Origin of the sequence: Geobacillus sp. CX412 (genome assembly GCF_027942335.1) — a bacterium.
In the GTDB taxonomy this organism is placed as follows: domain Bacteria; phylum Bacillota; class Bacilli; order Bacillales; family Anoxybacillaceae; genus Parageobacillus_B; species Parageobacillus_B toebii.
This window is the reverse complement of record NZ_CP103461.1, coordinates 1,095,757-1,211,099: the sequence shown is the minus strand read 5'-3', so window position 1 is coordinate 1,211,099 and position 115,343 is coordinate 1,095,757. Positions and strand designations below refer to the sequence as shown.

Genomic DNA, 115,343 nt, shown 5'->3' with positions numbered 1-115,343 from the left:
TCCTCTACCAGCTGATTCAAAGATGCTGGATGCGTCGAGGCAACTCGGAGCGGATTCAATGATGCATCGCTCGTTGCTCTATCCAGCTGAGCTACTGGGACATAGTGTTATTATACTTATATTTTTAGCTGGCTGTCTCTTCCTCTACTAGCTAACTCAAGGAAGCGGGATGCGTCGAGACAACTCGCAGTGGATTCATAGATGTAATGCTCGTTGCTCTATCCGGCTGAGCTACTGGGACATGGTGTTATACACTCTTTAGCTTCGCTGCCTCTTCCTCTACGAGCTGGCTCAAGGGAAGCCAGATGCATCGAGGCAATGTTCTAACAGTTTTTAATGATATTGCGACAACTAGAAGTAAGAAAAAAAAGCGGGTGATGGGAATCGAACCCACGACGTCAGCTTGGGAAGCTGAAGTTTTACCACTAAACTACACCCGCACAATTGGAGGCGGCACCCGGATTCGAACCGGGGATGAAGGTTTTGCAGACCTCTGCCTTACCACTTGGCTATGCCGCCAAGAAAAGCGGAAGACGGGACTCGAACCCGCGACCCCCACCTTGGCAAGGTGGTGTTCTACCACTGAACTACTTCCGCAATTGGCTGGGCTAGCTGGATTCGAACCAGCGCATCACGGAGTCAAAGTCCGTTGCCTTACCACTTGGCTATAGCCCAATGTATCATCATTTCATCGCTTGCTAAACTTCATTTTAAGGTTTATACAGGGGCAGTAGGAATCGAACCCACACCGGAGGTTTTGGAGACCTCTGTTCTACCATTAAACTATGCCCCTATATCATATCATTCAAACCGCTAAATCCAAAGGGAGCGGATTTACACTCCTCCAAGTCTATCCACTTCCCTATCTATCCCAAATAAACTGAAATACTTAACTTGCCGTTCTAATGGAATTTAAAACTCTACATGACTAAAGCCAAGAGTTTTTGTATTTACTCTAATATACATTATGTATAAAAGTTATGTATATGTATGTAAACTCTTCTCATGGTCGGGAAGACAGGATTCGAACCTGCGACCCCATGGTCCCAAACCATGTGCTCTACCAAGCTGAGCTACTTCCCGAAATGGCGCGCTCGAGAGGACTCGAACCCCTAACCTTCTGATCCGTAGTCAGACGCTCTATCCAGTTGAGCTACGAGCGCACATTACTTTATGAAGCGAAAGACGAAACTTAAAATTCATGATTCCTATCTTGGCAAAACGGCGTTTTATCACTAAATTACTTCTATTTTATATATGTTCATTCCCTCAAAACTAGATAACCGTCTGTTTGGAAGAAGCCGTTTTGCGTAGGCGGCCTACGCTTTTCCGTTGTCTAGCTCCTAGCGTCCTCCACTTTTCGCTTTGTCCAGCTCCGGCTCACAGCGCCTTGCGGAAAATAACCTTCCTCCGTCGACATGCAAGCATGTCTCGTCGGAAGAACATTTTCCTTTTGGCGCTAAGCGCTCGCCTCCGCTTTTCCGCTTGGTTAAGTCCTCGATCGATTAGTATCCGTCAGCTCCACGTGTCGCCACGCTTCCACCTCGGACCTATCGACCTCGTCATCTTCGAGGGATCTTACTCGCTTGACGCGATGGGAAATCTCATCTTGAGGGGGGCTTCACGCTTAGATGCTTTCAGCGCTTATCCCTTCCGCACATAGCTACCCAGCGGTGCCCCTGGCGGGACAACTGGTACACCAGCGGTGCGTCCATCCCGGTCCTCTCGTACTAAGGACAGCTCCTCTCAAATTTCCTGCGCCCGCGACGGATAGGGACCGAACTGTCTCACGACGTTCTGAACCCAGCTCGCGTACCGCTTTAATGGGCGAACAGCCCAACCCTTGGGACCGACTACAGCCCCAGGATGCGATGAGCCGACATCGAGGTGCCAAACCTCCCCGTCGATGTGGACTCTTGGGGGAGATCAGCCTGTTATCCCCGGGGTAGCTTTTATCCGTTGAGCGATGGCCCTTCCATACGGAACCACCGGATCACTAAGCCCGACTTTCGTCCCTGCTCGACCTGTCCGTCTCGCAGTCAAGCTCCCTTGTGCCTTTGCACTCTACGAATGATTTCCAACCATTCTGAGGGAACCTTTGGGCGCCTCCGTTACCTTTTGGGAGGCGACCGCCCCAGTCAAACTGCCCACCTGACACTGTCTCCCACCCCGATAAGGGGTGCGGGTTAGAATTTCAATACCGCCAGGGTGGTATCCCACCGGCGCCTCCACCGAAGCTGGCGCTCCGGCTTCTCAGGCTCCCACCTATCCTGTACAAGCGATACCAAAATTCCATATCAGGCTGCAGTAAAGCTCCACGGGTCTTTCCGTCCTGTCGCGGGTAACCTGCATCTTCACAGGTAGTATGATTTCACCGGGTCTCTCGTTGAGACAGTGCCCAAGTCGTTACACCTTTCGTGCGGGTCGGAACTTACCCGACAAGGAATTTCGCTACCTTAGGACCGTTATAGTTACGGCCGCCGTTTACTGGGGCTTCGGTTCGCACCTTCAGCCTTGCGGCTTAAGCGCTCCCCTTAACCTTCCAGCACCGGGCAGGTGTCAGCCCCTATACTTCGCCCTTCGGCTTCGCAGAGACCTGTGTTTTTGGTAAACAGTCGCTTGGGCCTTTTCACTGCGGCTCTCTCGGGCTCATCACCCAAGAGAGCACCCCTTCTCCCGAAGTTACGGGGTCATTTTGCCGAGTTCCTTAACGAGAGTTCTCCCGCGCACCTTAGGATTCTCTCCTCGCCTACCTGTGTCGGTTTGCGGTACGGGCACCTCTCACCTCGCTAGAGGCTTTTCTTGGCAGTGTAGGATCGGGGACTTCGGGACCGATGGTCCCTTCGCCATCACGGCTCAGCCTTTACGCCAGACGGATTTGCCTATCTGGCAGCCTAACCGCTTGGACAGGCTATTCCAGCAGCCTGCTCGCCCTACCTTCCTGCGTCCCCCCATTGCTCAAACGGTGAGGAGGTGGTACAGGAATCTCAACCTGTTGCCCATCACCTACGCCTTTCGGCCTCGGCTTAGGTCCCGACTAACCCTGAGCGGACGAACCTTCCTCAGGAAACCTTAGGCTTTCGGTGCAGAGGATTCTCACCTCTGTTTTCGCTACTCACACCGGCATTCTCACTTCTAAGCGCTCCACGAGTCCTTCCGGTCCCGCTTCGGCGCGCTGCTCCCCTACCGATGACCAACGGTCATCCCACAGCTTCGGTGGCACGTTTAGCCCCGGTACATTTTCGGCGCAGAGTCACTCGACCAGTGAGCTATTACGCACTCTTTAAATGATGGCTGCTTCTAAGCCAACATCCTGGTTGTCTGGGCAACTCCACATCCTTTTCCACTTAACGTGCACTTTGGGACCTTAGCTGGTGGTCTGGGCTGTTTCCCTCTCGACCACGGATCTTATCACTCGTAGTCTGACTCCCAAGGATAAGTCGTTGGCATTCGGAGTTTGACTGAGTTCGGTAACCCGATGAGGGCCCCTAGCTCAATCAGTGCTCTACCTCCAAGACTCTTCCCTTGAGGCTAGCCCTAAAGCTATTTCGGGGAGAACCAGCTATCTCCAGGTTCGATTGGCATTTCACCCCTACCCACACCTCATCCCCGCACTTTTCAACGTACGTGGGTTCGGGCCTCCAGTAGGTGTTACCCTACCTTCACCCTGGACATGGGTAGATCACCTGGTTTCGGGTCGACGTACTAAACGCCCTATTCAGACTCGCTTTCGCTGCGGCTCCGTCTCTTCGACTTAACCTCGCACGTCATCGTAACTCGCCGGTTCATTCTACAAAAGGCACGCCATCACCCATAAACGGGCTCTGACTACTTGTAGGCACACGGTTTCAGGTTCTCTTTCACTCCCCTTCCGGGGTGCTTTTCACCTTTCCCTCACGGTACTGGTTCACTATCGGTCACTAGGGAGTATTTAGCCTTGGGAGATGGTCCTCCCTGCTTCCGACGGGATTCCCCGTGTCCCGCCGTACTCAGGATCCACTCGGGAGGGAACGAAGTTTCGACTACAGGGCTGTCACCTTCTCTGGCGGGCCTTTCCAGACCGCTTCGTCTACCCCGTTCCTTTGTAACTCCCATCATGAGTGGTCCTACAACCCCAAGAGGCAAGCCTCTTGGTTTGGGCTGTTCCCGTTTCGCTCGCCGCTACTCAGGGAATCGCGGTTGCTTTCTTCTCCTCCGGGTACTTAGATGTTTCAGTTCCCCGGGTGTGCCCTCCATACCCTATGGATTCAGGTATGGATACTGCCCCATTACGGACAGTGGGTTTCCCCATTCGGACATCTCCGGATCAACGCTTGCTTACAGCTCCCCGAAGCGTTTCGGCGTTTGCCCCGTCCTTCATCGGCTCCTAGTGCCAAGGCATCCACCGTGCGCCCTTTCTAACTTAACCATGCGAAAACAGCTTCATGCTTGCCGCCTTCGCTTCTCGGCTTCTTCCACTGTCTAGCTTCGGCGCCTAGCTCTCTTGTGCCAAATAACCTTCCCCCTCGAAGTGCAAGCACTTCTGCGGGTGAAGAACATTTGGCTTCGAGAGCTAACCGCGGCGCCTCCGCTTTTCCTTCCGGTTATCTAGTTTTCAAGGAACGAAGCTACTACTTTGAGTTCGCTTCTCTGCAGCTTTGTGCCGAGGAACCTAACTCCCTCGAACCTGCTTGTAGACGCAGGCACAAGACTGCTTCTGACACAAAGCCTCTGTTTTGAAAGAACATTAAACATGTTCCCTCAAAACTGAACAAGGCTACTGCCTTGAATCAACTTCTCTGCTACCTTGTGTCGAGGAATCCTGCTTCCTCGAATTCACTAGCAGACGCAGACACAAAACGTTTGAAGGAATGGGTAATGTTCCCTCAAAACTGAACAAACCCGAAGCGCCCACCTTATTTCACACACATACAGTCCTTAGAAAGGAGGTGATCCAGCCGCACCTTCCGGTACGGCTACCTTGTTACGACTTCACCCCAATCACTTGCCCCACCTTCGGCGGCTGGCTCCCTTACGGGTTACCTCACCGACTTCGGGTGTTGCAAGCTCTCGTGGTGTGACGGGCGGTGTGTACAAGGCCCGGGAACGTATTCACCGCGGCATGCTGATCCGCGATTACTAGCGATTCCGGCTTCATGCAGGCGAGTTGCAGCCTGCAATCCGAACTGAGAGCGGCTTTTTGGGATTCGCTCCCCCTCGCGGGTTCGCAGCCCTTTGTACCGCCCATTGTAGCACGTGTGTAGCCCAGGTCATAAGGGGCATGATGATTTGACGTCATCCCCACCTTCCTCCGGTTTGTCACCGGCAGTCCCCCTAGAGTGCCCAACTGAATGCTGGCAACTAGGGGCGAGGGTTGCGCTCGTTGCGGGACTTAACCCAACATCTCACGACACGAGCTGACGACAACCATGCACCACCTGTCACCCTGTCCCCCCGAAGGGGGAACGCCCTGTCTCCAGGGTTGTCAGGGGATGTCAAGACCTGGTAAGGTTCTTCGCGTTGCTTCGAATTAAACCACATGCTCCACCGCTTGTGCGGGCCCCCGTCAATTCCTTTGAGTTTCAGCCTTGCGGCCGTACTCCCCAGGCGGAGTGCTTAACGCGTTAGCTACAGCACTAAAGGGAAAACCCCTCTAACACTTAGCACTCATCGTTTACGGCGTGGACTACCAGGGTATCTAATCCTGTTTGCTCCCCACGCTTTCGCGCCTCAGCGTCAGTTACAGACCAGAGAGCCGCCTTCGCCACTGGTGTTCCTCCACATCTCTACGCATTTCACCGCTACACGTGGAATTCCGCTCTCCTCTTCTGCACTCAAGTCCCCCAGTTTCCAATGACCCTCCACGGTTGAGCCGTGGGCTTTCACATCAGACTTAAGGGACCGCCTGCGCGCGCTTTACGCCCAATAATTCCGGACAACGCTCGCCCCCTACGTATTACCGCGGCTGCTGGCACGTAGTTAGCCGGGGCTTTCTCGTTAGGTACCGTCACCGTACCGCCCTATTCGAACGGTACTTCTTCTTCCCTAACAACAGAGCTTTACGATCCGAAGACCTTCTTCGCTCACGCGGCGTCGCTCCGTCAGACTTTCGTCCATTGCGGAAGATTCCCTACTGCTGCCTCCCGTAGGAGTCTGGGCCGTGTCTCAGTCCCAGTGTGGCCGGTCACCCTCTCAGGCCGGCTACGCATCGTCGCCTTGGTGAGCCGTTACCTCACCAACTAGCTAATGCGCCGCGGGCCCATCCGTAAGTGGTAGCAAAAGCCACCTTTCAACCAAAGACCATGCGGTCTTCGGTGTTATCCGGTATTAGCCCCGGTTTCCCGGAGTTATCCCGGTCTTACGGGCAGGTTACCCACGTGTTACTCACCCGTCCGCCGCTAACCAAACAGAAGCAAGCTTCCGTTCGGTCCGCTCGACTTGCATGTATTAGGCACGCCGCCAGCGTTCGTCCTGAGCCAGGATCAAACTCTCCAAAAAGAAAGTTGATTGGCTTATTTAATTCGGCACTGACACCGAAGGTGTCAAGCCGCCTTCGCTTTTCGTATTGTCTAGCTTCAGTGCCTAGCTCTCTTGTGCCAAATAACCTTCCCCCTCGAAGTGCAAGCACTTCAGCGGGGTGAAGAACATTTGGCTCCGAGAGCTAATCGCGGCACTTCAGCTTTTCGTTGTGGACGCTTCGTTTTGTTCAGTTTTCAAAGAACATTACCTGTCAACATATTATAATTAAATATCCAAGATTGTCAATAAATATTTACTTTTCTAATTCATATTCATATTTTATAGTTTTGTTGTTTCGAGCAATTAATGATTATATTCACGCCATCATATGTTGTCAATATTTTTTGTTTATTTATTTGAACAATTAAAAGCATCGATTTAAACGACGGATTATATTATATAAATTTATTTATACTTTGTCAATATATTTTTTGGAAGAAAATTTCGTGTAATTTTTGACAACCGCTTTCAACATTAAATATAATAAATAATCATCGAAACATCTTTGCAAACAATGTGTATATACATTCATTTATTCGAAGGAAGGAGTAGTAATATATAATGGAACATTCATTTTCCGTATTGTTAGAAGCATATCAAAGCCTATGGAAAAATCGCTCCCTAACAACAGAAAAACTGAATGAACAAGAAAGCCAATCACTTCTTTATGAAACGATCGCAAAAGAAATACGTGATGAAATGTCTCATCCTCGTACACGTCAGTCTCCTGAAATAAAATTTTATTATGCAATCAAAAGGATTATAAACTCAAATCTATCTGAACAAGAAAAATTATCTTTAATTCATATTCATATAAATGTGATGGAACAATTGACCACCCCCCGTGCCTAAAGGCAGAGGATTCTTGGGTAATCCCTTCTACCGAAGAGAAATGGACCGAGCTCAATCCGCCGGTCCAGCAGTGATTAATCTCATACCTTCTTGTAAGATATTTCTTGCGGTGTTTACATCTCGGTCATGATGTGTTCTACAATTCGAACATGTCCACACCCGCAAGGTTAGGTTTTTGACTTCTTTGTTTTGATATCCACAATTAGTTAGAGCAAAGTTGTAAACAGGATTTTTTTGCTTTTGAAGCGTGGACGTTATTCTGTTTTTTGAAAATCGTCCAGATGTTTTAGCGCATTTTGAAGTGCGGTAGAATCGACCTCTTTTAACCATTCCAATTCCTTTTTCAATTGGTTTAACTGATTGCACAAATGTTATAGGTTAGACCTTTACCTGTTTGTTCATAGGCTTCATTCCACTTGGCTAAGAAGTAATTAAAAACGAAACGACTGCAGCCAATCGATTTGTTAATTGAGTAACACTTGTTCTTTCGTTGGATAGATCCGAAACTTAAATGCTTTGTGCATAAGATTCACGAGAACATCCGCCGGAAGCCCACTGCTTTAGCTGTGGAGGAAGGCGGGTTTATATTTTTAGTATATATTGAATTTTTCGTTCAATATAAGTACACTGGATTTAGAAAGGTAGGTGAATCAAGAATGCTCTGCACTCTCAAGATTAAATTAGTGCCAACTCTTGAACAGTTTCATGCGCTGCTGGAAACAATGAAACGGTTTAACCAAACATGCAATTATATTAGCGAGATTGCTTTTCGCTCCAGAACCTTTTCCAAAACGAAAATCCAGCGGCTTTGCTACTATGACGTCAGGGAAAAATTTGGCCTCTCTGCCCAAATGACCGTTCGTGCCATCGGCAAAGTGTCGGAAAGCTATCGTTTGGATAAAAAACCTTGCATAACTTTAAAGAAACCGGTGCCATCGTGTAGATGAAGAATCCTCCTTTAAGGGTAATAGCTCCACCCTACCTTGCAAGGAAATGGAAATCCCTATGTCATACGCCGTACCACAGTTGCTGTGCGGCAACCTTTTGGTCAAGCGATTTATCTTCAACGGTATTTTTTATTATGCTCGTGTTGGACGTTCCGAAGCACCAATTCCGAAACGATTATGGGTGTGGACCTTGGCATCATATTCGCCGCGAAGACCGGTGAGGTTTTTCGGCTCGGGTCAACGGTCGCGCGCTGGACTTCGGCAACTCCAAATAAGGCACAGTCAGCGAAACGCTGCTTAAAAAGCGTTCTATGAAGAAACTATTTGCGTGATCGTGAACTGATTGCAAGATTGTTGAAAAGGCAAAGGCACTCGATGCGCATTGCCTTGAAGTTAAGGGATCCGCCAACGCACCAGAACTTTAAAAACAACAGCGTCCAACACTCTCTTGTCATTTTTAACATTGGAAATGTTATTGAGTATAAAGCGGCGATCGCTGCGTGCCGGGGGTTTGGTTCATCAGAAATACTTCCGACCTTCCGTTGCGGACATTGCAAAGAAACGACTGTCAGGGATCGTTTTGTTGTCATTGGGTACCTCCTGCCCACGTGCTCGAACATCGCGGGTTTGTGTCAACAGCGACGCGGCAGCAATTAGCTAGTTGCAAGCCACGCTTTAGCTGTAGTTGACTTCCCGCTTCTTGTTTGTTGAGAACACAATATATTACCCGTATTTATAATAATGGATAATGAGAAAAAAGGAGGAGGTGAGAAAAATCGAAATTCAAAACCGCCCAGTATTGAAAATAGAAAAGACACCGTTAGAAATTGCTCTAAATATCATTTCATTACTACTTTTCATTGGAAGTGTTTTGTACTTATTAATGGAATGGCCTTCCTTGCCAAATCGAGTGCCAATGCATTATAACTTTTTCGGAGAAGTAGATAAATGGGGAAGCAAAGGAATAATTTTTTTACATCCGATTATGGGAGCTGTTTTATGGATTGGCCCTACTATTCTTGAAAAATTCCCTCACGCTTATAATTATATTGTCAGTTTAACAGAAGAAAACATAGAACGACAATACAAAAATGGACGTATCATGATTAACGTTGTAAAAAATGAAATACTAATTTATATATCTTACAGCATTTGGAAAGATATAAAAATAGCATATGGACACGATATAGCTTTCGGGACTTGGGATTTAGCTCTATTTCTTATAGTCCTTTTCGGTTCGATAGGCTTTTTCATAGTAAGGTCATTTCGTTTAAGATAAAACATTATTCGATTAGTCCTAATAAAACGAATGGGCGAGTCGGTTATATAAAAAGCGTAAAGGGGCTTCCGTATTTGGGAGTCCCATTCTTTATACAATAACCTTTCACAAAATCTTTGTATAAAACAGCGCTGCCTAAAACAAACTATTTGATGACAAATATATTAACGATCCAAAGGAGGGCGCTGTTTATGTCTTTAATCCCTTATGATCCATTTCGCCATTTAGAAACAATGCGCAAGGACCTTAGCCGATTTTTTTCAACCGATTTCCCTTCTCTTTTCACCCATATGGATGACCATATCGGGATGCCGCGCATGGATATGCATGAAACGGAAAACGAATATGTCGTATCGTGCGATCTCCCTGGTCTAGAGAAAAAAGAAGACGTGCACATCGACGTACACAACAATATTTTAACGATTAGCGGCACCATCCAGCGAGACCAAAACATTAAAGAAGAACAAATGCATCGCCGCGAACGCTTTTTCGGCCGTTTTCAACGTTCCATTACGCTGCCATCGGATGCAGCAACAGATAACATTAAAGCAACATATAAAAATGGTGTGCTCGATATCCATATTCCAAAAACAACATCTAGTCCGAAAAAGCGCGTTGATATCGAATTTCACTAATGCAGTAAAGGGAGCTGCTACATTGAACAGCTCCCTTTTGAACAAACTTGACTGCTTTCTCGAACAATGAGTTTTGTTGGTACAACCACTTTTTTGCAAATGGTTCGCTTCGTCGTTAGTCTCTCTACTAACAATTCTACCGCCGTCTCTCCCATAAACTCTGTATACACTTTTACCGTTGTTAATGGCGGGTGGATAAATTTGGCAGTCGGAATATCATTAAATCCGACGATAGATATATCATCAGGAACTGGAATTTGCGCTTCATGAAGCGCGCGCAGCGCCCCAATCGCCATCGAATCACTGGCGATAAAAAACGCGGTTGGAATGTCTTTTGCAGAGATTGCTTGTTTCATTAATCGATAGCCGTCTTCAGCGGTAAAACTTCCTGTCCATACATATCGCGAATCATATATTCCTTTCAAGTATAAATATTCGTAAAACGTCGCTTCGCGCTCATCATGAAGAAGCGTTTGTCCGTCTACATATTCACGTCCGCCAATATAGCCGATTTTTTTATGGCCGAGTCGAAGAAGATAGTCTAACACGGTAATCGTTGATTTCCTTAAATCAATGACAACGGAGTCAAATTTTTGCTCATCTGGCGAACAATCTACAAACACGATATGCTCAGTGCTTGCCGCAAACGCACTGACATCTTTTGGCCCAAACTTTCCAACCGCAATAATTCCGTCTAAATTTTCCATCCGCTCCTCTGGATAGGAACCGTTTTGTTTAAACAACTTTACCAGCTCGATTTGCCGTTCAAAACATTCTTTTTCTACCCCTAAGCGAATCGCCATGTAATACGGATCATCAAGTTCTTGCCGTTCCGAATACCAATGAACCAGCCCAAATCGAAATCGTTCTTTCGTTTGTTGGCTGCGTTCCCGCAATGTTTTATAATTCAATTGTTGAGCTACTTCGAAAATGCGTTTTCTCGTTTCATCCGATACCGATAAGGTTGTATCATAATTAAGAACGCGTGACACCGTCGCCACCGATACTCCCACTTTTTCCGCGATTTCTTTTAACGTCGCCATTGGTGAAATAGATCCCTTCCTTTTATATAATTGCTCTAATGTAAATTCTAATTTTCTCAATATCATAATAAATATCTTCATTTCCATGTCCTTGATGTTACACTGGGTATGAAAGTTCGCTTCATATCTAATTCTTCATGTATCAAGCATACCTTTAGATTTCTCGTCATGTCGGATAATAAGCCACGTCTAAGTACATCGTTATTTTTCCCCTATTTCTATTTGAAACCACCATGTAAATACACCTTTTGCTTCCACAAATGAAACTTTCCGAATGGCATAAGCGACAGACAAATTATCGTACACTCCGGTGCATGGTTCGAGCGCCAAATTATAGTCGCCGCGATAGCCACCTTGTGTTTTCCAAACTCCTAAATACGGAATTTTTTCCGCTGGATAGTGGTACATTAGTTTGCGTCCTGTATTTTCTTGAACGATTCCGCACATTCCTTTCGGGACGCGCTCGGTAAAATAAAATTTCTCACAGTTGTTCGCAGATGGCGGCTCCATTTTTGATAAATCCAACGGTTTCCCCGTTTTTCGCGAAATCGTAACGGGATACGGATGAATCGTTCCCCATTCGCCAAGATGTTCCGTCTGATGTTCGACGGTCATTACGCTGGTCAAACTGTCAGGAACGATGATTTTTGTATATTCGTCACATCGCAAAAGCGCATGAGGGGTCCAAATAAAGTAAAATCGTGTGTCGCCATCATTGGTGACCGAATCAAAACAGAGTCGATTCATTTCTAACCAAACTCGCTTTGTCATCGTATATGGGAAAACAGGACTTTTGACAGTAAAAACAACCGTCTCCCCTTCCAAACGATATTCCCGCGGAAGCGCCCATACTTCTCCGTGATCAGGAATCGGCTTTCCCGTTACAGGATCAAAACAAGCATCGATGCTTGGAAATACTTCATCGAATCCACTAGAATCATAGTCGCTAAAAACAGCGCCGTAACTCGGTATGGTGAGCGTATCGCTTTTTGCTTGAAACAACCATTCTTTATTCGTTTCTTTATCGATTAACGAAGCGAGTTTACTGCCGTACTCCGGCAAAAACACGGCTCTTATATAATTGTTTTCCAAAATGATGCTTTTTAGTCCTTTGAACGTTCCTTCCCGAATCATGACAACTTCTCCTGCACTTTCCGTAAAAAAGTACGAAATGCTTGTTTTCCTCTCTCGGTTCGTTTAAAAACACCAGCGTGTTCTAATACGGTAATAAATCGCTGCCCTACCTCATGCTGTAAAATATCCAACACGGTTTCTTTCGTAATGTCTGTATATTTGCTGCGAATTTCTTCATACCAGTCCCAATGTTTTAACAACGCTGGGTCCCAATCCTCTTTTTTCGTATGTTGAATAAGATATTGTGCTAATATGTCCAATTCTTTCGCAAGTCTTCCAGGTAAAACGGCAAGCCCCATCACTTCAATTAAACCGATATTCTCCTTTTTAATATGATGCAATTCTTCATGAGGATGAAAAATCCCGTATGGATGTTCACGTGATGTCCGATTATTGCGCAAAACGATATCCATTTCAAATAAACCGGCGCGCCGTCTGGCGATTGGCGTGACGGTGTTGTGCGAAGTAGTACCGCTTTTGGCATAAATATCGACACTTGGGTCACTATATGTCTGCCACGTCCGGTAAATGACATCAGCCGCTTCGAGCACTTCCTCTTTTTTGCCGCAAAGGCGAATGACTGACATCGGCCAGCGGACGATCCCTGCCGCGAGTGACGGAAAAGCAGAAAAAGAAACATATTCTTCGATTTCAGCTTTTTCCATCGCAAACGTGTAGTTTCCACCTTGAAAATGATCATGCGCTAAAATCGAGCCGCCGACAATCGGCAGATCAGCGTTCGAGCCGATGAAATAATGCGGAAATTTTTCGATGAAATCAAGTAAGCGCGCGAATGTTTTTCGTTCCATTTTCATCGGAACATGTTCAGCATGGAACACGATGCAATGTTCATTGTAATACACATATGGAGAATATTGGAAATACCACTTCTCGTCTAATAACGTAAGAGGAATGACGCGATGATTAGAGCGCGCCGGATGATGCCACGTTCCTTCGTATCCTTCATTTTCTTTGCATAGCACGCACTTTGGGTACGAAGATGCCGGCGCGTCTTTTAATTTGGCGATTTCTTTCGGGTCTTTCTCTGGTTTGGATAAATTGATCGTAATATCAATCTCTCCGTATTCTGTTTTCGTTTTCCATTGTTTATTTTTCGCAATCCGCGCTGTGTGAATGTAGTTGGAGGCTTTGCTAAGAGAATAAAACCAGTCTGTTGCTAGTTTCGGGTCTTTATTGTATTTGGCATAAAATTCACGGATCACTTCGGATGGACGCGGCATTAAACAGTTCATCAGCTTGGCGTCCCATATATCCCGCTCTGTCGTCGTATTCGTCTTGATGCGGCCATTTTCGTACGCCCAATCTAAAATGGCCTCTAATATCGGTGAAGGAGAGGAAAAGGACACATCCTTTACCTCCACTGGTTTCCACTCCTCTAACTGCAGCGCCGCGAGCAGGCGATTGCGCGTGTAAACGATATCTTCACGATGAATCAGTCCGTTTGCGATCCCGTATTGGATAAGCTGTTCTAACGCTTCAAAAATGTCTGCCACCGTCACACACCTCGATATCCGTTCGGTTTCGCTTGATGCCATTCCCATGCGGAAGCGACAATATCAATAATCGATGTATACTTCGGCTCCCAGCCGAGTTCACGTTTTGCTTTTTCCGAGGATGCGACAAGCTTCGCCGGGTCTCCCGGGCGCCGCGCCACGACGCGTGCCGGAATCGGATGGCCGGTTACTTTTCGGGCAGCTTCGATAACTTCTTTTACGGTAAATCCGCTGCCGTTTCCTAAGTTGTAAACGTTGCTTTCCGCACCGCTTCGCAATTTTTCAACAGCTAGAATATGGGCGTCGACTAAATCGAGAACATGAATATAATCGCGGATGCATGTACCGTCAGGCGTATCGTAATCATCTCCAAAAATATGAATCTCTTCCCGCTTCCCAAGCGGCACTTTTAAAATCAACGGGATTAAGTGCGTTTCCGGATTATGGTCTTCGCCGATGATCGTCCCGTATGCCCCCGCGACATTAAAATAACGAAGAGAGATGTAACGAATTCCGTAAGCACGATCGACCCATTTCATCATTTTTTCCATCGCCAATTTCGTTTCTCCATATGTGTTGGTTGGCAGCGTTGGATCCGTTTCCACAATTGGAATTTGTTTTGGTTCCCCATACACCGCCGCCGTTGAGGAAAAGACGATTTGTTTCACGCCGAACTCGTTCATTACTTCTAACAATACTTGCGTACCGTAAACGTTATTGTCGTAATATTTGAGCGGCTCTTGCATACTTTCGCCGACAAGGGAGTTGGCGGCGAAATGAATCACCGTATCGATCTCATGCTTACGAAATACATCGCGCAAAAACGCGCGGTCGCGAATATCGCCTTCGTAAAAGATCGCTTCCGGATGGACGGCCTCCCGATGCCCTGTTTGCAAATTATCAACAACAATGACCTTTTCTCCCTTTTCGATTAAGCGATATACCGCATGGCTGCCGATATAGCCTGCGCCGCCGCAGACAAGAATCATACGCTCATCTCCTTTTCTCCCGTTATTTCTTTCGCTCCATCACCAATTTTCACAACATAAAAACTAGCTTCATAGCCAATTTTTTTCATATATTCATTGCCTACTTGCTCAATAAAAGAAGGAATAAACTCATCTTTTACAATATTTACGGTACAGCCGCCAAAACCAGCTCCAGTCATACGGGCGCCGATCGTCCCTTCGTGGTTCCACGCCGCTTCAACAAGCGTATCAAGCTCTAATCCTGTCACTTCATAATCATCGCGCAACGAAATGTGGGATTGTTTCATTAACTCGCCAAAGCGCGCCAAATCTCCTTTTCCCAACGCAGTAGCCGCCTCTATCGTTCGTTCATTTTCCGTCACGGCATGGCGTGCTCGCTTTTGTTCGATTGGAGAAAGAAGGTGGTCATATTGTTCTAACTGCTTGCTTGTCAGCTCGCCAAGCGATTCGATATTTAGATGCTCCTTTAATTTCAAAAGCGCAGCTTCACACGTCGATCTTCGTTCGTTATACGCTGAATCGGCCAAACCACGCTTTTTATTCGTATTTGCGATGACAATCGAACAATGATTGAACGCCACAGGAATATAGCGGTATGCCAGCGTTTGGCAATTTAAGAGAATCGCATGATTTCGCTTTCCCATTCCGACGGCAAATTGATCCATAATGCCACAGTTGACGCCGACATATTCATTTTCTACTTTTTGGCTCATTTTCACAAGTTCGAGCATATCGATATGCTGCTCGAATAACTCATTCATCATCACCGCCGTAACTAATTCAATCGAAGCGGAAGACGATAACCCGGCACCGTTCGGGATCGTTCCATAATACAAAATATCAAGTCCCGTCTCGATCGGACAAAGCGATTGAAACGCGGCAATAACTCCCTTTGGATAATTTGCCCATCCGTGCTTGTCTTGGTAGGATAGGTCGTCATAAGATACGGTAATGATCCCTGTTTCCGGAAAGTTTTTTGAGTAAAAGCGGATAAACGGATGTGCCGTTTTTCGCACAAGCGCATACGTCCCCATTTCTAAAGCGCACGGCAGCACATGCCCGCCGTTATAGTCGGTATGCTCGCCAATTAAATTCACGCGGCCTGGCGCGAAGAAAATACGAATTTCTTCATTTCCGCCTCCAAATATTTCAGTAAACGTTTTTATTAAATTGGTGATCATGAATGATACCCCCTAAATATACCTTTAGTAAATATTTTAGTAAAATTTTTATTATGGATCAATAAAAAAGAAACATTTTCTTTTTGGAAAACGTATAAGAAGTAACTTATTCCATCATCTTATATATAAGGGGGGGCATCCAATGGAAACAAAACAATTATTACAACAAGAGCTGCAAACTATCACCCGCTGGGAACAAGAGCAAAAAGATGTATGGTTTTGGGAAAGACTTGGGCGCTTGCCGTTTAAAGTGCTTGATCAGCTGACACCGAGCATCGTACATAAAAAAGTTGGGCAGCTGCTTGATGAGCTTGGCAGCTATATCCAAAGCGGCGGGCAATATTTAGTGAAAGAAGAAAAAATATTGGAGAGGCTGGGCGTCCCATCGTTAGAACAAGTGGCGCAGTTGCCGCTTGCGACCATGGACCGCGCTTGTGATGAATTAATCGACGCGCGCGTGACGTTTGCTCAAATTCAAGGGGCAACGACAGGCGTCGGCGGTATATTGACACTTGCCATTGACATTCCGGCATTGCTCGGCCTTGCGTTAAAAACATTACAGGAAATTGCTATTATTTACGGTTATAATCCGAAAGAGAAAAAAGAACGTATTTTTATTGTGAAATGTTTGCAATTTGCTTCCGCTGATATTGTCGGCAAAAAAGCGATTCTGGACGAGCTTACGTCATTTTCCAACCAGCATCGGCAAGTTTTTTCCCAAATCCAAGGATGGCGCGAAGTGATGATGACATTCCGTGACCAATACGGCTGGAAAAAGCTGTTTCAATTTGTTCCAATTGTCGGCATTATTTTTGGTGCGGTGTTTAATAGAGCTTTTATTAAAGATATCGCTGAAACAGGGAAAATACTGTATCGGAAGCGGCGGATTTTAGAAAGACTCTCTCAACTAGAAACCGGTGTCTAGCCGCGTTCTAGACACCGGTTGTCAACTTATTAACGCGATTCTTTTAAATGCCAAATGACGCTGATGAAATCGCCGCGGCGCTCCGGAACATTCAGTCCCACATACATCAGTTCATCGCCGCCGTACACTTCTCCGCTTCCGGTGATTTCGTAATCTTTATTTGGATCCAGCCCTTTAAGCCGCAAAGACGACAGCGGTGCATTCGCTTCCGCCAGCACGCGAAAATAAGCGACAAACGCTTCTGATTTGTCTTCCGCTACAAACATCCATGCCGTTTCATTTCCTTCAAATGGGCTTAATATTCGGTAAAACGTTCCAAACTGCACAAGACGGCGAATGTCTTTATAAAATGCGACTTGCTGCTTGACAATGGCTTTTTCTTCTTCGCTTAACTTTGTCAAATCCAGTTCATAGCCAAAGTTTCCCGACATCGCCACATGCCCGCGCATTTCCAGCGAGGTGATGCGATGAACTTGATGATTCGGAACAGCTGACACATGAGCGCCCATAGCGCTAATCGGATAAACGAGACTTGTACCGTATTGGATTTTCAAACGCGAAACAGCGTCGGTATTATCACTCGTCCATGTTTGCGGCATGTAATATAGCATCCCCGGGTCAAACCGTCCTCCACCGCCGGAACAACTTTCAAATAAGATATGCGGAAAACGTGAAGTGATTTCCTCCATCACCCGATATAACCCTAACATGTAACGGTGCACCGTTTCGCGCTGCCGTTCTGTCGGCAGTGCGGCAGAACCGATTTCCGTCATATGGCGGTTCATATCCCACTTCACATACGAAATCGGCGCGCTCGCTAACACGTCGGAAATGGCTTGAATGATATAGTCGCACACTTCTTTGCGGGAATAGTCCAACACAAGCTGATTTCGTCCTTCCGATCGCGGACGATTCGGCACATGAAGGCACCAGTCTGGATGCTTCCGATACAGCTCGCTGTCCACTGAAACCATTTCCGGTTCTATCCATAGACCAAACTGCATGCCCATTTGGTTAATGTTTTTTGCCAGCCCTTCTAGTCCATTTGGCAGCTTCTGTTTATTGACGAACCAATCTCCTAACGAACTGCGGTCATTATCGCGTTTGCCAAACCAACCGTCATCTAACACAAATAGCTCAATTCCTAATTCTGCCGCTGTTTTCGCAAGGCGCAAAATTTTTTCTTCATTAAAATCCAAATACGTCGCTTCCCAGTTATTAATAAGAATTGGTCTCTCGCGATCCCGATATACTCCGCGCGCCAAGCGGGTGCGATATAGCTGATGGTATGTTTGCGACATCCCGTTTAACCCTCTATCTGAGTACACCATGACAACTTCAGGTGTTTGAAACGACTCGCCTGGTTCTAACAGCCAAGTAAAATCAATTGGATTATATGTAATCCCCATCTTTATCCCCCTCTTCATCAACTTAACAATAATTAGATGTAATCGCTTGCATTATTTTTATTTATTTTAAGTAAAAATTCAGTAAAAAACAATTGCATGCTATCTATAATACATAAAAAAATGGTGCTCAAGAAAATAGGATTGAGCACCATCCTTTAAAATAGTCTCAGTGAGACCTCGCCGCTTCCCGAAACGCTTTTACTTATCTTATTAATCATGTTCACTCGGAACAACCGCTTGATGCAACGCTTTTTCCAGTTCTTCTGCATAGGCTGCCGTCTGCTCTTCCGTCCATTGCAAATAGTTGGCCATAAAGGCAGTGACGCGGTCTTTCCAGCGGCGAACAGAAGCGATATCAAACAATAGCGCGCCAGTACGACGGATGAAATAATCAATCGGTTTTGCGGTCATTTCATAGTCAATGGCATATACAAGGCGAACAAACTGCTCGCGGGAAAGGCCGCATGAATCATCGTATTGTTCACTTAGTTCAAATAATTGATCGACGTTGGTGCCGTATATTTTCGCTAATCGTTCCCCTTCTTCTTTCGTAAAACCATAGCGCACCGCTTCTTCGGCTTTTTTCGCGATAAAGGCTGGCAATTGCTGTGAGCCGCCAACATCTCCGCCGGAAATCGGTAAATGTTTTGTTTGGCATGGACGGAATGTTCGTCCTTCTTCTTTTTCCAACAGTTTCGCAACTAAATCGACGACCGTTTCTGCCATTTTCCGATAACCGGTTAGTTTTCCGCCAGCAATCGTAATCAGCCCTGTTGGAGATTGCCAAATTTCGTCCTTGCGTGAAATTTCCGATGGGTCTTTTCCTTCTTCATATATAAGCGGCCGAACACCCGCCCAGCTTGATTCAATATCATCCGCGGTAATGTTTACGGATGGGAACATATAGCGAATCGCACGCAGTAAATAATCGCGGTCTTCTTTTGTCATTGTCGGGTTGGCAATATCTCCGTTGTAAAACGTATCGGTCGTGCCGACATACGTTTTTCCATCGCGTGGAATCGCGAATACCATGCGGCCATCCGGCGTATCAAAATAAATCGCTTGTTTCAACGGAAATCGTTTTTGATCGATGACAATATGAACTCCTTTTGTCAGCTGCAGCATTTTCCCCGTTTTTGAATGGTCTTTTTCCCGCAGCGTATCTACCCATGGCCCGGCAGCGTTGATCACTTTTTTCGCGCGTATTTCGTAAGTGCGGCCGCTTAGCTGATCGCGGCATCGCGCACCGATCACCTTGCCGCTTTCATTGTAAAGAAATTCTTCCACCTTCGTATAGTTTACGGCATGAGCGCCGAATTCCGCCGCTTTTTTCATGACTTCTATCGTCAAACGGGCATCATCCGTACGATATTCGACGTAATAGCCGCCTCCTAGAAGGCCTTCCTGTTTAATCAACGGCTCTTTTTGCAATGTTTGTTGGGCGTTTAACATGATTCGGCGTTCGCTTTTTTTCACCCCGGCTAAATGATCATATACCCATAAGCCGATAGATGTGCTCCATTTGCCAAACGTTCCCCCTTTATGAATCGGCAAAAGCATCCACTCTGGCGTAGTGACATGCGGACCGTTTTCATAAACGATCGCCCGCTCTTTTCCCACTTCGGCCACCATTTTTACTTCGAATTGTTTCAAATAACGAAGTCCGCCGTGTACGAGCTTGGTCGAACGGCTGGAAGTACCTGCCGCGAAATCTTGCATTTCCACAAGCGCTGTTTTCATGCCGCGCGTGACTGCGTCTAACGCAATACCGCAGCCGGTAATGCCTCCTCCTATCACTAATACATCGTAATATTCTTTGCTCATTTCTTCCAAACGTTGACGACGTTGTTTGCTTGAAAACAATGTCGCTGTCATGAAAAAACTCCTCCTTTATTGTTAAAAGACAAAAAGAGACCATTGCAAACACGATAAGCTTCCGCTTACCATGCATGCATGGTCTCTCCTAATCTCCTGACTTATTATTAACTTACTTTTATTATAGCAAAAAACAGCTTGTTTGGCTAGTGAAATATGGTATCTTTTTGAAATGACTGTTTTCCTGTTTCTTACAAAAAACACTCATAGTGTTTCCATAAATCTTTATTCGAAGTGGTTACGGAAACCGCCCCTGCTTCTAACGCGCGCTCAACGTCGTCCACGGTGCGAATAAGGCCGCCGGCATAAATCGGTTTGCCTGTTCGTTCCTTTACTTCCCGAATAATATGAGGCATTGCCCCAGGGATCACCTCAATGCAATCAGGTTCTGTTTTTTCAATCAATTGATAGCTTTTTTCAAGCGCATGTGAATCGAGCAAGAAAATGCGCTGAATGGCAAGCACCTTTTTTTGTCTTGCCTTGGTGATGACATTTCCCCTCGTAGAAATAAGCCCGTACGGATGAAATTCTTGGCATAAATATTCCGCCGCATGCTCATCGTGGCTCAACCCTTGAACTAAATCCGTATGAATGATCAGTTTTTTTCCATGCTGCCGCGCGTAATGAAACACGCTTTTCAGTTGAGAAATATGCACTTCTAATAACACTCCATAAATATAGCGGCTATTTAAAAATTTCTCAAAATCTTTCATCGTTTTCATCGCAGGGATGATCTTCTGACAACGAATATCCATCGTTTTCCACCTTTTTCATGCTCTATTTTTTTCCGCCTCGATTTCTTCCATGCAAGATAATGACATCATTGTCCGCGGTTTGCAAGTCGCAATTTTTACTCCTCGTTTGCGAAATTTTTCTACGACGTGCTGGATATTTTTTTTCTGCATCATCGTACTTTCGTGAAGATGTTCCATTTGATCTCACCTTTCTTTACTTTCCTCTAGGAATCGATAACTCAACGGTTGTTCCTTTGCCGACCTCACTGTCAATCGTAATTTGTCCATCGTATTTATCGATCATTTCTTTTGTGATGGCTAATCCAAGACCAACGCCGCCCTTTTCGCGGCTTCTCGCTTTATCCACACGGTAGAACCGCAAAAATACTTTTTCTAATTGATCCCGTGGTATTCCGATCCCGTAGTCTCTTACCGCAACCGTAACAAACCGCTCTTCTTCTTTGATCGAAATGGTCACTTGTTTTGCTTGTTGCGAATATTTTACCGCATTATCTAATACAATTAACAACAATTGTTCAAAATGATATTTCGTCATCCGAATTCGCGCCGCTTTACTCGATAAATCATTGATCACAAATTGAAAAATTGTTTTTGTTGATCAAACAATCGCTCGATCTCGTCCATCATCTTATTGAACATCATCATTAGTTCCGACATTTCATCATTAGAAGCTGGAACGTCGATGCGCTTTTTCATCCCTTTATTTTTAATATCCATCATTGTTTTTGTTAACGTTTTTAGACGTCCAACAAAATTTTGGGCAACAAGCCTGCCGATGAAAGCGCTCATGATCATTGCCACGACCCCAATGACAGTCATGATGAAAAACAGTATATTCATCATTTGTTGAAATTTCACAAGACGGCGTGCAATTTCAATCGTTCCATTCAAGGTCGAAGTATGTAAAGGCTCCCGTAAAATAATGAAACGTTCATCGTTTACAAAATGATAATCCATTTGCAACTCTTTTGGAGCACCGCTTGGCGATAAGGAAATGGAAGCGCCGTTAGAAACAGAGACAACAACGTTTCCTTTACGATCAAGCACCCGAATCAATTGATATTTTTCGTTTAATTCTTCGAGCAGCTGTTTGCTTTGACGAATATCCTTCCATGATAGAATACGTTTTTCCGCATAATAAGTTTCAATTTCTTCAACCGTTTTTTTCATCGCTTTTTCTTCTTCGTTTAACAACCATTGCTTCACCACATGATATTGCAAAAACGTGAAAACAAAATAAGTAATAAAAATGGCGATTGCAGAAAGAAAAGTAAGCTTCCATTTTAATGAGACGTTTTCCGATCGAAAAAGTTTCATGACCGCATCACATATCCAGCGCCTCGTACTGTTTGGATATAACGTTCTTTGTCGGTTTCATCAAGTAAAAATAAGAGTGACTTTTTTCCATTACTGCACATACATTTAAACTAAGGAATGCCATGCGAAAGGAGGGCTATGGGGGAATGAGCGATCATTTTCAGCCGCCGATGAAAAAAGAGGGAAATAGTAACCCGCTCCAACATTTATGGGAAATGGTCGACCAATTTTTTGATGAACGACCGTTAAAAAAAATGATGGAAACGCTCGATGAATACTTCCAGAAAACGCTTTCCCACACCTATATTCCAATTGATGTTCGCGAAACGAAAGATGAATATACGATTATCGCTCATCTTCCTAATGTAAAACGAAACCAAATTCAGTTGGAATTTATCGATAATCATTTACAGCTTATCATCCAAAATAATGAAATGATCGAATCAATAGACGAACAAAGTCATTTTTATCAACAACGACGAATGCATCAACATATTGCTCGCGTAATCCCATTGCCTTACGCAGTAAGTGAAAAAGAAGTAAAGGCGTCATGGAAAAACGGCAAACTGATCATCCGGCTGCCGCAAAAGCGAAAATATATCGATATCGAATAAGAAAAAGGGCATGTCCAAAACATGGGCAGCCCTTTCTTATATTATGAATTTTTATGTGATTTACTTCCGTATTTATTATTGATTTCAGGAGTCGGGTCTTTTTGAATATCCCATTCTTTCGCGATTTTTTCACGATTGTTTGGATATTTGTTTTTTCGTTCGCGATTGTCATTGCGATTTGTCACATCCAGTCACCTCCATAAAAACGGATCTGTCTTCGTTAGTTTATGCTGTTTCCTATTTTATTAACCGCTATGCATCATACATACTTTTGTCACGGTTAACTCACTCTACTTATAGGAGGTGCGGATGATGAAAAAGTCATTGCCTGATTTTGATCGATTAACCGACCGGCTCATTAATGAACCATCTGATGAACCGATGGTAGTCATAAAAACGAATCTGGATCCGAAGCAAGTTACCGAAGAAAACCCGTACACACATGGAAAACAAACCGTCAGCAAAACATTTGAAATGTTTTTTAAAGGGGAGGAAACGTAATGGAAAAGACGCTTGCTTATTTGCGGGAAATTTTATCGAACTATACAGAATACCATGATGACACCCCACGCCGCATTTATAGAAAACTGCTCAGCAAACCATACAAAAGTGAAAGCGAATTCGTCCGCGACCTGTCGCAAAAAGAAGCCGCTTTTTTAGACCGCATTTTGCCTCATGAAATTCGCTACGCGATGGATGAGCGCGATTTTGAGCGAGTATATCAATTAAATGAAGTGTATGAGCTGCTCATTTAAAAAGCAAACTCCTCCACGAACGTCCGCGGAGGAGTTTACTTTTTAAATGTGTTAATTAATCCTTTAAGCACCCCGTTTACTTGATTAACGGTATTAATCATTTGCCCCATGGTGTTCATCATTTTATTAATATCATATGTGCCATCGGATTTTTTAAACTGTGCCATTAACGACTGAATACCAGGTGATGGCGGTGTTAACAAAGGATCAGGTTTTGGGTATGGCGCAGGGTACGGAGACACAGCGGTATGTTGTTGATGCCCGATCGGCAAATAGCTAGGAAACGGCGGGGCATATTGATATGGATGCCACGCATGGTGATATGGCGCATAAGGAGAAAATGGCGTGGATAAAGGACGTGGATATCGATACATACATCTACTCCCCCCAATTTCTAGGCTGACATAGTATATGTGCAAAAACAGATGAACGTGAGGATGGACATGTCATGAATTGTCGGAAGTTTTAATTTTCCGAATTTAAAAAAATCCCATCTTCTTATGGTACTATTATTTATATATAAAAGGGGGAAGGGGGAAAGCAGGATGAACATGGCGGAATTAAAAAACAAATTTATCGCAGTAAAAGACTATGAACCGACTGATATGAATGAGTTGCTTTGTTTTGCGCGCCAAATGTATTTGCGCGGAGAGATCACGATTGCACAGTACCGCGATCTTGTTCGTGAATTGGAACTTGCTGGTGCTTATAAACCAGATAATAAAAACGAATATATCGGCTTATAAATCCTGAGAGGGTTGCTTTTCCCTTTCTTTTTTTGTATACTTCTCTTTTTTTTGCCAAAGTAATAACAAGGGGGTGTTTGCAATGGGTAGAGGCGTCCATTTTCAACATAAGCTAAAAGGCCATGACCATGAGAAACCGAAGCATGGAAACAATGTTTCGCCAAAAGCGACAGAGCGCGTCGAATATGAAATTGGAACCGTCGCAACAGAAAACAGCGGTCCTGTTTCTGTAAAGGTGAAAAAAGATTTATAATAAAAAAGCTGTCTTCTTTTACATCGAAGACAGCTTCCGTCTATCATTGCTGAACGCTCTCTTCTAAGCATTCTTCGATAAGCAACAACGTATATTCAATCGATCGGCAAAATTGCTTGATGCGCCGATGTGGGACCGATGGATAAAATGCTTCCACACATATTTTTTCGATATTTTCTCCTGCCGTTTCAATTTGTACTTCGTAAATATGCTTTGGTCGTACTTTTTTCACCCATAAAAGCGCCATTTGTTTCCATTCGTCTACTACTTGTTTTACTTGATCAGCAAATGGCTTTACCTCTTCAAAAAAATCCGGTTCCTTTTGTTGCTCTTGAGCTTGCTGAGAAATGTATAGCAATTGCTTATTGTAGTCCAATAACTTTTCTGTCAACACTTTTAACTGCTTTTCCATGGCGATTTCCCTCCAAGCGTCCTTTTTTACTATACCATACCTTTTACGCTGAAGGGAAAAACTTAAACAAAGTAAAGCTTTGAAGCAAATGGAAGTGATGGATCCTCTCCTTCCGCAAAATCATCTAATTGCTCTTCGACATTCGCCAATTGTTGCTCTAATCGCTCAAACTGTGTTTGGTTTTGTTCATAACGCTCCTCAATGATATCTTCGATCACTTTTTCCATTTTGGCGTCTACTTGCTGTATTAATTGGAAAATTTCATATAGTTGTTTTTCCACTTCCTCTTTTTTGGCCCACCGCTGATCCACTGTTATCTCCTCCCATCTTCATGATGATAATCAATTCGCGATAAAACCTTGACTCCCTTCCTATATGACAAAACTAGAACTATTTCGGCAAAGAAAGTGTCCGCAATCATTACTTCGAACAATTTCGACATATGTAAAATACGGTCAAGAAAAAAAATTGTCTGCGTAATCATGTATGTGAAAGGATGAATTGAGATGCTTATTGCACCCGTTTCTCGATTTCCTATGGTATAATAGAAAACATTCAAAGGAGATGAAGATTATGTTTAAATATCCTGGAGGCAAAACGTATGAAACAAAACAAATAAACAAGCCGATTCATCCATTTCAGACAAACTACGGAAATCGGGGAATGACGCTAGAAGAAGATTTGAATGCAACAAACGAATATTACCGCGAACACGGGATTGCCGTCATTTATAAAAAACCGACGCCGGTGCAAATCGTTCGTGTCGACTACCCAAAACGAAGTGCCGCAGTCATTAAAGAAGCATATTTTAAACAAGCATCCACCACTGACTACAACGGTGTATATCGTGGGAAATACATTGATTTTGAAGCAAAAGAAACGAAAAATAAAACATCGTTTCCATTAAAAAATTTCCATGAACACCAAATTCATCATATGCAACAAGTATTGCGGCACGGGGGAATTTGTTTTGTCATTTTGCGTTTTACTACACTGAATGAAGTTTATCTTCTTGATGCGAACCATTTGATTATGTTTTGGGAACAACAACGATCAGGAGGAAGAAAATCCATCCCGAAACGAGAAATCGAACGGTACGGCCATTACATTGCACTTGGCTACCAACCGAGAATTGATTATATTAGTGTAGTAGAAAAAGTCTACTTTTCTCATTAACAGATGTAAATTTCATAAGAAAGGCAGGATTCGCTTATGTCTGGTGAATATCGTTCTCGTGTGGAACGAAAACAAGCATCCAAGCGAGCAAAGCAAAAGAAAGCGAAAAAACAAAAAGGTACATCACTCTTTAAAAAATTAACGGTTGCTGTCTTATTGTTCATGATGATAGGAATGGTGGGGGGGATTGCTACATTTGCCTATTTCATTAAAGATGCGCCGCCGTTTGATGAAGCAAAAATTAAAGACCCTTTATCGTCCACTGTTTATGACATGAATGGCCGTAAAGTGGCGGAGCTCGGCGGTTACAAACGAACCTATATTTCTTATAAAGATATTCCAAAAGTGTTAGAAAACGCTGTTTTGGCGACAGAAGACGTTCGCTTTTACAAGCATCACGGCGTGGATTTTATCCGGCTTGCCGGCGCTGTTGTTGCTAACATAAAAGAAGGGTTCGGGGCCGAAGGCGGAAGCACGATCACTCAGCAAGTCGCCAAACTTACTTTCTTATCACAGGAAAAAACGTTAAAACGAAAAGCGCAAGAATTATGGCTTTCCCTTCGTTTGGAACAAAAGTATTCGAAACAGGAAATTTTAGAAATGTATTTAAATAAAGTTTATTACTCAGACAGCATTTATGGCGTGGCTAGAGCCGCGGAATATTATTTTGGAAAGACGGATTTAAAAGACTTGACGCTTCCTGAAGCGGCTTTGCTTGCGGGAATGCCGCAAAGCCCAAACAACTACAACCCATATGACCATCCGGAAGCTGCGAAAAAGCGCCGGGATCTTGTGTTATCGCTAATGGCAAAACATGGCTTTATCACAAAAGAGGAAGCGGAAAAAGCAAAGCAAGTACCGATCAAATCGATGCTGGTTGAACGAAAAAAACATGATAACTCTATTCCGTATGACTCGTTTATCGATGAAGTTATTAAAGAAGTTACCGATCAAGCGAATGTTAACGTGTTTGAAGACGGATTAAAAATTTATACAACGCTAGACCAAGATGCGCAAAAACATGTGGAGGATTTATTAAATTCCGATACGTTGTTTACAGATAAAAAAGACTTGCAGTCGGCAATCGCGCTAGTTGATACAAAAACAGGCGAAATTCGCGCGCTTGGCGGCGGACGCCATCGCGAAAAGGTAACGTTTGGGTTTAACTATGCGATTCAACCAGTCGGTCAGCCTGGATCATCCATTAAGCCAATTTTAGATTACGGTCCGGCAATTGAATACTTAAAATGGTCGACTGCCCATCAAATCGTCGATGAACCATACTCTTACTCTAACGGAAAGCCGATACGAAATGCTGATAGAAAATATTTAGGTCCGATGACCATACGCTATGCTTTGGCAAAATCCCGCAACATTCCAGCGTTAAAAGCGCTTCAAGCTGTTGGAAAAGAGCGTGCAAAAGAATTTGCTAACAGACTCGGCATGGGATTGGACGAAGTGCATGAAGCGTATGCGATCGGCGGATTGGAAAACCGTGTTTCTCCATTGCAAATGGCTGGAGCTTATAGTGCTTTTGGCAATAATGGGGTATATATTAAGCCGCACGCTGTCACGAAAATCGTCTTTCCGGACGGCACAGAGATGAACTTAAAACCAAAACCGAAAAAAGTGATGAAAGATTATACAGCGTACATGATTACAGATATGTTAAAATCGGTTGTCCAATACGGAACGGGTACGCTTGCGAACGTTCCAGGGCTTCATGTTGCCGGCAAAACGGGAACGACGAACTATCCTAGCGAAGTGGCGAGAAAATACGGTCTATCTGAACGCGCCGTACCGGACAGCTGGTTTGTCGGCTATACACCAAACTATACGGCAGCGGTTTGGACCGGATTCAGCAAACGCAGCAGCACCGCTGATTTATCACAATATGAGCAGAAGATTTCACGCCTTTTATTTAAACAGGTCATTTCCTACGTAGATGATGGCGGCAGCGATTTTAAAATGCCGAATAGCGTTGTAAAACTGCCGATTAAAAAAGGCACTAATCCGCCAAAACTAGCAAGCAAATATACGCCAGAAAGCGAAATTAGTTACGAATGTTTCGTCAGAGGAACGGAACCGACAGAAACAGCGAAAGACGAACCGGAAACATTGCCATCAGTAACGAATTTGCAAGCGGCGTATAACGCGGAAACAAACTCCATTTCTGTTTCATGGAACTATAGCAACGACAACGCCATCTTTGAAGTTCGTATAAAAAATGACAAAGGCGAGCAAAATGTCGTTACGACAAGAGAAAAAGCGATTACTGTCAATAATCCAACACCAGGCACTTACACATTCGCCGTTTACGCAAAAGATGGAAAAATCCAAAGCAGACCAGCATTGACTAGCGTACGAGTGCCAGGGGAAGAACAAAACCAACAAGGAGAGGAAAATCAAGATCAAACTTCTCCTTCTGATCAAACAAATCAAGGTGAAAATATCGAACAACAACCAAATGAAAATAATAATAATGGAACTAACGAGGACAGCAATAACAATGATAATAGCAATAATAATGGCAATTCTGATGGCACTACTTCCCCGACGCCGCCATCTACCAATCCGACAACTCCTCCGCCGCAAAATAATAACAACAATGGCGGAGGAAACAATGGAAATACCCCGCCTAACAACGGGGGAAATAACGGCAATACCCCTCCTAATGGGGCAAATAATGGTAATACTCATAATACCCAGCATAACAACGCTATTGGAACCAATCCTTATCGTTCCAATGTCATAAAACAAGAAAGTGAAAATTAAAAAACAATAACAAAAGGATGTCTCGCCTATCGAGACATCCTTTTGTTTATTGCCATTTGTTTGTACGCTAATTTTGCCGTTTCCTCAAATAATTCGCTCAACTGAATAAATGAATGATATATATCACAACGGTCAAAAACAAATTGAAGTCGTTCTGGACAATTTACCGGCTTCAGCGGCAGCGCACGTATTTCTTCTTGCCAATGACGCACGTTTTTTACTCGCCTTCCATTTAGCCAAAATAAACAAGAAAGCAAATAAGAAAGCCCGCGAATCATTGGGGCGCGAGCAGAACGCCGGTCGCGCTTGGCAAAACAGCCCTCTAACATTTCTTTCTCCTCATTCCACAACTGAAGCACTGCAGGAATCGATTGTTCGATATTGCTCCAAGGAAACGGTTCGCGTTCGATCATATCATAATAAAAATAAACGATTTTCATCATATGCGGAAAAGGCTTCTCATCTTTTATTTTCATGACTTCTCCTTCACGAAAAAACAATGGATGCACAAACTCATTTGGTATGCGCATCATTTGTCCCCCTTTTGCGCATTCGCTTTTTTCCTTCCCGGCATAAATCAAGAAGCGGACAAACGTGACATTGCGGAGACTGTGCTTTACAATGATAACGGCCAAAAAAAATCATGCGATGATGTGTAATGGACCATTCTTCTTTTGGGATTTTTTTCATTAATGTTTTCTCGACTTCTAACACAGAATCATTCCACCGGCAAAAACCGAGCCGTTTGCTGACGCGCTCAACATGCGTATCCACGGCAATGGCTGGTATGCCAAAGGCGACAGAAACAACCACATTCGCCGTTTTCCGTCCAACTCCCGGTAATTTCATTAGCTCATCGCGATCTTTCGGCACTTCTCCATTATATTTTTCCATTAATATCGCGCATAATTTTTGAATATTTTTCGCTTTGTTGCGATAAAGACCAATCGAGCGAATATCTTGCTGCAATTCTTCAAGAGGGACAGATACATAGTCTTCTGGAGTTTTGTATTTTTCAAATAAATGTTTTGTTACTTTATTGACTAATGCGTCCGTACATTGGGCGGATAAGACGACAGCAATTAATAACTCAAACGGATTGCGGTGCACTAACTCACAATGTGCGTCGGGAAACATTTCTCCCATTTTATCCAAGCAATAGCGAATTTGTTGTTTCGTAAGCATCAAACCCTCTCCTTTCTCCTTGCAAAGAAAAACGAGAGACAATGCCCTCGCTTATGAATCCAGCCAATTAAAAAATGGGATCGTTTGTTTATATTCATTTTGCACAGGACGAATCGACTTCGTTGATTGCTGATGTTTTCGGAATTTTCTTCCGTAATTTTGCGCCTGCTCGATCGTGCGAATTCCGTTCTTTTTCCATTCAAATAAAATACGATCAATATAGCGGAAATTCAATTTTCCTGATAACACCGCTTCACGAAGCGCTGCTTTAATGATGAGCGGACTATGCCCGTCCTGGTCAATCCACATCGATAATGTTTCACATTCAAACGGAGAGAGAGGACGGCCAAATTCTTGTTCAAACACCGTATACAAACTTTCCTCTTCCTCTTGCCGCTCTTGTTTTTCTTCTTTAAGCGACTCGGCGTATAAATAATGAACAAGCTTTTCCCAAAGCGGCTGCAGCGAATATTTTTCACTGCGAATCTCCCGCTCATCCATATGCTCTTCAATCGAAATAAACCCTTTTTGCAGCAATTTACGAAGCATTTCCATGCACTCGGAAGGAGTGACCGTCATTTTTTCGGCTAACTCAGCTGGAGTAGGAAATAAAATTCCTTCTTCGATAAAGGAATGCATATGTAATAATAGCACGAATTCTGTTTCAGACAAACCGAGATGTTTATAGTGACTCAACAATAATTTTGGAATGGCAAAACTTCCTTGCGACAGCCATTCGGCCATTTTCTTTTTATCCATACGGATGCACCTCAACTATAGTATAACATAACGGGATAAAAAAACCCCCTTTTTCGGGGGATTTCCTTACGGATAAAGACGATTGAGCAAACGTGGAAACGGAATCGTTTCGCGAACATGATCGACGCCGCAAATCCAAGCAATGGTACGCTCTAGACCAAGTCCAAATCCAGAGTGAGGCACGGAACCGTATTGCCGTAATTCTAAGTACCATTTATACGCATCAAGCGGCAAATGATGTTCTTCTAAGCGTTGCTTTAATAGTTCATAGTCATGAATGCGCTCTGAGCCGCCAATAATTTCACCGTAGCCTTCTGGCGCAATTAAATCCGCACACAACACGACTTCCGGACGATTTGGGTCCGGCTGCATATAAAATGGTTTTAATGTGGTTGGATAATGCGTAATAAATACAGGTTTATCAAAGCTTTCGGCAATCGCTGTTTCATGAGGTGCGCCAAAATCGTCACCCCACTGAATGTCGTTAAACCCTTTATCATGCAAAAGCTGGATCGCCTCATCGTATGTAATGCGCGGGAATGGCGGTTTTACAAGCTCGAGCTTCGTCGTGTCACGTCCTAATGTTTTTAACTCTAGTTGGCAATTTTTCAATACAGATTGAACGATATGCGAAACGTATTCCTCTTGAAGTTTTAAGTTATCTTCGAATTCGTAAAATGCCATTTCTGGTTCAATCATCCAAAATTCAATTAAATGGCGGCGCGTTTTGGATTTTTCGGCACGAAATGTCGGGCCGAACGAAAATACTTTACCGAGCGCCATTGCCGCTGCTTCCATGTATAGTTGGCCGCTTTGTGACAAATAGGCGTCCTCATCAAAATATTTCGTATGAAATAATTCCGTCGTTCCTTCCGGCGCACTGCCAGTCAAAATTGGCGGATCGACTTTCACAAAGCCATGATTGTTGAAAAATTCATATGTTGCGCGAATCACTTCATTACGAATTTTCATAATCGCGTGCTGACGGCGCGACCGAAGCCAAAGATGGCGATGGTCCATTAAAAACTCTACGCCGTGTTCTTTCGGAGTAATCGGATAATCAACCGCTTCATGGATAATTTCTAAGTTTGTTACGGAAAGTTCATAACCGAATGGAGAACGTTCATCGACACGCACCGTTCCTGTGACGTATAACGATGTTTCTTGCGTGATGGATTTGGCAATCTTAAAAACGTCTTCTGCTACTTTTGATTTTTCGACAACTCCCTGAATAAAGCCTGTCCCATCACGTAGTTGCAAAAAGGCTATTTTTCCGCTAGAACGCTTGTTGGCAAGCCAAGCGCCAATGGTTACTTCTTGTCCTACGTAATTTTTTACCTCTGCAATCGTTGTTTTCACGTACATTTTCCCTCCAACATCTGTTCCAACACAATGTATGTACAATCATTCAATATTATACATTTCGACAAAAAGAGAAGCAATAGAAAAGGAACTCCGCCTCATTAGGAAAGCGGCTCTGCCAATAAGCAAAGCCGCTTTTTGATCATGAGCGCTGAAGTTTTTGTTCCATAAACTGTTTGATGCGTTCCACCGCTTTTTCCAATACATCGAGCGAAGTGGCATAAGACAAACGAACATTGTCTGGCGCGCCAAATCCAGATCCTGGTACAAGCGCAACGTTTGCCTCTTCCAACAGTGCTTCAACCAATTGGTCCACCGTATCATAACCAGCCATTTGCGCCGCTTCACGAGCGTTCGGGAACAAATAAAACGCCCCTTGTGGTTTCACACAAGTAAACCCTGGAATTTGAATCAGTTTTTCGTAAATAATATTTAATCGTTCTTCAAACGCTTTGCGCATTTCTTCCATCGGCTCTTGTGGGCCGCTGTACGCGGCAATGGCCGCATATTGCGCAATCGAGGTCGGGTTGGATGTGCTATGGCTGGCAAGATTGGTCATCGCCTTGATAATTTCTTTATTTCCCGCCGCATATCCAATCCGCCATCCCGTCATTGAATGCGATTTGGACAAGCCATTAATGATGACGGTTTGCGCTTTTAACTCCGGCGACAATTGCGCGATCGATACGTGTCTCGCGTTTCCGTACACCAATTTCTCATAAATTTCATCGGAAACGACCAAAATGTCATGCTCTAAGCAAACTTCGCCAAGCGCTTTTAACTCCTCTTCCGTATAAATCATTCCTGTCGGATTGCTTGGCGAATTGATAATCACCGCTTTTGTCCGCTCCGTAATCGCCGCTTTTAACTGTTCTGGTGTGATTTTAAATTGATTTTCTTCCAGCCCCTCGACATAAACTGGCACACCGCCAGCAAGCTTCACTTGCTCTGGATAGCTAACCCAATATGGAGTCGGGATGATCACTTCATCCCCTTCGTCTAAAATAGCTTGAAACAATGTATACAACGCGTATTTTGCTCCAACACAAACAATAATTTCTGACGGCTCATAACGAAGCTGCTGATCTTTTTCGAACTTCTTAATAATTTCTTCCTTTAGAGCTGGCAGACCACCTGATGGCGTATATTTCGTATATCCTTCATTCATCGCCTTTACGGCTGCGTCAATAATATGCTGCGGCGTGTTAAAATCCGGCTCGCCCGCGCCTAAGCCGATCACATCATAGCCTGCTGCTTTTAGTTCTTTTGCTTTTGCCGTAATTGCTAATGTCGCGGATGGCGTGAGTGAAGCAACCCTTTTTGAAAGTTTCATCGTTTCTTCCCCCTAATTGCGTCATTGTTGAAAGCTGTACCTCTTTAAAAATGTTCCGTCAGTAAAACTTAAGTAGTAAAACGAATAGCGATCATATTGATCAATATATGTCAACTCCCAAAGAGGTACGCCCTTTTCCATACCAAGCTTAGCGGAAATGAGCTTTTTCGGATGACGCTCCGCTTTTAATTTCGCGATCGCTTCCGATTCCGTAATACCGCTTTTCGCTCGTTTTATAACAATTTTCCCTTTCTTTTCTGGAACCCAAACAATATATTTTTTCCCTTGCTTATTCTTGCCGATAAACACAATATAAGTTTTTTCGCCATAGTATGTATAAGTGCGCTCAATCTGCGTGAAAGCAATTTTTTCTTTCGCTCGTTCTAACGCTTTTTCCTCCAATGACTGTTTCGGCATCAAAGCATCTTGATAAACGGATATCGCCTGCCAAACTCCAAGGCATAAAAAAATGAAAAGTAAAACGCCCCATTTTTTCATTTCCATCACATCTTACGTGCGATAAATAGTAAAAATAGCCTGCTTTTTATCATTTTCATCCAAAGCTAGTCCAAACATAAGATTGTCTCGTTTCAATGTTCGGTTCAGACAATCAACAATTTTATACAAGTCCTCGGAATGTTGGATTTTTACGGTAGCGAGCACTTCAATTTTACTTTCCATTTACGTTGTTTCCTCCTGTGTGACACAAATTTTGTTACTTATATGAATAAGGTACAACGGCAACAATACAAATACAACAACAATTTGACATGTTGTATTTCTTCACTAATTATAACAGGTTTGCCTGTTTATTTCATAAAAAATTGCCCACCTACACCATAATTTTAACAGGCGCCTTGCTTTTGCATTTATACGCATGCGGCAAGGCGCTTTTTTCAGTAATTGGATTAAAATAGCCTAGCTATAGATTACGCCATTTTCCGCTCATTTATCATAGCCATTTTTCAAGTTTTTGCAAAAGTTGATCAAGCGATGCTTCATAAATCGTAAGCGACGGTAACGAGTTTAAAAAGTATTTTCCATATGAAGCAGATGTAAGACGGCGATCAAAAACAAATACCGCCCCTTTATCCTTTTTCGTTCGAATTAGTCTTCCAAATCCTTGTTTAAAACGAAGCACAGCCTCCGGAAGAGACAACTCGTAAAAAGGATTTCCGCCTTTAGCGCGAATATACTCGCTTTTTGCTTCGATCAACGGGTCATCTGGAGGTGCAAATGGCAAGCGGACGATCACTACTACCGACAATTCGTCGCCAGGCAAATCTACACCTTCCCAAAAATTGCTTGTTCCAAACAAAATGGCTTGATCAAACTGTTGAAACGCTCTTGTCAGTTTTGTCGCACTCCCGCTTTGCACCCCTTGAGCAATCAATACATAGTCTTCATTCCGTTCCTCCATCTTCATCGCGGCTGCCGTCAATTTGAGCAATTCATATGACGTAAAGAGAACAAGCATTTTTCCTTTGATTCGTTCGGCAATTTGTGATACCCCTTCAGCAACTACGGCAGCATATTCTTCCAAAGATACAGAAGAAATCGGCGGAAAATCGCTTGGAATCATTAACATTGCCTGTTCTTTATACGAAAACGGAGACGGAATCGTTTGGCAAATCGGATAAAAATCGCTTAATCCAAAACGGGATATTATATATGCAAAGCTGCCATTCATCGTTAATGTTGCCGAGGTAAGCACAATACTTTTTTTCGGCATAAACAGCCGTTCGGCAAAAAATTCATCCAACTGAATGGGCTGTGAGTAAACAGCCGTTGCATTAGCTGCTCCTTTTTCTTCCGCTTCAATCCACCGGACCACCATTGGGTCATCGCTTTCGATTAAATCGTATAATGTATCAATGATTTGGTTCAAGGATGAAACGTCGGAAAAATAGGAATAGGGCTGGGCAGATATGGACGATTCCATGTTGTTTTCTGAAAAAAACGTTTGCAACTGTTTTGTTTCATCGACAAGGTTGGCAACATGGCCGCGGATGCGCCAAAGCAATTCTTTCATTGCGCTCCATTGGCGGCCGCTTTCTTTTTGTGGTTCAAATCGGTAGCGGCAGCGTCCAGATTCCGCTGATTTCCTTTCTAATGCATAACGGCGTATCATGCGAAACAGTTCATCACATTCAAACTGAAGCTCTTCTACAAGCTGCCCGCAGCGTAAAAAATGATTATCCGCATTCCAATGGCGCCCGGCAAATAATTTCATTAATTTTGCGAGCGAACCATTTTCATTCACTTTTCCAATTCTTGTTAGTATTAAACGAATCGAAACATAATCCACTTGCTGCCCAAAATAATGGGACGCTACCTCTTCTAAATGATGCGCTTCATCAATAATCATATGCTCATAATCAGGCAGAAGCGGAGTAGAAGCAGTAACATCATGCAATAAAAAAGCGTGATTCGTAATCACAATATGAGCTTCTTCCGCTCGCTGCTTCGCTCTCCAAAAGAAATTATATTTGCCGCCATTATCTTCCTCATCCATAACTAACAGCGGCCAAAATAAACGCGCGCCGGACGATGCATTCAATTCATCCATATCTCCCGTTTCCGTTTGCGTCAACCAAACAAGAAGCTGACATTTTAATAACACAACATCGTAATTTTGATGATGTTCCTGCAAAAAAGCGATGAACTTGTCCAATGAAAGATAATTGCGCTTTCCTTTCAGCACCGCTACGTGAAGCGGAAACGGAACGACCTCTTTTAAAAAAGGAATATCCCGTTCAAGAAGCTGCTGTTGCAACTGAAGCGTATGTGTACTAATCACAACACGTTTTTGCTGTTCATATGCAAAAAAAGCGCTTGGAATTAAATACGCCAGCGATTTGCCAATTCCTGTCCCCGCTTCGATTAAAGCGTGCTGAGACGTTTCGAGCGCCTCATAAACGAGCTTCATCATTTCCCATTGCCCATCTCGTCTTTCATAATGATCAAGCGGAAGCGTATGCGGGCCAGCAAAAAACGCGGCAAATGAGGCGTCTTTATGATGATCTTCCTCTTTTCTTTGCATCGAAACAGGTTTTTTCAGCGCAATGCCGCGGTAAAATATATACGACTTTTCATCCGCTAAAGACGCCATCTTTTCCATAATGATATTGTCTAACAATGGATATAAATCACTTTTAAGATAAGGAGACAATCTCTTTAGATGCTGCAATGTTATAAGCGGCAGTTGACGCAAACGGTTCAGTAACGCAATGAACAATTTAGCTGTCACTTCCGCATCGCTATCAGCTTGATGCGGCTGGTCATGGTCAATATGCAGCTGTTTTGCTAAATCTCCTAATTTATAGCTTTCGGCAGTCGGAAAGACAATGCGAGCAAGTTCGACCGTATCAATCGTTGGTCCTGAAAACGGGGGCAATCCTGCCATATGCAATTCTTCCTGCAAAAACTGCAAATCAAAAGAGACGTTATGAGCAACAAAATAAGACTGTTGCAACATGTCAGCCACTTTTGCAGCTTCCTCAGCAAAACTAGGTGCATCCGCGACCATTTGTTCAGTAATATTTGTTAATTGCTGAACAAATGGAGGAATGTCTCGTTCTGGATTAAAAAAACTAGAGAAACGATCAACAATTTGCCCGTTCTCAATGACCACCATGCCAAGCTGAATGATGCGGTCGCCTTTTTTCGGAACATTCCCCGTTGTTTCTAAATCAATAATGACAAAACGGTCTTTCATGTTGTCACCTCAAAATAAAAAGCGTAACGAAAGGGGGCTCCCTTTCGCTATCAAAACAGCCCCCTCTCCCTTTATAAAACGGTATGTGCCGGTTCTTCCACAATCAGCTGCTGAATGCGGTTGTTCTCGTCCATAATGGCAATTTTCGGACGATGCTGGGCAATTTTTTCCTCAGGAACGATCGCATAAGAAATAACAATAATGATATCACCCTTTTGCACAAGACGAGCAGCTGCGCCATTTAAACAAAATACTCCGCTGCCGCGTTCACCAGGAATAATATATGTTTCAAATCGCGCCCCGTTATTATTGTTGACAATTTGCACTTTTTCATTAGGCACCATGCCGACCGCATCTAAAATATCGGCATCGATCGTAATGCTGCCAACGTAGTTCAAATTTGCTTCTGTTACACGTGCGCGATGAATTTTCGCGTTCATTAATGTACGAAACATGAAGAAATCCCCTCCTAAAGAAAGCAAATAGCAAAATCATAATCACACGATGTCCAGTGTAATATTATCGATGAGGCGAGCGCTTGCAAAGCGAACCGCAACCGCGATAATCACTTTTCCATGCAGCTTTTCAAGCGGCTTTAAATCTGGGTAAGAATAAACTTCTACATAATCAATCTCTGCATGTGTATGTGTTTGAATATAATTTTTCACTAATGCACAAATCGTCTCTGGATTGCGCTCTCCGTTCTCAATCGCTGTTTTTGCCTGCTGCAGCGCTTGATATAACGCCGGCGCCTCCTTCCGTTCTTCCGGCGATAAGTAAACATTACGAGAGCTTTTGCAAGGCCGTCTTCTTCGCGAACGGTCGGCACAGCCACTAATTCGATCGGAAAATGAAAATCCCGAATAAGTCCATCCACAACAGCAACTTGCTGCGCATCCTTCATTCCAAAATAAGCACGGGTCGGCATGACAATATGAAATAATTTCGTTAAAACGGTAGCCACTCCATCGAAATGACCGGGTCTTGATTTTCCGCAAAGCACATCAACGCGTTCTTTCACGGTCACTTGTACGCTCAATGGGTGTGGATACATTTCCTCTACACTGGGGCAGAAGAAAACGTCTACACCGTTTTCTTTTGCAATGCGCTCATCACGTTCTATATCGCGCGGGTATCGCGCAAAGTCTTCATTTGGACCGAACTGAAGCGGATTCACAAAAACGCTTAATGCAACGATATCATTTTCCTCGCGCGCCTTTTTTAACAGAGCAATATGCCCCTCATGCAAATACCCCATCGTCGGTACAAAACCGATCGTTTTTCCTTCAAGGCGATATTGCTGCATCATGGTTTGCATATCCTGTATTTTCGTTGTCACAATCATGATCGTTTTCCCCATATAGCGCAATCCATTCTTCTTCTTTCATCGTAAACATATGAGCGGCTTCTGGAAACTGCCGTAATTTCACATCAGCGATGTAATTTGCGAGCGCGTGAGAAATGGTTTCTTGAATATTAGCGTATTTTTTTACAAATTTTGGAACACGATCTACCCCATATCCAAGAACATCATGATATACTAGCACTTGGCCATCCACTTCGTCACCAGCGCCGATACCGATCGTTGGAATCGTCAACTGTTTCGTTATTTCCGCGGCAATTTGTTTCGGCACACATTCCAAAACGAGGGCGATTGCGCCGGCTTCCTCGCATAACTTAGCGTCTTCTATTAATTTTCGTGCGCTTTCCGCATCTTTCCCCTGCACTTTATAACCACCAAGCACTCCAACGGACTGCGGAGTAAGTCCAAGATGGGCAACAACTGGAACCCCTGCTTTTGTAAAGGCGCGAATAACGTTTACAACGTCATCGGCGCCTTCCACTTTCACTGCGTTCGCTCCTGATTCTTGCATTATGCGTTGAGCATTGCGGAGCGCTTCCTCCATGGATAAATGATAAGACATAAACGGCATATCGGTTACGATAAACGTATTCGGCGCTCCGCGACGAACCGCTTTCGTATGATGAATCATATCTTCGACGGTAACAGGTATCGTTGAATCATACCCTAAAACGACCATTCCGAGCGAATCGCCGACTAAAATCATGTCAACACCCGCCGCCTCCGCCAGTTTCGCCGACGGGAAATCGTAAGCAGTCAGCATGACAATTGGTTCATTTTCTTGCTTCATTTTGAAAAAATCGGTTTTCGTTTTCATTATCTATTCCCTCCTCTTTTGTCGCAGAGGAGATGAATCACCGAACAAAAAAACCTTCTTTCTCTACCTTGAGAAAGAAGGACGCTTATCGCAGCAATCGGCTGAGTTCATCCCTCTGTCCAAGTCCTTCTAAGGATCAAGGCAGATCGTTTTTTATTTGATTGTTCCTTCTTGCCCGGTGCAGTTCTTTCGCAAAAGATACTGCCCATTTCCTTGTTAGTTCGTATTTTAACAAAATTGTTACATTTTTTCTAGATGAATGTTTATAATTGAATATCGGCAGAGTGAATATAATGGATATGTTTTTCTTCATCTTCAAGCATAAGCACACCTTCGTCGGTAATGCCCAGTGCAATTCCTTTGATCGTCCCGTTTAACGTTCGGGCGGTAATTTCTTTTCCGATGCTTGTCGCATATCCTTCCCATAATAGTTTAATGGGACGGAAGCCATATTGTAAATACTGTTGATATAATCTTTCAAGCCGCAGCAGAATTTCTTGGACCAGCTGTGCACGTTGAATGCGCTCCCCTTTTTCAATGGCGAGCGATGTAGCAATCGTGCGAATTTCTTCTGGAAATTGATCCAATGTTTGGTTGACATTAATGCCCATGCCGATAATCACCGAATGAATCCGATCAGGGTCTGCTTGCAGTTCCGTTAAAATACCGACACACTTTTTTCCATTGATTAAAATATCGTTGGGCCATTTAATGTCCGGGACGATGTTCGCTTTTTCTTGGATCGCTTGCGCAATCGCAACTGCTGTTAACAAAGTAAGCTGCGGCGCTTTTTGCGGCGGAATTGGCGGACGCAAAATGAGACTCATCCATATTCCCGTTCCTTTTGGAGAAAACCATTTGCGGTCCATCCGTCCGCGTCCCGCCGTTTGCTGTTCCGCGATCACAAGCGTCCCTTCTTTTGCTCCTTCATACGCAAGGCGCAAAGCGATCTTTTGCGTAGATGTTACTTCCTCTTCAAAATGAATATAGCGGCCGAACGTTTCCGTCTTTAAACCAAGTTGAATTTCATTTGCTGTCACTTTATCAGGAGTTTTTACAATGCGGTAGCCGAGACGGCGCACCGCTTCTAATTCAAACCCTTCTTTCCGCAATTCTTCGATATGTTTCCAAACAGCCGTACGTGAACAACCTAGCACTTCACTAATTTTTTGTCCAGAAATAAAATCTCCATTCGCCTCTGAAAATAGCTCTAACAATTTTCTCCGCGTATCAGATTGCGATGAATGAGCCATTCGTGAATCCGCTCCTTATGATTATCTACTTCTCCATGAATAACCGCTCGTTCAATGAGTGTCAATATCTCTTTTACCCAAGGCCCTCCCGGTTTGCCAAACCATTTCATGATGTCGTTTCCGCTTACTGCTAATTCTTTCTTTGTTTTAATCGGAAGAGACATAAACAATTCGTTCAATTTCTTTCGATGTTCCTCCACATTTTCGCCGCTTGCCACTGAACGAATCGTTTCCGCGGCAATCGCATGCTCAAGTCCGAATTCAAATAATCGTTCTTTCGTCCAATCACTGCTCGAAGGAATCGTTTGTAAAATCCGTAACGCCATCTCCACTTCTTTGATCAGCCGATTCGGCAGCTTCCACGCTCGTAAAAAGTCAGCGGCCGAATCGACGCAAAGGATATAGCATAAAAATCCCCACCGCTGTCCGCGTGAATCAAGCAGCCTCCAATTATAGCGGGCAGCTGTCTGCAATTCATTCTCTTTGTCACGCAGCATCGGTAAATATAAAAACAACCCTGTTTCTACTAGTAAAGACAAAGCTCGGCTGGCAAACGGACCCTCAAGCAGCTTTTCAAACTCCATCGTCATCCGTTCCACCGAAATATGGGCAAGAAGCGCAGCGTTTTCTATAATCGCCTGCTTTGTTTCTTCATCAAGGGAAAATCCTAATTGACCAACAAACCGGATCGCGCGCATCATCCTTAACGCATCTTCTGAAAAACGCGCTTTTGGATCACCGACCGTACAAATGATACGATTTGCAATCGCCTCTTGCCCGCCAAATGGATCGATCAACTTTCCTTCTGCATCCATCGCGATCGCATTCATCGTAAAATCACGGCGCTGTAAATCTTCATAAAGGGATCGGACAAACGTAACCGCCCCCGGCCGACGATAATCTTCATATTCACTTTCTGTTCGAAACGTTGTCACTTCGTAGGAAATTCCGTTATGGACAACCACTACCGTTCCGTGTTGCGAACCGATATCAATCGTTTTTGGAAATAATTGCATCACTTCATCTGGCAGCGCGGATGTAGCAATATCAATATCGCCAATTTCTCGATTTAATAAAAGATCGCGCACCGCACCGCCTACAAAATACGCTTCATATCCGTGCTGCTGCAATGTTTGAATAATGCCGAGCGCTTTTTGAAATGGTTCTTTCATCACCTCACCCCTTTGCCAATGAAAAATAAATATCTTCATATTGTTCCACAATTTGTTCCGAATAAAATTTTTGATATACCGTTTGAACCGCCTGCTTGGCCATATACATGTGAAGATGTTTGTCTGTTAAAATGCGAAGCGCTTTATTTGCCACTTCTTCCACATTTCCAAGCTCACATAAAAACCCTGTTTTACCGTCTTCAATCACTTCAGGAATGCCGCCGATCGTCGTACCAATGCAAGGAACGCCGCAGGCCATCGCTTCTAATAGCACAAGACCAAAGCTTTCTTTTTCTGATAATAGCATCTTCACATCGCTAATCGAATATAATTCATCGAGCTTGTCTTGTTTTCCTAAAAAGCGTACATCATCACTAAGTCCAAGCTCTGTCACAAGGCGGCTGACGACAGTCATTTCCGGTCCATCGCCGATAAGCAGCAGTTTCGCAGGCAGATGCTTGCGAATGAGAGAAAAAGCGCGCACAACATCAGGAACCCGCTTGACTTTTCGAAAGTTGGATACATGAATGATGACTTTTTCGTTCTCATCAATCCCATATTCTTTCTTTAAATGATTGGCATTTTTTTTGTGATATACACGCTCGTCCACAAAGTTATAGACGGTTTGGATCGGTTTTTGTACGTCAAGAAGCTCATACGTCTGCTTGACAAGCGCATTCGAAACGGCGGTGACAACATCTGATTGCTCAATTCCAAATTTAATCATATCGCTCAACGATGGATCATATCCAAGCACCGTAATATCCGTTCCGTGCAATGTCGTAACAATCTTTAATTTCCCGCCTACCATTTGCTTCGCCAATACAGCGCAAACCGCATGCGGAACGGCATAGTGGGCATGCAACACATCGAGCCGCTCCCGCTTCGCCACTTCAGCAATTTTGCTTGCCAGAGCTAAATCATATGGCGGATATTGAAATACAGAATATTGATTGACGCCCACTTCATGATAATAAATGTTGCCATACACTTTATTGAGACGAAACGGCATGCTCGAAGAAATAAAATGAATTTCATGCCCTTTTTCTGCCAGCAATTTCCCTAATTCGGTCGCAACGACACCAGAGCCGCCTACTGTTGGATAACAAACAATCCCTATTTTTAGCTTCATTTTCACACTCCTAGTAAATCATTGAAAATCTTTATTGGTTTTTTCGTAAAAAATCCTTCGGCAAACGCCACTCCGACTTCTTTTCCTAATAACCGCTCACGGCTTTCCACCATTTCAATATAGCCGTCTGTAAGCGGTGTATCGACAGATCCAGCCGCTTTTGTAAATTGGCTTTCATAGGAGCGCAAACTGGCTATTTTTTTGTCGATCGTATCACTAATATCGATGACAAAATGCGGGCGTTCCCACGCATTAATCATATAGTAATAGACAGAATGAACGCGATGTGCCGGCAAGTCCGGCTCTGTTTTATAGCGGCGGATGCCAGCGGAAAACACCGCCTCTTCCACAAGATGTGCGCAGCGGCCATGATCCGGATGCCGGTCCACCCAATAAGGGGCAAACACAACGTGCGGGCGGTATCGGCGAATCACTGAAACAATGCTTTTAACCGCTTCTTCTGTCACATATAAGCCGCGGTCCGGAAGGCCAAGATTTATTCTTGTGGCCACTCCTAATATATCCGCAGCCTCCCTTGCTTCTTTTTGCCGCAATTCCACCGTTCCGTTTGACGATAATTCGGCTAATGTTAAATCGCAAATGCCAATGCGATAGCCTTTTTCGGCATATTTGGCAATCGTTCCACCCATCCCGATTTCGACATCATCCGGATGAGCGCCGAACGCTAACATATGTAATTGCTCATAATCCATTTATTTCACCTTTTCTTCCACGAACAATGTTTCTCCATGCAAAATCGCCGCGCTCTAACCCTTTAATTAAAATTTCCGCCGTCCCCATATTTGTCGCAAGCGGCACCGAATATACATCGCATAAACGAATTAATGCGCTGACATCCGGCTCATGCGGTTGCGCGGTCAGCGGATCACGGAAAAATATCACCATATCCATTTCATTGCGGGCAATCATTGCGCCAATTTCTTGATCTCCACCATATGGTCCTGATTGAAAGCGATGCACTTTCAGTCCTGTCGCCTCTTGAATGCGAAGACCTGTTGTCCCGGTCGCATACAATTCATGCTGTTCTAAAATCGGCTGATAGGCAGTAACAAACTCAATCATATCCGCTTTCTTTTTATCATGCGCGATTAACGCGATCTTCACGATAGCACCCCCGCTTAGTGGCCGTTTTACTCGATAATGTGTTCCAAACCGTATACGAGCGTATGCAATTTCATGACTGTTTCTACTGACAATTTTACTCCAGACATGAACGAAGCGCGGTTGAACGAATCATGGCGAATCGTTAATGCTTGTCCATTTCCGCCGAAAATCACTTCTTGATGAGCGATAAGCCCCGGGAGGCGGACACTATGAATCGGTATGCCGTCATATGTCGCGCCGCGCGCTCCGGCAAGCGTCTCTTTCTCATCCGGATGGCCTTGTTTTTTGTCGGGCGTACCATCGAAATAAGCTGTGCCGTTTTCACTGCGGTTCCGGATGGAGCATCGAGTTTTTGGTCGTGATGTAATTCGATAATTTCAACATCAGGAAAATATTTCGCCGCCATTTGCGCAAATTTCATCATTAAAATGGCCCCAATCGCAAAGTTAGGCGCAATGATCGCTCCAATTCCTTTTTCTTCCGCTAACGTGGTAAGACGTTGAATATCTTCATCCGTAAAACCGGTTGTGCCAACGACAGGACGGACTCCGTAGCGAAGCGCGATTTCAGCATGTTTTTTTCCTGCTTCCGGTGTCGTTAAATCGATGAGTACATCCGGTTTGATTTCTTCAAAACAGCGGGCAGCATCGGTATATATCGGGGCGTGAATGCCGGAAAATCCTTCGACATCCGCTAAATTTCCCCCGTCATTTTTACGGTCAATGACGGCAGCAAGCTGAAAATGATCGGTCTTTTGTACAAGGGAAACCGCTTCGCGTCCCATTCGGCCACGCGGACCGGCAATGACGATACGGATTGTCTCCATTATGCTTCCTCCTCTTCTTTTCGCGTCCAGCGGTTTTTATCACGGGTACGAAACTTTTCCATCACCATATCATGTGCTTGTTGCAAATCGATATGGAGAGAGTTGGCAAAACAGATAAGGACAAATAGCAAATCCCCTAGCTCTTCTTCAATGGTTTTTTCCTTTTCCGTCTGTTTTTTCGGCTTTTCGCCATAATAATGATTCACTTCCCGCGCCAATTCGCCAAGCTCTTCGGTAAGTCTCGCAAGCATGGCGAGCGGGCTGAAATACCCTTCTTTAAATTGGCTAATATATTCGTCTACCTCTTGTTGCAGCTGCTTCATCGTCTTTTCTTGCATAAACGTCACCTCTCATGTTTTCATGTTAGCTAAAAGCAACGTTTTTGACAAATATTTTTGTGTCTAATGCGCGCACATTGCTTACACAAACAACTTCATCTATAATTAAGGACACTGACTACTATGAAAACGGAGGTAGCCATATGATTTTCGGGCTAAAAATAAAAAATATTATTTTCATTTTACTTGGTGCTGCCATTTTTGCGTTTGGACTTGTCCATTTCAACATGCAAAATAATTTAGCAGAAGGCGGCTTTACAGGAATTACGCTGCTTCTCTACTTTTTATTTGACATTGATCCATCCATTACAAACTTAGCGTTAAACGTTCCTCTCTTCTTTATCGGTTGGAAATTGCTTGGGCGCAATTCGTTTTTATATACGATTATCGGAACGGTAGGCCTTTCTCTTTTCCTCTGGATTTTTCAACGTTACGCCATTCATATGCCGCTAAAGCATGATATGACGCTAGCGGCGTTATTTGCTGGCGTATTTATCGGCGTCGGTCTGGGCATTATTTTCCGTTACGGCGGAACCACAGGCGGCGTCGACATTATCGCGCGACTTGTCCATAAATATAAAGGGATTAGCATGGGAAAAACGATGTTTACGTTTGATGCCGCCGTTATTACTCTTTCATTGCTTTACCTTTCTTACCGCGAGGCAATGTATACGCTCGTTGCAGTGTTTATCGCCGCCCGCGTCATCGACTTTATGCAGGAAGGCGGATATGCGGCGAAGGGAGCAACGATTATTTCAGAAAAAAGCGAGGAAATTGCCAGCAAAATTTTAACGGAAATGGATCGCGGCGTAACGATTTTAAAAGGGCGGGGCTCTTATACGAAACGCGATCGGGATGTATTATATTGCGTGGTGGCGAAAAACGAACTGCCTCGTTTAAAAAACGTCATTATTTCCGTTGATCCCCATGCGTTTGTCGCTGTCACCGACGTCCATGATGTGCTTGGTGAAGGTTTCACACTCGATGAACGGAAGCAGCCGCTAGAACAATAAAAAGGGGCGCCACTCGCCCCCTTTTCCCTATTCATTTTCATGGGTGCGGTTTTTTTCTTTCTCCCCACGATATTTCCGCCATCCAACATAAGATAGTGTCAATACAATCATTCCTCCGGTAGAAATGATCACCCATATTAAAGATGGATCGGCTTCGTCTTTTTTGACGCCGTCAAATAACGTCTGTAAGTCTGCGCGCATATTTTTTAAATGTTTTTGCTGATCTTCTTGGCTTAATTGTTGAAATGCCGGTGTTTGCAACATTTCAATCTCTTTATCTATTTTTTTCGCTTCCTCAGGCTGCACATCAATTTTGACGCTTGGCTCAATCAGCTCATAATGGTTTAAAAATTGACGCAGAGAGGCGGTAAATGCTTCCTCTTTTCCTTCTTCTACCGCTTTCTCAAGCTGATCAAACGACCCCATCACTGTTGTTTCCATCTCTGACCAAAGAGGTTGATGTGTCGAATGAATCGCATCAACGACAAGGCGAAACTGTGTTACTTTATCAATTCTTTCCTCCTCCGGCAATGAGGATGCTGTTACCGTTTTCAGTGCATTTTCGTGAGTAATCGTGATCGCGCGAAGTTCATCTGCTGTTTTAAGCCGGTCCCGGGCGTTCATTTGAAAAAACTGATCGGAAAAATACGTCAATACTTCCTTTGCTTCTTCGAAACGTCCATTTTTCGCCAACTGTAACGCTTGATCAGAAATTTGATCTAGTTTTTTCCAACCGCCATCATTTTCGGCGGCGTAATTATGCGATGGAAATAAACAAATGAGCGTGATAAAAGCAAATAGCCATATTCGCTTCATTCTTGTCCCTCCTCCATTAACTATTACAATGTATGAAGGAGTGGACAAGAGTAGACCATTAATTTAATGAAAGAAAAAGTCTCCCTTTTCGTACACATAACATATAACTAATCGCGATCGAAATGATACTAAGCCAAAACGTAAAATAGCCGATTGGCGGCATATATTGATTTAAAACGCTGTAACGCGGCATCATTCCAAAAACATAATCGATGATGTCATTATGTAACGTCCAAACCGCCGCGAACGCTAAATGAGGCAAGCGAAACCGATAAAACGGAGCATATAATATTCCTTCGACCGCCATGGCTCCGTGAGAAATGATTAACATCCATCCTGCGACATCAAGCGTTCCCGTCACTTTCCATACTAACAAGTTCATCACGACCGCCCAAACGCCATACTTCACTAATGTCACGATTGCCAACGCTTCAAGCAGCGGAAAATGACGGCCGAGCAAAAACGCAATCAGAACTAGCACAAAAAATAAACTTGCGGTTGGGCTATCTGGAACAAACGGCAAAAAAATTGGCGGCGTCTCCGCTAATTGATAACGATACCATATATATCCGTAAATCGTCCCGATCACGTTGACTATAAGCAAAAGCCATAACACGGAACGATGGGCAAGCAACGGAAAAACCCATTTCATGAATACACACCTGCTCTCTACTTTTCATGAATGAAAAAAGCTGACTAATCATAGCCAGCTTTTTTCTCGATGAACCGTTTATTCCTCTTTTAATCCTGCAATGAATTCAGCGAGTTTTTTCAACTCTTCGTCCGTACCTTTGAAAATGCCTGCAGGCATGCCGCCTTTACCTTCTTTTGAAATTTTCGCGATTTCTTCCGGTGTTAAGCCTGTGCCAATAAGCGATGGCGCAGCTGCACCACCGGATAAATTTTCACCATGGCAGGACGTACATGTGTTAGCTTGGGCAATTTTATATCCTTCTGCGTTTTTGTCAATTTCCACTTCTGCGCGGATTTTTCCTTGTTCAGCAGCTTGTTTCCAGTCATGCGTAACAACGGCTTCCCAAGTTAAATATACTATTGACGCAAGCGTTAAAAGCATCATTCCGGTAGCGACAGGACGCTTCCATGGGCGACGTTCCGGACCGCGATCCAAAAACGGCGCTAACAATAACGCACCAAATGCCAACCCTGGTATCACAATTGCTCCGATCACCGTATAAGGACCTGATGCATACGAATATTTAAGCAATTGATAGAGGAACAAGAAATACCAGTCCGGAAGCGGAATATATGCCGTATCCGTCGGATCAGCAATACGCTCTAATGGAGATGGATGTGCGACCGTCAAACATAAAAAACCGATCAAAAAGACGGAGCCAACCATCCATTCTTTTAATAGGAAGTTCGGCCAAAACGCTTCCGTTTTCCCGGGATATTCCGAATAATCTTTTGGAATATTCGGCTTTCTCACTGCGGGCACGCGGGAATCGCCGACAAATTTCATTCCTTTTCCGCGATGCATTGCATGTTTCCCTCCTTTTTCTTCTCACTAAACAGCGTTTATGCGAATCACAGTGGACCAGAAATACCTTGTCTGCGAATCATTAAGAAGTGCGCAGCCATTAAGCCGAGCAATGCAGCAGGCAAGAAGAAAACGTGGATCGCAAAGAATCTTGTTAGCGTTTGCGCACCAACAATTTCCGGGTCTCCTGCGAGCAACGTTTTAATGGCCGGGCCAATAATCGGCGTCGCTTCAGCGATTTGCAAGCCTACTTTTGTCGCAAATAGCGCTTTCATATCCCATGGCAATAAGTAGCCGGTAAAACCAAGCCCCATCATGACCATGAAGATAAGCACACCAACGATCCAGTTTAATTCGCGCGGCTTTTTGTATGCACCTTGGAAAAAGACACGCAAACGTATGTAAAAACATCATGACAATAACAAGGCTCGCTCCCCAGTGATGCATACCGCGGACGATTTGTCCGAACGCCACTTCATTTTGTAAATAATAAACCGATTCCCAAGCGTTTTTAATATCCGGAACGTAATACATTGTTAAAAACATCCCAGATAAAATTTGGATAACAGTAACAAAAAACGTTAATCCGCCAAAACAATAAACAAATGCGGAAAAGTGATGGGCCGGGTTAACATGTTCCGGAACTTCATGGTCAGCGATATCCCGCCACAAAGGCGTAATATCTAAACGCTCGTCAACCCAGTCATAAAGCTTATTTAACACGTATTACGCCTCCCCTCGTGGTTTCGCTTTACCTAAGTATAATTTGCCGTCTTTCACTTTGTACTCGTAACGGTCTAGCGGAGCTATTGGCGGCGTTCCAGGAACATTTGTACCGTCTTTGGTGTAACGCCCGTAATGGCAAGGACAGAAAAATTCATTTGGATGTTCCTTGTCCGTATTCCAGTCTACCGTACAGCCAAGGTGTTTACAAATCGGAGACAGCGCTACGATTTCTCCTTTTTCGTCTTTATACACCCATGCGGATCGCGGCTCTTCCGACTCATACCAAGCGTCTTTTATTTTTACTTTGAAATCAAAACGCTTTGGTTCGGTCGTAATGTCCTTTACATCCGCTACCGCTACCATGTCCGTCCCCGCTTCATCCTTTAAAATCGGATCAACGGCAAAACGGACCATCGGCATTAGCATGCCAGCAGCCATAAAGCCGCCTACACCAGTTAACGTGTAGTTCAAAAATTGGCGTCTTGTTACGCGATTTTTTTCACTCATCGTCTTCCCCCCTCTATACAAAATGAAGTCCAACCGGACGGTATTTGTATAACACAATATAAAACTAGGACATTCTAATGATAGCTCATTCAGCGTGCAAGGTCAATATCGTCATCGCTTTAACCTTTCAACTTCTTCATCACGCTGCTTCATGCCCATTGCGAAATGAAAAAGTTCAGCAACTGAGATGTTTGTTCGCGAATGACTTCTTGCTTATATGATTCATCCATATCCTGCAGTGGAATCGCTGGCACCATCCACAGCCTGCCGGAAAGCTGATTTTCATATTCTTTCCATGTGCGGTCACATGTCACATAAAAAACATGCTTCATCCCATGTTCCATCAGCTGTCTTGTCCAATCCCCAAGCCGCCGAATGAGTTCTTCACACTGTTCGCTCATAAAATACGTAAATGGCGGAAATAAAAACAACCTCCCCTTTAGTTGACGTTCCGCCTCATGAACAATTAGCTGCACAAACTCTCCTCCGGATGCAGCCGCTTTGGCGCCATCGGCAATCGTAATCGGAATAAGCGGAATTAAAGCTGTGTCAATATAATCTTTTTCTTTCACATATATCTCCACATCTGCTGCTGCCCACTTCATGCACATTCCCCTTCTTTTCAACGTCATTTTCTTTATCACCATACCATATTTTTTGCAAAAAGAAAAACCTTGCGTTCCGCAAGGTTTCACAACTGTTTCAACTGATCAGTAAGGCGGCGAAATGCCTCTTCATCTTGACGGTCTAGCGCGTCGTCAATGAGTTTCATTAACCGTTCTCGTTGAAATTCATAAAGCGATTTTTTTAAAAATTGCTCAGCCAACCGCCGATCGTTTTCATTTACTTGCACTTGTTTTGGAGCATATGGATTTTCTTCCAATACTGCGACATATTGCGGAGAATGGAAAGAAGCACGGAAATTCAACTGGATATAAATATCTTCATCCCGATTTAAACGAATATCATGAAACGATTTTTCCGCATCTGTCGTCATGACATTGCCTTTATAAAAACGGAACGGGACATCATCGACGCAATGGGTTGACATAATGATGCCGCGCGGACAATATTGGGCATTTTCCACAAAATGAACCTTTTGCATCAGCTGATCATGGCTCATTAGATAGTTTAAAATCCAGACACATTCCCGGCGTTTTAACTGGTAATGATTTAAAAACCAACGAATAAACTCTTTTTTCTCATTCACGGATACATGCGTCATTATGCGCTTCCCCCTCAATCGTTTTCCAAGAAAGAGGTGATATTCACCGCAATCCCCTACTCCTCCAATTGAAGCAATATGTCTGCTGCCTCTATGTGCCCAGGATCGAGACGTACGATTTGTTGAAATATTTCTTTCGCTCTCTCTCTATTTCCTTCTTCGATCAGAAAATAGCCATATTCTTCAAGAAAATCAACATTATCCTTAAAGAAAGTATATGCCTCCCGGTAATGGTTTAATGCATCAGAATACATCTCAAGCTTATGTTTCGCGCGCGCTAAATCCCATTCAAACTGAGGATCATACTCCCCTTGTTTCATCGCTTCTTCCAAGCAGGAAACGACTTCTTCATATCGCTCTTGATGCAATAGCAACGCACATAACGTAGTCAGCGCCTCGATATATCCTTGGTCAATCTCGATGGCTTTGCGCAGCCACGACTCTGCTTCATCCGGTTTTTTTAGTTTTAATGCGACTTTTCCGGCATATAACAATAATTCTTTATTCCACTCATCAACGTGAATCCCTTCTTTTGCAATTTCATAGCTTTTCTCAAGCTGTCCTTCTTGCTCATATGCTTTGGCTAAATATAGATAAAGCGGCACATATTCAGGGTCAAGCTCTTTTAGCTCGCTTAACTTTTCGATTGCGGTTCGGTAATACTCCGCTTGAAACGCCGTAAATCCATAACCGAATAATGTCCGGCTGTCGATTTTTTCTTGCAGCGCTTCGTCGTAATATGGCAATGCCTGCTCAAATTCCCCGCATAAACTGAGCGCTTCGGCGAGCCGTTCTGGAATGTGAGTACCGGCAATCGTCTTTTCTTTTTTTAATACTTTTTCATAAAACGGTATGCTTTTTGGATATTGTCCCATCGAAAAATATAGCTCTGCTAACGCAAACTGAATAATCGGCTCATCCGGCATTTTTTCATATGCTTGTTGGAGCTTTCGTTCACTTACTTCCTCGAGCCCTTGCATTTGATACAAGTCAGCGGCAATCAGACACGCACGGGCAAAAAGGGGATCATCTTCATCGATTTGTTCTAAAATTTCAAGCGCTTTTTCTTCCTCTTCCAGCTCTGTGTATACTTCAGCTAAAAATAGCCGCACTTCTCCTTCATCAGGATAACGAAGCGATAGCTCCTCAAGCAATTCTTTCGCTTCTTCTAACATTCCCCATGAATATAAATAATCCGCAAGCTCGTATTTTTCTTCATCACTGCCATTTTTTTTGATGTCAGGCACAAGTCCTAATGCTTTGTCTACTTCTCCGTTTTCCACAAGACGAACGATTTCCTCGATTCGTTTCATATGCATAAACCCTTTCCTACTGAAGATGTGCAACAAACATTCCCGGTGCGCGGATCACCCGCTCCATGCCAAATCCGGGATAAAAGTATATTTGATTTCCTGCTTTAAGCAATCTTCCTTTATGAACCGTAATAACAGGAACATGATTATCATAATCGACAATAGGCGTTTCGGCAACTAAACGGCTCACAGATTCTTTTTTATATAAATTATAATCTACTTCTCCACCGATACGAAGATCTCCTTTTTGCGGATAAATCCCAATTTTCTTTAACACATCAAGCGAAAGCGGCGTTCGTTCCTGTAATGGAAATGGGATAAATGGAATATGATGAGCAGCAAGCAGTTTTCGCCACGTCGCTTCTTGTTTTTTCGTTCGGCTTCCATTTGGCCAATACGGCACAAATGGAGGCCGATATGTTTTTAACACCTCTGCGATCCAATGCCATGGGACGGAATGCAACATATCATTTTCTTGCATTTCGACAAAAATGACAGGAACTTTCCATCGTCTGCAAGCGATCATTAATGACGGAGTAAGCGTACGAAGCGGAACTTTCACACCGATGAAATAATCAATGGGGCTATTTAATAAATGCTGACGCAAGCGTTGCAACGCGGGAGCAAGCTGGCTTTCAAAAGAAACATCGCAAACAGCGAGCAGTGTAGTGCATCCTTGTGCGATTAATTGCTGTTGAACATATTGTTTAAATTGCAAAAACGTCCGCGGCTGTTGAAACGAAAAATCGAGCATGACATGACCGGGTGTTACGATCATCTCCCCTATTTCCATTCGCATCCATGTATACCGATCCGCCTGCTCGCTTATATAATCAATGCGATTACTATCAATCACGAGCGAGCAGCGTTGCAGCTGTTCTTGGCGAATGACGTACGCTCCTTCAATCACATATGGCATGTCTTCATTCCCCCTTTACGACAAGCTATGAAGGAATGAAAAGACATATGAATAAAAAAGCAAGAAACCTGTATTTGGTTTCTTGCTTCTACATTAAGGAATGAAGATGATCAAAAAACGATGGATAAGAGACTGCCACCGCTTCTGGACGTTTTAAACAGACAGTTCCTTGCGTAATGCAGGCAGCAATCGCTAGCATCATGCCAATACGGTGATCACCGTAGCTATCAACGACAACGTCCTTTGCCTTTAACGCTGATTTTCCATGAATGACCATGCCATCAGCTGTCGCTTTAATATCCGCGCCAAGTTTTCGCAGCTCTGTCACAACCGTATCAATTCGATTCGTTTCCTTCACTTTCAATTCGCTCGCATCTTTAATAACGGTCGTACCTTCCGCCTGCGTTGCAAGCAAGGCAATGATCGGGATTTCGTCGATTAATCGCGGAATAAGAGCGCCGCTGATTTCCGTCGCTGTTAAATTGGAGGTGCGAATGGTAATATCGCCAAGCGGTTCTGTTTGCTCGTTACGAATGTTTTCGATCGTCATTTCCGCACCCATTTTTTGTAGCACATCGATAATTCCCGTTCTTGTCGGATTGAGCCCGACATTTTTTAACGTAATTTCGCTGTTTGGTACAATTGCGCCAGCTACTAAGAAAAAGGCTGCCGACGAAATATCTCCCGGAACGTATATATTTGCGCCTATTAGCTGCTGCGGTCCGGTAATAGAAACTGTAAGGTCGTCCACTGTTACGCTTCCACCGAACAACCGAATCATTCGTTCGGTATGATCGCGAGAACGATGAGGTTCCGTTACTGTCGTAGTTCCATTTGTTGTCAATCCCGCCAATAAAATCGCCGACTTCACTTGTGCGCTCGCGACAGAAGACTCGTAATGAATGGGCTGAAGTTCGCCGCCGCGAATGGATAACGGGGTATAGTTCCCATGCTCGCGGCCGTCAATGTGCGCACCCATCATTTTTAGCGGCTTTGTCACTCTACCCATCGGCCGCTTGGCGATCGATTCATCGCCAATTAAGCAAGAATGGAACGGACATCCCGCTAGAATCCCGAGCAATAATCTTGCCGTTGTCCCGGAATTGCCAACATTTAAAATGTCAGATGGCTCCTTAAGACCTTTTAATCCCTTTCCTTCGACAACAACATCGCTTCCGTTTTGCTCAATCGACACTCCCAATTTTCGAAAACAATCGATCGTACTTAAACAATCTTCTCCCTGTAAAAAATTCGCGATGGTCGTTGTTCCATTAGCAATTGCTCCAAGCATCACAGCGCGATGGGAAATCGATTTATCCCCTGGAACATTGATGGTTCCTCGTAATGATGAAATATTGGTTCGCAACGGTTGCACATCTTCCCCCTCCGTTTACACTTCATATGTTTCGTAATTCGTATGTCTTTGAATACAGGCTTTCGCCTTCGCCCGATCTTCCTCGCTTTGAAAGCTAAGGCGGAGCACACCGTAAATTTCTTCCCTTGTCTCAATAATACGAATATTTGTTATGCTAATTTGTTCTTTTGCAAGATAGCCGGTAATTTCGGAAATAACCCCAGGATAATCAGGAACATCGACATATAGATCGTAAAAAGATGGAATTGCCCCTTTCGTTCGCGCTGGAAGCCCGTCGCGAAATTGTTTTGCTTGTAAAAAATACCGGTAAATCGCTTCGCTATTTTCCTCTTCCACAATGGAACGAAGCTTTTGCATCTCTGAAATCCAGCCATCAAATAGCGCCAACATTTCGTCTTTATTATGTATAAAAATATCGCGCCACATTTCCGGGTTGCTTGAAGCGATGCGCGTAATATCGCGGAACCCCCTGCGGCAAGACGGCTGACAAGCGGATTTTCTTTTTCATACTGTTGTGCTTGATGGACAAGACTTGCTGCAATAATATGCGGAAAATGGCTAATCACTCCAGTAATGCGATCATGTTCTTCTGGCGACAGCACAACAAACTGTGCTTTCGTTCCCTTTAGCCACTCTTTTAGCCGTTCCACATCCCTTGCCGCTACATCATTCGTCGGCGTCAAAACGTAAAAGGCGTTTTCAAACAAATGCGCCCTTGCTGCAGCAACGCCGCTTTTATGCGAACCTGCCATCGGATGGCCGCCGATAAACGTTATTCCTTGCTTTCCTAACTGTTTTGCATGTTTGACAATTCGTTGCTTTGTGCTTCCAACATCCGTGACAATTACATTTTCTTTTAATACACTGAAAGGCATCTCCGCCAAGATTTTTTCCGTTTGCATAACAGGAGTGGCTAAAATGATTAGATCAGCCTGTCTCAACCCTTGTTCAAGGGAAGAAGCAATTTCATCAATCACTTTTAATGAACGAGCAAGTTTCAGCTCATTCTCATTTACATCATATCCGATAATGACGGCGTTCGGATGCGCTTTTTTTATCGCTAGCGCCATCGAACCACCGATTAAACCAAGTCCAACAACAAAGACGTTTCCTTCCAACTGCTTCACCTTCTTGTGTAAAAATGCTCCCGTTGCTTAAAAGCAACGGGACGGCCTTATATAAGCTGCTTTTCTTTCAACATTTGCGTTAATGCATGAATGATTCGTTCGTTTTGCTCTTTGGAACCAACCGTAATGCGCACCGATGTCGGAAAACCGAGCGCATTGCCGGAGCGAACGATGATGCCCCGCTCAAGCAAATATTGAAACACTTCGTTTCCCTCGATACCAAAATCAATTAAAATAAAGTTCGCTTGTGACGGATAATAGCGCAGCCCATTTTCCTCACAAAAACGATAAAACGTCTCTAACCCTTGTTTATTTTTTTCGACACATTCGCGAATGAATGCTTGATCATCTAAAGCAGCAATGGCAGCTGCCTGCGCGACGCTTGATGTATTAAATGGCTCGCGCGCCGGTTCGATCTCACGAATGAGCGTTTCGCTGGCAATACCGTATCCAACCCGCAGCGCTGCTAAACCGTATGCTTTTGAAAACGTACGCAAAATCATTAAATTATCATATTGGCGGAGAAGTGGAACGGTTTGCGGATAATCATTCGCCGTTGCGTATTCATAATACGCCTCATCCAAAACGGCAAGGACATGGCTAGGAACTCGCTCAAGGAAAGAGGTTAATTCCTGCTCGTTCACATACGTCCCTGTCGGGTTGTTCGGGTTGCATATCCAAACGACGCGCGTTTGTTCATCAATTGCATTCAGCATTGCTTCTAGATCGTGTCGCCCATCCACCAGCGGAATTTCACGAATTTCCGCCCCTTCAATCACCGCGTTATGACGATATTGTGGAAACGTCGGCGCAGCCATCACCGTATTCGTATTCGGAGATAAAAACGCGCGGCAAATAATTTGCACGACTTCATCCGACCCGTTGCCGAAAATAAGCTGTGTTTCGTTGACCCCTAAATGTGTGGCAACTTTTTCGCGCAACAGACGTGCGTATCCATCGGGATAAATGGCAAGATGATCTAATTGTTTCATCACCGCCTCTTTCACAGCAGGTGAACAACCATATGGATTTTCATTGGATGCTAGTTTAATAATATCGGTAAGCCCGTACTCTCGTTTTACTTCTTCAATAGATTTTCCCGGCTGATAAGGGGGAAGCCCCCGCAACTGTGTTTTAATTTCCATGATGACACTCCCTATCCTTCAGTTATTGCATGCCGTATTTATCGCAACGGTGCTGTTAGCGAGCGAGCGTAACGGCGAAACTCGGCAAGCGCCTCCTCTTTTTTCTCTTCCGTTTGCAAAAGGTCGTTAAGCTGTTCAATTTTTTGAACAAGCGCGCTGCCAATGACGACCCCGTCACAATAGTTTTTTAGCATGCTAACTTGTTCGCTTGTCGAAATGCCAAATCCAACAACGACAGGAACGCGGCTATGCCGCTTTACTTCGGTTAAAAAGTCGTTTAATGTTTCCGGCAATGTATCACGCACGCCGGTCACACCGAGCGATGAAACGCAATATAAAAATCCTTGCGCATTGGAGGCAATCATTTCAATTCGTTTTTTCGACGTCGGTGCTACGAGAGAAATAAGCGGAATTCCCGTCGCTTCGCCGAGTTTACGAATCAGCTCACTTTCTTCAAACGGCAGATCTGGAATTAAAATGCCGTTCACTTCATTTTTTCGCGCTAAAGCAAAAAAGGATTCTTCTCCTAATTGTAACACAGGATTGTAATACGTAAAGAGAATAATCGGAATTTTTACTCCTTTTTTCGCATTTCCGGAACTAATTCAATTGCTTTTTTTAATGTCATTTGCTGGCGAAGCGCTCTTTTTGCCGCCCGTTGAATAATCGGTCCGTCCGCTAACGGATCGGAATACGGAACGCCTAGTTCAAGAATGTCAGCCCCTGCTTCCTGAAGCGCCAATGCGAGTTCGATCGTTATATCCGGCCGGGGATCTCCGGCGACAATAAACGGAATAAACATCGGTTTAGTTACGGTTAGCAACTGCAATGCCGTTTCCTCCTTTTGCAACATTCATCATTGTCTGCACATCCTTATCACCGCGGCCAGATAAACATACGAGCACCGTTTGATCGCTTCGAAGCGTTTTCGCAAGTTGAACCGCCTTCGCTAAAGCATGCGCTGACTCGATCGCCGGAATGATCCCTTCTTCCCGAGATAACAATTGAAATGCCCAAATCGCTTCCTCATCCGTAACACTTTCGTAACGAACGCGGCCGATGCTGGCTAAATAAGCGTGTTCCGGTCCAACACCTGGATAATCGAGGCCTGCGGAAATAGAATATGGCTCAATAATTTGCCCATGTTCATCTTGCAATAAATACGTCAGCGACCCATGAATGACTCCTTTTGTCCCTTTTGTGATCGTTGCAGCATGGTGCGGCGTATCGATTCCTTTTCCCGCCGCTTCTACACCAACAAGCGTCACGTTATCTTCTAAAAACGGATAAAACATGCCAATTGCGTTGCTTCCGCCGCCCACGCACGCCACAATCACATCCGGAAGTTTTCCTTCCCGTTCGAGGAATTGCTGTTTCGCCTCATCACCGATAATACGCTGAAATTCGCGCACCATTTTCGGATATGGATGCGGGCCGACAACAGAACCGATCATATAGAAATGATCGTCGCAATGTTGCACCCAATAGCGGATCGCCTCGTTTGTCGCGTCTTTTAAGGTACGATTTCCACTATATGCAGGAACGACTTTGGCACCTAATAATTTCATCCGGAATACGTTTAATTCCTGACGTTTTATATCTTCTTCCCCCATAAATACGATGCATTCCATCCCGAAATGAGCCGCTACCGTCGCCGCGGCAACACCGTGCTGACCTGCTCCCGTTTCCGCAATAATCTTTTTCTTTCCCATTCGTTTTGCAAGCAATGCTTGCCCAATCGCGTTATTGATTTTATGGGCGCCTGTATGGTTTAAATCTTCTCGTTTTAAGTAAATTTTTGCACCGTTTAGTTTTTTCGTTAAATTAGACGCAAAAGTAAGCGGTGTTGGACGTCCAGAATACTCTTGTAAAATTCGGACGTATTCTGCTTTAAACTCTTCATCGGCAAGTGCCTTGGCAAGCTCTTCTTCTATTTCCTCAAGCGGCCGCATTAATGTTTCCGGAACGAATTTTCCGCCAAAATCGCCAAATCTGCCATTCTCGTTTGGAACGTTATACATAATTCGCCACCTTCTCTTCAATTTCTTTCATTTTTTTTATGCTTTTTTCTCCGTTTTCTTCGATGCCGCTGCTGATGTCGATGCCGTAAGGACGGTACGAAAGCAGCTTTTCAATATTTTCCGGGGTGATTCCCCCGGCAATGAAACAAGGAACTGCTTGCCGCGCAGCTTCCTCTAAATAAAACGGAACATTTTCCCAATCGAATGTCATTCCTGTTCCGCCCCACGCCCCGTTTACACGACTATCTACTACATATCCGTCCGCAACACCGGCATATTGCTTCATCTTCGCGAGCGCCTTTTCATCGTGATGAATCGCCTTCCAAACGGAAAGATCTGTCATTTCTTTTATTTTTGCAATGTGTTCGACTGTTTCATGGCCGTGGCATTGGATCACCGCAAGCGGAAGTTGTGACGCCGCGTGGATGATTTGATCGATTGGCGCGTTGACAAACACGCCGACAAGCTGTTTGCCGCCAAGCGATATATATTGGAGCCATTGTTTTACCATTTCCACTTCCACTTTTCGTTTGCTTTCCGCAAAAATCAGCCCAACATAATTTGCTCTGCTTCGAACGCTTTTTTGTAAATCAGACGCGGTGCGGTTGCCGCAATATTTAAGGACCGGCAATGGATTCAACCTCCCGAAATAATTCGTAAATCGCTGCTTCCACGTCGTCTTTTCTCATCAGCGATTCTCCGACGAGCACGGCGTCTGCACCGTATGTTTGCACCGTTTTTAAATCAAGAGAAGTGCCAATGCCGCTCTCGCTGACAATGATGCTTGCGGTTGGTACAAACGGAATGACCTTGCTTGTCGTTTCCAAAGAGGTGACAAACGTATGCAAATCGCGGTTGTTAATCCCAATGATTTCTGGAATAAAAATATCTAAAATATTTTCCAGCGTTTTACGCTCATGCACTTCGACCAAACATTCCAATCCTTTGTCGTATGCTTCCTGATATAGCTCATACAACGTTTTTGCCGGCAGCGCTTCGCCGATTAATAAAATCGCGTCAGCTCCAATTCGTACGCTCTCTTCGATTTGAATGCGATCAATAATAAAATCTTTGCGCAAAATCGGAAGCTGTACCGCTTGTTTTATATCGCTTAAATAGCCGCGGTGTCCTTGGAAATATCGTTCATCCGTCAATACGCTGATCGCATCCGCCCCCGCTTTTTCATACGCTTTTGCGATCGCCACAGGATGAAAATCCGGTCGAATTAACCCTTTTGACGGGGAAGCCTTTTTCACTTCCGCAATAAGACCGATAGAACGGTTTGGTTTTTTCAGCGCCGCCGATAATGAACGACGCTGTACGTTTTGCAAAGGCTTTGGCAATGTGAGTGTTTCTATTTCTTTCTTTTTTGTTGCAATAATTTGTTCAAGCATACTTTTCTACCTCTTTCATGCGCAGTCGCTCAAATTGTTCATAGGCTTTCTTTGTCATCATCGCTTCTTTTGCCATTTCGACCCCTTCGCGAATCGTCGCTGCTTTCCCCGCCGCATATAACGCGACGCCAGCATTAAGAATGACGATATTGATCGCGCTTTCGTTTGCTCTTCCTTCCACTACTGCCTTTAATAGTTCAGCACTTTGTTGAACCGTACGAACTTGAACGTGTTCTAACTTTCCACGCGCGAGCCCATATTGTTCCGGCGCGATCGTGAAACGGCGAATTTCACCATGTTTCAGTTCGACTACATCTGTTTCCGCCGAAATGCTGCATTCATCAAGTCCGTCTTTTCCAGTTACCAATAAAACGTGTTCCGAGCCAAGTCGGTGAAGAGTTTCCGCAAGTTTTTCCGCGTATTGTGTCGAATAAACACCGATTACTTGCCGCTTGCACCGTGCTGGATTCGAAAGTGGTCCAATTAAATTGAATACAGTGCGAAACCCGATTTCTTTACGCGGCAATGCAGCATATTTCATGGCGGAATGATATAGCGGCGCGAACAAAAAAGCCAATCCTTTCGTTTTTAGCGCTCGTTTCGCTTCCTCCGGGGTTGCTTGAATATCAATATGAAGCGCTTCTAATACGTCCGCGCTTCCGCTTTTTGAGGAAACCGCTCGGTTGCCATGTTTGGCCACTTTGACACCAAGTGATGATACGACGATCGCCGCCGCAGTGGAAATGTTGAATGTCGATGCCCCGTCTCCCCCTGTTCCGCACGTATCAATGGCTTCTTCTTCATAATCGAGCGTCATCATTCGGCTGCGCATCGCTTTCACCAATCCTGTCAATTCGTCGACCGTTTCCCCGCGCAACCGCAAAATGGATAAGAAACTGGCAATCTGGCTGGCAGAGGCTTCTCCAGACATTATCATCATCATCGCCTCATACGCTTCTTCTTCTGTCAACGTATACCCGTCAATACATTTGGCAAGAAGTTGCTTAAACATATATATTCTCTCCTTTCGCAAACAATCGTTCGGCACGTTCCATCGCTTTGATTAAGGCGCTCGCTTTATTGCGCGTTTCTTTCCACTCCAATTCTGGAACGGAATCCGCGACAATTCCCGCGCCTGCTTGCACGTAAGCATAACCGTCTTTTACAATCGCGGTGCGAATCGCGATACATGAATCAATATTGCCGTCAAAACCGATGTAGGCAATCGTTCCAGCATATAAATTTCTTGCCGTCGGTTCTAGCTCCTGTAAAATTTGCATCGCCCTTACTTTCGGCGCACCGCTTACCGTTCCGGCTGGAAAGGCCGCTAACAGCGCGTCAATCGGGTGAATTCCTTCCTTTAACACACCCGTTACTTTCGAAATCAGATGCATGACATGGGAGAACTTTCCAATTTCCATTAACACTGGCGTCTCGACTGTACCATATTTCGCTACTTTTCCGATATCGTTGCGGGCTAAATCTACTAACATATAATGTTCGGCTCTCTCTTTCGGGTCATTGTAAAGCTCCCTTTGAAGATGCTCATCTTCTTCTGCCGACCGTCCTCTTCTTCTAGTCCCGGCGATCGGGTGGATTTCCATATGACGGTTATGCACTTGAATTAACTTTTCCGGAGAGCTTCCGACAATTTCGATACCGTCTAGCTGAAAATAAAACATATATGGCGACGGATTAATATGACGCAGCATTCGATAAATGTGAAACCCGCTCACTTGAATCGGAACGGTAAATCTCTGGGACAATACCGCCTGAAAAACATCTCCGCTGGCGATATAGCTTTTAATGGTTTCTACATCCCTCATAAATGATGCTTTGTCATAATTGGATATGACACCTTGAAAGGAAACACGCGTTTCTTCGTCATCGTGATGAAGCAATAACAATGGCTCTTCCCTTCCGCTTGCTGCTTTTTTCATCAATGTTTCGATTCGCTTTAACCCTTCCCCGTACTTTCTCTTCTTCGCTTCTTCTGTGTCCTTGTCGGATATGCGGACATAATGAATAAACACAATCTCACGCTTATGATGGTCAAACACGATCAACGATTCACAAAACGTAAAATAACCCGTCTTCAAGGAAATATCGCGATTGGAATGAATTGGGACTTTTTCGATTGCGGAAATGAAATCATATCCTAAAAAACCGACCGCGCCGCCGGTAAATGGTATCTCGCTTGCAAGCTGCTTGACGCGCAGCTTCTGCTCAATGAACAGAAATGCTTCTTTTAACGAAGAAGCTTTCATCATTTCTTCGCCGCGCTCATCCATCACAGAAAACGTATGGCCGGTTTCACTCTCAATCGTTAAAAACGGCGATAAACCGATAAAGGAATAGCGGGCCCATGGCGATTGATCATCTTTGCTTTCTAGCAAAAACACCGCTTCACTTTTTAAATTTTCAAATATTTTCACCGGTTCAAACACATCTGCAAAAAAGCGGCGTACAATCGGAATGGTCTGGAAATGAACCGCATCTTCCAAAAAAGTGGTGATTGTGCAGTTTTTCATTATCTCTCCTCCGTTCATTCGGATGGAGAATGAGGGTTTATGAGGCGAAAAAGGGGAATAAAAAACCCAAAGACAGATGTCTTTGGGTAGATTTCTCATCACACGTACAAAAACTCACCTCAACTAAACTCACTCATTCTCATCTACCCTAAGCTCTGCTCTTACTCTGCTTATTACTTTTGTTTCCTATGATATTACATTTCTGGTTTTTTTGTCAATGACAAATCTGGGCGCAATGTGACGGCATCTCGTAAATAAATGTGGGAAATTTCCTCTTGTTTCTTCGTTGTCTCAACAGTCATCATCACACGTATGCAACGCGGCAATGAGTTGGGAACCGGAATTTCTCTCATACACATAACCGGAACGTACGTCCATCCTTCTATGCGGCGCAGCGCTTGTGCTGGAAACGCCGCGGTAATATCTTCGGTAACAGATATAAGAACGAACGATACGTCGCTTGCGGTTACGTCATTGGCGCGAATCATTTCTTTCAGCAATGTTTCTGTGGCATCGACAATTTCCTCCGCTTCATTACGTTCAACAGTAATGGCACCTCGAATTCCGCGGATCATTCTCTCCCTCCTCCCGCTGAAATTTGCGAAGCAATGCCAGCAGCGTTTCATCGTCGAGCGGTTTTATTTCTGCCATGCCAATGTCTTTCAAAAGCACCATGCGGACCGTTCCTGCTCTTGCTTTTTTATCCCCTTTCATTTTTTCAAGGAGACGGTTTATATTTAGTTGTTTCGGAATGGAAACAGGGAATCCATATGTACGAAACCAAGAAGAAAAACGATCGTAATCCAGCGATATGTTATACACCCGCTCGCTTACAAAAATCGCAAAGAGCATCCCAAGCGCCACCGCATCGCCATGCGTCATCGCTCCATAGCCAAGTTCATTCTCAAGCGCATGCCCAAGCGTATGCCCAAAATTTAAATGCGCGCGAACGCCAGTTTCTTTTTCATCTTCCCGCACGACGCTTGCCTTTACTTCAATTCCTTTTTTAATGCAATATTGCAATCGCTCCCCTTTTAAGTCCGCAAGCTCGCGGATTTCTTGCCGCAGCCATTGATAAAAATCGCGGTCGCGAATAAGCGCGTGCTTAATTACTTCGGCAAAACCGGAGCGCAATTCTTTTTCCGGCAAGGAACGCAAAAAAGCAATATCATAAACGACCGCTTCCGGCTGGTAAAACGCTCCGATCATGTTTTTTCCAAGCGGATGATTGATCGCCACCTTTCCGCCAACGGCGCTGTCATGAGCAAGAAGCGTCGTCGGGATTTGAATGTATGGGATGCCGCGCATATAAGTGGCAGCGACAAATCCAGCTAAATCGCCGACAACTCCGCCGCCAAAGGCAAGAATAAGCGATTTGCGGTCAAGCCCGTATTGAAGCGCAGCGGTTTGACATGCATAGTATTGCTCAAATGATTTCGCCTCTTCCCCGCTCGGTATGACATATGTGTACACATCATAATCATTGGCAAGCAATGCGCAAAGTTTCGATAAATACAATTGTTCCAACGTTTTATCGGTGATAATAAGCAATTTCGTCCCTTTGGAAAAAGACAATTGCCGGAGAATGCCCGGAAGAGACTCAATGATTCCTTCACCGAGAAATAACGGGTACTGTTTTGTTTTCGTTTCAATAACGATTTGTTCCATCGTTAAAACTCCCTTGCATAACGGCGCATTTTTTCTACGTTTTCTTTAATGAGATCCATTCGGTCTTGACCGAACTGATCAACGATTGCCGAAGCAACTTCCCAAGCGACTACTGCTTCGGCGACAACGCTTGCCGCTGGTACCGCACAGCTGTCCGAACGCTCGATGCTTGCTGTAAACGGCTCTTTCGTTTCAATATCCACGCTTTGCAATGGCTTGTAAAGCGTTGGAATCGGCTTCATTACCCCGCGTACGACAATTGGCATCCCGGTTGTCATCCCGCCTTCAAATCCACCGGCGCGGTTTGTCCGGCGCGTAAATCCTTTTTCTTTGCTCCAAATAATTTCATCATGTACTTCGCTTCCCGGGCGTCGCGCCGCTTCAAAGCCGATGCCAAATTCAACGCCTTTAAATGCGTTAATGCTCACAATCGCCGCGGCAATTTTCGCATCAAGCTTCCGGTCGTAATGAACGTGGCTGCCGACCCCTGCAGGGACGCCTTCGACAATGACCTCCACAATGCCGCCGATCGAGTCGCCGTTTTTCTTCGCTTCATCGATCGCTTCCATCATTTTGACTGCCGCTTTTTCATCAAAACAGCGCACCGGCGACTCTTCTGTCACTTGCTGCAATTCCTCAAGCGAACGATAATCCATTCGCTCCGCACGAACTCCGCCAATTTCTATCACATGTCCGGCGACGCGAATGCCAAGCTCTTCTAAAATCCGCTTTGCCACCGCTCCCGCCGCAACTCGCACCGTCGTTTCCCGGGCTGACGATCGTTCTAATACATTGCGCATATCACGATGCCCGTATTTTAATGCACCATTTAAATCGGCATGCCCAGGACGCGGACGCGTCACCTTCCGTTTTACTTCTTCTGCTGGATCGATCGGCTCAATTGACATAATGTTTTGCCAATGTTTCCAATCACGGTTTTCTACGACAAGCGTGATTGGCGAGCCTAACGTTTTCCCGTGGCGCACACCGCTGAAAATTTTCACTTCATCTTTTTCAATTTGCATCCGCCGACCACGGCCGTACCCTTTTTGTCTTCTTGCCAGCTCTTTATTAATATGTTCAGCAAGCAACGTCAGCCCAGCCGGCACTCCTTCTAAAATGGTCGTTAACTGTGGTCCGTGTGATTCTCCCGCTGTTAAATATCTCATCCTGTTCTCTCCCTTCAACTCTTTAACGCGGTTAAGTAACAATATATCATAAATTAAAAAAATGAAAATAGTTTTTGATAAAAAAAGAATTCATCTTGCCGATGAACTCTTTCATAAACTATTTTATTTTGCGATAAAAAAATGTGTCTTCTATTTCAAAACCGTATAAGGCTGGGTTAAAAATTTGTTCCGTGCTGCCGACAAACAGTATTCCGCCTGGCCGCAACGCTTGATTAAATTTATAGTAGAGTTGTTGTTTTGCCTCCTCAGTAAAATAAATAAGCACATTGCGGCATACAATTAAATCAAATTGACGGCCGAATGGATCGGCAAGCAAGTTATGCTTTTTAAACGTCACCGCTCTTTTTATCTTTTCGTCGATTTGATAATACATTCCTTCTTTCTTAAAAAACTTTTTTTTCATTTCTTCCGGAATTTCTTGCAATGACCGTTCCGTATACAGCCCTATTTTCGCACGGGCAATCGCGTTTTCATCGATATCTGTTGCTAAAATGGAGACATGGGCTAGCGGTATGTATTTCGATAAAATCATCGCTACCGTATAAGGTTCTTCTCCGGTAGAACAGGCAGCGCTCCATATTTTTAAGCGGCGGTTTTGTTCGAAGAGTTTCGGCAAATCTTTTTTTCAAGCACTTCCCACCGTTTCGCATTTCGATAAAATTCCGACACGTTAATCGTCATTCGGTCAAGAAATTCATGAAACAATGCCTCGTCTTTTTCCATTGCTTGAAAAAATTCTTGAAAATTTTTTAATCCTCTTTTTTCATAGAGCGACGTTAAGCGTCTTTTCATTTGCGCTTCTTTATACTGAGCAAGGTCAATGCCTGTTTTTCGCTTGATGTTCTCAATAAACCACTGGTAGTCGTTCATTCTCGTTTTTCTCTCTTTTCTCATTTCCAAACGAGTGCGCCTATGCCCTAGTATATCGTAAAACCAGCTAAAAAGAGAACAGAAAATTAGAAATAAAAAACCGGCCATGTCACTGACCGGTCTTCTTTCTAATATACCCATTCGTTCATTAATTTTGAATAATTGACAAGCTCTTCTTCTTTGAAAAATAAGCGAATTTCCCGTTCAGCGCTTTCCGGGGAATCGGAACCGTGAATGACGTTTTTCCCGACAGTCAGACCATAATCACCGCGAATCGTGCCAGGCGCTGCTTCCTGCGGGTTTGTTTTTCCCATCATTTGTCTAGCCGCCGCAATAACGTTTTCGCCTTCCCATACCATTGCAAATACAGGGCCTGATGTAATAAAGTCTACTAGCTCTCCGAAAAACGGACGTTCTTTATGTTCCGCATAATGCTGTTCTGCTAACTCTCGGGATACTTGCATTAACTTTGCACCGACAAGCTGGAAGCCCTTTTTCTCAAAGCGAGCAACAATCTCGCCGATTAAGTTGCGCTGAACCCCGTCAGGTTTGACCATGATAAACGTTCTTTGCATCATCAATTCTCCACCCCTACTGTGATATGTACTAGGAAATCGGATCCCCAACAAAATAGTACCATTGTTTTCGCGCATTAGCAATAATGTCCTTGAAAGCGCTAGAAATCCCTTTTTCCGATATATTTTGCTATGTCATATAATGTGGAACGCGCCTTATTGTTTGGCAGCGTTTCTAATACACGAAACGCTTTTTGCAGATAGCGGTCGCTAAGCGCATACGATTTTTCGATCGCACCAGTTTGTTTAATCAACGTAATAATTTCTTTCATTTCGTTTGGCGTTGTTTTCGGATGAACAGCTGTAATTCTCTCTCTTGCATGTTTATCCTCCATCGCGAATAACGCAGGAAGCGTTACATTTCCTTGCAATAGATCGCTTCCCGCCGGCTTGCCGAGCTTTGCTTCCGTGCCGGTAAAATCAAGAATGTCATCCGTAATTTGAAATGACATGCCAACATAATAGCCAAATAAGTAAAGACGCTCTGCCACATCTTTTGCAGCGTTTGCGGCAATCGCTCCGAGCTGGCAGCTTGCCGCAATCAATAGCGCTGTTTTTCGTTTGATGCGCCGCAAGTAACAACGAAGGTTTTGATCGAAACGATATTTATCTTTAATTTGTTCAATTTCACCACGGCATACTTCGACAATCGTATTCGCTAAAATGCGATGAGCAAGCGGATTCTCAAGGCGTGCCATCTGTTCAAGAGAACGGGCAAACATATAGTCGCCGGTATACATGGCAAAACGATTGTTCCATTTTGCCTTAATCGTTTTTCTTCCTCTCCTTAGCTCCGCATCATCAATCACATCATCATGAACGAGTGAAGCCATGTGGATTAACTCCAACGCCACTGCCACATGTTTAATTCGTTCAATATCATATGTACCGAATTTTGCGGCAAGCAATACAAAAACGGGACGGATCCGTTTTCCGCCCGCTTGCAACAAGTGTAGCGCAGCCTCGCTCAATTGCGAGTAATCGGACTGGACCGTTTTTTCTAATTCTTTTTCAACTGCACGTAAATCCGTATTCAAAAACGAATACATTGCTTTTAACTTCATCCTGTTCACCTTAACTATTATCGTTTATGACCTAAATGCATTGCAGCAACTCCAAATGTGTACGATTTGACTTCAATATCAACGAAGCCGGCGTCGCGGAACATCTGTGCAAGCTCATCCCTTCCAGGAAAATCGCGCGCCGATTCCTGAAGCCACGAATATTCCTCATAACTCTTTGCAAATAACTTTCCAAATAGAGGCATAATAAAGCGAAAGTAAAAATAGTATAACTGACGAAAACCAATTAACGTCGGCTGCGATGTTTCAAGGCAAACGACTTTGCCGCCTGGCTTTACAACGCGATACATTTCTTTCAGCACCGTCATATAGTCAGGTACATTGCGCAAACCAAAGCCAATCGTTACATAATCAAACGTATTATCAGGAAATGGTATGTTCATCGCATTGCCGTGAATCAGTTTTACGTTTGCCAACTGGCGTTCTTTTACTTTTTGTTCGCCAACTTGCAACATATTTTTGCTGAAATCAAGCCCGTATACTTCACCGCTTGGTCCGACCGCTTCAGCAAGCGCAATCGTCCAATCGGCAGTACCGCAGCAAACGTCGAGCGCCTTTTTCCCCTTTTGTACATTCATTCGCTTCATCGTATCCTCACGCCATTTGAGATGACGCCGGAAACTAATGACCGAATTCATTCGATCGTAATGTTTATAAATTTTTTCAAATACATGATGAACCCGTTCTTCTTTTGATTGATACATACTTCTACCCTTCTTCCACCGTCTTTTTCGCGATGGCTGAAAAACCGCCAGTTAACTCGGAAATGCGGATTTGCAACGCCTCATTGACTTCTAATTTTATTTTTAGCAATTTCTCTTTGCAATGGTCAATATAGCGATTACAAATATGGAGCAAATAATGTTTTTGCTCTTTTGTCACCGTTTTTGTTTTTGGAAATACGATATTTGCCATTTGCTCAAACAAAACGGAAGAACCAGAATGGATAAACGTCTCTCTTTCCTTGTTTAACCGTTTTAACAGCAAGTAATCATACGAAAAATTTACCCATAACGGCGCAGAAAAATGCTCTGCCATTTTGCAAATTAATGCTGACTCAATCGTTCCAACACTGTCGAATAATGTTTCAATTCGTTCAATATCTTTTTGATATAATCGAATTTTATGCTCATTAATCTCTTTAATGGCCTCTGCAAACAGACGAATCATCGAAATTTCATTCAACTTTGCTAAATAATCGTAATATAAACCGCTATATAAATCCCCTGCAAGGACCACCAGTTGTCTTGTTTTCAAATCATCGTCTTCATGGTTGGAAACAGAATTTGTTACTTCGTCATGGGTATCAAGGGCGATTTGGACAAGCATCATTGGAATAATATAATGGTCAGCTTTCTCTGGGGAAATTTGCGCATCTTCTAACATGGATAATGATAGCAAAATGCGATCTTCGTCGATTGGTCTTGACGGTATATGCTGAAGCAAATAAGAATGGTGAAGAAATCGTTCAATTTGCTCTTTTAACAATGCGATTTTTATCATGATGTTTTTCAATATAATCACCCTTGCCCCAAAAATTTGCATACAATATAACGGAGTAATTATAACATAATTTTTCTGTAAACGCTCTAGTTTCAATAGAAAATCGTTAAATTACTTTTTTCCTTCTGACTCAATTTCTCCATGTCTCGTTTGAATATACGCTTTTCCTCTTACTTTAATGGCTGATGTATGTTCAGTGAATTGAGCGATCAACACTTCGCCTTTATCGAGCTTTTCCGAATGGTGAAAACGTGTATCCGCTCCTCTTGTTAGCCCGATGACGTTCACACCATCCTCGAGTGCTTTAATAACGATATAGTCGCTGTTTATATTCATAACTCTCTCCTCCCTCTAGAAATGTTGATCTATCAAGGCTTTTCGGCCTCTCAGGGGTGTCCAAAAAATATTTTTCGACAAAATCCCTTACATCCTTTTTCAGTTTTGTGGATATCTTACAGACCTAGGGTGCGCTTCGCGGCCACGGCTGGGGATATTTTCCTTCCGTGGGGAGAAGCGTATTCGATGCACCCTTTGGATCTCCGCGTCGCTGATGAGGACGAACCCTCCCATGTCTCCGGGCGTCTTCGCGCCAACATTCCCTCGTTCGGTCTCGTCATCAGGCGGAGGCCGGCCAAGCTCCTTTGGGGACTCAAGGTCGAATGGATAAAATCACGCCAGCTTCTCCGGTGTCATCTGGTTGTCCAACGATTCTTCCGTTCGCAGGGGGAGGCCTTAGGCCGCCCGTTGCACTTGGGACAAGACGTCCTGCTTCATTCGCTCCGCGTCAAACGCTTGTTTCTTCGTACAAATCGCAAACAGCACATTCAACAGCTTCCGGCACAAGGCGACGATGGATTGCTTTCCGGTCAGCGGGTTGACGGATCGGGTCGTGTAATATTCATGCAGCTCGCGAAACGCCTCGTTGTGCCGGATCAGCGGAATCATCGCCCGAAACAGCACCGAGCGCAGCCGTTTCCGTCCCCGTTTGGAGATGTGCTTTTGCCCTTTGCGCTGGCCGGAGGAGTTCTCCTTGAGCGTCAGGCCCGCCAACTTCACCAATTGGCGCGGGTCCCGATAATGGGCGAAGCTGCCGATCTCCGCCAACAGATCGATGATCGTGGCGTCTCCCAACCCGTCGACCGTTTTCAACCATTGATACTCCATCGTCGTTTGAACCAATGCCTTCAACTCGGCGTCCAGTGCGGCGATCTCCGCCTCCAATTGGCAGTATCGGCGGACGAGCGCGGCGATCTCAAACCGGGCCATCGTCGTCCCTTCCGTCACCCCAATGGAGTCCTTCGCGGCGTTGATCAACGCCTGAATTTTGGCCTTCTGCGGGCATTTCAGCCCTTCGCTTTGCCGGTACACCTCGATGAGCTCCTCGGCGGTCCGACCCGCCATATCGGCCGGAAACGGCGTCCACTCCAACACCGAAAGCGCCGTTTTTCCCAGATCGCGAAACACCGTCCAAAACTCCGGAAAATACCGGTCGGTCCAGCGGATGATCGCATTTTTCACCGCCGTCTGTTCCTTGCGGAGCTTCTCTTTGAGCGTGCTTCCCACGCGCAAATCGGCTTCGATCTCGTGCAGCAGCCGGGGAACGAGGAATCGTCCGTCTTTTGCCAGTCTGGCAATGACCAGGGCGTCTTTGGCGTCGTGTTTCGTCGGCAGGTTGTCATCGAGTTCTTTCGACCGGCACACATGCGCCGGGTTGACCATGACCAACGGGATCCCGTGCTCCTCGAGGAAGTAGGCCAGGTTCAACCAGTAGTGCCCGGTCGGCTCCACCGCGACGATCACCTCTGACTTCCCAAACGCTTGCATCGCCTCCTGAATCGCTTTATACAGCTGCTGAAACCCCTCTTTCGACTGGAAGATCGGGAACGATTTGCGAAGCACGCGCCCCCGGTCATCCACGAAGCAGGCGTAGTGGGTTCGTTTCGCGATATCGATGCCCACGACAAGCGTTTGTTCCGTAACTTGATCAATTTTATAGTTTTGTGTACAATTCATCTGAAGTCCTCCTTGGTATGGTGAGTGATGTGGTTGACACCCCTGCATCATACCAAGAGGGCTTTTTTTGATCAAGTCCCCGGAAAAGCTCCTAACGGGAATGCTCCTTTTTAGTTATTCGTATATTTTATCCTTTTATGAGCGAAAGCACTTCTGCACGGGCGACTTGGTCCGTTTCAAATACTCCTCTCACCGCCGTTGTCACTGTTTTTGCTCCTGGTTTTTTCACGCCGCGCATCGTCATGCACATATGTTCTGCCTCGACCACTACCATTACTCCATATGGATCGAGTGTTTCCATAATCGAATCAGCCACTGTCGCTGTAATGCGTTCCTGCAATTGCGGGCGGCGAGCTACTGTTTCCACCGCTCGTGCCAGCTTGCTTAACCCTGTGACTTTTCCGCCGCGAGGAATATATGCGACATGAGCAACTCCAAAAAACGGAACTAAATGATGCTCGCACATAGAGTAAAACGGAATATCTTTGACTAGCACTAACTCCTCATGGTCTTCACTAAATACGGTTTGAAAATGTTGCTTTGGATCTTCATGCAATCCCGCAAATACTTCGGCATACATCTTCGCAACTCGTTTTGGCGTATCGACCAATCCTTCACGATTCGGATCTTCCCCAATCGCCTCTAAAATCAACCGAACTGCATATTCAATTTGTTCATAATTCACGTGTGGCATACAAACAACATCCTCCTGCATCATAAAAGCTGAATGTAATCCGATTCTAGCATATATAACGAAAAAAAAGCAAAAAAGAAGGGAAGCATATCGCTACCCTTCCTTAAAAGCTCTTGATTGCTTTATTATGTAAGCTTACTTTACAGCATCTTTAAGAGCTTTACCTGGTTTGAAAGCAGGAACTTTGCTCGCAGGAATTTCCATTTCTTCTCCTGTTTGCGGATTGCGCCCTTTACGAGCTGCACGCTCACGCACTTCAAAGTTCCCAAATCCAATTAATTGAACTTTATCACCTTTTCTTAACGCTTCCGTAATAGATTCAAATACAGCATCTACTGCTTTTGTTGCGTCCTTTTTGGAAAGACCGCTAGTTTCAGCAACTGCGTTGATTAAATCCGTTTTATTCATACCATTCACCTCCTCCCAAGAGAGTTGTAAAAAAATTTCTTACTAATTCCATTTCTTCACATTTTCTCATATTTCTATACGTATAAAATTCGGTGACATGCCTAATATTAAACAATTTATCGCTATAATTCAACACATTTTCAACAAATCAATAAAATTTAGGCACATTTCACCAAAGAAAGCAACTTTTTCTGATAAAAGATTATCATATGTCCTATACGTTATCAAGATAAAATCCTTGTTTTCAAGGGTTTCTATCATTTTCTCACATAGTAATGCGGGCAGTAAAAAAAGACTCCAAACATGGAGCCTTTTTTATAAAATAATTGCGATTAAACCGCCAGAGCCTTCGTTAATAATACGCTCTAGCGTTTCTTTTAACTTGTAACGCGCATTTTCCGGCATCAGGGCAAGTTTTGCTTGAATGCCTTCGCGGACGATCGAGCTAAGCGAACGGCCAAATATGTCTGAATTCCAAATGGAGAGAGGATCATCTTCGAAATCTTGCATTAAATAACGGACAAGTTCTTCGCTTTGTTTTTCCGTACCGATAATTGGCGCAAATTCCGATTCGACGTCCACTTTAATCATATGAATGGACGGAGCTACCGCTTTTAGCCGAACACCGAAGCGAGATCCTTGGCGAATAATCTCCGGCTCTTCTAGGCTCATATCGGAAAGCGCCGGCGCTGCAACACCGTAACCGGTTTGTTTAACCATTTTCAGCGCATCAGCAATTTGATCATATTCGGCTTTTGCATGGGCAAAATCTTGCATGAGCTGTAATAGATGATCCCTTCCGCGAATTTCTACACCAACGACTTCTTTTAAAATTTGATCATACAGTTCATCTGGTGCATATAAGTCAATTTCCGCAATTCCTTGCCCCATTTCAATGCCGGCAAGGCTGGCTCTTTCAATAAAATCATATTCGCTGAATTGCTGCACAACTCTGTCGACATCGCGCAGCCGTTTAATGTCTTTTACCGTATCGCGCACAGCTTCTTGATAGCTTTCGCGAAGCCAATGATCTTCGCGGAGCACCATGACCCAGCTCGGTAAGTTCACATTCACTTCTAATACCGGAAACTCATATAATGCTTCACGAAGCACGTTATAAACGTCCGCTTCCCGCATGCCTTCTACGCTCATTGCCAACACTGGAATATCGTATTTTTCCGCAAGCTCGCGACGAAGAACTTCTGTATCAGGATGATGAGGGCGAACGGTATTAATAATCATAATAAACGGCTTACCGACTTCCTTCAGCTCATTAATGACGCGCTCTTCTGCTTCCACATAATCTTGGCGCGGAATCTCGCCGATTGTGCCGTCGGTCGTAATGACCACACCGATCGTAGAATGTTCTTGAATCACTTTTCGTGTGCCGATTTCTGCCGCTTCGTGAAACGGAATCGGCTCCTCGTACCATGGGGTATGAATCATACGCGGGCCGTTTTCATCTTCATAGCCTTTTGCGCCTGGAACAGCATATCCTACACAATCAACGAGGCGAATATTTACTTCTAATCCCTCATCGACTTTTACGGTAACAGCTTGGTTCGGTACAAATTTTGGCTCCGTCGTCATAATCGTTTTTCCAGCGGCGCTTTGCGGCAGTTCATCTTGCGTACGCGCTTTATCTGCTTCGTTTTTAATGTTAGGGATGACGACAAGTTCCATAAATCTTTTTATAAAAGTAGATTTACCGGTCCGGACCGCTCCGACTACTCCTAAATAAATATCGCCACCAGTTCGCTCGGCGATATCTTTGAAAATATCGACTTTTTCCAAATGACTCCCCTCCAGTCTTTGGGTCGTTATAGTTAACAACCGAATTTGCTAGTATTGTAGGACACTATATGAATATGATGTTGTCCTATTCATTTATGACTAAAATATAAAAAATCCCTTCTCTAGAATGTATTTTCCTAGAGAAGGGTTCATGACTTAATTCGTTAAAAAAATTGGTTCATTTGTTTTGGGATCAATCGTATATGGAAGGGAGTAAGCCGGCACAAACAACGAATGTTTCACTAATATATCGCGAATATCATCACCTGGGCGATAATGGTGTTTTTCTTTTCTTAACGCATTATATAAATCAATGCGATAATCGATATAAATTTCTCCATTATAGTCAATGACAAATGGCAAATTGTTTCCCGAAAATGGACTGACAGCATGCGGCGGTTCTTTATAACCGAGTTTTTTATAATCAAGTGTAAATACTCCTTTTGCGATCATTTTCTTAAACGGAGGATATTTATGTTGATCTTGATACATTTTCAAACGCAATTTCAGTTCGCGAATTTGTTCGGCTAAGCGCAAGTCAAGCAACTTAACGGTTGGATTGTTTTCGGCATCTACAATGACGTATTGAAAAATCCCGCCGCTTTCATAGGCGTTTCCTGGTGGTTCCTGCATATAACGTGGTATTAATTTATTAAAATCAATAGGATACTTTTGATAAATCGGAGTTTTCATATCGCGCGTTTTTATCGGCAAAAGCCCTCCCGTCGCTTCACGGTATTGATTAACTGCCGATTGCACCGCAGCCACTTGGTCTTCGTACGGAATTTGATTTTGTTTTAACCGTTCTTCTGGATACAGACAGCCTGAGAGAGAGAATAACATCAAGCACAATGCCATGCAACGAACAATCCATTTCATTTACAATCCATCCTTTAACCGTGTCTATTCTGGTGTAGGTCCGCTAAATACGACAAAAATAATAATAATTCCTGCTAAAATCATAAGGACATAAGCGATAAATGCCAAAATAAATCGAATAATCTTGTTTTTTGCTTTATAACGGCTAATATAAATTGAAAATACCGAAATAAACATGAATACCATTGAGGTAATGGCAATCCACATTTTCGCCAACGCCGGTGACATCGTTTTTCCTCCTTTTTTCGACACTTATTATAGCATATCACCTAATACACGGCGCAAAAAAAACTGAAGTAAAGCGGGGCTTTCTTTACTTCAGTTTAACAATAATACCCTTGTTCCGGAAGCTCAAGTCTATAGTTGTTCGTAGTATTGTATGCGAAGTACAAACAACTTGTATCATCGAACGCCTATTTTCTTTATTTTTACTGTTGCGATTCCGTAAGAATATTCATTAAATCATCCATCTCTTGCGTTTTCCCTCGCGACATTAACGAATCCACCGCATCTTTTGGATCTTTTCCGTCGAACAGTACTTCATAAAGCACTTCCGTGATTGGCATTTTTACTCCGAGTTTTTTGGCAAGCTGATAAGCCGCTTTCGTTGTTCTTACCCCTTCTACAACCATTCCCATGCTTTCAAGCACTTCATCCAGCTTTTTTCCTTTTCCCAACATATGACCAGCGCGCCAATTTCGTGAATGAACACTTGTACATGTGACAATTAAGTCGCCGACGCCTGTTAATCCGGCAAAGGTCAGCGGATTGGCACCAAGCGCGCAGCCTAAGCGGGCAATTTCTGCAAGACCTCTTGTAATAAGGGCCGCTTTTGCATTATCCCCATATCCTAATCCATCCGTAATACCGGCAGCTAAAGCGATAATATTTTTCAACGCTCCACCGAGTTCAACCCCAATTAAATCCGGATTGGTGTAAACGCGAAAGTATTGGTGGTTCATAAACAAATCTTGAATGCGCTCCGCCGCTTTCATGTTTTTCGAAGAAACGGTTACGGTCGTCGGATGGCGCAAGCTTACTTCCTCGGCATGGCTCGGGCCAGATAAGACGACAACATCTTGCAAAAGCTCTCCCATTTCTTCCTCAATGATTTCAGAGACACGTTTATGTGTGTCTGGTTCAATTCCTTTACTCACTGCTACAATGGTGATTGGTTCATGAATACAATTGCCCACTTTCCGTAATACTTCTCGGATTGCTTTTGTCGGTACAGCTAACACAACCGTTTGAATATGATCTAGCGCCCGACAAAGATCATCATAACCAACAATTCCTTCAGGCAGCTGAATCCCTGGCAAATATTTTTCATTCGTCCGTTTTGTGTTTATTTCCTCAATCTGCTCCGAACGGTGCCCCCAAAGACGAACGAGATATTTGTTATCTGCTAAAACAATGGAAAGCGCTGTCCCCCAGCTTCCTGCTCCTAGCACTGTAATTTGCTCCATCGTTTCTCACTTCCTTTTATAAAATTGCTTGCCGCCTCCGCTTTTCGGTGTCGCCGATAAGCAGGCACCCTTCGCTTTTCTTATTGTCTAGCTTCGGCGCCTAGCCTTCTTCTGCCAAATAACCTTCGCCCTCGGGGTGACAAGCACCCCCTGCAGGCGAAGAACATTTGGCTTCGAAGGCTGAACGCGGCCCTTCTTTTGCTTCGGCGCCTTCGCTCAGCTTCGCCGCCTTCGCTTTTCTTATTGTCTAGCTCCGGGCGCCCTTCGCTTTTCTTATTGTCCAGCTTCGCCGCCTCCGCTTTTCTTATTTCCTTGGTCTGGCGATGATTTTTATTGGTGTGCCTTCGAAGCCAAACGCATCGCGGATGCGGTTTTCTAAAAAGCGTTCATAGGAGAAATGCATCAATTCTGGGTCGTTGACAAAAACAACAAACGTTGGCGGTTTTACAGCCACTTGCGTCATGTAATAAATTTTTAAGCGCCGTCCGTTATGCGTTGGTGTCGGATTCATTGCTACTGCATCCATAATCACTTCATTCAACACATTTGTTTGCACGCGCATCGCATGATTTTCACTCACCATGCGAACGAGCGGCAATAATTTATGTAAGCGTTGTTTTGTTTTTGCAGAAACAAAGATAATTGGCGCATAATCAAGAAATGGAAAATGATCACGAATTTTCCGCTCAAATTCGATCAATGTTTTGTCATCTTTTTCAATCGCATCCCATTTGTTTACAACAATGATTACACCTCGCCCCGCTTCATGGGCATATCCGGCAATTTTTTTATCTTGTTCGATAATCCCCTCTTCGGCGTTCAAAACAACGAGAACGACATCAGAGCGCTCAATCGCTTTTAACGCGCGCAATACACTATATTTTTCGGTGCTTTCATAGATTTTTCCTCTTTTTCTCATTCCTGCTGTATCAATAATAACATATTCTTGTCCTTCCCTCACAAACGTTGTATCGACAGCATCCCGTGTCGTACCGGCAATATCGCTGACAATGACGCGCTCTTCTCCTAAAATGGCATTAACAAGGGATGATTTGCCAACGTTCGGCCGTCCGATTAAACAAAACTTAATTACATCTTCTTCATATTCTTCTTGACCGCGTTTTGGAAAATGACGTGCTACTGCATCCAATAAATCACCGAGCCCCGTTCCGTGCGAACCGGAAATCGGATATGGATCGCCAAACCCAAGTGCATAAAAATCGTAAATGAGATCGCGCATTTCTGGATTATCAATTTTATTCACCGCAAGGACAACAGGTTTGTTAGAACGGTGTAAAATTTTCGCTACTTCCTCATCAGCCGCTGTCACTCCATCACGGCCGTTTACCATAAAAATAATAACGTCTGCTTCATCGATCGCGATTTCCGCTTGTTGGCGAATTTGCACTAAAAGCGGCTCATCGCCAATATCGATCCCGCCTGTATCAATTAAGTAAAATTTATGATTTAACCATTCCGCGCTGCTGTAAATTCTGTCGCGAGTCACCCCAGGTACATCCTCCACAATGGAAATACGCTCACCAACGATTCGGTTAAAAATCGTTGATTTTCCAACATTCGGACGTCCAACAATTGCTACGACTGGATTGGTCATGCTATCACCCTTTCTTTACGTATGGCGACTGTAAAAAAGCACCCTTCAAGGAAGGGTACAGCTGTTTTATTTTATCAAAAACACCATTCGCCAACAATAATCTAATGCTTGACAATGATGAATAATTCTTCTGCCAGCTCATGAGCAATCCCATCAAGAATCGCTTCTAAATTGGCGGCGATCCTCTCCATTTCTTCTTTTGTTTCACATGTAAAAATCGGAGCCCCTCCCGCAACTTTTTGCGCATTGGTTGTAATGACAGCTAGGATCATTTTCTCATGTGTCATATTCTTCTATTCTCCCCTTCGAATGAACTGCCGTTTTTTTGGCATACGAATAGCATTTTCTAATATCGGTGCATTCTCAATAATCTTTTTTGCCTTTTCGATATCATTTACCTGCGGCAAAATAAAAATACCCACACGCCCATCATTTAAATCCCGTTTGGCTAGGGGCACAAGCGCCGGCGTCCCTGAATCGCGATATACTCCAAGCGCGGAAGATACGTCATGCAAAATCGCCTGCCGTTGTCCCAGGTTTGCAATCGTTGTGCGCGCATTAAAATTTTTCGGCGTTAAAATAAACCCCATCCCATATCGCAAAATCTCTTCGCGGCGTGCTTGCAGCCCGATATTCATAATGTAAATGTTATCAACATATAATCCCGCTCCTTCAAAATGCGGCTTTACATATTCCACGTCTGCAATATCTTTTAAGCGATTCCCGGTCATAAACCGGTGCGCAATGAACAAACATATCACGCTGACAACCATTGCTGCCCAAACATTCCATATTAAATACGCAAGTGTGGAAAAGAAAGAAGTAAAAATAACTAAATAGTTGCGCCCTTCAAAAACAATGGCAATTCCTTCAATATATGTCTTTCCGCGCGGCACAAGTTCATATTGGTCAAGTTCGTTCAATGTATTGCGTTCCATATTGCGCACTTCACGAAACTGCGACGCAGCAAGCGCTAAAAAAGTGATGGCTGTAAATTCTTTTTCCATAATGGCCGGAACGGCAATGGTGCCGAGGCCAGCAGCAATCACACCAAGAGCGATGTGAATGGTTTTTCCGTGCAAATATGTCGGATATTGACGATAGTCTGTCCGTAATAAATATAACCGTGTCAGCACTCCAACCACAACTCCATATAGAATGGGAAAAGTATATTCATTCATGGCTGTCTTGTCCCCCTTATTTGTTTTTTCCCATCGACATACACTGCAATCTGCTCGAATAGCGTCCAAATAAGCAAGCAAAACGCACTAATGGATATTGTGTCTAAAAAAGAAAAAGAACCAATGATATATGAAAACGCTACTCTTTTGGAAATGATGGAGTACAATATTTCTCCTTGGCAGCTTCCAATGATCAAGCATACTAAGCGTGATTGAATATTTTCGTAAAATAGAAAACATATTATGAATAGCATCCCTGCAAGCATCCATGTACGATCCATCCATATCCATACTGGGTCAAAAAGAACGAGCAATTGGAAAGATGTATAGGCAAAGGCAATCGTCAATGCGGCGATCACTAAATATAGAAGCTTCCGACGAGTTTGCTTTGCCGTGAAATAACAGGATAAGAAAAAAAGAAATAAAAAAGAAAGCGTTACACAAAAACTGCCTATATACAGCGAAACAGATGAGAGGATAATGGTAATCAATGCGATCGCGGCCAACATCGTCCGTTGGCGTGTTTTTTTCATAAAAAAAGTTGCGATCATCCATATTATCCAAAAAAAGGAGTAAAAATAAATACCTTCCATACCTTCCACCCCCTTATTATGTTCATTATTTCATCTTTTATGAACATTCATTCGCGCATAAGGAAAATAAAAAATAGTTATAGTAAAGAATGACATAGAAAAAGAAAGGAGCGAAAACAAAGTGGGCAAAGACCGGCAAGAAAAAAAGCTAAAACAATCACACCGCGTCGAGTCCGACCGTGATCAATCTATCGAACACAAAGGCGCAACAAGACTCGAAGACCCAGAAGCAGCAAGAGAACGAAATCAACACTAAAAAGTAGACGCACCGCATTTATCTGCGACAAGTGCAGAAAGATTAAAAAGGATAGCATCAAAAAAGCTGACTCCATGATTACAAATTGAGTCAGCTTTCAAATTGAAAAAGCAGAACATCAAGAACTTTTATTTTTCCATCATTCGCCCGAGTGGTTTATAAATGTAGTCGACCATCTGCGTCGGCCCTGGAAGATCGGGATTCCATATTAACACTATCGCAAGAATCGTTCCTAGACTTAAAAGTACAACAAAAACGGCTTTTTCTTTTTTCTGTGTTCGGTTGATTCGCGGCCATTCGTATAGAAAGATGAGGGCAACCAAGACAAGAGTGCCCAGTATAAAAGCAGCCTTCATTATTGTGTTCACCCCTTGTTCAGGCAATCCTTGCGGAATGGTGCCTATGTCTGGTCTATGGACGTATGAAGAAGATAAATATAAATCAAAACCATTTTTGCTACTTTTTGCAAGATGACTGCTTTTGTTTATCTCCTCTTTCCCCTTGTTTCATTGCTATCCTGTTAATTTTTGATTATTAGTTCTTTTGCGCCATTTTGCGATGAATAGGAGAAGGAGAGGAATTCCTGCTTGAACCGAAAGAATGTAAAACGGGAACGAACTTCCTAGAAAACGAGTCAACTCCATTAAATTCGGCGCCGACCAGACGGCAAATAACAGTATGAAAAATCCCATGGGAAAAACGATCGGGCGATAATCCGACAAATTCAGCCATTGCGCCGTTCCCAACACCGAAGCATAATAAAAAACAGAAATTTTCAAAAATACACCCACTACCCAAAGAGCCGTTATGATGGCTTCAAGGTGTTCAAGAAAATCCGCAATGCTAATGTAACGGACGGCGCTCGCTACGGGATAAACAAAATGGTCGGTGATTCCTCCTAGAACGAAAAGGCTGGCAATGTTGACGAAAGATAAAGTCAACATGACCGCAGTGACCGAGATCATGCCCCATTTCTTTCCTTTATTTTGATCGGCTACATAAGGAAGGAGAAAAGCGATAAGAAGAAACTCACTGAACCAGCCTTGCGGGACTATCGCGCCCATGAGCGAGGGCATTATTCCCTTTTCCATAATTGGAAACATATTCTTTGCTTCCATATCCGGGATCAAAAGGATAATAATGATCAATATAAACATCACCACAACAGGTACGGACAATTCCGCAAGCCTGCCTATCACTTCCACACCTCCGCGGACGGCAAAGGAGCACACTAGGATCATACTTCCCATCACAACAACTAGTGGAGTATGAAAAAGAAAGTTGCCTACAACAAATTCGCCATACTCCCGAAGAATAAGTCCGCTTGCATGCAAATAGAAAAATAAAAAGATCAACCCAACCGCTTTCCCTAAAAATTTGCCGAGAATATCCTCGCTGTACTCGATAAGGGTTTTCTGTGGATAGAACTGATGCAGCCGAACGGCAATATAGACCGTCAAAAAACCAACGAAAGAAGCCCAAAGAGGAGAGAGCCACATATCCTGTTTTGCGTGCCGGGCGGTGATTGCAGGGACTAAGAGAACGGCTGTTGCGATAATCGTAGGATACATCATCATCCCCATTTGCGCCGCAGATATTTTTCCTTTCTCGATCATCATCATGACCCTCCTTTTTCCTTTCCCCGCCCTGTCATCTCCGTAATCAGGATTCAGTTTTCTGATCCGGACCTTGCCGCCGGGTGCTATCTGTTCCTGTTAAACGGGGGATTCCCCAATCGGTTCTTCGATAGAACGTTTTTCCCACTTGGACAAACCTAAAGCAAAACCTTCGCTTTGTTGATCGATAGACAAGACCGGGGTTCCAAGGGAAATCTGTTCGATGCAATCTGTCATCGTTTGTACCTTCTTTACCTTATTGTTTCACCTCTTGTTCAGGCAATCCTTGCGGAGTGGTGCCTATGCCTGGTCTACGGACGTATGCCTTCGTCTTCACAACCACTTCAACGTCAGGGAAGATTTCCTCCCAGCGATCCTTTACCCGGTTCCATTCTCTTGGATATTTTCGGTGAAAAATCTCTGCAAAGCCAAAAATATCGGCCTTCATTTCTTTTTGTACTTTTTTCAATGTGTCTCTAATACGCTTCTCCGTCTCCTTTGCCAATTCTTTTTCGATTATTTTCGTATACTTAGGATTCATCAAATTCAATTTCGTTCCATTTAATATGATATCGTCTTCCGCGGTCGCCTTTACGATCATCTTCCATTTGCCTTTCTCATATTTGGGAATAAGTTCCGTACGCGCTCTGATCAGCGTGGCCGTGATCTTTCCCTTTCCCCCTTTTGGCGTAACCGTGACATCCGCGTGTTTGATCTCATCTCTGAGCCAAAGCACGCCCCGAGTCAATTTATCATTAATATCCCCGACCATTTTATCCTTCTTAAAAATGGCGGTACGTTGGATAAACGCAATGGTCTGCAACTCTTGTGTCCCTTTTTCCGGGGGCAAAATCTTCACCATGGGAAGAGCCGCTGCGCCGGCATCGCCGCTTAGCATTTGCAGAACATCTTTTGCCGTTACCCGCAGTAAAAGCTTCGATTCTGACAATTCCCGCAGCACCTCTGCTGAGCTTTGCTCCACTAGGGGGGACAATTCAAGCACACTTTTCGCGGTTCCTTTACTCACGAATACATTGGCACGAAGGCGAGTTTCTGGATTGCGGCCCAGAAAGTCGAGATGCTGGCGAATCCCTGCTTTTGCTGCTTTCTCCCCGAACACGATCACCTCCGTGTGTCCCCAGAAAATACGTCGAGGAAGCTTCTCTTGCAGGTTTGAGATCGCATCAGCCACGGTGGTACCCGTTCCCGATCTTACTATCGTTTCAGCCCCGCCACCGCCACCGCCATCGCCGCCACCTATCATCTGACCTCCTCCACCGACAGCTTTCGGGACGATTATTTCCGCTGTAAGCATGATTTTCCCATCTTTTGTTTGATCAATCCCTAATCCTACGATTAGCGCTAAATCGTTGACTTCCTTCCTGTCCCAACAGCCGCTTAACAAAATAAGATGAACACAAACGAAAAGAAGTTTTGCTGCTTTTTGCAAGATGCCCATTTTTGTTTATCTCCTTTCTCCCCTTGTTTCATGCTATCCTATTAATTTTTGGTTATTGGTTCTTTTGCGCCATTTTGCGATCAATAGGAGAAGGAGAGGAAGTCCCGTTTGAATCGAAAACCGGTAAAACAAGGAAGAACCTCCTAGAAAGCGGGTCAATTCTATTAAATTCGGCGCCGACCAGACGGCAAATAACAGTATGAAAAATCCCATGGGAAAAACGATCGGGCGATAATCCGACAAATTCAACCATTGCGCCGTTCCCAACACCAAAACATAATAAAAAACAGAAATTTTCAAAAATACACCCACTACCCAAAGAGCCGTTAAGAAGGCTTCAAGGTGTTCAAGAAAATCCGCAATGCTAATGTAACGGACGGCGCTCGCTACGGGATAAACAAAATGGTCGGTGATTCCTCCTAGAACGAAAAGGCTGGCAATGTTGACGAAAGATAAAGTCAACATGACCGCAGTGACCGAGATCATGCCCCATTTCTTTCCTTTATTTTGATCGGCTACATAAGGAAGGAGAAAAGCGATAAGAAGAAACTCACTGAACCAGCCTTGCGGGACTATCGCGCCCATGAGCGAGGGCATTATTCCCTTTTCCATAATTGGAAACATATTCTTTGCTTCCATATCCGGGATCAAAAGGATAATAATGATCAATATAAAGATCACCACAACAGGTACGGACAATTCCGCAAGCCTGCCTATCACTTCTACACCACCGCGGACAGCAAAGGAGCACACTAGGATCATACTTCCCATTATAAAAATTAATGGAGTATGAAAAAGAAAGTTGCCTACAACAAATTCACCATACTCTCGGATAATAATTCCAGTTATATGCAAATAGAACAATAAAAAGATCAACCCAACCGCTTTCCCCAGAAACTTGCCAAGAATATCCTCGCTATACTCGATAAGGGTTTTTCCTGGATAAAGCTGATGCAACTGAACGGCAATATGAACTATCAAAAACCGATGAGAGAAGCCCAAAGAGGAGAGAGCCACATATCCTGATTCGCATGCCGGGCGGTGATTGCAGGGACTAAGAGAATGGCTGTTGCGATAATCGTAGGATACATCATCATCGCCATTTGCGCCGCAGATATTTTTCCTTTCTCGATCATCATCATGACCCTCCTTTCCCTTTACTCGTCTCGTTATCTCCGTAATCAGGATTCGGCTTCTGATCCGGACCTTGCCGCTCGATATTATTATCCGCTCCCGTTAAATGAGGGCGTGTATTGAACTTCCACAAAGGCGCGCGCAGCAGCACGTCTTTCATTTCGCCCCCTTGTATTGGAGCCATCGGAGATAAGTAGGGAACGCCGAAAGAACGAAGTGTCGCCATATGAGTAACAATCATAAGCAGCCCAAGCATAATCCCGAGAAGCCCTAAAGTCCCTGCCAGGAAGATCATCGGAAAGCGCAGCAACCTTAATGCCATTCCAGTCGTATAGCGCGGGACGGTAAAAGAAGCAATCCCTGTCAAAGCAACTACCATGATCAGTGGAGCAGAAACGAGGCCTGCTTGAACCGCAGCTTGCCCAATCACCAGCGCGCCAACGATACTAACCGCGGCACCCGCTTGTTTAGGAAGCCTCACCCCCGCTTCACGTATGGCCTCAAATGCTAATTCCATGAGCACCGCTTCGACCAGCGCCGGAAAGGGAACTTTCTCCCGAGAAGCAGCAATGGTTATCAAAAGTGTAGTAGGAAGCATTTCCTGATGAAAAGTAAGGAGCGCCACATACAACGACGGCAGTAAAAGAGATATCAAAAGAAATATGTAACGCAGCCAGCGGGTTGCCGTGCTCATTAAGGATCGTTGATAGTAATCTTCATTTGATTGCAGCAAGGAATAAAAAGAAACCGGCACAATCAAAACGAAAGGAGTGCCATCTTGAAAAATCGCTACTCGTCCTTCAAGCAGGTTTGCCGCCACCACATCAGGCCGTTCGGTATCCAAAACTTGAGGAAACGGAGAGTAAGGATTGTCCTCAATTAACTCTTCAATATAACTCGTTTCCAAAATGCCATCTACCTTGATACGGTTAAGCCGGGCCTCTACTTCTTGGATTAACGTTTGCTCAGCAATCCCTTCAATATAAGAGATGACTACTTCAGTCTGGGTGTACTCCCCAATTTTCATTGATTTTGTTTTCAGCTGCGGGCTTCTTATTTTTCTGCGCAACAAAGCAAGATTAGTCCCTAATGATTCGGTGAAGCCCTCCCTCGGCCCCCTTATCACGGATTCCCCCACCGGTTCTTCGATGGAACGTTTTTCCCAATGTGGCAAACCTAAAGCGAATCCTTCGCTTTGTTGATCGATAAGCAAGACCGGATTTCCACCAGAGATCTGTTCAATGCACTCTGTTATTGTTTGTACTCTCTTTACCTTAGAAACGGTCAATTTTTGTTCTAGTATATGATTGACATGAATGAACTGATCGGTATTCTCCTTGGCATTATTTTCTTTCATCAAAGGGGTGAGCACGCCCGCATCGATTTCTTCGATGTTAGCTAAACCGTCGATATAAATAAGGGCAGCCTTTGTTTTTCCGCCAATTTGAAATGGGCGAAAAACGACATCCATACAATTTTGATAGATATTTTGCAGTTTTTGCAGATTTTTATTTAAGTCGGTAGAAAGAAAGTCCTGTTGTTGCTGATTTTGGTTCTGTTGTTTTTGGTCTTGTTCTTGTTTCTTTATGATTTGTTTTCTTTTCTTCCTTTCTTTAAAAAAAAACATCCAATTCCCCTTCTTTCTAACAAGCAGGCGTTCTCAACTTTTATTTTTTCCATTTTTAAAATACGATAACCCCTTTTTTGACAATAAAGTTATTTAAAACATGAAAAAATCATTCCTTCGCTAGCCGGAGGCACTTATTCCAACTCACGGTTGCAGGTGTACAGCCAAACGAGGCCAGCTTTCGGCGTGCGAAAGAACCTTTTTTGTCCATGGAGCATAGATTTTGTTGATCTTTTTATAGAATATATGTTCGATTTAAAGAATAAAAAAACACCGCGATTCATCTCCCCACTTTACTCAGAGGGGGTTAATGAAAAACCCCTTCGTCCCGTGATTTTGGTCATCGGGATGAAGGGTGAATTTATCGGCAACTATATACTTTCGTGTCAAAGCCTCTTTCCGTTAACCAATGATGCGTATCGCCGCGAATGACAAGCGGCACACGCTGCAGCTTATCGATCGTCTTTGCCCCCAGCGCTCCCATAATCAACGTTAAATCGTGATGAAGCTCCTCGATATAGGCGACTAACGCTTCCACTCCTTGTTCGACAAGCGTTCGCAACAATGGTCCCGCCATTCCAACCGCGGATGCTCCTAGGGCGATCGCTTTCGCAGCATCCAACGCTGTACGGACACCGCCGCTGCCGATCACAACTAAAGAAGGAGAGGTTTGCGCTACCTCTACGATTGATGCCGCCGTTGGAATCCCCCAATCATTAAAATACGTTATTATGTTGGAACGTCGTTTATTTTCAATACGGGCAAAATTGGTGCCGCCCAAGCCTCCAACATCGACGATTTTCACGCCTACTTCTTCTAAGCGCGAAGCAGTTTCCTTGCTCATGCCAAATCCTACTTCTTTTACGATAACAGGGACTTGAACGGCTTGAACAATTTGTTCGATGCGAAGCAGTACTCCCGTAAAATCACGATCTCCTTCCGGCATCACAAGCTCTTGCACCACATTTAAATGAATTTGCAGACCGTCCGCCTCAATCATATCTACAGCACGCTTCGCATCATCGACAGTTGCTTCACTGCCAATGTTCGCAAAAATAATGCCGTTTTTATTTACTTTTCGTACAATCTCAAACGTTCCTCGCTGTTTATTGTCTCTTAGCGCTGATGTTTGCGAACCAACGGCCATCGCTATTCGGCAATGTTTTGCCGCCTCCGCTAATCCTTTATTAATTTCAAACGTTTGTTTTCCTCCGCCGCCGGTCATCGCATTGATAAAGAAAGGCGAACTTAACGAAAGTTCGCCTAAAGCAGTATGCAAGTGAATATCGTTCATGCGTACATCAGGTAAACTTTGATGAACAAACGTAATGTCATCAAATCCGCTTGCACCTTGATCGGCAGTAGAGAGCGCATGCTGAATATGTTCGATTTTCCGCTGTGCTCTGCTCATTGCTTCATCCTCGTTATTTTAATTTTTTCAGCTGTTCCCCGAGGACTTCGCCAATTTGAAAACCTCTTACTTCATTAGACGGCTTTGTATATTGGCTATAATCTTCTTCGGGTGCTGTTTCTTCTTCGATCAGCTCGCGCATACTTAACGAAATGCGGCGCTCCGCTTCGTTTACATCAAGCACTTTCGCTTTTACTTCTTCTCCTTCTTTTAGCACTTCATGAGGGGTGCCGATGCGCTTATTAGAGATTTGTGAAATGTGGACAAGACCTTCGACGCCTGGGAAAATTTCAACGAACGCGCCAAACGGTACAAGCCGTTTTACCTTGCCAGTGACGATATCGCCAGGGGCGACTTTTTCAGCAATCCCTTCCCAAGGGCCCGGCATTGCTTCTTTGATCGAAAGGGAGACGCGGCCATTTTCTTCGTCAACCGCAAGCACTTTTACTTTTACGGTTTCTCCTTCTTTTACGACTTCAGACGGATGGGCGACACGTGTATGGGAAAGCTGCGAAATATGTACAAGTCCATCAAAGCCGCCAACATCAACAAACACGCCAAAGTCGGTGACGCGGCGTACGGTTCCCTCAAGCACTTGTCCCGGCTCTAAACGGCTAAGCGCCTCCTTGTGCTTGCGTTCTTGCTCTTCTTCCACAACAGCACGATGTGATAAAATGATGCGATTTTTTTCACGGTTAAGCTCTACCACTTTTACTGCAAGCGTCTTCCCTTTATAATCAGAAAAGTCTTCAACATAGTGAGGCTCTACAAGAGAAGCGGGTATAAATCCACGCACTCCTACATCAGCAACAAGCCCGCCTTTGACGATGTCTTTTACGACGACATCAAACGTTTCTCCGCTGGAAAATTTTCTCTCTAACTCTTCCCAAGCGCGGTCTGCGTCTACCGCTTTTTTTGATAAAATTAACAATCCATCCTCTTCGTTTTCGCCTTCTTCTACTTTTTTGACTTTCGCCGTCACTTCATCGCCGACAGAGACAGCATCACTTGTTTTTTCAATATGCAAACTAGATAATTCACTAATTGGAATAATCCCGCTTTGTTTGCTTCCTTCAATATCGACAAGCACTTGTTTATCTTCTAGCTTTACCACTTTGCCTCGGACGATATCACCTACCTTATATACATTCACTTCTAAATTCATATCCTCTGCCATGTTAAACCCTCCTTAATCGACTGACGGTCCGTGCTTCCTCCATAAGAAAGCACCACCTACATCATCGCTATATCAATCCAAACCATGATGTACAATAGGACCGTTTTTCTATTTAGTATACCATATTTTCTCAATAGACATGTAACTGAATGCTTATCGATACTGATCTAATAACGCTTGGATATGTTGCATAATATAAGCTGTCGCTTCTTCCGGTGATGCTTTTTTCTCTCTTAGTGGCGTCATATCAATCGGTGATCCGTAAACAACCTTAAGCGGCACAAACGGACGATATGAACCAATAATGGCGCATGGAACAACAGCGGCACTTGTTCGAAGCGCAAAAAAACCGACGCCAGGCAACCCTTTTTTTAATTTTCCATCTTTGCTTCGTGTTCCCTCTGGGAAAATGCCTAACACATGCCCTTGTTTTAACACTTCTAAGCCGGTTCGCAATGCTTGGCGATCGCTCATTCCTCTTTTTACCGGAAACGCATGCAAAGTCGTAACTAAGTTTTTTAAGAGCGGAACACGAAACAATTCCTCTTTCGCCATAAAATGAATCGGTCTTGGAGCAGTAATTCCAAGGATTGGCGGATCGAGATTGCTAATATGGTTTGCGCAAAGAAGTACTCCTCCTTCTTTCGGAAACTTCTCCGCCCCTATCACCTCAATACGGTAAAGAGGGGTTAAAATGCTTTTTACAACTCCCTTGGCAAACGAATAAAAATCCACCGTCACCCAATCCTTTCGTTTACAATTTCCATAATGCGATCCACCACTTCTTCAATCGACAGTGACGTAGTATCAATTTCTATCGCATCTTCCGCTTTCTTAAGCGGTGCTACTTCACGCTCCGAATCGATTTGATCACGGCGTGCAATTTCCTTTTTCAACGTTTCTAAGTCAGATGGAAATCCTCTAGCAATGTTTTCCGCATGACGACGCTTTGCTCTTTCTTCCACAGATGCTTTCAAAAAGATTTTTACTTCTGCATTCGGAAGAACATATGTGCCAATATCACGGCCATCCATTACGACACCGCCATTTTTTGCGAGAGCGCGTTGGCGCGCCACCATTTCTTCCCGCACTGACGGGTGTTTTGCGACTAGCGATACTGCATTGGTTACTTCTTCACTGCGAATAATGTTTGTAACGTCTTCTCCATTGACAAATACAAGCTGCCCTTGTTCAGATGATTTTAATTCAATATATGTATTTTTTAACAAAGAAATTAATGCTTGTTCGTCATCAAGCGCAACTTTTTGTTGCAGCGCCACGTACGTTAGTGCCCGGTACATCGCGCCAGTATCAATATAAATATAAGAAAGCCGTTTCGCTATAATTTTCGCAACAGTGCTTTTCCCCGCTGCAGCTGGTCCATCAATGGCAATGCTGATTTTTTTGCTCATAATTCCTGGTTACTAAAATCTATAAAAATCGACTCATCGCGATGGAACCAACAAAACTGCTTACCGCTCAGGAAACACCTGAGTTCCATCAGGAAGGGAATCCCCTTGTCATTCACCTGCTGTGAAAGACAACCCGTGGATCGCGGTTAGCGACGGCATCTGTCGTGCACCATTCCTTCCATTGGTCAGTACACGACAATGATTTTAGCAACCAGGTTTACACCTCCTTTAGTTGAATTTGGTACTGGTTCAGCCAACAACATTTGTGCAAGATGTTCCATAATGACCATTCATGTTCTTGTTTGAAATTCTCGATTTTGCATAACATCATTGCGATATATTGGCGTTGTTTCTTGCCGCTTTTCGATTGCTTGTAGGATTCTTCCATCGACCCTAACACCGCAATCCAATGGCGTTTCACTTTCGTTTTTATGATGTCCATGAGTTCTTTTGGCAACCGTTCCTGATACCCTAATCTCAAAGAAAAAAGCAGGAAACTCCTGCGTGCTTCGATGCCATTTTACCATATAGGCCGCTAGCGGTCGATGATTGTTTCGATTGTTTTTGTCTTTTCTTGTCTGCTAACGCCTTCATATTCATAAATTTTTCCTAAATAAGGGCTAAGTGGAGTATATAAAATGAGCCATTGAGCAATGATTAAAAAAACAAACTGAATAATAACAAGCTTTAGTAAAATAGATTCCACTCGTTTCATTGGAACCAACAGCCCGCTTTCCGTTTTTTATATAGCCATTATTCCACGCTTTTTCGCCATTTATTCGCAATATCTTCCTCTCTTTTTCTTATCTCTAACTGCTGTTCAAAACTATATCGAATCAATCGTACGCGATCTTGCGGAGATACATCCAAAAATTGTAAGGACGCTTTATATATATCACTGTTTTCCGCTTGAAATATACGAACGATTTTTGCTTTCACTTTTAAATAATGATATTCTCCTGATTTCATAGCAAGTACAAACCATGCCTCTACCACCATTCCAGGAAGCAGCTGCTTTTGCTTATGCTCTGGCAATACGATCGCGGCTCCGCCAGCGCTAATATCAGTCGTCATCGTTGTAAACGGCATAAATTCTTGATGGAGAGGATGAATCGCCACATCCGTATTCGCTTCCACTCTTACATATCGGCGACGCTGAATGCGCACTAACTTATCTACTCCTGGATAGGAAAGAACAACCATTGGTATCGGCTGACGCACTTTTCCAATTACTTCTGTTTCAAATAAATAAAGACAATGATCCGGCCCAACAAAACTTGCTTTAAATTGCATTCCATTTAATAAAAACACGGTTTTTTCTGTTTTTACATTAATTGGATAGTTAATATGTATATAACCGTCACTTATTTCTGCCACTTTGCTTTTATATTTTTCCTCTTCCCCGCCTGCTGGTTCTAACATTATCGTATCCCCTATTTTTAACATCGTCTCTCCCTCTCATTTTCTTCTCATGTTTATTAAAACAAAAAGGAAAAGCTTGCATCAAGCTTTTCCTTTGGTAAAGGGAGAGATAGGATTTGCACCTATACAAACATATCCTTTAACTATAGTTTTGTTCGACGCTTTGCAGCTTTTCGACTTTTTCCTCCATTCCTGTGTTTGCATTAATAAAAATTTGATATGTGTCTTCTCCAAGTGTTCCTAAAAATTCATAGCAGAGCACTTGCTCGTTCATATCGTTTACAATTATTGCTTGGCGCTGTTCCATTACTTTTAAATTTGGATTTACTTTTTTCCTCGCTTGTTCTGCTGTCAATTTTGGTTTTGACAGTGGGCGTTTAACGGAAGAAGATAAGTAATCACGCGCAGAGAAGCCGACAATCGTTCCATCATCAAGAGCTACTTTCATTTTAATTGCTTCCGGATAAATGCGAATTCCGTTTTCATTTGTCACAAATGTTAATACAGCTACGTTATCATATTGGGAACTATCATATAGCTCTAAATTCTTAAACTTGTGCTTCTGCAAAAATTTCATCCCTCTATTTGCCGCTTCATGCAAACTAATCGCCTGTTTTTTTATTGGACGGCTATCGATTACCCAAATCGGATAACCGCCTTTTTCTGTAATGTCCATATAAATACTGCTTTTCTTTTTTGGATCGCGGATCGTCAAACTGTAAAAGCGCTCATCTGCTCCTTTTCCACTTGTTGTCACTTTTATGTTTTCTGTTCCTTTTAACCCAAGAAAAGAACGAGCAATTTGTTTCGCTTCTGTTTTTGAAATTGGTTTTCCTTTCGCACGGACAAAACCTTTTTCTTTATTCTTCAACCCAATAAATGTCGGGCTAAATTCTGATGATCTCGAGAAAGTATCTACATTTTTTTCGACTGATTTAAACCCATCAATAATAATGTTATCGTCAGGGCTGTCGTTTGTAGCAAGCGCTAATTCCACATCCATCCAACGCAAGTTGTTTTTTAAAACTAAATGTTGAACATTGCGAAGTTCTTGTTGAATATTTGCCGCATTTTTATATAGGGCTTGTAACGTGCGATATTCTTCATTCGTAAGCGGTTCTTTTTCTAAATCGCGAATCGCTGCCCGATAGCTGAACTCCCCTATTTTGGCAAGAAACTCTTGCGTTTTGTTAAACGGGAGTAAAGAAAGCGGCAATTGTCCGACACTTGTATGGGCTTCTGAGGCGATTCTCCATACTTCAGCCAAAGCCGGAGAAAGTGATGCACGGGAATTCATGGCAAGCGTTGTGCCGATTTTATCATGCAATAAGTCAATTTGATAGGTTAAGTCGTGGAAAGCACGCTGATAGTTATTTTCAGCATGAATTAATATCGCGTTTTTTTCTTGGTGTTCCCGATATCCCCAATACGCTGTTCCGACAATTCCAAGTGACAGTACTCCGATTAATAAATTTCGTATCATTTTTTTGTTCACCTCCTGCATTATTTACAAAAAATGTGTTTGCCGATCCGCTTAATTTGCGGCCTATTCCAAATCCATGCACTCGTTGCTGTCGACGGGTTGAAATAATAAATGGCTCCACCGGTAGGATCCCAACCGTTAATCGCATCTAGCACCGCTTTTTTTGCCGTTTCATTCGGCGTCAGCCAAATTTGCCCATCGGCTACTGCAGTAAATGCCCCAGGCTGAAAAATCACTCCCGCCACCGTATCTGGAAACGAAGGATGTTCTAAGCGATTTAAAATGACGGCTGCCACGGCGACTTGGCCGATATAAGGCTCTCCGCGCGCTTCTCCATATACGGCATTTGCCATCAATTGAATATCGTTTTGTGAAAAACCGTTTGGCACATTGGATGCTGTTGTTTTTGCCGAGCTGTTTCCGCCGCCCCTTTCATTTCTTTTTACTTGCTGGCTTAACGGAATGCCCCCGTAATGGGTAAACGAATTGCCTTTGCGAATTTGCTCCTTCACAAATTGCTCATGATATTTCGATACCTTTACTAGTTTTGCTTTTGTACTCTCACCGACAAGCCCGTCGACTGGAAGCCCATATTCATATTGAAAGTTGCGCACTGCCCAATATGTATTCCAGCCAAAAACTCCATCAATTTTTCCCTTGTAAAATCCGATATACTGCAATCGTGCTTGTAATTCAATGACATCATCTCCAACCGCCCCACGCTGAATCACTTGATTCGAAAACGCTTTTACTTCTTCCGCTGGTTTTCCACAGATAAACAAACAAGCAACCAATACGGCAAACCATAAATGCCACTTTATTTTCCTTATCATACGCGAACCCTCCCGTATTACTTCTGTTGTTTTATCCCTATTTTCTTTCGAATTTGCCTTTTTATGCAAAAAAAACAAAAAACCAAGCGTATTATGCTTGGCTTTTTGCTGAAGGGATTCTATCGTAATCATGTAATCCTTTCGCTTGTTTTACTTTTCGAAGAGCAGACCACCATAATAACAGCATGAACGGAACCATGTAATAACTCCATTTTTCCTGTGTCAACAAAATGAAATCATACGTCCCGTGCAATAGAAATGGCAGAAAAAAAGAAAGAAATAAGTAGCGCCGCTTTTTTATAGTAAATTTTGCTTTTCCAAAATAAAACCCCATAATGACCGCGAATAAAGCATGGCTTGAGACAGGTAAAAACGCTCTTGTTACGGCAAATTCTACACCGTTTGCCAATAAATACAAAATATTTTCCATCGTCGCAAAACCGAGCGATACACTTGCGCTGTATACGATGCCATCGTACGGCTCATCAAACTCGTGGTGGTCATAAATAAAAAAATAGACAATAAACCACTTCACAAACTCTTCCAATAATCCCGACAAAAAAAAGGCGCGAGCTATCTTAGAGGCTGCGATTCCTTCCACATGAAACACATATTGAATAAACATAATGGGAAACACAAGAAGCGCCCCAATAACAAATGTTCTCAACACAATGGATAGCGGTTCGGTTTCATATTCATCTTTTAAATAAAAATAACTAAGCAGCGCAACACCTGGGCAAGCAGGCGATATAAGGCTCTCCGCCCTTTCCATACGGCTTTGCCTCAATGAATATCGTTTTGTTGAAAATTGACATTGCATGCTTTTCGACTTTTCGATGTTTCCGCCGCACCTTCATTAATTTTCTTGCGACTTAGAGTGGGCCTTACAGGAAAATTGCCTTTGCAATGCTCCTTTACAAATTTGGCGTGTATTCGAACCTTTCTAGTTGCTATGTACTCTCAGTCAAGCCTTCGCTGAAGCCCATATTCATATGCGAAATTGCCACTGCTAATATGTATTCCAGCAACTTTCCATCAATGCCCATGTAAAATCGTTCTGCATAGTTTTGTATTCGATGCATCTTAACCGGCCCTCATCTTTGCATAAAAACGCTTTAACTTCTTCCCGGGTTTTCCAAGAAATCAACAGAACCATACGCAAACATAATCATTTTTTCTTATATAGCGACCTCGTAGTGACTTTGAATTTTTTTTCTTTTTCTAGATATTTGCGTTCTTTATGTCACGCAAAACAAAAACAAGTATTCTGCTTTTGTTGCAATCCATGTTAATATGTAATCTTCGCTAAGTTTTATTTTCAAAGTCGACCATAATTACATCATGAACGCAACATGTTATTTACACTCTATTTTTCTGTTAACTATTTATGCATCTTGAAGTCTGCAATTTATGGCAGAAAACAATGAAAAATAATAGCTTTTTTAATCTTGCCTTCCAATATAAACCCCATAATGATGGACAAATAAGATGTCTTGACAGTAAAATCATTCGGCATGTCTCTCGTTTGCATTAATCAATTATTTCGCATCGTCGCAAAATCCAAGAACCTGCGCTGTATCTAGCATGTGCTCACAATTCGTGTGTTCTTTATAAAAACAGCGAAACGTTCCACTATACAACTCTTCCTATAATCCGACAAAAAAAGGCGGGTATCTTAGATGTGCGATTCTTACACTGAAACACATTGAATAAACATAATGAAACCACTTGAACAAAAATTTTCTCAACACATGATAGCCTTCGTAGTCATATTTGCTCTTTTTAATATACTAAGCCAGACAGCAACACAGCGCAATTCAGACCTTTTAAAATTTCATCCATCGTTTCTATTCCGATTTTTTGTTCTGTTTTCAAGAATATTTGAATTCTCTATATTACATCATACGAATTTTCCGAAGGAGTAAACTGCGAAATAGTCCCGATATTCACACAGGCATGTTCTGAATTACATGAAGAGATGATAATATTTCTCTGTCAAGATACCGGTAAGATGTGCGTCGATAAAAAAGATTTTGTCTACTCACTGACGAATGACTATAAACGTTGACAACTCTACGTTATTATACAAATATATTAGGAACCCTTGTCTCACTAACTCACTCGCACAATCTAGAGATGGATCAATTCTGCTAATGAATTTAAAATTCGATATAGAGAATATTTGAGTATAAAGTGTATATATTATGATGCGGCTCACCTCATCCAGATATTCCCTATTTAAAGAGGACAGTGTGTTAACTACACTGTCCTTGTGCCCATTTATATACTGAATTTCCCTTCTTAAATTTCTCATGCTGCAAGCAATCGCTAATTTTATTCTTGCCTTTTTACTGTCTAAATCTTTCCCTAAAATAACTCCATTTTTAACAAGATCATAAGCGCTGCCTAAATAATCATAAGTCGTATATACTTCCCCTTCTTCTGCACTTGTTGTAATTACAACTTTTATTTCTTTCGATACAGCTTCTTTTATTGCGCCCATCATTTTTGGTGATACTTGTCCTCTGCCTACCCCTTCTAAAACAATTCCTTTTACATTAGCGTTTATGGCTGCTTTTATAAATTTATCGTCAGCGTCCAAATAGCATTTGATTATATCTACTTCAGGTATTTCATTTTTTATTTTGTATGTTTCCCTTCTAATTGGCTTTTGATATATGTATACTTTATCATTATCGATAATCCCTAAATACCCATATCCAAAAACATCAAAGCCTTGTAAATTAGAAGCATGTACTTTTTTCACATGTCTGGCCACAAATATGCGTTCATTAAATACTACAACCGTTCCTACACCTCTTAAATCGTCATTACAAGCCGTATAAACCGCATGGCGAATATTTGTATAAGCATCACTTCCCTGTTGTTCTGGAGAGCGTTGTGAGCCTGTTAAAACGATTTGGCGATCATCTGAAATCGTTAAATCTAAAAAATATGCGGTTTCTTCGAGTGTGTCTGTTCCATGTGTAACAACTATGCCATCAATTGTTTTATCTTGATAAATTTCTTCGATTTTGTTTTTTAAGGTTAATAAATGCTCAAATGTAATATGCATGCTCGGCAGTTGAAATAAAGAATGTATTTCAATTCTAATATCATCAGGTAAATTGCAAATTTGTGCTAATTCTTCTCCCGTCATTTCCCCTGAAACATATTTGCCTTCTTCTGTCTTTTTGCTTGCTATTGTTCCACCTGTAGTAATTAGTGCCACTTTTTTCATTAATGTCACCTCTTTAGAAACATAATAGCATAAATGAATTACAACACAAAATAATGGTTGTCGATAAATAAAAAATAGACTGTCTAAACGATCCGCAGAAACTGCAAGAAATGTTTATGGAATGATAAAAAAGAGGCTGAAAAAACCAGCCTCCTTCTGTTATTGCCCTTTCTCCTTTTCCCGTTTTGCGATACAAGCAGCGATTTGCACACCGTGAAAGCGCCCGTTTTCAATAAAAATTTCATTGGCATCATTTCCTGCCGCAATGACACCTGCGATAAAAATTCCGCGTACATTCGTTTCCATTGTTTCTGGATCATAAAGCGGCCGGCCCGTTTCTGGATCGACCCCGACTCCCATCTTTTTCAAAAATTCATGATCAGGATGATATCCTGTCATCGCAAATACAAAATCGTTTTTAATTTTTTTGATTTCGCCCCCTACTTCGTAAATGACGGCATCCTCCGTAATCTCTTTTACATGAGCGTTAAACTCCATTTTAATAATTCCCTTGCGGACGAGAGAATCAAATTCCGGCAAAATCCAAGGTTTGATGCTTGGAGAGTATCCGCTTCCCCGGTACAATACCGTGACACGTGCTCCCGCCTTGACAAGTTCCAGCGCTGCGTCCACGCTAGAATTTTTTCCGCCAATGACAACACAATCGGTGTTGTAATACGGGTGCGCTTCTTTAAAATAATGCGTTACTTTCGGTAAATCTTCTCCCGGTATGTTCATATAATTTGGATTGTCGTAATATCCGGTAGCAATAATAACGTATTGGGCGCGATATTGTTCTTTTGTCGTTTGGACAAGAAATGTTCCATCTTCTTGTTTTTCTACTTGCTCCACTTTTTCAAACGTTTGTACACGCACTTGTTTTCTCGTAACTACTTCGCGATAATAAGCGAGTGCTTGATTTCGCTTTGGCTTCCGATTTTCCGTAATAAACGGAACCCCGCCAATTTCAAGACGCTCACTCGTACTAAAAAACGTTTGATGAATCGGAAAATGATAAATGGAATTAACGATATTTCCTTTCTCTATTACTAACGGACGATAACCGACATCTTGCAAAGCGATCGCCGCAGCAAGCCCACAAGGACCACCGCCAACAATAATGATTTTTTCTTCTTTCATCCGGTTCACTCCTTAAACATCCAAAAATCCCCTATCATATGATAGGGGATTTTTGGCATGTTGTAAATATGTTTTGCATGCTCTTTATACCCATCCGCGGAAACGGCACGCTTCCGCCATTTTTCGAACGCCGACCATATAAGCAGCCAATCGCATATCTACGCGGCGGGTTTGCGCCATTTCATATACGTTGTTAAACGCTTTTACCATCACTTTTTCTAATCGTTCTTGGACTTCTTCTTCTGTCCAATAATATCCTTGGTTATTTTGCACCCATTCAAAATAGGATACCGTTACACCGCCGGCACTAGCTAATACGTCTGGAACAAGCAAAATGCCGCGTTCCGTTAAAATTTCCGTCGCCTCTAGCGTCGTTGGACCGTTTGCCGCCTCCACGACAATGCTTGCTTTAATATTTGGCGCATTTTCTTTCGTAATTTGATTTTCAATTGCGGCTGGAACTAAAATATCGCAATCAAGCTCTAACAATTCTTTGTTCGTAATTGTATTTTTAAACAATTTCGTTACCGTACCAAAGCTGTCGCGGCGCTCAAGCAAATAATCGATATCTAAACCGTTCGGATCGTAAAGAGCTCCATATACGTCGGAAATGCCAATGACTTTCGCACCGGCATCATGCATAAATTTTGCTAAATAGCTTCCCGCGTTTCCAAAACCTTGAACGACCACGCGTGCTCCTTTCAAGTCGATACCGCGTTTTTTCGCCGCTTCGCGAATACAAATCGTAACCCCTTTTGCCGTCGCGGTTTCGCGCCCGTGTGACCCGCCTAGCACTAAAGGTTTTCCTGTAATAAATCCAGGAGAGTTAAATTCGTCGATGCGGCTATATTCGTCCATCATCCATGCCATAATTTGCGAGTTCGTAAAGACATCTGGTGCAGGAATGTCTTTTGTCGGACCAACGATTTGGCTAATCGCGCGAACATAACCACGGCTTAATCGTTCTAATTCACGGAATGACATCGTACGCGGATCACATACAATTCCGCCTTTTCCACCGCCATACGGCAAATCGACAATGCCACATTTTAGGCTCATCCAAATAGATAGCGCTTTCACTTCACGCTCTGTTACGTTTGGATGGAAACGAACGCCCCCCTTAGTTGGACCAACGGCATCATTATGCTGGGCACGGTAGCCGGTAAAAATTTTTACAGTACCGTCATCCATGCGCACAGGAATTCTCACTGTCAGCATGCGAATCGGCTCTTTGAGCAACTCATATACTTCTTCTGGATACCCTAATTTTTCCAATGCTCTATGTATAACAGTTTGTGTTGCTGTTAATACATCATATTTTTCCGCTTTTTCTTCCAGATTTTCTTCGTTGGTATGCTTGTCGGCTACCATACGTAAACCTCCTATAAATTCGCTATAATATTTGATATTGTCACCTTTCATGTCATAGTATACACTTTCTTTTTATTTATGCAAAGGAAAAAAAATAAAATGCCAAGCGATTTACGGCTATTTACAACCATTTACATCGCTTTTATGTCAATAAGCTGTCTTTTCCTTAGTATATATTTATTTTCCTTGTCATCTAACATATGGAAAAAATAAAAAGCCAGACCCCTTGTCCATACGACGGGGTCTGATAAAGCATTAACGCACTGGAAAATAACGAACAAGTTGTTCAATGGCTCGATGTTCAATTAGCTTCTTACCATATTCTTGCACACGATGTATCGTTATCGTTGAAGGGCTGGCAAATTCCGCTAATAAAGCAACAAAGTTATCGATTGGGATCGGCGGTTCCTCAGCGACATGCAAGTAAAAACGATTTTGGTAGGAGTAGAGGGTTCCGTCTAGACAACCGATCGAGTAAAGACGATGAGCGAGCTGAATGACATCTTCAAACGTCTGAAATTCATAAAATATGTCATCGCTCTCATCGAGCGTTACTTGCATTTCAATATAATCGTCAGCAAATTCTTCCTCCATGTCGTCATATTCGCCCTCACTTGTTACGATAACAACCATTCCCTGTGCTGGTAAAGAGTATACTTCCACTGCGATCGACCCGTTTACTTCAAAGCCGAGCTCCTCGCTTGCCTCCTCAATCATATCGCGAAACAATTGATGAACTTTAAACGTATCTTTCCATAAATCCTCTTTCGTTAAACCGCGATCCATCAAATCATCAAACGTAAGGAAAATTTTGATTTTATTGTGGGTTAAGCGTTCAAGACGCATCAACACCCCTCCTTACCTACACAGCCATCTCTTATGTTTATTGTATGAAATAATTCATAAATGGTTCGTTTGTTATTATTAATGAGTTTACATCGTTTATAGTCATTTAGACAAGCATTTTTTCTTTATCTTCTTTCCGTGAACAAATGGTGATCAAATTCGTTTCCGCAGGGGCTCCAAAGCGAAGCGGAACGGCTGTCGTCCCGTACCCGTTGCTGACATAAACGGCTGTTCCGTTCACATTTTTTAAACCGCCTTTTTCATAGAGCCCAAACGAAAAGAAACGAATTTGCCCTCCATGCGTATGACCGCTGATCACAAGCGAAATATGATGTTCGGGACGAAGACGACCGACGATTTTCGGATTATGCGAAGCAAGGATGCGAAATGCATCCTCATCCACCCCTTGAAGCGCTTGGTCCAATCTTGCGCGCCGTTTGCTCATATCCTCCACTCCAATGAGAGCAAGCTTCTCCCCATTCGGGGATTGCAACATAACAGCGCTATTTTCCAATATATGCACTCCTTCCTCCACTAAAAGCGAGTGCAAATCATATTCCGTTTCATAATCATTATTCCCCCAAATAAAATAAACCGGTCCAATCATTTTTAAACGGCGAATATTTTCCTTGACACGCGCGACGGGCACCCCTTTTTCCGTAAGGTCCCCGCCAACTAAAACAATATCCGCTTTCCTTTTATCTCCTCCACAATTCTTTTTGCCAATACCCGCCGATGAAGATCAGAAATAAAAAAAATGGAAAACGCCCGAAAACTACTTGGAAACTGAGGAAAGGTCAATTCAATGTGAACAACGCGGTTTCGATGCGCTTCCCACCACATATAAGCCAATATACAAAAAAAAGCAAAAAAAATGATCCAAATCAATATAACTCCCCCTATAAGTTTCGATTATATTGACGAGAACGATCCAAATCCACCGATATCATACCATAAATCAAAGAGAAAATAAAAAATAAAGCAGCGAGCCTCGTTTCCCATTGAAATAGCCAATAAAAGCTTCCCATCCCCCCGCAGCAAATAAACCATTCCTTCCAACGCACCTGCTTTCGCTGCAAGCATAAAATCACTCCTTCAATGACGGTGCGGATCACTACTGCATTGGCTAAAAAACCAATAAAAAAACAAATCATTGCTAAAAACGTCCGCAAAGGATTAAAAATAAGTTCAGTGATAAAATAGGCAAAATCAAACGGAGTCACTGGCGGCATCCAATGAATCATAAAATACCCGCATAAAAATCCGACAGCAATATATAACAGATAAAACACAACCTGTTTCCTCCCTTTTTTCTTACATGTATTCACCGAAAAAAGAAGTCATGAACAAAACGCAATGGTCATAAATATAGACTGAAGTTCTGCCCAAAAAGGAGGTTTCTTATGTTCACAACACGAAAGCAATACGAACCTTATGTAAGCCCATTTGACCCTTGCCCGCCAATTCGCGTCAAAACCTATGTCACCGCTCCAAATCAATATGTCGGATTTCAGCCGCCAAACTTGCCGCAATTCCCATTGCATGAAGCGTTAAAAAAAGGAACCCTTTGGAAAATTTTTTATGATCCATATTATGGTCCTTATGAAATGAAAACTAAAGGTGATTACCAATGAAACAGTTGCCAAAAGAATACTATGAACTTTTAGAACAGCTCCAAGCGGTTGATTTTGCCCTCGTCGACTTAACGTTATACCTCGACACCCATCCTACTGACTACCAAGCCATCCAGCAATTTAACCAGCTTGCGCAAAAACGGAAACAACTGAAAAAACAGTTTGAATCCTGTTATGGTCCACTTCAGCAATATGGAAACAGCTATTCCAATTATCCGTGGAATTGGAATGATTCTCCTTGGCCTTGGCAAGTATAGCAAAAACAACTCGCTGTAAAGGGAGGAAATGACGATGTGGATTTATGAAAAAAAATTGCAATATCCTGTTCGTGTCAGCACATGCAACCCAAAATTGGCGAAATATTTAATTGAACAGTATGGAGGTGCGGATGGAGAACTCGCCGCTGCGCTTCGTTATTTAAATCAACGCTACTCCATCCCTGATAAAGTAGTCGGTTTGCTCACAGATATTGGAACCGAAGAATTAGCTCATTTGGAAATGATTGCGACAATGGTATACAAATTAACAAAAGACGCCACCCTAGAACAGCTGAAAGAAGCAGGTCTTGACGCACACTATGTCGATCATGACCGCGCTTTATTTTATCATAATGCCGCTGGAGTTCCATTTACGGCGACATACATTCAAGCGAAAGGAGACCCAATTGCCGATTTATATGAAGATATCGCTGCCGAAGAAAAAGCGCGGGCAACCTATCAATGGATTATTAATATGAGCGATGATCCAGATTTAAACGATGGGCTTCGCTTTTTACGTGAACGTGAAATCATTCATGCCCAGCGTTTTCGCGAAGCAGTCGAAATTTTAAAAGAAGAGCGCGACCGCAAGAAATTTTTTTAATCGAAAGATAGCTGAATGGAGTACCATTCAGCTATTTTCAAAATACAAATTAATGTCGTACTCCTTTTTCATGATCTCAAACAATTTATGGCGCTCTTTCCATTGCTGCTCTTCTTTCCATAAATCGGCGCTTTTTTGAATGATTTCACAGCGAAGCGAATGAAATTCTTCTTCTGCTTTATCGCACTTTTTTTTGTAATATAAAATGGCCCAATACAATGTAAACAACAATAATAATATATACAAATGCACTGTTTTTTCTAAAAACATCTTAATAAACGCAGTCAATGTACCGCTGGGAAAAATCAGATAAAATAAAACATATACGAAAAATACCGCAAATCCACCTAAAGTGACAATCTGCAAAGACAGGACCCGTTTCTTCAAACGTTCCCATTTTTGCTTCTTTTCAATCACTCCAAGCAGCATTTGTTTTGTTACTTCATCAATATGAAGCTGTTCGAAAAATACTTTGCTCACGGCCGGATCCCCTCGTTTTTTCACTGACCTCTATTATAAACGTATGTACGAGCCCATTTAGGTAGAACAAAAAAGTGATGGTACGCCTCCTTACTTTTCAGCGTCCATCACCGGAATTTGCAGCACTTGTCCTTTATGAAGCTGTGCGCTCTTTAAATGATTCCATTTTTTTATCATTTCCATTCCTTTATCACTTTGATAATATTTCATCGCAATGCTGTACAATGTTTCATTTTCTTGGACTGTATGTGTAATAATCTTTTGCTTTTTTTGCTTATCCGAAGCTTTATTTTCTTTTTGTGCGTCTGATTCAGGCCGATCTTTTTTTTGCGAGCTTGGCTCGCTTGATGGCGGCGCCGCCTTTTCCTCAGCAGGAGCAATGTCAATTTGTTCGTAGCTGCCCGTCTCACTGCGTGTTACAACAGTCACTGTTTTTGAATCATCATTTGCATAATAAATGCTTAACATCGAAATCGGAAGTAAAATAAAAAATAGTGCTAACAAGCGAATAAGCGGATATTTTAACTTCCATTTCACCCGTTTTTTTGATTTCTTTTGTCTATGCACCTCTCTGCGCGATGGAAGTGATAATACATCTTCTTGCTGCACCATTTCGTCTCTTTGTTCCACTAATTCGCGCAATGATTCTGCTTGATCATGATTCACACATTATCACTCCCGTCTCCCTCTTTCATGTTGCGGACATAATGAAGACGAATATCGATCGCCAAGATAAAGTCAATAAGAAAATGAGCAAAAATGGTGACCCAAAGACTGTTTGTCCGTTGATAAATATATCCAAGAAAAAAGCTTAACAATACGACCATCCCAAATAAAAACCACTTTTCTAAATAGCGCACGTGCAACAAAGCGAACACGATGCTGGCAATAAACAAGCCAAAATGCGTCTGGATCACTCCACGAAACAATAGTTCTTCACTAAAAGCGATCAATAAACATAAAAAAAAGATATGCGGAATCGACCGGTTTTGGAAAATTTTTTCGTTAATTCCTCCATCATCATACCAATGTTCCGGCAAATAACGCATCAATAAAAAATCGATGGCCAATACAATCATTGCACTTCCGCCGCCATACTTTAACACCGTGGCAACATCAAAATGCCAAATTTTTCGGAATGTCGAAAGATCAAAAAGAAAAAATCCGATGATTGCTGATACGACAATTAACAATAACTGAGTAAAATATAAATGAATGAGTACTTCACGATCGTCCATCATGCGGATTTGTTCACTTTGCCGCCTCATTCTAGACACGCCTCGCTTTAAAAGAAAATTCGCTTTAATTCCGCTTTCCAGCCATGGAAATGCAGATCTTTATCCTCTTTCTCCATGCGCAAGTAGCTCTCGAGCGGAAATCCGCATCGGTCGCAGCATAAATCTGGCTTTCTCTCCAATGACTGTTGAAACGCCTGAACGATCGCCTCACGCCGGCATGAACGATGCAACACCCAACTCATCATTTCCCGCAGCTTTTTTCGCTTCCATTGCCTGCGCGTCTCGATATACTTCATCAATGTCTGATATAAACAGGCAACATCCCGTTCCGTAAGCAACCGCTTGGAAGAAATGATTCCTTCCGCTTCGAAAAAATACGTTAAAATCCGTTTTTGCACATCTGTTAACGAGCATGCATTCATTTGCTGTTCTAAACGATCCGGAGTTACACCATATAATAAGCTTTCGCATAATTGTTTTACTTGCACATCGTCCGGCAATTCCGTTTCCATAAGAGATTGTACCATGCTCTCGTCACCATTGGTATATAGTAAAATGGCAATGCTCTTTTTTCCATCGCGGCCGGCTCTGCCGATTTCCTGTAAATAAGCCTCTATCTGACCAGGCATGTGAAAATGAATGACAAAACGAATATTTTCTTTATTTACTCCCATGCCAAATGCATTCGTACAGCATACAATTTCCAATTGGTCACGTAAAAATTGTTGCTGAACAAGCATTCGCTGTTCGGAATCCATTCCTCCATGATAATAGGCGACTCGCTCAATTCCTTCCTCTTGCAGCTTCTGCGCCATCGTTTCCGCCCATTGCCTGCTTGAAAAATAAATTAACCCAGGTCCTTCTAGCATTTTTACATAATCAAGCAGCCTGCTTACTTTCTCATGGATAAAGTCCGTTTTCTCCACTTTGATGGCGATATTAGGCCGGTCAACAGAATGAATATGCCGCCGAAGAGGCTGGAGCTGCAAAATATGTACAATATCATCCATCACTTCAGGCGGTGCGGTGGCTGTTAACGCCAGACAAGTTGGAGTGCCAAGACGCTTACGAATTTCTCCCAACTTTAAAAAATCAGGACGGAAATCGTAACCCCACTGGGAAATGCAATGTGCTTCATCAACTACAAATAAGGAAATACGGATATTCATTAAAGCGCGAAGCAATCGTTCCGACTGCAGCATCTCCGGGGAAACATAAATAAACCGAAATTCATGAAGCCGCTCAAGTGCTTTGATCTTTACTTCTGTTTCTAAAAAACTATTAAATGCGATGACTCTCTTTTCTCCACGTTGGCGAAGCTGCTGCACTTGGTCCTCCATCAGCGAAACGAGCGGCGAAATAATTAACACGCTGCCTTGCAATACATATGCGGGAAGCTGATAACAAAGTGATTTTCCCCCACCAGTCGGCAACATTGCTAATACATCATATCCGCGCAAAATGTCTTCAATAATTTCCCGTTGTCCTTTTCGAAAAGAGGAGTAGCCGAATTTTTCTTGAAGCAACTGTTCTAATGTCACCACATTTCTCCTTCCTTTGCTAATACGAGGCGGATTTCAAAATAGCTGACATCATCATCGATAGCGTCACGAATCACCTTTAATTTCCGCGTCCGTAATTTTCGTACCGTTTCAATAATTTTTGCCGCTCTTTTCTCATTGATGAACGGTTGAATAGAAAAATGAGGAATATTCGCCGCAATTTCCACCACATGGTCTTCAATGGTGCTTCTTTTTAAACGGCGCAGCTTAGCGATCTCTTCGATCGATTTTCCACGCAATAGCCATTCATACGTTTTTTGTGTCGAAAACGTTAATGGTATCGGCAGCGATAAATCATGCATCAATTCATATAAAACGGATGAACGTTTTGATTCCGCTCTAGCCATCATATAATGCAATACATTTTGGAATTGAAACCGAACGTATACTGGATCTTTTTGCAAATAGGAAGCGATTTGCTCATTTGTCCAGCCAATTCGCTCAAAACTCGTTAAGCGCAATGTAAACACCGTCGCCTCTTCTTCCGAAACGGAAGAAAGAATGTCATATATTTCTTTATAAAGCGTTTGCGCTAATTCATGCACTGTCCTTTTTTGCGATAATAAGTAATTCTTTACCCAAATCAATGTTTCCTCATGGCGATGAATCGGTTCAAAACGGGTTCGATGGAGCACGTTCGATAACGTTTGAACAAGCAAGGACAACCGATACCAAAACGTTTTTTCTGTGGCGTGATACCGCCATCCGTTTATATGAACCGGAAAAAACACTTGATGCAACTGTTCGTCTAACTGCTTTTTTCCAGCTTCCGTCAGTATATAAGAACGGTTTTGTACAGGGGAAATCAAGCCGTTTTCGAACAACTGTTGCGCTGCTGCCTCGACATCGTTTAACGTAACTTCTTTCCACACTCCGAAAAATGGTTCTAACTGAAACCATTTACTATCTTGTAACGTTTGTGACGACTTTTTTCCGGTAAATAGATGATATATCGCGGATAAAGACCGCTCCCTCTGAAACGGTGCAAACAAAATAAAACAAGAAACGAAGCATACCCACCTTTCATTCGCGCCGCTCCTTTATTGAAACACTTTGATATACATCCATTGTAGCAGAAATACTCTCTTCGTTTCTCACACAAAGTTTTTCTCATCTAGAAAAAATGCATAATGGGAAATGTATGTTTAAAAATATCGGTGTAATATTTTTTGTATTGAAAAGTTGTGGAAACAGTCTTATTATAAGAAGTGAAAGCTCATTTCCGAGTATGCAACACGGAGATGACAGTCCGTTTGAAATAGAATTTGAGGAGGTTTTTATTTATGCCAAAATATACGATTGTTGATAAGGAAACATGTATTGCATGTGGTGCGTGCGGTGCCGCAGCTCCGGATATTTATGACTACGATGAAGATGGCATTGCATACGTAACACTAGATGACAACCAAGGCATCGTGGAAGTGCCAGAAATTCTTATCGATGACATGATGGATGCATTCGAAGGCTGCCCAACGGAATCGATTAAGGTTGCAGACGAACCGTTTGATGGCGATCCAAATAAATTTGATTAATAAAAATACACCCTCTTGTATGCAAAATGCAAGAGGGTTTTTTATGGAAATGATCTGAATGAAGCCTCTATTGCCGTCCACTTAAGCAATAACGGATCGATTACCCGCTCCTGCACAAAAACAAGATCATCCAATCATGTTTTGCTGAAATCCACCGTCATATTTTAATGAGATTTTGTCGACTGTTGAAAAATTTGTTGATCGAAAGAACGAAACATTGAGTTATATTTACATAGTTGCTATACTTCTACCATCTATTCTATAATAGAAACACATACATACATATAAAGGGAGGAAAATGTTGTGGCATTTGAAAATAAAGTTGTCGAAGCATTTATCGAAATTCCGACAGGAAGCCAAAACAAGTACGAATTTGACAAAGAACGGGGCATTTTCAAACTAGACCGCGTCTTATACTCTCCAATGTTTTATCCGGCAGAATATGGATATTTGCAAAACACGCTCGCTTTAGACGGCGACCCGCTTGACATTTTAGTCATCACCACAAATCCAACGTTCCCTGGCTGTGTGATCGACACACGTGTCATCGGTTATTTAAATATGATTGACAGCGGTGAAGAGGATGCGAAATTAATCGGTGTTCCTGTCGAAGATCCGCGTTTCGATGAAGTACGCAGCATCGAAGATCTTCCGCAGCATAAATTAAAAGAAATCGCCCATTTCTTCGAACGCTATAAAGACTTGGAAGGGAAACGGACGGAAATCGGCTCGTGGGAAGGTCCAGAAGCTGCCGCTAAACTAATTGATGAATGCATCGCTCGCTACAACGAACAAAAAAATAAATAACAGAAAAGACGCCCAAGTGAACGGTTGACGACTTGGGCGTTTCTTATTCAGGAAAATCCGAACATTTCATAATAAAAACGTTTACATTGGTATGACTTCTTATCATATCATTGACAGATGGTAATTTATTATGTTAAATTATCAGAAATTTAAAATCCTTGAAAAAAGAAAGGAGCTCACCACCGTGTTTCGCATTTTAGTTTCCGACGCAATTAGCGAAGAAGGATTAGCCCCACTACGAAAATCCGAACAAATTGAAATCGTACAAAAAAAGGTAACAGAAGTAGAAGAACAACTTCATGAATTTGACGCCTTGCTTGTTCGCAGCGCTACGAAAGTGACAGAAGAACTCCTTTCCAAAATGCCAAATTTAAAAATCATCGGGCGCGCTGGTGTGGGAGTTGACAATATTGATGTGGAAGCAGCAACGAAGCGCGGGATTGTCGTTATTAATGCTCCAAACGGAAATACGATTTCTGCTGCTGAACACACATTTGCTATGATGGCTGCGCTTGTGCGCCATATTCCGCAAGCACATGTTTCTGTGAAATCCCGGGAGTGGAATCGTTCCGCGTTCGTTGGAACAGAGTTGCAAGGAAAACATTTAGGAATTATCGGATTTGGCCGCATCGGATCCGAAGTAGCCAAACGCGCGCGCGCATTCGGCATGACGGTTCACGTATATGATCCATTTTTAACAAAAGAGCGGGCGGAAAAACTTGGTGTATCGATCCATACACTTGATGAAGTGCTTGCTTGCTCTGATATTATTACCGTACACACTCCATTAACTAAAGAAACAAAAGGGCTTCTTGGCGAAAAAAATTTGGCCAAAACGAAAAAGGGCGTATACCTTATCAACTGTGCCCGCGGCGGTATTATTGACGAACAAGCATTAATTCCATTTCTTCAAAGCGGCCATGTTGCAGGGGTAGCTCTCGACGTATTCGAACAAGAACCGCCAGGCGATCATCCGCTTTTTGCGTTTGATAATGTGATTGTCACCCCTCACCTTGGCGCTTCGACTATAGAGGCGCAGCTCAATGTTGCTACACAAGTTGCCGAGGAAATATTACACTTTTTAGAAGGAAAACCAGTTACATCATCTATTAATCTACCAACATTGTCTAAAGACGTATATGAAAAAATTCAAGCATTCTACAATTTAGCGAAAAAAATGTGCACGATCGCATCACAATATATGAATATTCCTGTCCAAGAACTATCCGTAACCTATGCGGGAACGGTTGCCGATTTAGAAACAACATATATCACTCGCAGCTTGCTCGCTGGATTTTTACGGCCGCGCGTCGCTTCGACGGTTAACGAAGTGAATGCCGCCATGATCGCAAAAGAACGCGGCATTACGTATGGAGAAAAATTTTCCGATGAAACACATGGTTACGCAAATTGCATTTCCCTTACCGTACACGGGGAAAACAGAACGTTTACGATTAAAGGCTCGCACATTCCAAACTATGGCGACCGCATCGTTCACTTCGATGGATTTACGATTGATTTTGCACCAGATGGACATCTTCTTTACATCCAGCATCAAGACCGACCAGGAATGATCGGAAAGGTCGGAAACGTCCTCGGCGAACATCAAGTAAATATCGCTACAATGCAAGTCGGACGCGAGCAGGCAGGTGGAAAGGCAATTATGATGCTTTCGTTAGATAAACCGATTGATGACGCTTTACTTGAGAAATTAGCTGAAATTGAAGATATTGAAACGGTAAAAAGATTAGAAGTTTCATAAGCAAAAAAGGAATGGGAATTTCCCATTCCTTTTTCCATTGCTGTTCTCTTATCCAAGCGGCACCGCTTTACGCTCCCCTTTTTGAAACGTCATCAGCTCCGTATAGCCGACGCTTTTCGCCAGCGCAATCGCCTTGTCGTAATCCGCCCCCACGTGCTCTGGAACGTGCGCATCAGACGAAAGCACAATCGGAATTCCCTTATCATAGCACATTTGCAACAGCCGCTTATCTGGATATAGCTCACCGACTGGCTTGCGGAGTCCAGCAGTGCTGATTTCCACACATGTTTTGGAATTCGCAAGCGCTGTTGTGGCACGATCATATTGCTCTAATAAAAATTCTTCATCCTCCGGAACATATTTAAATATTTTGACCAGATCTATATGACCGATAATATCAAATAAGTTCGACTCGGCTAAAGTAACGACTTGGTCAAAATATTTGCGATATGTATCGTACAAATCCCGGCGTTCCCATTCCTTTCGATATTCCGCTAAGTCAATGCCGAAATCATCGATCCAGTGAATGGAACCGATGACATAATCAAACTCATATGATCGAATAAACGCCGCCATCTCTTCATGTTTTCCTGGCGTATAATCCATTTCGATAGACATTTTTACATCAATTCCGGCATCCCACGCCTCATGGAAAAGACGGACATAATCTGCCATATCATAATAGCGACGTTCGTCTACCCATGGATTCGATAAAATATTTTTCGTTTGATAAAAATGATAGGCATGTTCGGATATACCGAAATGTTGAATTCCTTTCCGCGCCGCTTCATCGGTAAATTGCCGCAAATAGTCCAATGTCAGCGTTCCGCGTTCTAGATGGTTATGGTAGTCTGTTAACATTCACAAATCGCCTCCCACTATGTTTCTATCATTATATCGTATGAAAATGCGAGAGGACAACGATTTTCACGAATTTTCGAAACGTTAACCAGTTAACCCTACCATAAATAATAACCGAATGCAAACGGCCATTCCCGCCACTACAAGCAATCGTCTCACCACATCACCCATCGTCGCTCATCCCTCCTTGTTATTTTTACACCATATAGTATTATGTCAAAAAAAAAACAAATAGAACTTCATTCACATTAAAAAATACTGCCCTCCCTTATCTTGTATGCAAAGTCGCCATCATCGGATTTGGGCCAACGGGTACATCAATCTTCTTGCCAAATATATATGGACCGATCTGTTTTACATTTCCCCCCATAAACGTCACCGAGCGAAAACCAAACTCCTTAGCGGTAAGTAAAATTGCTTCCACCATCCAGCATAACGATGGCGATATATCAAGCTTTGAATCCTCAGTAAATTGAACAACGACGTGATCCTGTTGCACATCTACTTTCTCAATTTGCACTCCCCGCGGAATCGTTGATCGCAGTGATGCACTAGCATCTTTTTGCATTTGTCTTAACGCTTTGAGAAATGTTGGGAAATGTTGGGGGGACGGAACGAGATATACAGGATGCGACGAACTGAGCTGATATAAATAATACGCCCGCTTCTTTTTTGGAATTTCCATCGATTCTATATATCCTTTATGACTTAGTTTCATCCCTTCTTTATTTCCCGTAAAAAAGCGAATTTTCTTGCCACCCATCCATCGAATGGTTTCTTCAATACTGTATAAAAACAGCGACTCACTCACTCTTCCTTCCAAAAAAACCGGATGTTGTTTCGAAACATAAACAAGCCAAACTCGTTTGCTTTCACGAGAAGGCACCATCGTTACCCCATTAAGCAAATGTTTCGAGACTCCCCATTTTTGTTCATCAATTTGTGTTTTGGCCGTTTCTAGCTGCCGTTTTACCGACTCATGCTTTGGGACTGGCACGCTAATCGGAATCACGATTTGAGACTGCTGGTCGGGAAGCCCTAGTACAGCAACATCTTGATCATTCAAAGCTTCTTTTGTAACAATGTGCGATGGAAACTCGCTGTATTGGTTTACTGACAAAAGCGGTTGACTCATATTGGAACGCTGATCAGCTTGCAACGTAATGACAGATTTATCCGATTTTTCTTCTGTCTGTTTGGTAAACGGGAGGCTGTGCACACTAATGACAACAACGATTATGACTGCAACGATCGAAGCAAACGATGGAAGAAACCACGCTTTCAAACGTGCTGTTTTTCTTGCTTTCATCAATTGTCGGTACACTTCTTCTTTCGAACGATGATCTTTGATCATCGGCATTTGTTGCAACGTATATTGGAGGCATTCGTCATTCCACCGAAATTTTTTCATGTTGTTTTCCTCCTTTCGCCGCTTCTTCCTCCATATACTTTTTTAATACTTTTAATGCCCGGTGTTGCGTTGTTTTTACTTTGCTTTCCGTCCATCCTAACGTTTCTGCTGTTTCTGCGATCGATAGTGACTGAATAAAGCGGAGTACAATGACAAGTTGCTGATCAATGGTACAACGCTCTAAACAACGGTACATCCGTTGAATTTCTTCTTTTTGAATCGCAATTTCCTCCGGGAGTGGCTGCATATCACAAAGCTGATCATCGTTCCAATCGAATTTTTCTGACACTCTCCGCCGCCAGCTTTTTTGTTTGCGAAAAAAATCGATTGCCACATGGCGAGCAATCGATAGCAGCCACGTTTTTTCGCTGCTTTCCCCCTTAAATCGCTTATACGAACGCAATACTTTTATGTATACTTCTTGAACAAGATCTTCTGCCTGTTCTCGATTTCGTACCATATAAAATAAAAAATTAAAAATGTCATCATGATACTTTTCGTACAACTCCTCAAAAACGGAGTCCATCCTTTCTCCTCCCATTCTACTACATCTGTCGATAGAACAATCGTTTCGTTACAACTATCATAAAGTTTCTTCGCAAAAAAAGGAAGAATATTTACGGAATATTCTTCCCTTTCATCTCTACTAATCTATAAGCGCAATTCGATCGAAAAAAATAAATCTTTTACCATCTTCTTTATTTCTTCTTCCATATGAGGATCATAGCTTATTAATACAGAAGTAGCCGGACCGGATGAAGCAAAAAGCGGCAACAAGCAGGAACAAGAGAAAGAGGAAAGACCGTTGTCCTGAAGCAACTGTTGCAATTCATAATAAATTCCTTTTGAACCAACCGGAACAATTTCATAAACATACGTTTGTCTCAATAGTGCTTGAAATAACGAAAGAGAAAGCATACGTTCCTTACGCTTCAATACTTCATCTCCAACAAGCGGCTCGCCGATTACCGCAAATTTTGCATCTTTTGGTGTTATTCCGACCCGTTTTCGCTCTGTTTGTACCGTACCGACAACCGTTATTCCAACAGCGGACTGCAACGTTGGAAAATTCGTTTCACTGCTCCCGATGACCGGAATGTCTATATGCAATTCTTGACACGTCCTGCGGATGCCATTGCAAAGTGTTTCCCACGCTTCATCATGCACAAAATTTTGCAGCACCACGGCATGCGGCTTCGCTCCAACACTCAATACTTCCATGAATGCAACGCGCGCAGCAAAATACGAAACGACATCATATGGAGCGTGTACAACATCCTTCTCTTTCTCTCCAATTGCTGCCGAACCATCCGCCGCAACCACTAACTCTATGCCATCATAAAAAGGTATAAACAATACATCACGCACGTGGCATCTTCTCCGATTCCATGATTGTCCATCTCCAAAGCACCGGAATAACGAGTGAGGAAACGATGATGTTTGCAAGTGTTGCAATAGCCAAAGAAGGAATAATCGCTAAAACAAACGCTTTACCCATCACCGATAAACTAATCAACACAATTGTCGCGGCAAATTGTTTCCGGCTTCCTATCATTTTTCCCCTCCTTATCCCGAAACACGATCGCGCTCCGTTCATATTCGACGTCTTTTACTCCCAAACGCGCATTAATGACGCGGGCGACAGCAAAAAAGTAATCAGATAAACGATTCACGTATTGCAATACAATTTCATTAATCGGCTCCTCTTTGCTTAATGACACGATGCACCGTTCCGCTCTTCTTGTTACCGTGCGGGCGACATGAAGCGCCGCCGCAGCTTTAGAACCGCCAGGCAAAATAAATTTTTCAAGCGGCGGAGCTTCTTTCACATATTCATCGATGCGCGTTTCCAAAAATGTCACCATATCTGCCGTTACTTTGTACGGAATCTTCCCATTCACAATGGCCAAGTCGCCGCCGCAATCAAATAATTCATGTTGAATTTTTTGCAATTCAGCGTAAATGTCTTGAAATTTCTCATCATTTAACAGCGTCATCGCCTGCCCGACAAATGAATTTACTTCATCTAGCGTCCCGTACGCCTCCACACGCAGATGATCTTTATCGACACGTCCGCCGATTAAACTCGTTTTTCCTTTGTCACCTGTTCTCGTATATAGTCTCATATCGTTTCTCCCCCTTATTTCATTCGTTCTGCT

114 protein-coding genes, 7 tRNA genes, 2 rRNA genes and 12 pseudogenes (1 of these 135 running past the window's edge) are annotated in these 115,343 nt (G+C 43.3%); 20 read left to right on the top strand and 115 right to left on the bottom strand.

The features are described 5' to 3' along the window. Positions 1-369: 369 nt before the first annotated feature. The 9 genes from NXM86_RS06370 to NXM86_RS06330 all read right to left on the bottom strand — a co-directional run bounded on the left by NXM86_RS06370 (position 370) and on the right by NXM86_RS06330 (position 6,477). Positions 370-440: transfer RNA gene (locus tag NXM86_RS06370), tRNA-Gly, on the bottom strand. Between the two features lie 5 nt (positions 441-445). Further along, positions 446-519 (bottom strand) — tRNA-Cys (locus NXM86_RS06365). Between the two features lie 6 nt (positions 520-525). After that, positions 526-597, bottom strand: a tRNA-Gly gene (locus NXM86_RS06360). Between the two features lie 3 nt (positions 598-600). Continuing rightward, positions 601-675 (bottom strand) — tRNA-Gln (locus NXM86_RS06355). Between the two features lie 47 nt (positions 676-722). Then, positions 723-793: transfer RNA gene (locus NXM86_RS06350), tRNA-Trp, on the bottom strand. 213 nt (positions 794-1,006) lie between these two features. Continuing rightward, positions 1,007-1,083: transfer RNA gene (locus tag NXM86_RS06345), tRNA-Pro, on the bottom strand. Positions 1,084-1,086: 3 nt separating this feature from the next. Beyond that, positions 1,087-1,163 (bottom strand) — tRNA-Arg (locus NXM86_RS06340). Positions 1,164-1,485: 322 nt separating this feature from the next. After that, positions 1,486-4,408, bottom strand: a 23S ribosomal RNA gene (locus NXM86_RS06335). Between the two features lie 513 nt (positions 4,409-4,921). Beyond that, positions 4,922-6,477 (bottom strand): 16S ribosomal RNA (locus NXM86_RS06330). The 16S and 23S rRNA genes sit together here with 7 tRNA genes alongside, the layout of an rRNA operon. Before the next feature lie 582 nt (positions 6,478-7,059). Between NXM86_RS06330 and yoyC the strand changes: the two genes are divergently transcribed. Then, positions 7,060-7,350 carry a protein YoyC gene (gene yoyC / locus NXM86_RS06325; RefSeq protein WP_498958766.1) on the top strand — a complete coding sequence of 97 codons (291 nt, stop codon included), beginning with the start codon at positions 7,060-7,062 and terminating at the stop codon, positions 7,348-7,350. A gap of 51 nt (positions 7,351-7,401) precedes the next feature. Here the strand turns inward: yoyC and NXM86_RS06320 are convergent, their stop codons facing one another. Together NXM86_RS06320 and NXM86_RS06315 are read right to left on the bottom strand one after the other, a co-directional pair. Continuing rightward, positions 7,402-7,680, bottom strand: coding sequence for a zinc ribbon domain-containing protein (locus NXM86_RS06320; RefSeq protein WP_498958765.1), 279 nt, complete (start codon positions 7,678-7,680; stop codon positions 7,402-7,404). Further along, positions 7,608-7,874: pseudogene (locus NXM86_RS06315) on the bottom strand (helix-turn-helix domain-containing protein); the annotation flags it as partial. The gene NXM86_RS06320 and the pseudogene NXM86_RS06315, both read right to left, overlap by 73 nt. Positions 7,875-8,006: 132 nt before the next feature. Between NXM86_RS06315 and NXM86_RS06310 the strand changes: the two are divergent. The 3 genes from NXM86_RS06310 to NXM86_RS06300 all read left to right on the top strand — a co-directional run bounded on the left by NXM86_RS06310 (position 8,007) and on the right by NXM86_RS06300 (position 10,211). Next, positions 8,007-8,297, top strand: coding sequence for a hypothetical protein (locus NXM86_RS06310; protein ID WP_498958764.1), 291 nt, complete (start codon positions 8,007-8,009; stop codon positions 8,295-8,297). Between the two features lie 766 nt (positions 8,298-9,063). Beyond that, positions 9,064-9,576: a DUF1648 domain-containing protein gene (locus NXM86_RS06305; protein ID WP_498958763.1), complete on the top strand. Its 513-nt coding sequence runs from the start codon at positions 9,064-9,066 to the stop codon at positions 9,574-9,576. 191 nt (positions 9,577-9,767) lie between these two features. Then, complete coding sequence (locus NXM86_RS06300) at positions 9,768-10,211, top strand: Hsp20/alpha crystallin family protein (protein WP_062752630.1); 444 nt, start codon at positions 9,768-9,770, stop codon at positions 10,209-10,211. A gap of 17 nt (positions 10,212-10,228) precedes the next feature. Here NXM86_RS06300 and NXM86_RS06295 read toward each other — a convergent pair whose 3' ends face one another. From NXM86_RS06295 to NXM86_RS06275, 5 genes are all read right to left on the bottom strand, one after another. Then, on the bottom strand, positions 10,229-11,254 hold the full coding sequence (locus NXM86_RS06295) for a LacI family DNA-binding transcriptional regulator (protein WP_089097826.1): 1,026 nt from the start codon (positions 11,252-11,254) through the stop codon (positions 10,229-10,231). 201 nt (positions 11,255-11,455) lie between these two features. After that, entirely contained in the window at positions 11,456-12,388 is a 933-nt protein-coding gene (locus NXM86_RS06290) for an aldose epimerase family protein (RefSeq protein WP_498958762.1), read from the bottom strand. After that, the gene (gene galT / locus NXM86_RS06285; protein WP_498958761.1) at positions 12,385-13,902 is read right to left on the bottom strand and encodes a UDP-glucose--hexose-1-phosphate uridylyltransferase; all 1,518 of its coding nucleotides are present in this window, start codon (positions 13,900-13,902) and stop codon (positions 12,385-12,387) included. Before galT ends, NXM86_RS06290 begins: the two co-directional genes overlap by 4 nt. Before the next feature lie 2 nt (positions 13,903-13,904). Beyond that, positions 13,905-14,891 (bottom strand): UDP-glucose 4-epimerase GalE, encoded by a 987-nt coding sequence (gene galE, locus NXM86_RS06280; protein ID WP_171698693.1) that lies wholly within the window; start codon positions 14,889-14,891, stop codon positions 13,905-13,907. Beyond that, positions 14,888-16,072, bottom strand: a complete 1,185-nt coding sequence (locus NXM86_RS06275; RefSeq protein WP_498958759.1) for a galactokinase — start codon at positions 16,070-16,072, stop codon at positions 14,888-14,890. The genes galE and NXM86_RS06275 overlap by 4 nt, the downstream gene beginning before the upstream one ends. Positions 16,073-16,214: 142 nt before the next feature. Here NXM86_RS06275 and NXM86_RS06270 point away from each other — a divergent pair, with 142 nt between their 5' ends. Then, complete coding sequence (locus NXM86_RS06270; protein WP_498958758.1) at positions 16,215-16,997, top strand: EcsC family protein; 783 nt, start codon at positions 16,215-16,217, stop codon at positions 16,995-16,997. Positions 16,998-17,026: 29 nt separating this feature from the next. Here NXM86_RS06270 and NXM86_RS06265 read toward each other — a convergent pair. From NXM86_RS06265 to NXM86_RS06240, 6 genes and pseudogenes are all read right to left on the bottom strand, one after another. Then, positions 17,027-18,412 (bottom strand): annotated as a pseudogene (locus NXM86_RS06265) (alpha-galactosidase); the annotation flags it as partial. A 204-nt stretch (positions 18,413-18,616) separates the two neighbouring features. Continuing rightward, positions 18,617-20,281, bottom strand: coding sequence for a glycerol-3-phosphate dehydrogenase/oxidase (locus NXM86_RS06260; RefSeq protein WP_089097832.1), 1,665 nt, complete (start codon positions 20,279-20,281; stop codon positions 18,617-18,619). 191 nt (positions 20,282-20,472) lie between these two features. Continuing rightward, positions 20,473-21,036 (bottom strand): glycerol-3-phosphate responsive antiterminator, encoded by a 564-nt coding sequence (locus NXM86_RS06255; RefSeq protein WP_081189453.1) that lies wholly within the window; start codon positions 21,034-21,036, stop codon positions 20,473-20,475. 15 nt (positions 21,037-21,051) lie between these two features. Beyond that, on the bottom strand, positions 21,052-21,213 hold the full coding sequence (locus NXM86_RS06250) for a hypothetical protein (RefSeq protein ID WP_162839694.1): 162 nt from the start codon (positions 21,211-21,213) through the stop codon (positions 21,052-21,054). A 16-nt stretch (positions 21,214-21,229) separates the two neighbouring features. After that, positions 21,230-21,571, bottom strand: coding sequence for a sensor histidine kinase (locus tag NXM86_RS06245; RefSeq protein WP_498958757.1), 342 nt, complete (start codon positions 21,569-21,571; stop codon positions 21,230-21,232). A gap of 35 nt (positions 21,572-21,606) precedes the next feature. Continuing rightward, positions 21,607-22,353, bottom strand: coding sequence for a HAMP domain-containing protein (locus tag NXM86_RS06240; RefSeq protein WP_498958756.1), 747 nt, complete (start codon positions 22,351-22,353; stop codon positions 21,607-21,609). A gap of 146 nt (positions 22,354-22,499) precedes the next feature. Here NXM86_RS06240 and NXM86_RS06235 point away from each other — a divergent pair, with 146 nt between their 5' ends. Beyond that, positions 22,500-22,967: an Hsp20/alpha crystallin family protein gene (locus NXM86_RS06235; protein ID WP_089097833.1), complete on the top strand. Its 468-nt coding sequence runs from the start codon at positions 22,500-22,502 to the stop codon at positions 22,965-22,967. A 41-nt stretch (positions 22,968-23,008) separates the two neighbouring features. On the opposite strand, the gene NXM86_RS06230 is transcribed toward NXM86_RS06235, so the two are convergent. Beyond that, positions 23,009-23,152, bottom strand: a complete 144-nt coding sequence (locus tag NXM86_RS06230) for a hypothetical protein (RefSeq protein ID WP_162839695.1) — start codon at positions 23,150-23,152, stop codon at positions 23,009-23,011. A 127-nt stretch (positions 23,153-23,279) separates the two neighbouring features. Here NXM86_RS06230 and NXM86_RS06225 point away from each other — a divergent pair, with 127 nt between their 5' ends. Then, positions 23,280-23,468 (top strand): hypothetical protein, encoded by a 189-nt coding sequence (locus NXM86_RS06225; RefSeq protein ID WP_081189452.1) that lies wholly within the window; start codon positions 23,280-23,282, stop codon positions 23,466-23,468. Next, on the top strand, positions 23,468-23,722 hold the full coding sequence (locus NXM86_RS06220; RefSeq protein WP_089097834.1) for a sigma-G-dependent sporulation-specific acid-soluble spore protein CsgA: 255 nt from the start codon (positions 23,468-23,470) through the stop codon (positions 23,720-23,722). Before NXM86_RS06225 ends, NXM86_RS06220 begins: the two co-directional genes overlap by 1 nt. Positions 23,723-23,757: 35 nt before the next feature. Here the strand turns inward: NXM86_RS06220 and NXM86_RS06215 are convergent, their stop codons facing one another. Further along, positions 23,758-24,096, bottom strand: a complete 339-nt coding sequence (locus NXM86_RS06215; RefSeq protein ID WP_089097835.1) for a YppG family protein — start codon at positions 24,094-24,096, stop codon at positions 23,758-23,760. A gap of 171 nt (positions 24,097-24,267) precedes the next feature. Here NXM86_RS06215 and NXM86_RS06210 point away from each other — a divergent pair, with 171 nt between their 5' ends. After that, positions 24,268-24,468 carry a YppF family protein gene (locus tag NXM86_RS06210; protein WP_062752685.1) on the top strand — a complete coding sequence of 67 codons (201 nt, stop codon included), beginning with the start codon at positions 24,268-24,270 and terminating at the stop codon, positions 24,466-24,468. An 82-nt stretch (positions 24,469-24,550) separates the two neighbouring features. After that, on the top strand, positions 24,551-24,721 hold the full coding sequence (locus NXM86_RS06205; RefSeq protein ID WP_162839696.1) for a hypothetical protein: 171 nt from the start codon (positions 24,551-24,553) through the stop codon (positions 24,719-24,721). 43 nt (positions 24,722-24,764) lie between these two features. Here the strand turns inward: NXM86_RS06205 and NXM86_RS06200 are convergent, their stop codons facing one another. Together NXM86_RS06200 and NXM86_RS06195 are read right to left on the bottom strand one after the other, a co-directional pair. Continuing rightward, positions 24,765-25,133, bottom strand: coding sequence for a YppE family protein (locus tag NXM86_RS06200; RefSeq protein ID WP_062752686.1), 369 nt, complete (start codon positions 25,131-25,133; stop codon positions 24,765-24,767). A gap of 62 nt (positions 25,134-25,195) precedes the next feature. Next, the gene (locus NXM86_RS06195) at positions 25,196-25,444 is read right to left on the bottom strand and encodes a hypothetical protein (RefSeq protein WP_015864240.1); all 249 of its coding nucleotides are present in this window, start codon (positions 25,442-25,444) and stop codon (positions 25,196-25,198) included. A 259-nt stretch (positions 25,445-25,703) separates the two neighbouring features. On the opposite strand from NXM86_RS06195, the gene recU reads away from it, so the two are divergent. Both recU and NXM86_RS06185 read left to right on the top strand, forming a co-directional pair. Next, positions 25,704-26,309 (top strand): Holliday junction resolvase RecU, encoded by a 606-nt coding sequence (gene recU, locus NXM86_RS06190; protein ID WP_081189457.1) that lies wholly within the window; start codon positions 25,704-25,706, stop codon positions 26,307-26,309. Between the two features lie 36 nt (positions 26,310-26,345). Then, positions 26,346-29,084 carry a PBP1A family penicillin-binding protein gene (locus NXM86_RS06185; protein ID WP_062678510.1) on the top strand — a complete coding sequence of 913 codons (2,739 nt, stop codon included), beginning with the start codon at positions 26,346-26,348 and terminating at the stop codon, positions 29,082-29,084. Between the two features lie 26 nt (positions 29,085-29,110). On the opposite strand, the gene NXM86_RS06180 is transcribed toward NXM86_RS06185, so the two are convergent. The 18 genes and pseudogenes from NXM86_RS06180 to NXM86_RS06095 form a co-directional block, all read right to left on the bottom strand. Continuing rightward, positions 29,111-29,617, bottom strand: coding sequence for a YpoC family protein (locus NXM86_RS06180; protein WP_309218289.1), 507 nt, complete (start codon positions 29,615-29,617; stop codon positions 29,111-29,113). Beyond that, positions 29,598-30,269, bottom strand: coding sequence for an endonuclease III (gene nth, locus NXM86_RS06175; protein WP_062752690.1), 672 nt, complete (start codon positions 30,267-30,269; stop codon positions 29,598-29,600). Before nth ends, NXM86_RS06180 begins: the two co-directional genes overlap by 20 nt. Before the next feature lie 51 nt (positions 30,270-30,320). Then, a complete protein-coding gene (locus NXM86_RS06170; protein WP_171698696.1) occupies positions 30,321-31,028 on the bottom strand; it encodes a DnaD domain protein in 708 nt (235 codons plus the stop codon). Between the two features lie 66 nt (positions 31,029-31,094). Continuing rightward, a complete protein-coding gene (asnS, locus tag NXM86_RS06165) occupies positions 31,095-32,387 on the bottom strand; it encodes an asparagine--tRNA ligase (RefSeq protein ID WP_062753186.1) in 1,293 nt (430 codons plus the stop codon). A gap of 145 nt (positions 32,388-32,532) precedes the next feature. Further along, on the bottom strand, positions 32,533-33,723 hold the full coding sequence (locus NXM86_RS06160; RefSeq protein ID WP_062752694.1) for a pyridoxal phosphate-dependent aminotransferase: 1,191 nt from the start codon (positions 33,721-33,723) through the stop codon (positions 32,533-32,535). Between the two features lie 21 nt (positions 33,724-33,744). Continuing rightward, complete coding sequence (locus NXM86_RS06155) at positions 33,745-34,221, bottom strand: cell wall elongation regulator TseB-like domain-containing protein (protein WP_062753188.1); 477 nt, start codon at positions 34,219-34,221, stop codon at positions 33,745-33,747. Between the two features lie 12 nt (positions 34,222-34,233). Beyond that, positions 34,234-34,404, bottom strand: a complete 171-nt coding sequence (locus NXM86_RS06150) for a YpmA family protein (RefSeq protein ID WP_073967870.1) — start codon at positions 34,402-34,404, stop codon at positions 34,234-34,236. A gap of 271 nt (positions 34,405-34,675) precedes the next feature. Continuing rightward, a complete protein-coding gene (dinG, locus tag NXM86_RS06145; RefSeq protein WP_498958752.1) occupies positions 34,676-37,441 on the bottom strand; it encodes an ATP-dependent DNA helicase DinG in 2,766 nt (921 codons plus the stop codon). Positions 37,442-37,512: 71 nt separating this feature from the next. Beyond that, positions 37,513-37,896, bottom strand: coding sequence for an aspartate 1-decarboxylase (panD, locus tag NXM86_RS06140; RefSeq protein ID WP_015864251.1), 384 nt, complete (start codon positions 37,894-37,896; stop codon positions 37,513-37,515). 42 nt (positions 37,897-37,938) lie between these two features. Continuing rightward, positions 37,939-38,786, bottom strand: a pseudogene (panC, locus tag NXM86_RS06135) (pantoate--beta-alanine ligase). Continuing rightward, positions 38,728-39,621, bottom strand: a complete 894-nt coding sequence (gene panB / locus NXM86_RS06130; RefSeq protein ID WP_498958750.1) for a 3-methyl-2-oxobutanoate hydroxymethyltransferase — start codon at positions 39,619-39,621, stop codon at positions 38,728-38,730. The pseudogene panC and the gene panB overlap by 59 nt, the downstream one beginning before the upstream one ends. A gap of 263 nt (positions 39,622-39,884) precedes the next feature. Beyond that, entirely contained in the window at positions 39,885-40,874 is a 990-nt protein-coding gene (locus NXM86_RS06125) for a bifunctional biotin--[acetyl-CoA-carboxylase] synthetase/biotin operon repressor (RefSeq protein WP_015864254.1), read from the bottom strand. Then, on the bottom strand, positions 40,832-42,046 hold the full coding sequence (locus NXM86_RS06120; protein ID WP_328268902.1) for a CCA tRNA nucleotidyltransferase: 1,215 nt from the start codon (positions 42,044-42,046) through the stop codon (positions 40,832-40,834). The genes NXM86_RS06125 and NXM86_RS06120 overlap by 43 nt, the downstream gene beginning before the upstream one ends. A 4-nt stretch (positions 42,047-42,050) precedes the next feature. Further along, entirely contained in the window at positions 42,051-43,178 is a 1,128-nt protein-coding gene (gene bshA, locus NXM86_RS06115) for an N-acetyl-alpha-D-glucosaminyl L-malate synthase BshA (RefSeq protein ID WP_205424629.1), read from the bottom strand. Between the two features lie 2 nt (positions 43,179-43,180). Next, positions 43,181-43,891, bottom strand: coding sequence for a bacillithiol biosynthesis deacetylase BshB1 (gene bshB1 / locus NXM86_RS06110; RefSeq protein WP_328268903.1), 711 nt, complete (start codon positions 43,889-43,891; stop codon positions 43,181-43,183). Beyond that, on the bottom strand, positions 43,881-44,303 hold the full coding sequence (mgsA, locus tag NXM86_RS06105) for a methylglyoxal synthase (RefSeq protein ID WP_015864258.1): 423 nt from the start codon (positions 44,301-44,303) through the stop codon (positions 43,881-43,883). The genes bshB1 and mgsA overlap by 11 nt, the downstream gene beginning before the upstream one ends. A 26-nt stretch (positions 44,304-44,329) precedes the next feature. After that, positions 44,330-45,129, bottom strand: a pseudogene (gene dapB / locus NXM86_RS06100) (4-hydroxy-tetrahydrodipicolinate reductase). Next, positions 45,129-45,467, bottom strand: coding sequence for a nucleotide pyrophosphohydrolase (locus NXM86_RS06095; protein ID WP_015864260.1), 339 nt, complete (start codon positions 45,465-45,467; stop codon positions 45,129-45,131). Before NXM86_RS06095 ends, dapB begins: the two are co-directional and overlap by 1 nt. Before the next feature lie 143 nt (positions 45,468-45,610). On the opposite strand from NXM86_RS06095, the gene NXM86_RS06090 reads away from it, so the two are divergent. Further along, positions 45,611-46,480, top strand: coding sequence for a YitT family protein (locus NXM86_RS06090; RefSeq protein ID WP_081189443.1), 870 nt, complete (start codon positions 45,611-45,613; stop codon positions 46,478-46,480). Positions 46,481-46,507: 27 nt separating this feature from the next. Here NXM86_RS06090 and ypjB read toward each other — a convergent pair whose 3' ends face one another. The 38 genes and pseudogenes from ypjB to NXM86_RS05900 form a co-directional block, all read right to left on the bottom strand. After that, the gene (ypjB, locus tag NXM86_RS06085) at positions 46,508-47,296 is read right to left on the bottom strand and encodes a sporulation protein YpjB (RefSeq protein ID WP_089097843.1); all 789 of its coding nucleotides are present in this window, start codon (positions 47,294-47,296) and stop codon (positions 46,508-46,510) included. Between the two features lie 58 nt (positions 47,297-47,354). Next, entirely contained in the window at positions 47,355-47,948 is a 594-nt protein-coding gene (lhaT, locus tag NXM86_RS06080) for a lipoprotein heptaprenylglyceryl N-acetyltransferase LhaT (RefSeq protein ID WP_062752704.1), read from the bottom strand. A gap of 78 nt (positions 47,949-48,026) precedes the next feature. Beyond that, complete coding sequence (locus tag NXM86_RS06075) at positions 48,027-48,794, bottom strand: menaquinol-cytochrome c reductase cytochrome b/c subunit (RefSeq protein WP_062752706.1); 768 nt, start codon at positions 48,792-48,794, stop codon at positions 48,027-48,029. A 47-nt stretch (positions 48,795-48,841) separates the two neighbouring features. Further along, positions 48,842-49,517, bottom strand: a pseudogene (gene qcrB / locus NXM86_RS06070) (menaquinol-cytochrome c reductase cytochrome b subunit). A gap of 3 nt (positions 49,518-49,520) precedes the next feature. Continuing rightward, entirely contained in the window at positions 49,521-50,027 is a 507-nt protein-coding gene (locus NXM86_RS06065) for a QcrA and Rieske domain-containing protein (protein ID WP_062752708.1), read from the bottom strand. Positions 50,028-50,176: 149 nt separating this feature from the next. Beyond that, the gene (locus NXM86_RS06060; protein ID WP_171698705.1) at positions 50,177-50,632 is read right to left on the bottom strand and encodes a YpiF family protein; all 456 of its coding nucleotides are present in this window, start codon (positions 50,630-50,632) and stop codon (positions 50,177-50,179) included. 86 nt (positions 50,633-50,718) lie between these two features. Then, positions 50,719-51,252: a ReoY family proteolytic degradation factor gene (locus NXM86_RS06055; protein ID WP_015864268.1), complete on the bottom strand. Its 534-nt coding sequence runs from the start codon at positions 51,250-51,252 to the stop codon at positions 50,719-50,721. 56 nt (positions 51,253-51,308) lie between these two features. After that, positions 51,309-52,565, bottom strand: a complete 1,257-nt coding sequence (locus NXM86_RS06050; RefSeq protein ID WP_169712572.1) for a tetratricopeptide repeat protein — start codon at positions 52,563-52,565, stop codon at positions 51,309-51,311. 16 nt (positions 52,566-52,581) lie between these two features. After that, entirely contained in the window at positions 52,582-53,484 is a 903-nt protein-coding gene (locus NXM86_RS06045; RefSeq protein ID WP_089097847.1) for a hypothetical protein, read from the bottom strand. Between the two features lie 88 nt (positions 53,485-53,572). After that, the gene (aroA, locus tag NXM86_RS06040) at positions 53,573-54,859 is read right to left on the bottom strand and encodes a 3-phosphoshikimate 1-carboxyvinyltransferase (RefSeq protein ID WP_015864270.1); all 1,287 of its coding nucleotides are present in this window, start codon (positions 54,857-54,859) and stop codon (positions 53,573-53,575) included. 15 nt (positions 54,860-54,874) lie between these two features. Next, positions 54,875-55,977: pseudogene (locus NXM86_RS06035) on the bottom strand (prephenate dehydrogenase). 56 nt (positions 55,978-56,033) lie between these two features. Continuing rightward, positions 56,034-57,131, bottom strand: coding sequence for a histidinol-phosphate transaminase (gene hisC / locus NXM86_RS06030; protein ID WP_015864272.1), 1,098 nt, complete (start codon positions 57,129-57,131; stop codon positions 56,034-56,036). 38 nt (positions 57,132-57,169) lie between these two features. Then, positions 57,170-57,984, bottom strand: a pseudogene (gene trpA / locus NXM86_RS06025) (tryptophan synthase subunit alpha). Beyond that, positions 57,938-59,152 carry a tryptophan synthase subunit beta gene (trpB, locus tag NXM86_RS06020; RefSeq protein WP_062677570.1) on the bottom strand — a complete coding sequence of 405 codons (1,215 nt, stop codon included), beginning with the start codon at positions 59,150-59,152 and terminating at the stop codon, positions 57,938-57,940. The pseudogene trpA and the gene trpB overlap by 47 nt, the downstream one beginning before the upstream one ends. Continuing rightward, complete coding sequence (locus NXM86_RS06015) at positions 59,145-59,783, bottom strand: phosphoribosylanthranilate isomerase (protein ID WP_015864275.1); 639 nt, start codon at positions 59,781-59,783, stop codon at positions 59,145-59,147. The genes trpB and NXM86_RS06015 overlap by 8 nt, the downstream gene beginning before the upstream one ends. Beyond that, a complete protein-coding gene (trpC, locus tag NXM86_RS06010) occupies positions 59,770-60,546 on the bottom strand; it encodes an indole-3-glycerol phosphate synthase TrpC (RefSeq protein WP_062752719.1) in 777 nt (258 codons plus the stop codon). Before trpC ends, NXM86_RS06015 begins: the two co-directional genes overlap by 14 nt. Continuing rightward, on the bottom strand, positions 60,539-61,558 hold the full coding sequence (trpD, locus tag NXM86_RS06005; protein ID WP_089097848.1) for an anthranilate phosphoribosyltransferase: 1,020 nt from the start codon (positions 61,556-61,558) through the stop codon (positions 60,539-60,541). Before trpD ends, trpC begins: the two co-directional genes overlap by 8 nt. After that, positions 61,551-63,077: an anthranilate synthase component I gene (trpE, locus tag NXM86_RS06000; protein WP_171698706.1), complete on the bottom strand. Its 1,527-nt coding sequence runs from the start codon at positions 63,075-63,077 to the stop codon at positions 61,551-61,553. The genes trpD and trpE overlap by 8 nt, the downstream gene beginning before the upstream one ends. A 194-nt stretch (positions 63,078-63,271) precedes the next feature. Next, a complete protein-coding gene (gene aroH, locus NXM86_RS05995; protein ID WP_062752725.1) occupies positions 63,272-63,652 on the bottom strand; it encodes a chorismate mutase in 381 nt (126 codons plus the stop codon). Then, a complete protein-coding gene (aroB, locus tag NXM86_RS05990; protein ID WP_498958745.1) occupies positions 63,618-64,745 on the bottom strand; it encodes a 3-dehydroquinate synthase in 1,128 nt (375 codons plus the stop codon). Before aroB ends, aroH begins: the two co-directional genes overlap by 35 nt. A 2-nt stretch (positions 64,746-64,747) precedes the next feature. Beyond that, the gene (gene aroC / locus NXM86_RS05985; RefSeq protein ID WP_285756022.1) at positions 64,748-65,914 is read right to left on the bottom strand and encodes a chorismate synthase; all 1,167 of its coding nucleotides are present in this window, start codon (positions 65,912-65,914) and stop codon (positions 64,748-64,750) included. 118 nt (positions 65,915-66,032) lie between these two features. After that, positions 66,033-66,805, bottom strand: a pseudogene (locus tag NXM86_RS05980) (CheR family methyltransferase). Between the two features lie 128 nt (positions 66,806-66,933). Next, complete coding sequence (gene ndk, locus NXM86_RS05975) at positions 66,934-67,380, bottom strand: nucleoside-diphosphate kinase (protein WP_062677611.1); 447 nt, start codon at positions 67,378-67,380, stop codon at positions 66,934-66,936. Positions 67,381-67,481: 101 nt separating this feature from the next. Beyond that, positions 67,482-68,444 carry a heptaprenyl diphosphate synthase component II gene (gene hepT / locus NXM86_RS05970; protein ID WP_015864284.1) on the bottom strand — a complete coding sequence of 321 codons (963 nt, stop codon included), beginning with the start codon at positions 68,442-68,444 and terminating at the stop codon, positions 67,482-67,484. Positions 68,445-68,461: 17 nt separating this feature from the next. Further along, positions 68,462-69,166: a demethylmenaquinone methyltransferase gene (menG, locus tag NXM86_RS05965; protein ID WP_015864285.1), complete on the bottom strand. Its 705-nt coding sequence runs from the start codon at positions 69,164-69,166 to the stop codon at positions 68,462-68,464. Between the two features lie 4 nt (positions 69,167-69,170). After that, on the bottom strand, positions 69,171-70,007 hold the full coding sequence (locus NXM86_RS05960; protein WP_015864286.1) for a heptaprenyl diphosphate synthase component 1: 837 nt from the start codon (positions 70,005-70,007) through the stop codon (positions 69,171-69,173). A 69-nt stretch (positions 70,008-70,076) separates the two neighbouring features. Next, entirely contained in the window at positions 70,077-70,301 is a 225-nt protein-coding gene (gene mtrB, locus NXM86_RS05955; protein ID WP_015864287.1) for a trp RNA-binding attenuation protein MtrB, read from the bottom strand. A gap of 396 nt (positions 70,302-70,697) precedes the next feature. Further along, positions 70,698-71,978, bottom strand: a complete 1,281-nt coding sequence (locus NXM86_RS05950) for an IS110 family RNA-guided transposase (protein ID WP_171699532.1) — start codon at positions 71,976-71,978, stop codon at positions 70,698-70,700. A gap of 127 nt (positions 71,979-72,105) precedes the next feature. Further along, positions 72,106-72,672 carry a GTP cyclohydrolase I FolE gene (gene folE, locus NXM86_RS05945; RefSeq protein WP_015864288.1) on the bottom strand — a complete coding sequence of 189 codons (567 nt, stop codon included), beginning with the start codon at positions 72,670-72,672 and terminating at the stop codon, positions 72,106-72,108. A 135-nt stretch (positions 72,673-72,807) separates the two neighbouring features. Beyond that, a complete protein-coding gene (locus NXM86_RS05940; protein ID WP_015864289.1) occupies positions 72,808-73,080 on the bottom strand; it encodes a non-specific DNA-binding protein Hbs in 273 nt (90 codons plus the stop codon). Positions 73,081-73,395: 315 nt separating this feature from the next. Then, positions 73,396-74,874: a stage IV sporulation protein A gene (gene spoIVA / locus NXM86_RS05935; protein ID WP_015864290.1), complete on the bottom strand. Its 1,479-nt coding sequence runs from the start codon at positions 74,872-74,874 to the stop codon at positions 73,396-73,398. Positions 74,875-75,030: 156 nt separating this feature from the next. Beyond that, the gene (locus NXM86_RS05930; RefSeq protein ID WP_171698708.1) at positions 75,031-75,753 is read right to left on the bottom strand and encodes a YphF family lipoprotein; all 723 of its coding nucleotides are present in this window, start codon (positions 75,751-75,753) and stop codon (positions 75,031-75,033) included. Between the two features lie 24 nt (positions 75,754-75,777). Further along, entirely contained in the window at positions 75,778-75,981 is a 204-nt protein-coding gene (locus NXM86_RS05925; protein WP_015864292.1) for a DUF2768 domain-containing protein, read from the bottom strand. Between the two features lie 200 nt (positions 75,982-76,181). Continuing rightward, positions 76,182-77,219: an NAD(P)H-dependent glycerol-3-phosphate dehydrogenase gene (locus NXM86_RS05920; protein ID WP_041269699.1), complete on the bottom strand. Its 1,038-nt coding sequence runs from the start codon at positions 77,217-77,219 to the stop codon at positions 76,182-76,184. A 304-nt stretch (positions 77,220-77,523) separates the two neighbouring features. Further along, on the bottom strand, positions 77,524-78,834 hold the full coding sequence (gene der / locus NXM86_RS05915; protein ID WP_015864294.1) for a ribosome biogenesis GTPase Der: 1,311 nt from the start codon (positions 78,832-78,834) through the stop codon (positions 77,524-77,526). Positions 78,835-78,935: 101 nt separating this feature from the next. Continuing rightward, complete coding sequence (locus tag NXM86_RS05910; RefSeq protein WP_015864295.1) at positions 78,936-79,121, bottom strand: capping complex subunit for YIEGIA; 186 nt, start codon at positions 79,119-79,121, stop codon at positions 78,936-78,938. A gap of 6 nt (positions 79,122-79,127) precedes the next feature. Then, on the bottom strand, positions 79,128-80,015 hold the full coding sequence (locus NXM86_RS05905; protein ID WP_089097854.1) for a YIEGIA family protein: 888 nt from the start codon (positions 80,013-80,015) through the stop codon (positions 79,128-79,130). After that, positions 80,012-80,608, bottom strand: coding sequence for a YphA family membrane protein (locus tag NXM86_RS05900; protein ID WP_062752736.1), 597 nt, complete (start codon positions 80,606-80,608; stop codon positions 80,012-80,014). Before NXM86_RS05900 ends, NXM86_RS05905 begins: the two co-directional genes overlap by 4 nt. Positions 80,609-80,729: 121 nt before the next feature. On the opposite strand from NXM86_RS05900, the gene NXM86_RS05895 reads away from it, so the two are divergent. After that, positions 80,730-80,864 (top strand): YpzI family protein, encoded by a 135-nt coding sequence (locus tag NXM86_RS05895; protein ID WP_015864298.1) that lies wholly within the window; start codon positions 80,730-80,732, stop codon positions 80,862-80,864. Between the two features lie 512 nt (positions 80,865-81,376). Here the strand turns inward: NXM86_RS05895 and NXM86_RS05890 are convergent. The 21 genes and pseudogenes from NXM86_RS05890 to NXM86_RS05790 all read right to left on the bottom strand — a co-directional run bounded on the left by NXM86_RS05890 (position 81,377) and on the right by NXM86_RS05790 (position 102,328). Further along, on the bottom strand, positions 81,377-82,480 hold the full coding sequence (locus NXM86_RS05890) for a GerAB/ArcD/ProY family transporter (protein WP_171698720.1): 1,104 nt from the start codon (positions 82,478-82,480) through the stop codon (positions 81,377-81,379). Positions 82,481-82,582: 102 nt separating this feature from the next. Continuing rightward, positions 82,583-82,741 (bottom strand): annotated as a pseudogene (locus tag NXM86_RS05885) (spore germination protein); the annotation flags it as partial. Further along, entirely contained in the window at positions 82,737-83,939 is a 1,203-nt protein-coding gene (locus tag NXM86_RS05880; RefSeq protein WP_498958743.1) for a Ger(x)C family spore germination protein, read from the bottom strand. The gene NXM86_RS05880 and the pseudogene NXM86_RS05885, both read right to left, overlap by 5 nt. Positions 83,940-83,972: 33 nt before the next feature. Beyond that, positions 83,973-85,075, bottom strand: a pseudogene (locus tag NXM86_RS05875) (GerAB/ArcD/ProY family transporter). A 2-nt stretch (positions 85,076-85,077) separates the two neighbouring features. After that, complete coding sequence (locus tag NXM86_RS05870) at positions 85,078-86,700, bottom strand: spore germination protein (protein ID WP_081189601.1); 1,623 nt, start codon at positions 86,698-86,700, stop codon at positions 85,078-85,080. A 361-nt stretch (positions 86,701-87,061) separates the two neighbouring features. Continuing rightward, positions 87,062-88,111 (bottom strand): type 2 isopentenyl-diphosphate Delta-isomerase, encoded by a 1,050-nt coding sequence (gene fni, locus NXM86_RS05865; RefSeq protein WP_498958742.1) that lies wholly within the window; start codon positions 88,109-88,111, stop codon positions 87,062-87,064. 13 nt (positions 88,112-88,124) lie between these two features. Then, entirely contained in the window at positions 88,125-89,288 is a 1,164-nt protein-coding gene (rpsA, locus tag NXM86_RS05860) for a 30S ribosomal protein S1 (RefSeq protein WP_498958741.1), read from the bottom strand. Positions 89,289-89,441: 153 nt separating this feature from the next. Further along, positions 89,442-90,029: a lysophospholipid acyltransferase family protein gene (locus NXM86_RS05855; protein ID WP_498958740.1), complete on the bottom strand. Its 588-nt coding sequence runs from the start codon at positions 90,027-90,029 to the stop codon at positions 89,442-89,444. After that, the gene (gene cmk, locus NXM86_RS05850; RefSeq protein ID WP_081189598.1) at positions 90,026-90,700 is read right to left on the bottom strand and encodes a (d)CMP kinase; all 675 of its coding nucleotides are present in this window, start codon (positions 90,698-90,700) and stop codon (positions 90,026-90,028) included. The genes NXM86_RS05855 and cmk overlap by 4 nt, the downstream gene beginning before the upstream one ends. 217 nt (positions 90,701-90,917) lie before the next feature. Continuing rightward, positions 90,918-91,157, bottom strand: coding sequence for a hypothetical protein (locus NXM86_RS05845; RefSeq protein WP_167317813.1), 240 nt, complete (start codon positions 91,155-91,157; stop codon positions 90,918-90,920). 78 nt (positions 91,158-91,235) lie between these two features. After that, the gene (locus NXM86_RS05840) at positions 91,236-91,415 is read right to left on the bottom strand and encodes a YpfB family protein (protein WP_041269932.1); all 180 of its coding nucleotides are present in this window, start codon (positions 91,413-91,415) and stop codon (positions 91,236-91,238) included. Positions 91,416-91,453: 38 nt separating this feature from the next. After that, a complete protein-coding gene (locus NXM86_RS05835) occupies positions 91,454-92,146 on the bottom strand; it encodes a flagellar brake protein (protein ID WP_498958739.1) in 693 nt (230 codons plus the stop codon). 115 nt (positions 92,147-92,261) lie between these two features. Beyond that, positions 92,262-93,605 carry a germination protein YpeB gene (gene ypeB, locus NXM86_RS05830; protein WP_015864309.1) on the bottom strand — a complete coding sequence of 448 codons (1,344 nt, stop codon included), beginning with the start codon at positions 93,603-93,605 and terminating at the stop codon, positions 92,262-92,264. Positions 93,606-93,625: 20 nt separating this feature from the next. Continuing rightward, positions 93,626-94,438, bottom strand: a complete 813-nt coding sequence (gene sleB, locus NXM86_RS05825; RefSeq protein WP_498958738.1) for a spore cortex-lytic enzyme — start codon at positions 94,436-94,438, stop codon at positions 93,626-93,628. A gap of 91 nt (positions 94,439-94,529) precedes the next feature. Beyond that, complete coding sequence (gene prsW / locus NXM86_RS05820; RefSeq protein WP_498958737.1) at positions 94,530-95,210, bottom strand: glutamic-type intramembrane protease PrsW; 681 nt, start codon at positions 95,208-95,210, stop codon at positions 94,530-94,532. 1,548 nt (positions 95,211-96,758) lie between these two features. After that, positions 96,759-97,679, bottom strand: a pseudogene (locus tag NXM86_RS05815) (asparaginase); the annotation flags it as partial. 159 nt (positions 97,680-97,838) lie between these two features. Beyond that, positions 97,839-98,819: a YpdA family putative bacillithiol disulfide reductase gene (locus tag NXM86_RS05810; protein ID WP_171698714.1), complete on the bottom strand. Its 981-nt coding sequence runs from the start codon at positions 98,817-98,819 to the stop codon at positions 97,839-97,841. 84 nt (positions 98,820-98,903) lie between these two features. Then, positions 98,904-100,190 (bottom strand): Glu/Leu/Phe/Val family dehydrogenase, encoded by a 1,287-nt coding sequence (locus NXM86_RS05805; RefSeq protein WP_062677588.1) that lies wholly within the window; start codon positions 100,188-100,190, stop codon positions 98,904-98,906. A gap of 255 nt (positions 100,191-100,445) precedes the next feature. Continuing rightward, entirely contained in the window at positions 100,446-101,036 is a 591-nt protein-coding gene (locus NXM86_RS05800) for a genetic competence negative regulator (protein ID WP_015864315.1), read from the bottom strand. 106 nt (positions 101,037-101,142) lie between these two features. After that, positions 101,143-101,927 (bottom strand): annotated as a pseudogene (locus NXM86_RS05795) (metallophosphoesterase). A gap of 8 nt (positions 101,928-101,935) precedes the next feature. Beyond that, positions 101,936-102,328 (bottom strand): hypothetical protein, encoded by a 393-nt coding sequence (locus tag NXM86_RS05790; RefSeq protein ID WP_235603552.1) that lies wholly within the window; start codon positions 102,326-102,328, stop codon positions 101,936-101,938. A gap of 111 nt (positions 102,329-102,439) precedes the next feature. Between NXM86_RS05790 and NXM86_RS05785 the strand changes: the two genes are divergently transcribed. The 3 genes from NXM86_RS05785 to NXM86_RS05775 are packed head-to-tail and all read left to right on the top strand — an operon-like array spanning position 102,440 to position 103,531. Next, on the top strand, positions 102,440-102,670 hold the full coding sequence (locus NXM86_RS05785) for a spore coat associated protein CotJA (RefSeq protein WP_015864318.1): 231 nt from the start codon (positions 102,440-102,442) through the stop codon (positions 102,668-102,670). Continuing rightward, the gene (locus tag NXM86_RS05780) at positions 102,667-102,927 is read left to right on the top strand and encodes a spore coat protein CotJB (protein ID WP_015864319.1); all 261 of its coding nucleotides are present in this window, start codon (positions 102,667-102,669) and stop codon (positions 102,925-102,927) included. The genes NXM86_RS05785 and NXM86_RS05780 overlap by 4 nt, the downstream gene beginning before the upstream one ends. Positions 102,928-102,961: 34 nt before the next feature. After that, the gene (locus NXM86_RS05775; protein ID WP_062752760.1) at positions 102,962-103,531 is read left to right on the top strand and encodes a manganese catalase family protein; all 570 of its coding nucleotides are present in this window, start codon (positions 102,962-102,964) and stop codon (positions 103,529-103,531) included. Between the two features lie 27 nt (positions 103,532-103,558). Here the strand turns inward: NXM86_RS05775 and NXM86_RS05770 are convergent, their stop codons facing one another. The 5 genes from NXM86_RS05770 to NXM86_RS05750 form a co-directional block, all read right to left on the bottom strand. Beyond that, on the bottom strand, positions 103,559-104,011 hold the full coding sequence (locus NXM86_RS05770) for a YpbF family protein (protein WP_081189594.1): 453 nt from the start codon (positions 104,009-104,011) through the stop codon (positions 103,559-103,561). A gap of 90 nt (positions 104,012-104,101) precedes the next feature. After that, positions 104,102-104,677 carry a LysM peptidoglycan-binding domain-containing protein gene (locus NXM86_RS05765; RefSeq protein ID WP_015864322.1) on the bottom strand — a complete coding sequence of 192 codons (576 nt, stop codon included), beginning with the start codon at positions 104,675-104,677 and terminating at the stop codon, positions 104,102-104,104. Continuing rightward, positions 104,674-105,279, bottom strand: coding sequence for a CPBP family intramembrane glutamic endopeptidase (locus tag NXM86_RS05760; RefSeq protein ID WP_328267661.1), 606 nt, complete (start codon positions 105,277-105,279; stop codon positions 104,674-104,676). The genes NXM86_RS05765 and NXM86_RS05760 overlap by 4 nt, the downstream gene beginning before the upstream one ends. A gap of 17 nt (positions 105,280-105,296) precedes the next feature. Further along, a complete protein-coding gene (locus NXM86_RS05755; protein WP_143415226.1) occupies positions 105,297-106,793 on the bottom strand; it encodes a RecQ family ATP-dependent DNA helicase in 1,497 nt (498 codons plus the stop codon). After that, positions 106,787-107,683, bottom strand: coding sequence for a YpbB family protein (locus NXM86_RS05750; RefSeq protein ID WP_498958735.1), 897 nt, complete (start codon positions 107,681-107,683; stop codon positions 106,787-106,789). The genes NXM86_RS05755 and NXM86_RS05750 overlap by 7 nt, the downstream gene beginning before the upstream one ends. Before the next feature lie 411 nt (positions 107,684-108,094). Between NXM86_RS05750 and NXM86_RS05745 the strand changes: the two genes are divergently transcribed. The 3 genes from NXM86_RS05745 (at position 108,095) to serA (ending at position 110,912) form a co-directional block, all read left to right on the top strand. Further along, positions 108,095-108,343 carry a ferredoxin gene (locus NXM86_RS05745; protein WP_011231729.1) on the top strand — a complete coding sequence of 83 codons (249 nt, stop codon included), beginning with the start codon at positions 108,095-108,097 and terminating at the stop codon, positions 108,341-108,343. A 303-nt stretch (positions 108,344-108,646) separates the two neighbouring features. Then, positions 108,647-109,150 (top strand): inorganic diphosphatase, encoded by a 504-nt coding sequence (locus NXM86_RS05740; protein WP_015864326.1) that lies wholly within the window; start codon positions 108,647-108,649, stop codon positions 109,148-109,150. Between the two features lie 184 nt (positions 109,151-109,334). After that, the gene (gene serA / locus NXM86_RS05735; protein ID WP_498958734.1) at positions 109,335-110,912 is read left to right on the top strand and encodes a phosphoglycerate dehydrogenase; all 1,578 of its coding nucleotides are present in this window, start codon (positions 109,335-109,337) and stop codon (positions 110,910-110,912) included. A 48-nt stretch (positions 110,913-110,960) separates the two neighbouring features. Here serA and NXM86_RS05730 read toward each other — a convergent pair whose 3' ends face one another. The 7 genes from NXM86_RS05730 to NXM86_RS05700 form a co-directional block, all read right to left on the bottom strand. Beyond that, a complete protein-coding gene (locus tag NXM86_RS05730) occupies positions 110,961-111,773 on the bottom strand; it encodes a histidinol-phosphatase (protein ID WP_015864328.1) in 813 nt (270 codons plus the stop codon). 268 nt (positions 111,774-112,041) lie between these two features. Next, positions 112,042-113,184 carry an RsiX family anti-sigma factor gene (locus NXM86_RS05725; protein WP_498958733.1) on the bottom strand — a complete coding sequence of 381 codons (1,143 nt, stop codon included), beginning with the start codon at positions 113,182-113,184 and terminating at the stop codon, positions 112,042-112,044. After that, positions 113,162-113,710: an RNA polymerase sigma factor SigX gene (sigX, locus tag NXM86_RS05720; RefSeq protein ID WP_081188252.1), complete on the bottom strand. Its 549-nt coding sequence runs from the start codon at positions 113,708-113,710 to the stop codon at positions 113,162-113,164. Before sigX ends, NXM86_RS05725 begins: the two co-directional genes overlap by 23 nt. A gap of 125 nt (positions 113,711-113,835) precedes the next feature. Then, the gene (locus NXM86_RS05715; protein WP_375216833.1) at positions 113,836-114,552 is read right to left on the bottom strand and encodes an AIR synthase related protein; all 717 of its coding nucleotides are present in this window, start codon (positions 114,550-114,552) and stop codon (positions 113,836-113,838) included. Next, on the bottom strand, positions 114,545-114,739 hold the full coding sequence (locus NXM86_RS05710; RefSeq protein ID WP_081188248.1) for a hypothetical protein: 195 nt from the start codon (positions 114,737-114,739) through the stop codon (positions 114,545-114,547). Before NXM86_RS05710 ends, NXM86_RS05715 begins: the two co-directional genes overlap by 8 nt. Next, positions 114,693-115,310, bottom strand: a complete 618-nt coding sequence (locus NXM86_RS05705) for a cob(I)yrinic acid a,c-diamide adenosyltransferase (RefSeq protein WP_498958732.1) — start codon at positions 115,308-115,310, stop codon at positions 114,693-114,695. Before NXM86_RS05705 ends, NXM86_RS05710 begins: the two co-directional genes overlap by 47 nt. A gap of 14 nt (positions 115,311-115,324) precedes the next feature. Continuing rightward, on the bottom strand, positions 115,325-115,343 hold the final stretch of the coding sequence (locus NXM86_RS05700; protein WP_062677593.1) for a bifunctional adenosylcobinamide kinase/adenosylcobinamide-phosphate guanylyltransferase. It continues 398 nt past the right edge of the window; only the last 19 of its 417 coding nucleotides appear in the window; the start codon falls outside the window, past its right edge — the gene reads right to left on this strand; it ends in the stop codon at positions 115,325-115,327.

What these genes read in the sequence shown, in the direction of transcription:
- yoyC (WP_498958766.1), top strand. Translation starts at nt 7,060, where the DNA reads ATGGAACATTCATTTTCCGTATTGTTAGAAGCATATCAAAGCCTATGG.
- NXM86_RS06320 (WP_498958765.1), bottom strand. Translation starts at nt 7,680, where the DNA reads ATGGTTAAAAGAGGTCGATTCTACCGCACTTCAAAATGCGCTAAAACA.
- NXM86_RS06310 (WP_498958764.1), top strand. Translation starts at nt 8,007, where the DNA reads ATGCTCTGCACTCTCAAGATTAAATTAGTGCCAACTCTTGAACAGTTT.
- NXM86_RS06300 (WP_062752630.1), top strand. Translation starts at nt 9,768, where the DNA reads ATGTCTTTAATCCCTTATGATCCATTTCGCCATTTAGAAACAATGCGC.
- NXM86_RS06295 (WP_089097826.1), bottom strand. Translation starts at nt 11,254, where the DNA reads ATGGCGACGTTAAAAGAAATCGCGGAAAAAGTGGGAGTATCGGTGGCG.
- NXM86_RS06290 (WP_498958762.1), bottom strand. Translation starts at nt 12,388, where the DNA reads ATGATTCGGGAAGGAACGTTCAAAGGACTAAAAAGCATCATTTTGGAA.
- galE (WP_171698693.1), bottom strand. Translation starts at nt 14,891, where the DNA reads ATGATTCTTGTCTGCGGCGGCGCAGGCTATATCGGCAGCCATGCGGTA.
- NXM86_RS06275 (WP_498958759.1), bottom strand. Translation starts at nt 16,072, where the DNA reads ATGATCACCAATTTAATAAAAACGTTTACTGAAATATTTGGAGGCGGA.
- NXM86_RS06270 (WP_498958758.1), top strand. Translation starts at nt 16,215, where the DNA reads ATGGAAACAAAACAATTATTACAACAAGAGCTGCAAACTATCACCCGC.
- NXM86_RS06260 (WP_089097832.1), bottom strand. Translation starts at nt 20,281, where the DNA reads ATGACAGCGACATTGTTTTCAAGCAAACAACGTCGTCAACGTTTGGAA.
- NXM86_RS06255 (WP_081189453.1), bottom strand. Translation starts at nt 21,036, where the DNA reads ATGGATATTCGTTGTCAGAAGATCATCCCTGCGATGAAAACGATGAAA.
- NXM86_RS06250 (WP_162839694.1), bottom strand. Translation starts at nt 21,213, where the DNA reads ATGGAACATCTTCACGAAAGTACGATGATGCAGAAAAAAAATATCCAG.
- NXM86_RS06245 (WP_498958757.1), bottom strand. Translation starts at nt 21,571, where the DNA reads ATGACGAAATATCATTTTGAACAATTGTTGTTAATTGTATTAGATAAT.
- NXM86_RS06240 (WP_498958756.1), bottom strand. Translation starts at nt 22,353, where the DNA reads ATGAAACTTTTTCGATCGGAAAACGTCTCATTAAAATGGAAGCTTACT.
- NXM86_RS06235 (WP_089097833.1), top strand. Translation starts at nt 22,500, where the DNA reads ATGAGCGATCATTTTCAGCCGCCGATGAAAAAAGAGGGAAATAGTAAC.
- NXM86_RS06225 (WP_081189452.1), top strand. Translation starts at nt 23,280, where the DNA reads ATGAAAAAGTCATTGCCTGATTTTGATCGATTAACCGACCGGCTCATT.
- NXM86_RS06220 (WP_089097834.1), top strand. Translation starts at nt 23,468, where the DNA reads ATGGAAAAGACGCTTGCTTATTTGCGGGAAATTTTATCGAACTATACA.
- NXM86_RS06215 (WP_089097835.1), bottom strand. Translation starts at nt 24,096, where the DNA reads ATGTATCGATATCCACGTCCTTTATCCACGCCATTTTCTCCTTATGCG.
- NXM86_RS06210 (WP_062752685.1), top strand. Translation starts at nt 24,268, where the DNA reads ATGAACATGGCGGAATTAAAAAACAAATTTATCGCAGTAAAAGACTAT.
- NXM86_RS06205 (WP_162839696.1), top strand. Translation starts at nt 24,551, where the DNA reads ATGGGTAGAGGCGTCCATTTTCAACATAAGCTAAAAGGCCATGACCAT.
- NXM86_RS06200 (WP_062752686.1), bottom strand. Translation starts at nt 25,133, where the DNA reads ATGGAAAAGCAGTTAAAAGTGTTGACAGAAAAGTTATTGGACTACAAT.
- NXM86_RS06185 (WP_062678510.1), top strand. Translation starts at nt 26,346, where the DNA reads ATGTCTGGTGAATATCGTTCTCGTGTGGAACGAAAACAAGCATCCAAG.
- NXM86_RS06180 (WP_309218289.1), bottom strand. Translation starts at nt 29,617, where the DNA reads ATGATGCGCATACCAAATGAGTTTGTGCATCCATTGTTTTTTCGTGAA.
- nth (WP_062752690.1), bottom strand. Translation starts at nt 30,269, where the DNA reads ATGCTTACGAAACAACAAATTCGCTATTGCTTGGATAAAATGGGAGAA.
- NXM86_RS06170 (WP_171698696.1), bottom strand. Translation starts at nt 31,028, where the DNA reads ATGGATAAAAAGAAAATGGCCGAATGGCTGTCGCAAGGAAGTTTTGCC.
- NXM86_RS06160 (WP_062752694.1), bottom strand. Translation starts at nt 33,723, where the DNA reads ATGAAACTTTCAAAAAGGGTTGCTTCACTCACGCCATCCGCGACATTA.
- NXM86_RS06155 (WP_062753188.1), bottom strand. Translation starts at nt 34,221, where the DNA reads ATGAAAAAATGGGGCGTTTTACTTTTCATTTTTTTATGCCTTGGAGTT.
- NXM86_RS06150 (WP_073967870.1), bottom strand. Translation starts at nt 34,404, where the DNA reads ATGGAAAGTAAAATTGAAGTGCTCGCTACCGTAAAAATCCAACATTCC.
- dinG (WP_498958752.1), bottom strand. Translation starts at nt 37,441, where the DNA reads ATGAAAGACCGTTTTGTCATTATTGATTTAGAAACAACGGGGAATGTT.
- panD (WP_015864251.1), bottom strand. Translation starts at nt 37,896, where the DNA reads ATGTTTCGTACATTAATGAACGCGAAAATTCATCGCGCACGTGTAACA.
- panB (WP_498958750.1), bottom strand. Translation starts at nt 39,621, where the DNA reads ATGAAAACGAAAACCGATTTTTTCAAAATGAAGCAAGAAAATGAACCA.
- NXM86_RS06125 (WP_015864254.1), bottom strand. Translation starts at nt 40,874, where the DNA reads ATGGCTCATTCATCGCAATCTGATACGCGGAGAAAATTGTTAGAGCTA.
- NXM86_RS06120 (WP_328268902.1), bottom strand. Translation starts at nt 42,046, where the DNA reads ATGAAAGAACCATTTCAAAAAGCGCTCGGCATTATTCAAACATTGCAG.
- bshA (WP_205424629.1), bottom strand. Translation starts at nt 43,178, where the DNA reads ATGAAGCTAAAAATAGGGATTGTTTGTTATCCAACAGTAGGCGGCTCT.
- bshB1 (WP_328268903.1), bottom strand. Translation starts at nt 43,891, where the DNA reads ATGGATTATGAGCAATTACATATGTTAGCGTTCGGCGCTCATCCGGAT.
- NXM86_RS06095 (WP_015864260.1), bottom strand. Translation starts at nt 45,467, where the DNA reads ATGCAAGAAAAGACGATGAAGCAGCTGCAACAAGAGGTAGACGAATAT.
- NXM86_RS06090 (WP_081189443.1), top strand. Translation starts at nt 45,611, where the DNA reads ATGATTTTCGGGCTAAAAATAAAAAATATTATTTTCATTTTACTTGGT.
- ypjB (WP_089097843.1), bottom strand. Translation starts at nt 47,296, where the DNA reads ATGAAGCGAATATGGCTATTTGCTTTTATCACGCTCATTTGTTTATTT.
- lhaT (WP_062752704.1), bottom strand. Translation starts at nt 47,948, where the DNA reads ATGAAATGGGTTTTTCCGTTGCTTGCCCATCGTTCCGTGTTATGGCTT.
- NXM86_RS06075 (WP_062752706.1), bottom strand. Translation starts at nt 48,794, where the DNA reads ATGCATCGCGGAAAAGGAATGAAATTTGTCGGCGATTCCCGCGTGCCC.
- NXM86_RS06065 (WP_062752708.1), bottom strand. Translation starts at nt 50,027, where the DNA reads ATGAGTGAAAAAAATCGCGTAACAAGACGCCAATTTTTGAACTACACG.
- NXM86_RS06060 (WP_171698705.1), bottom strand. Translation starts at nt 50,632, where the DNA reads ATGAAGTGGGCAGCAGCAGATGTGGAGATATATGTGAAAGAAAAAGAT.
- NXM86_RS06055 (WP_015864268.1), bottom strand. Translation starts at nt 51,252, where the DNA reads ATGACGCATGTATCCGTGAATGAGAAAAAAGAGTTTATTCGTTGGTTT.
- NXM86_RS06050 (WP_169712572.1), bottom strand. Translation starts at nt 52,565, where the DNA reads ATGAAACGAATCGAGGAAATCGTTCGTCTTGTGGAAAACGGAGAAGTA.
- NXM86_RS06045 (WP_089097847.1), bottom strand. Translation starts at nt 53,484, where the DNA reads ATGCCATATGTGATTGAAGGAGCGTACGTCATTCGCCAAGAACAGCTG.
- hisC (WP_015864272.1), bottom strand. Translation starts at nt 57,131, where the DNA reads ATGGAAATTAAAACACAGTTGCGGGGGCTTCCCCCTTATCAGCCGGGA.
- trpB (WP_062677570.1), bottom strand. Translation starts at nt 59,152, where the DNA reads ATGTATAACGTTCCAAACGAGAATGGCAGATTTGGCGATTTTGGCGGA.
- trpC (WP_062752719.1), bottom strand. Translation starts at nt 60,546, where the DNA reads ATGCTTGAACAAATTATTGCAACAAAAAAGAAAGAAATAGAAACACTC.
- trpD (WP_089097848.1), bottom strand. Translation starts at nt 61,558, where the DNA reads ATGTTTAAGCAACTTCTTGCCAAATGTATTGACGGGTATACGTTGACA.
- trpE (WP_171698706.1), bottom strand. Translation starts at nt 63,077, where the DNA reads ATGAAAAACTGCACAATCACCACTTTTTTGGAAGATGCGGTTCATTTC.
- aroH (WP_062752725.1), bottom strand. Translation starts at nt 63,652, where the DNA reads ATGATCCGCGGAATTCGAGGTGCCATTACTGTTGAACGTAATGAAGCG.
- aroB (WP_498958745.1), bottom strand. Translation starts at nt 64,745, where the DNA reads ATGGAACAAATCGTTATTGAAACGAAAACAAAACAGTACCCGTTATTT.
- aroC (WP_285756022.1), bottom strand. Translation starts at nt 65,914, where the DNA reads ATGAGATATTTAACAGCGGGAGAATCACACGGACCACAGTTAACGACC.
- ndk (WP_062677611.1), bottom strand. Translation starts at nt 67,380, where the DNA reads ATGCAAAGAACGTTTATCATGGTCAAACCTGACGGGGTTCAGCGCAAC.
- hepT (WP_015864284.1), bottom strand. Translation starts at nt 68,444, where the DNA reads ATGAAGTTAAAAGCAATGTATTCGTTTTTGAATACGGATTTACGTGCA.
- menG (WP_015864285.1), bottom strand. Translation starts at nt 69,166, where the DNA reads ATGTATCAATCAAAAGAAGAACGGGTTCATCATGTATTTGAAAAAATT.
- NXM86_RS05960 (WP_015864286.1), bottom strand. Translation starts at nt 70,007, where the DNA reads ATGCAAATTTTTGGGGCAAGGGTGATTATATTGAAAAACATCATGATA.
- mtrB (WP_015864287.1), bottom strand. Translation starts at nt 70,301, where the DNA reads ATGAATATAAACAGCGACTATATCGTTATTAAAGCACTCGAGGATGGT.
- NXM86_RS05950 (WP_171699532.1), bottom strand. Translation starts at nt 71,978, where the DNA reads ATGAATTGTACACAAAACTATAAAATTGATCAAGTTACGGAACAAACG.
- folE (WP_015864288.1), bottom strand. Translation starts at nt 72,672, where the DNA reads ATGCCACACGTGAATTATGAACAAATTGAATATGCAGTTCGGTTGATT.
- NXM86_RS05940 (WP_015864289.1), bottom strand. Translation starts at nt 73,080, where the DNA reads ATGAATAAAACGGATTTAATCAACGCAGTTGCTGAAACTAGCGGTCTT.
- NXM86_RS05930 (WP_171698708.1), bottom strand. Translation starts at nt 75,753, where the DNA reads ATGAAATGGATTGTTCGTTGCATGGCATTGTGCTTGATGTTATTCTCT.
- NXM86_RS05925 (WP_015864292.1), bottom strand. Translation starts at nt 75,981, where the DNA reads ATGTCACCGGCGTTGGCGAAAATGTGGATTGCCATTACCTCAATGGTA.
- NXM86_RS05920 (WP_041269699.1), bottom strand. Translation starts at nt 77,219, where the DNA reads ATGGAGCAAATTACAGTGCTAGGAGCAGGAAGCTGGGGGACAGCGCTT.
- der (WP_015864294.1), bottom strand. Translation starts at nt 78,834, where the DNA reads ATGACCAATCCAGTCGTAGCAATTGTTGGACGTCCGAATGTTGGAAAA.
- NXM86_RS05910 (WP_015864295.1), bottom strand. Translation starts at nt 79,121, where the DNA reads ATGACACATGAGAAAATGATCCTAGCTGTCATTACAACCAATGCGCAA.
- NXM86_RS05905 (WP_089097854.1), bottom strand. Translation starts at nt 80,015, where the DNA reads ATGAATGAATATACTTTTCCCATTCTATATGGAGTTGTGGTTGGAGTG.
- NXM86_RS05900 (WP_062752736.1), bottom strand. Translation starts at nt 80,608, where the DNA reads ATGGAAGGTATTTATTTTTACTCCTTTTTTTGGATAATATGGATGATC.
- NXM86_RS05890 (WP_171698720.1), bottom strand. Translation starts at nt 82,480, where the DNA reads ATGATCGAGAAAGGAAAAATATCTGCGGCGCAAATGGGGATGATGATG.
- NXM86_RS05880 (WP_498958743.1), bottom strand. Translation starts at nt 83,939, where the DNA reads ATGGGCATCTTGCAAAAAGCAGCAAAACTTCTTTTCGTTTGTGTTCAT.
- NXM86_RS05870 (WP_081189601.1), bottom strand. Translation starts at nt 86,700, where the DNA reads ATGTTTTTTTTTAAAGAAAGGAAGAAAAGAAAACAAATCATAAAGAAA.
- fni (WP_498958742.1), bottom strand. Translation starts at nt 88,111, where the DNA reads ATGAGCAGAGCACAGCGGAAAATCGAACATATTCAGCATGCGCTCTCT.
- rpsA (WP_498958741.1), bottom strand. Translation starts at nt 89,288, where the DNA reads ATGGCAGAGGATATGAATTTAGAAGTGAATGTATATAAGGTAGGTGAT.
- cmk (WP_081189598.1), bottom strand. Translation starts at nt 90,700, where the DNA reads ATGAGCAAAAAAATCAGCATTGCCATTGATGGACCAGCTGCAGCGGGG.
- NXM86_RS05840 (WP_041269932.1), bottom strand. Translation starts at nt 91,415, where the DNA reads ATGAAACGAGTGGAATCTATTTTACTAAAGCTTGTTATTATTCAGTTT.
- NXM86_RS05835 (WP_498958739.1), bottom strand. Translation starts at nt 92,146, where the DNA reads ATGTTAAAAATAGGGGATACGATAATGTTAGAACCAGCAGGCGGGGAA.
- ypeB (WP_015864309.1), bottom strand. Translation starts at nt 93,605, where the DNA reads ATGATACGAAATTTATTAATCGGAGTACTGTCACTTGGAATTGTCGGA.
- sleB (WP_498958738.1), bottom strand. Translation starts at nt 94,438, where the DNA reads ATGATAAGGAAAATAAAGTGGCATTTATGGTTTGCCGTATTGGTTGCT.
- prsW (WP_498958737.1), bottom strand. Translation starts at nt 95,210, where the DNA reads ATGGAAAGGGCGGAGAGCCTTATATCGCCTGCTTGCCCAGGTGTTGCG.
- NXM86_RS05810 (WP_171698714.1), bottom strand. Translation starts at nt 98,819, where the DNA reads ATGAAAGAAGAAAAAATCATTATTGTTGGCGGTGGTCCTTGTGGGCTT.
- NXM86_RS05805 (WP_062677588.1), bottom strand. Translation starts at nt 100,190, where the DNA reads ATGGTAGCCGACAAGCATACCAACGAAGAAAATCTGGAAGAAAAAGCG.
- NXM86_RS05800 (WP_015864315.1), bottom strand. Translation starts at nt 101,036, where the DNA reads ATGCGTCTTGAACGCTTAACCCACAATAAAATCAAAATTTTCCTTACG.
- NXM86_RS05785 (WP_015864318.1), top strand. Translation starts at nt 102,440, where the DNA reads ATGTTCACAACACGAAAGCAATACGAACCTTATGTAAGCCCATTTGAC.
- NXM86_RS05780 (WP_015864319.1), top strand. Translation starts at nt 102,667, where the DNA reads ATGAAACAGTTGCCAAAAGAATACTATGAACTTTTAGAACAGCTCCAA.
- NXM86_RS05775 (WP_062752760.1), top strand. Translation starts at nt 102,962, where the DNA reads ATGTGGATTTATGAAAAAAAATTGCAATATCCTGTTCGTGTCAGCACA.
- NXM86_RS05760 (WP_328267661.1), bottom strand. Translation starts at nt 105,279, where the DNA reads ATGAGGCGGCAAAGTGAACAAATCCGCATGATGGACGATCGTGAAGTA.
- NXM86_RS05745 (WP_011231729.1), top strand. Translation starts at nt 108,095, where the DNA reads ATGCCAAAATATACGATTGTTGATAAGGAAACATGTATTGCATGTGGT.
- NXM86_RS05730 (WP_015864328.1), bottom strand. Translation starts at nt 111,773, where the DNA reads ATGTTAACAGACTACCATAACCATCTAGAACGCGGAACGCTGACATTG.
- NXM86_RS05725 (WP_498958733.1), bottom strand. Translation starts at nt 113,184, where the DNA reads ATGAAAAAATTTCGGTGGAATGACGAATGCCTCCAATATACGTTGCAA.
- sigX (WP_081188252.1), bottom strand. Translation starts at nt 113,710, where the DNA reads ATGGACTCCGTTTTTGAGGAGTTGTACGAAAAGTATCATGATGACATT.
- NXM86_RS05710 (WP_081188248.1), bottom strand. Translation starts at nt 114,739, where the DNA reads ATGATAGGAAGCCGGAAACAATTTGCCGCGACAATTGTGTTGATTAGT.
- NXM86_RS05705 (WP_498958732.1), bottom strand. Translation starts at nt 115,310, where the DNA reads ATGAGACTATATACGAGAACAGGTGACAAAGGAAAAACGAGTTTAATC.